General features: G+C 67.1%; 103 protein-coding genes and 5 tRNA genes (1 of these 108 running past the window's edge). 71 read left to right on the forward strand and 37 right to left on the reverse strand.

Annotated elements, in window-relative coordinates; genetic code table 11:
* The 10 genes in view from K7711_RS13875 to K7711_RS13920 are tightly spaced (at most 9 nt apart) and all read left to right on the forward strand, a layout consistent with a single transcriptional unit that may run on beyond the window.
* Positions 1-344: the 3' end of an MlaE family ABC transporter permease gene (locus K7711_RS13875; RefSeq protein WP_040818015.1), read on the forward strand. The gene continues 421 nt to the left of window position 1, outside the view; 344 of the gene's 765 nt are visible here — the last part of the coding sequence; its start codon lies off the left edge, out of view; it ends in the stop codon at positions 342-344.
* A gap of 9 nt (positions 345-353) precedes the next feature.
* A complete protein-coding gene (locus K7711_RS13880; protein WP_222969525.1) occupies positions 354-1,205 on the forward strand; it encodes an MlaE family ABC transporter permease in 852 nt (283 codons plus the stop codon).
* A 5-nt stretch (positions 1,206-1,210) separates the two neighbouring features.
* Positions 1,211-2,434 (forward strand): MCE family protein, encoded by a 1,224-nt coding sequence (locus K7711_RS13885; RefSeq protein WP_222969527.1) that lies wholly within the window; start codon positions 1,211-1,213, stop codon positions 2,432-2,434.
* Complete coding sequence (locus K7711_RS13890) at positions 2,431-3,462, forward strand: MCE family protein (RefSeq protein WP_222969529.1); 1,032 nt, start codon at positions 2,431-2,433, stop codon at positions 3,460-3,462. The genes K7711_RS13885 and K7711_RS13890 overlap by 4 nt, the downstream gene beginning before the upstream one ends.
* Positions 3,459-4,523: an MCE family protein gene (locus K7711_RS13895; RefSeq protein WP_222969531.1), complete on the forward strand. Its 1,065-nt coding sequence runs from the start codon at positions 3,459-3,461 to the stop codon at positions 4,521-4,523. Before K7711_RS13890 ends, K7711_RS13895 begins: the two co-directional genes overlap by 4 nt.
* Complete coding sequence (locus K7711_RS13900; protein ID WP_222969532.1) at positions 4,520-5,809, forward strand: MCE family protein; 1,290 nt, start codon at positions 4,520-4,522, stop codon at positions 5,807-5,809. The genes K7711_RS13895 and K7711_RS13900 overlap by 4 nt, the downstream gene beginning before the upstream one ends.
* Positions 5,809-7,047 (forward strand): MCE family protein, encoded by a 1,239-nt coding sequence (locus K7711_RS13905; RefSeq protein WP_222969534.1) that lies wholly within the window; start codon positions 5,809-5,811, stop codon positions 7,045-7,047. Before K7711_RS13900 ends, K7711_RS13905 begins: the two co-directional genes overlap by 1 nt.
* Positions 7,044-8,468, forward strand: coding sequence for an MCE family protein (locus K7711_RS13910; RefSeq protein ID WP_222969536.1), 1,425 nt, complete (start codon positions 7,044-7,046; stop codon positions 8,466-8,468). The genes K7711_RS13905 and K7711_RS13910 overlap by 4 nt, the downstream gene beginning before the upstream one ends.
* The gene (locus K7711_RS13915; RefSeq protein ID WP_222969538.1) at positions 8,465-9,538 is read left to right on the forward strand and encodes an Rv1363c family protein; all 1,074 of its coding nucleotides are present in this window, start codon (positions 8,465-8,467) and stop codon (positions 9,536-9,538) included. Before K7711_RS13910 ends, K7711_RS13915 begins: the two co-directional genes overlap by 4 nt.
* Entirely contained in the window at positions 9,535-10,029 is a 495-nt protein-coding gene (locus K7711_RS13920) for an Rv1363c family protein (RefSeq protein ID WP_222969540.1), read from the forward strand. The genes K7711_RS13915 and K7711_RS13920 overlap by 4 nt, the downstream gene beginning before the upstream one ends.
* A 22-nt stretch (positions 10,030-10,051) precedes the next feature.
* On the opposite strand, the gene K7711_RS13925 is transcribed toward K7711_RS13920, so the two are convergent.
* Positions 10,052-11,584 carry an alpha,alpha-trehalose-phosphate synthase (UDP-forming) gene (locus tag K7711_RS13925; RefSeq protein WP_443678094.1) on the reverse strand — a complete coding sequence of 511 codons (1,533 nt, stop codon included), beginning with the start codon at positions 11,582-11,584 and terminating at the stop codon, positions 10,052-10,054.
* Positions 11,585-11,662: 78 nt separating this feature from the next.
* Positions 11,663-11,830 (reverse strand): hypothetical protein, encoded by a 168-nt coding sequence (locus tag K7711_RS13930; protein WP_169541807.1) that lies wholly within the window; start codon positions 11,828-11,830, stop codon positions 11,663-11,665.
* Positions 11,831-12,030: 200 nt separating this feature from the next.
* Between K7711_RS13930 and K7711_RS13935 the strand changes: the two genes are divergently transcribed.
* The 3 genes from K7711_RS13935 to K7711_RS13945 all read left to right on the forward strand — a co-directional run bounded on the left by K7711_RS13935 (position 12,031) and on the right by K7711_RS13945 (position 13,470).
* A complete protein-coding gene (locus tag K7711_RS13935) occupies positions 12,031-12,864 on the forward strand; it encodes an alpha/beta fold hydrolase (protein WP_040818038.1) in 834 nt (277 codons plus the stop codon).
* Positions 12,865-13,011: 147 nt separating this feature from the next.
* Complete coding sequence (locus K7711_RS13940; protein WP_040818041.1) at positions 13,012-13,254, forward strand: MbtH family protein; 243 nt, start codon at positions 13,012-13,014, stop codon at positions 13,252-13,254.
* A gap of 144 nt (positions 13,255-13,398) precedes the next feature.
* Positions 13,399-13,470 (forward strand) — tRNA-Thr (locus K7711_RS13945).
* Positions 13,471-13,481: 11 nt separating this feature from the next.
* On the opposite strand, the gene K7711_RS13950 is transcribed toward K7711_RS13945, so the two are convergent.
* The gene (locus K7711_RS13950) at positions 13,482-14,258 is read right to left on the reverse strand and encodes an SDR family NAD(P)-dependent oxidoreductase (protein WP_222969545.1); all 777 of its coding nucleotides are present in this window, start codon (positions 14,256-14,258) and stop codon (positions 13,482-13,484) included.
* An 86-nt stretch (positions 14,259-14,344) separates the two neighbouring features.
* Here K7711_RS13950 and K7711_RS13955 point away from each other — a divergent pair, with 86 nt between their 5' ends.
* The gene (locus K7711_RS13955) at positions 14,345-15,196 is read left to right on the forward strand and encodes a helix-turn-helix transcriptional regulator (RefSeq protein WP_222969547.1); all 852 of its coding nucleotides are present in this window, start codon (positions 14,345-14,347) and stop codon (positions 15,194-15,196) included.
* A gap of 14 nt (positions 15,197-15,210) precedes the next feature.
* Here the strand turns inward: K7711_RS13955 and K7711_RS13960 are convergent, their stop codons facing one another.
* The gene (locus K7711_RS13960) at positions 15,211-16,008 is read right to left on the reverse strand and encodes an SAM-dependent methyltransferase (RefSeq protein WP_222969549.1); all 798 of its coding nucleotides are present in this window, start codon (positions 16,006-16,008) and stop codon (positions 15,211-15,213) included.
* A gap of 335 nt (positions 16,009-16,343) precedes the next feature.
* Between K7711_RS13960 and K7711_RS13965 the strand changes: the two genes are divergently transcribed.
* The 3 genes from K7711_RS13965 (at position 16,344) to K7711_RS13975 (ending at position 19,370) form a co-directional block, all read left to right on the forward strand.
* On the forward strand, positions 16,344-16,970 hold the full coding sequence (locus K7711_RS13965) for a DUF8020 domain-containing protein (RefSeq protein ID WP_222969551.1): 627 nt from the start codon (positions 16,344-16,346) through the stop codon (positions 16,968-16,970).
* 155 nt (positions 16,971-17,125) lie between these two features.
* Positions 17,126-17,863, forward strand: a complete 738-nt coding sequence (locus tag K7711_RS13970; RefSeq protein ID WP_040818141.1) for a response regulator transcription factor — start codon at positions 17,126-17,128, stop codon at positions 17,861-17,863.
* Between the two features lie 76 nt (positions 17,864-17,939).
* A complete protein-coding gene (locus K7711_RS13975) occupies positions 17,940-19,370 on the forward strand; it encodes a sensor histidine kinase (RefSeq protein ID WP_222969554.1) in 1,431 nt (476 codons plus the stop codon).
* Between the two features lie 6 nt (positions 19,371-19,376).
* On the opposite strand, the gene K7711_RS13980 is transcribed toward K7711_RS13975, so the two are convergent.
* Positions 19,377-19,802: an HIT family protein gene (locus K7711_RS13980; protein WP_222969556.1), complete on the reverse strand. Its 426-nt coding sequence runs from the start codon at positions 19,800-19,802 to the stop codon at positions 19,377-19,379.
* A 37-nt stretch (positions 19,803-19,839) separates the two neighbouring features.
* Here K7711_RS13980 and purD point away from each other — a divergent pair, with 37 nt between their 5' ends.
* On the forward strand, positions 19,840-21,120 hold the full coding sequence (gene purD, locus K7711_RS13985) for a phosphoribosylamine--glycine ligase (protein WP_222969558.1): 1,281 nt from the start codon (positions 19,840-19,842) through the stop codon (positions 21,118-21,120).
* Positions 21,121-21,137: 17 nt separating this feature from the next.
* On the opposite strand, the gene K7711_RS13990 is transcribed toward purD, so the two are convergent.
* Positions 21,138-22,118, reverse strand: coding sequence for a M23 family metallopeptidase (locus tag K7711_RS13990; RefSeq protein WP_222969560.1), 981 nt, complete (start codon positions 22,116-22,118; stop codon positions 21,138-21,140).
* A 75-nt stretch (positions 22,119-22,193) separates the two neighbouring features.
* Between K7711_RS13990 and K7711_RS13995 the strand changes: the two genes are divergently transcribed.
* The 5 genes from K7711_RS13995 to K7711_RS14015 all read left to right on the forward strand — a co-directional run bounded on the left by K7711_RS13995 (position 22,194) and on the right by K7711_RS14015 (position 27,309).
* Positions 22,194-23,363: a pyridoxal phosphate-dependent aminotransferase gene (locus tag K7711_RS13995; protein WP_222969562.1), complete on the forward strand. Its 1,170-nt coding sequence runs from the start codon at positions 22,194-22,196 to the stop codon at positions 23,361-23,363.
* A 186-nt stretch (positions 23,364-23,549) separates the two neighbouring features.
* Positions 23,550-24,266 carry a TetR/AcrR family transcriptional regulator gene (locus K7711_RS14000; RefSeq protein ID WP_222969564.1) on the forward strand — a complete coding sequence of 239 codons (717 nt, stop codon included), beginning with the start codon at positions 23,550-23,552 and terminating at the stop codon, positions 24,264-24,266.
* Positions 24,267-24,290: 24 nt separating this feature from the next.
* The gene (gene purB, locus K7711_RS14005) at positions 24,291-25,712 is read left to right on the forward strand and encodes an adenylosuccinate lyase (RefSeq protein ID WP_222969566.1); all 1,422 of its coding nucleotides are present in this window, start codon (positions 24,291-24,293) and stop codon (positions 25,710-25,712) included.
* A 72-nt stretch (positions 25,713-25,784) separates the two neighbouring features.
* Positions 25,785-26,219: an HIT family protein gene (locus K7711_RS14010; protein ID WP_222969568.1), complete on the forward strand. Its 435-nt coding sequence runs from the start codon at positions 25,785-25,787 to the stop codon at positions 26,217-26,219.
* 133 nt (positions 26,220-26,352) lie between these two features.
* Positions 26,353-27,309 (forward strand): alpha/beta hydrolase, encoded by a 957-nt coding sequence (locus K7711_RS14015; protein ID WP_222969570.1) that lies wholly within the window; start codon positions 26,353-26,355, stop codon positions 27,307-27,309.
* An 18-nt stretch (positions 27,310-27,327) separates the two neighbouring features.
* Here the strand turns inward: K7711_RS14015 and K7711_RS14020 are convergent, their stop codons facing one another.
* On the reverse strand, positions 27,328-27,540 hold the full coding sequence (locus tag K7711_RS14020; protein WP_222969572.1) for a DUF397 domain-containing protein: 213 nt from the start codon (positions 27,538-27,540) through the stop codon (positions 27,328-27,330).
* A 603-nt stretch (positions 27,541-28,143) separates the two neighbouring features.
* Here K7711_RS14020 and K7711_RS14025 point away from each other — a divergent pair.
* Positions 28,144-28,359: a hypothetical protein gene (locus K7711_RS14025; protein ID WP_222969574.1), complete on the forward strand. Its 216-nt coding sequence runs from the start codon at positions 28,144-28,146 to the stop codon at positions 28,357-28,359.
* A gap of 87 nt (positions 28,360-28,446) precedes the next feature.
* The gene (locus K7711_RS14030; RefSeq protein ID WP_222969576.1) at positions 28,447-30,633 is read left to right on the forward strand and encodes a S9 family peptidase; all 2,187 of its coding nucleotides are present in this window, start codon (positions 28,447-28,449) and stop codon (positions 30,631-30,633) included.
* Positions 30,634-30,741: 108 nt separating this feature from the next.
* Here K7711_RS14030 and K7711_RS14035 read toward each other — a convergent pair whose 3' ends face one another.
* Both K7711_RS14035 and K7711_RS14040 read right to left on the reverse strand, forming a co-directional pair.
* Positions 30,742-31,032 (reverse strand): hypothetical protein, encoded by a 291-nt coding sequence (locus K7711_RS14035; protein WP_222969578.1) that lies wholly within the window; start codon positions 31,030-31,032, stop codon positions 30,742-30,744.
* Between the two features lie 112 nt (positions 31,033-31,144).
* Positions 31,145-31,435 carry a hypothetical protein gene (locus tag K7711_RS14040; protein ID WP_222969579.1) on the reverse strand — a complete coding sequence of 97 codons (291 nt, stop codon included), beginning with the start codon at positions 31,433-31,435 and terminating at the stop codon, positions 31,145-31,147.
* A gap of 221 nt (positions 31,436-31,656) precedes the next feature.
* Here K7711_RS14040 and K7711_RS14045 point away from each other — a divergent pair, with 221 nt between their 5' ends.
* Positions 31,657-32,364, forward strand: coding sequence for a DUF2334 domain-containing protein (locus tag K7711_RS14045; RefSeq protein ID WP_222969581.1), 708 nt, complete (start codon positions 31,657-31,659; stop codon positions 32,362-32,364).
* A gap of 12 nt (positions 32,365-32,376) precedes the next feature.
* Here the strand turns inward: K7711_RS14045 and gad are convergent, their stop codons facing one another.
* Positions 32,377-33,786, reverse strand: a complete 1,410-nt coding sequence (gene gad / locus K7711_RS14050; protein WP_222969583.1) for a glutamate decarboxylase — start codon at positions 33,784-33,786, stop codon at positions 32,377-32,379.
* A gap of 571 nt (positions 33,787-34,357) precedes the next feature.
* Here gad and K7711_RS14055 point away from each other — a divergent pair.
* The gene (locus K7711_RS14055) at positions 34,358-35,728 is read left to right on the forward strand and encodes a dipeptidase (RefSeq protein WP_222969585.1); all 1,371 of its coding nucleotides are present in this window, start codon (positions 34,358-34,360) and stop codon (positions 35,726-35,728) included.
* Positions 35,729-35,786: 58 nt separating this feature from the next.
* Here the strand turns inward: K7711_RS14055 and K7711_RS14060 are convergent, their stop codons facing one another.
* Complete coding sequence (locus K7711_RS14060; RefSeq protein WP_222969587.1) at positions 35,787-36,431, reverse strand: MBL fold metallo-hydrolase; 645 nt, start codon at positions 36,429-36,431, stop codon at positions 35,787-35,789.
* A 402-nt stretch (positions 36,432-36,833) separates the two neighbouring features.
* Here K7711_RS14060 and purS point away from each other — a divergent pair, with 402 nt between their 5' ends.
* Together purS and purQ are read left to right on the forward strand one after the other, a co-directional pair.
* Entirely contained in the window at positions 36,834-37,067 is a 234-nt protein-coding gene (gene purS, locus K7711_RS14065) for a phosphoribosylformylglycinamidine synthase subunit PurS (protein ID WP_222969589.1), read from the forward strand.
* Entirely contained in the window at positions 37,067-37,747 is a 681-nt protein-coding gene (gene purQ / locus K7711_RS14070) for a phosphoribosylformylglycinamidine synthase subunit PurQ (protein WP_222969591.1), read from the forward strand. The genes purS and purQ overlap by 1 nt, the downstream gene beginning before the upstream one ends.
* 20 nt (positions 37,748-37,767) lie before the next feature.
* Here purQ and K7711_RS14075 read toward each other — a convergent pair whose 3' ends face one another.
* Positions 37,768-38,838 (reverse strand): substrate-binding domain-containing protein, encoded by a 1,071-nt coding sequence (locus K7711_RS14075; protein WP_222969593.1) that lies wholly within the window; start codon positions 38,836-38,838, stop codon positions 37,768-37,770.
* Positions 38,839-38,891: 53 nt separating this feature from the next.
* On the opposite strand from K7711_RS14075, the gene K7711_RS14080 reads away from it, so the two are divergent.
* Positions 38,892-39,332 (forward strand): MarR family winged helix-turn-helix transcriptional regulator, encoded by a 441-nt coding sequence (locus K7711_RS14080; RefSeq protein ID WP_222969595.1) that lies wholly within the window; start codon positions 38,892-38,894, stop codon positions 39,330-39,332.
* Between the two features lie 475 nt (positions 39,333-39,807).
* Entirely contained in the window at positions 39,808-41,094 is a 1,287-nt protein-coding gene (locus K7711_RS14085) for a M18 family aminopeptidase (protein WP_222969597.1), read from the forward strand.
* Here K7711_RS14085 and K7711_RS14090 read toward each other — a convergent pair.
* Positions 41,040-42,386: a glycosyltransferase family 87 protein gene (locus tag K7711_RS14090; protein ID WP_308014718.1), complete on the reverse strand. Its 1,347-nt coding sequence runs from the start codon at positions 42,384-42,386 to the stop codon at positions 41,040-41,042. The genes K7711_RS14085 and K7711_RS14090 overlap by 55 nt on opposite strands.
* 152 nt (positions 42,387-42,538) lie before the next feature.
* Here K7711_RS14090 and purL point away from each other — a divergent pair, with 152 nt between their 5' ends.
* The gene (gene purL / locus K7711_RS14095; RefSeq protein WP_222970324.1) at positions 42,539-44,833 is read left to right on the forward strand and encodes a phosphoribosylformylglycinamidine synthase subunit PurL; all 2,295 of its coding nucleotides are present in this window, start codon (positions 42,539-42,541) and stop codon (positions 44,831-44,833) included.
* A gap of 62 nt (positions 44,834-44,895) precedes the next feature.
* Here the strand turns inward: purL and K7711_RS14100 are convergent, their stop codons facing one another.
* Entirely contained in the window at positions 44,896-45,183 is a 288-nt protein-coding gene (locus tag K7711_RS14100) for a YiaA/YiaB family inner membrane protein (protein ID WP_222969599.1), read from the reverse strand.
* A gap of 138 nt (positions 45,184-45,321) precedes the next feature.
* Between K7711_RS14100 and K7711_RS14105 the strand changes: the two genes are divergently transcribed.
* From K7711_RS14105 to K7711_RS14115, 3 genes are all read left to right on the forward strand, one after another.
* Positions 45,322-47,079 carry an alpha/beta hydrolase gene (locus K7711_RS14105; protein WP_222969601.1) on the forward strand — a complete coding sequence of 586 codons (1,758 nt, stop codon included), beginning with the start codon at positions 45,322-45,324 and terminating at the stop codon, positions 47,077-47,079.
* Positions 47,080-47,099: 20 nt separating this feature from the next.
* Positions 47,100-47,795, forward strand: a complete 696-nt coding sequence (locus K7711_RS14110; RefSeq protein WP_222969603.1) for a CPBP family intramembrane glutamic endopeptidase — start codon at positions 47,100-47,102, stop codon at positions 47,793-47,795.
* A 204-nt stretch (positions 47,796-47,999) separates the two neighbouring features.
* Positions 48,000-48,338 (forward strand): sterol carrier family protein, encoded by a 339-nt coding sequence (locus K7711_RS14115; protein WP_222970325.1) that lies wholly within the window; start codon positions 48,000-48,002, stop codon positions 48,336-48,338.
* Positions 48,339-48,372: 34 nt separating this feature from the next.
* Here K7711_RS14115 and K7711_RS14120 read toward each other — a convergent pair whose 3' ends face one another.
* Complete coding sequence (locus tag K7711_RS14120; protein ID WP_443678091.1) at positions 48,373-49,689, reverse strand: YhgE/Pip domain-containing protein; 1,317 nt, start codon at positions 49,687-49,689, stop codon at positions 48,373-48,375.
* A gap of 112 nt (positions 49,690-49,801) precedes the next feature.
* Between K7711_RS14120 and purF the strand changes: the two genes are divergently transcribed.
* The 5 genes from purF to K7711_RS14145 all read left to right on the forward strand — a co-directional run bounded on the left by purF (position 49,802) and on the right by K7711_RS14145 (position 57,159).
* Positions 49,802-51,379 carry an amidophosphoribosyltransferase gene (purF, locus tag K7711_RS14125; RefSeq protein WP_222969608.1) on the forward strand — a complete coding sequence of 526 codons (1,578 nt, stop codon included), beginning with the start codon at positions 49,802-49,804 and terminating at the stop codon, positions 51,377-51,379.
* A gap of 225 nt (positions 51,380-51,604) precedes the next feature.
* A complete protein-coding gene (locus K7711_RS14130) occupies positions 51,605-53,161 on the forward strand; it encodes an ABC transporter substrate-binding protein (RefSeq protein WP_222969609.1) in 1,557 nt (518 codons plus the stop codon).
* A gap of 83 nt (positions 53,162-53,244) precedes the next feature.
* A complete protein-coding gene (locus K7711_RS14135) occupies positions 53,245-54,255 on the forward strand; it encodes an ABC transporter permease (RefSeq protein ID WP_222970326.1) in 1,011 nt (336 codons plus the stop codon).
* Between the two features lie 68 nt (positions 54,256-54,323).
* Positions 54,324-55,319: an ABC transporter permease gene (locus K7711_RS14140; RefSeq protein WP_222970327.1), complete on the forward strand. Its 996-nt coding sequence runs from the start codon at positions 54,324-54,326 to the stop codon at positions 55,317-55,319.
* Complete coding sequence (locus K7711_RS14145; protein ID WP_222969611.1) at positions 55,312-57,159, forward strand: dipeptide ABC transporter ATP-binding protein; 1,848 nt, start codon at positions 55,312-55,314, stop codon at positions 57,157-57,159. Before K7711_RS14140 ends, K7711_RS14145 begins: the two co-directional genes overlap by 8 nt.
* A 211-nt stretch (positions 57,160-57,370) precedes the next feature.
* On the opposite strand, the gene K7711_RS14150 is transcribed toward K7711_RS14145, so the two are convergent.
* Complete coding sequence (locus K7711_RS14150; RefSeq protein WP_222969613.1) at positions 57,371-57,991, reverse strand: TetR/AcrR family transcriptional regulator; 621 nt, start codon at positions 57,989-57,991, stop codon at positions 57,371-57,373.
* On the reverse strand, positions 57,978-58,844 hold the full coding sequence (locus K7711_RS14155) for an alpha/beta fold hydrolase (protein WP_222969615.1): 867 nt from the start codon (positions 58,842-58,844) through the stop codon (positions 57,978-57,980). Before K7711_RS14155 ends, K7711_RS14150 begins: the two co-directional genes overlap by 14 nt.
* Positions 58,845-59,122: 278 nt before the next feature.
* On the opposite strand from K7711_RS14155, the gene purM reads away from it, so the two are divergent.
* The gene (purM, locus tag K7711_RS14160) at positions 59,123-60,220 is read left to right on the forward strand and encodes a phosphoribosylformylglycinamidine cyclo-ligase (protein WP_222969617.1); all 1,098 of its coding nucleotides are present in this window, start codon (positions 59,123-59,125) and stop codon (positions 60,218-60,220) included.
* A gap of 256 nt (positions 60,221-60,476) precedes the next feature.
* On the opposite strand, the gene K7711_RS14165 is transcribed toward purM, so the two are convergent.
* From K7711_RS14165 to ygfZ, 4 genes are all read right to left on the reverse strand, one after another.
* A complete protein-coding gene (locus tag K7711_RS14165) occupies positions 60,477-60,692 on the reverse strand; it encodes a DUF3073 domain-containing protein (RefSeq protein ID WP_040818199.1) in 216 nt (71 codons plus the stop codon).
* Positions 60,693-60,864: 172 nt separating this feature from the next.
* Positions 60,865-61,830: an asparaginase gene (locus K7711_RS14170; protein ID WP_222969619.1), complete on the reverse strand. Its 966-nt coding sequence runs from the start codon at positions 61,828-61,830 to the stop codon at positions 60,865-60,867.
* A gap of 222 nt (positions 61,831-62,052) precedes the next feature.
* Positions 62,053-62,658, reverse strand: a complete 606-nt coding sequence (locus K7711_RS14175) for an MOSC domain-containing protein (RefSeq protein ID WP_235747249.1) — start codon at positions 62,656-62,658, stop codon at positions 62,053-62,055.
* Positions 62,659-62,786: 128 nt separating this feature from the next.
* Positions 62,787-63,914, reverse strand: a complete 1,128-nt coding sequence (gene ygfZ, locus K7711_RS14180; RefSeq protein ID WP_222970328.1) for a CAF17-like 4Fe-4S cluster assembly/insertion protein YgfZ — start codon at positions 63,912-63,914, stop codon at positions 62,787-62,789.
* A gap of 167 nt (positions 63,915-64,081) precedes the next feature.
* Here ygfZ and K7711_RS14185 point away from each other — a divergent pair, with 167 nt between their 5' ends.
* From K7711_RS14185 to K7711_RS14205, 5 genes are all read left to right on the forward strand, one after another.
* Positions 64,082-64,993 carry an aminodeoxychorismate lyase gene (locus tag K7711_RS14185; protein ID WP_222969623.1) on the forward strand — a complete coding sequence of 304 codons (912 nt, stop codon included), beginning with the start codon at positions 64,082-64,084 and terminating at the stop codon, positions 64,991-64,993.
* 98 nt (positions 64,994-65,091) lie between these two features.
* A complete protein-coding gene (locus tag K7711_RS14190; protein WP_222969625.1) occupies positions 65,092-66,561 on the forward strand; it encodes a cytochrome ubiquinol oxidase subunit I in 1,470 nt (489 codons plus the stop codon).
* 12 nt (positions 66,562-66,573) lie between these two features.
* A complete protein-coding gene (gene cydB, locus K7711_RS14195; RefSeq protein WP_222969627.1) occupies positions 66,574-67,638 on the forward strand; it encodes a cytochrome d ubiquinol oxidase subunit II in 1,065 nt (354 codons plus the stop codon).
* A 3-nt stretch (positions 67,639-67,641) separates the two neighbouring features.
* Positions 67,642-69,378, forward strand: a complete 1,737-nt coding sequence (cydD, locus tag K7711_RS14200) for a thiol reductant ABC exporter subunit CydD (RefSeq protein WP_222969629.1) — start codon at positions 67,642-67,644, stop codon at positions 69,376-69,378.
* Entirely contained in the window at positions 69,375-71,087 is a 1,713-nt protein-coding gene (locus tag K7711_RS14205) for an ATP-binding cassette domain-containing protein (protein ID WP_222969631.1), read from the forward strand. The genes cydD and K7711_RS14205 overlap by 4 nt, the downstream gene beginning before the upstream one ends.
* A 291-nt stretch (positions 71,088-71,378) precedes the next feature.
* Here the strand turns inward: K7711_RS14205 and K7711_RS14210 are convergent, their stop codons facing one another.
* The 6 genes from K7711_RS14210 to K7711_RS14235 all read right to left on the reverse strand — a co-directional run bounded on the left by K7711_RS14210 (position 71,379) and on the right by K7711_RS14235 (position 75,773).
* Entirely contained in the window at positions 71,379-71,978 is a 600-nt protein-coding gene (locus K7711_RS14210; RefSeq protein ID WP_222970329.1) for a heme-binding beta-barrel domain-containing protein, read from the reverse strand.
* A 534-nt stretch (positions 71,979-72,512) separates the two neighbouring features.
* On the reverse strand, positions 72,513-72,818 hold the full coding sequence (locus tag K7711_RS14215; protein ID WP_222969633.1) for a DUF1416 domain-containing protein: 306 nt from the start codon (positions 72,816-72,818) through the stop codon (positions 72,513-72,515).
* A gap of 6 nt (positions 72,819-72,824) precedes the next feature.
* A complete protein-coding gene (locus K7711_RS14220; protein WP_040818218.1) occupies positions 72,825-73,658 on the reverse strand; it encodes a sulfurtransferase in 834 nt (277 codons plus the stop codon).
* A 28-nt stretch (positions 73,659-73,686) separates the two neighbouring features.
* Positions 73,687-74,178 carry a DUF4395 domain-containing protein gene (locus K7711_RS14225; RefSeq protein WP_222969635.1) on the reverse strand — a complete coding sequence of 164 codons (492 nt, stop codon included), beginning with the start codon at positions 74,176-74,178 and terminating at the stop codon, positions 73,687-73,689.
* Between the two features lie 336 nt (positions 74,179-74,514).
* Positions 74,515-74,979, reverse strand: coding sequence for a thioredoxin family protein (locus tag K7711_RS14230; protein ID WP_222969637.1), 465 nt, complete (start codon positions 74,977-74,979; stop codon positions 74,515-74,517).
* A complete protein-coding gene (locus tag K7711_RS14235; RefSeq protein ID WP_222970330.1) occupies positions 74,976-75,773 on the reverse strand; it encodes an LmeA family phospholipid-binding protein in 798 nt (265 codons plus the stop codon). Before K7711_RS14235 ends, K7711_RS14230 begins: the two co-directional genes overlap by 4 nt.
* A gap of 516 nt (positions 75,774-76,289) precedes the next feature.
* Here K7711_RS14235 and K7711_RS14240 point away from each other — a divergent pair.
* The 6 genes from K7711_RS14240 to pstB all read left to right on the forward strand — a co-directional run bounded on the left by K7711_RS14240 (position 76,290) and on the right by pstB (position 82,117).
* Positions 76,290-77,054 carry a winged helix-turn-helix transcriptional regulator gene (locus K7711_RS14240; protein WP_222969639.1) on the forward strand — a complete coding sequence of 255 codons (765 nt, stop codon included), beginning with the start codon at positions 76,290-76,292 and terminating at the stop codon, positions 77,052-77,054.
* On the forward strand, positions 77,051-77,965 hold the full coding sequence (gene mshD / locus K7711_RS14245) for a mycothiol synthase (RefSeq protein ID WP_372460132.1): 915 nt from the start codon (positions 77,051-77,053) through the stop codon (positions 77,963-77,965). The genes K7711_RS14240 and mshD overlap by 4 nt, the downstream gene beginning before the upstream one ends.
* A 270-nt stretch (positions 77,966-78,235) precedes the next feature.
* Positions 78,236-79,357, forward strand: coding sequence for a phosphate ABC transporter substrate-binding protein PstS (gene pstS, locus K7711_RS14250; protein ID WP_222969641.1), 1,122 nt, complete (start codon positions 78,236-78,238; stop codon positions 79,355-79,357).
* Positions 79,358-79,447: 90 nt separating this feature from the next.
* Positions 79,448-80,419 (forward strand): phosphate ABC transporter permease subunit PstC, encoded by a 972-nt coding sequence (gene pstC, locus K7711_RS14255; protein ID WP_372460148.1) that lies wholly within the window; start codon positions 79,448-79,450, stop codon positions 80,417-80,419.
* On the forward strand, positions 80,419-81,321 hold the full coding sequence (gene pstA, locus K7711_RS14260; protein ID WP_222969645.1) for a phosphate ABC transporter permease PstA: 903 nt from the start codon (positions 80,419-80,421) through the stop codon (positions 81,319-81,321). Before pstC ends, pstA begins: the two co-directional genes overlap by 1 nt.
* Before the next feature lie 19 nt (positions 81,322-81,340).
* On the forward strand, positions 81,341-82,117 hold the full coding sequence (gene pstB, locus K7711_RS14265) for a phosphate ABC transporter ATP-binding protein PstB (protein ID WP_067670077.1): 777 nt from the start codon (positions 81,341-81,343) through the stop codon (positions 82,115-82,117).
* Between the two features lie 217 nt (positions 82,118-82,334).
* On the opposite strand, the gene phoU is transcribed toward pstB, so the two are convergent.
* The 5 genes from phoU to K7711_RS14290 form a co-directional block, all read right to left on the reverse strand.
* On the reverse strand, positions 82,335-83,009 hold the full coding sequence (gene phoU, locus K7711_RS14270; RefSeq protein WP_222969647.1) for a phosphate signaling complex protein PhoU: 675 nt from the start codon (positions 83,007-83,009) through the stop codon (positions 82,335-82,337).
* A gap of 100 nt (positions 83,010-83,109) precedes the next feature.
* Positions 83,110-85,212, reverse strand: coding sequence for an LCP family protein (locus tag K7711_RS14275; protein WP_222969649.1), 2,103 nt, complete (start codon positions 85,210-85,212; stop codon positions 83,110-83,112).
* A 159-nt stretch (positions 85,213-85,371) separates the two neighbouring features.
* Positions 85,372-86,520, reverse strand: coding sequence for a tRNA dihydrouridine synthase DusB (gene dusB, locus K7711_RS14280; protein ID WP_222969651.1), 1,149 nt, complete (start codon positions 86,518-86,520; stop codon positions 85,372-85,374).
* 132 nt (positions 86,521-86,652) lie between these two features.
* Positions 86,653-87,624, reverse strand: coding sequence for an acyl-ACP desaturase (locus tag K7711_RS14285; RefSeq protein WP_222969653.1), 972 nt, complete (start codon positions 87,622-87,624; stop codon positions 86,653-86,655).
* Positions 87,625-88,069: 445 nt separating this feature from the next.
* Positions 88,070-88,142: transfer RNA gene (locus tag K7711_RS14290), tRNA-Lys, on the reverse strand.
* Positions 88,143-89,056: 914 nt separating this feature from the next.
* Here K7711_RS14290 and K7711_RS14295 point away from each other — a divergent pair.
* The 6 genes from K7711_RS14295 (at position 89,057) to K7711_RS14320 (ending at position 91,667) form a co-directional block, all read left to right on the forward strand.
* Positions 89,057-89,731 (forward strand): TetR family transcriptional regulator, encoded by a 675-nt coding sequence (locus K7711_RS14295; RefSeq protein WP_222969655.1) that lies wholly within the window; start codon positions 89,057-89,059, stop codon positions 89,729-89,731.
* Positions 89,732-89,823: 92 nt separating this feature from the next.
* Positions 89,824-89,896 (forward strand) — tRNA-Glu (locus K7711_RS14300).
* 29 nt (positions 89,897-89,925) lie between these two features.
* Positions 89,926-89,999, forward strand: a tRNA-Asp gene (locus tag K7711_RS14305).
* Between the two features lie 33 nt (positions 90,000-90,032).
* Positions 90,033-90,106, forward strand: a tRNA-Phe gene (locus K7711_RS14310).
* A gap of 556 nt (positions 90,107-90,662) precedes the next feature.
* On the forward strand, positions 90,663-90,839 hold the full coding sequence (locus tag K7711_RS14315; protein WP_222969657.1) for a hypothetical protein: 177 nt from the start codon (positions 90,663-90,665) through the stop codon (positions 90,837-90,839).
* A 126-nt stretch (positions 90,840-90,965) separates the two neighbouring features.
* Positions 90,966-91,667: a polyprenol monophosphomannose synthase gene (locus tag K7711_RS14320; RefSeq protein WP_222970332.1), complete on the forward strand. Its 702-nt coding sequence runs from the start codon at positions 90,966-90,968 to the stop codon at positions 91,665-91,667.
* Here the strand turns inward: K7711_RS14320 and K7711_RS14325 are convergent.
* Both K7711_RS14325 and K7711_RS14330 read right to left on the reverse strand, forming a co-directional pair.
* Positions 91,664-93,166, reverse strand: a complete 1,503-nt coding sequence (locus K7711_RS14325) for an HAD-IB family hydrolase (protein ID WP_222969659.1) — start codon at positions 93,164-93,166, stop codon at positions 91,664-91,666. The two genes, K7711_RS14320 and K7711_RS14325, sit on opposite strands and share 4 nt — an antisense overlap.
* Positions 93,163-95,538 (reverse strand): glycerol-3-phosphate 1-O-acyltransferase, encoded by a 2,376-nt coding sequence (locus K7711_RS14330; protein WP_222969661.1) that lies wholly within the window; start codon positions 95,536-95,538, stop codon positions 93,163-93,165. Before K7711_RS14330 ends, K7711_RS14325 begins: the two co-directional genes overlap by 4 nt.
* Positions 95,539-96,065: 527 nt before the next feature.
* Here K7711_RS14330 and K7711_RS14335 point away from each other — a divergent pair.
* Positions 96,066-97,373 (forward strand): salicylate synthase, encoded by a 1,308-nt coding sequence (locus K7711_RS14335; RefSeq protein ID WP_222970333.1) that lies wholly within the window; start codon positions 96,066-96,068, stop codon positions 97,371-97,373.
* Positions 97,374-97,417: 44 nt separating this feature from the next.
* Here the strand turns inward: K7711_RS14335 and K7711_RS14340 are convergent, their stop codons facing one another.
* Positions 97,418-99,025 carry a (2,3-dihydroxybenzoyl)adenylate synthase gene (locus K7711_RS14340; protein ID WP_222969664.1) on the reverse strand — a complete coding sequence of 536 codons (1,608 nt, stop codon included), beginning with the start codon at positions 99,023-99,025 and terminating at the stop codon, positions 97,418-97,420.
* A gap of 150 nt (positions 99,026-99,175) precedes the next feature.
* Between K7711_RS14340 and K7711_RS14345 the strand changes: the two genes are divergently transcribed.
* The 7 genes from K7711_RS14345 (at position 99,176) to K7711_RS14375 (ending at position 107,286) form a co-directional block, all read left to right on the forward strand.
* Positions 99,176-100,051 (forward strand): oxidoreductase, encoded by an 876-nt coding sequence (locus K7711_RS14345; RefSeq protein WP_222969666.1) that lies wholly within the window; start codon positions 99,176-99,178, stop codon positions 100,049-100,051.
* Between the two features lie 107 nt (positions 100,052-100,158).
* On the forward strand, positions 100,159-100,632 hold the full coding sequence (locus K7711_RS14350) for a carboxymuconolactone decarboxylase family protein (protein WP_222969668.1): 474 nt from the start codon (positions 100,159-100,161) through the stop codon (positions 100,630-100,632).
* Positions 100,633-100,887: 255 nt separating this feature from the next.
* A complete protein-coding gene (locus tag K7711_RS14355; RefSeq protein WP_222969670.1) occupies positions 100,888-103,239 on the forward strand; it encodes an arylsulfatase in 2,352 nt (783 codons plus the stop codon).
* 11 nt (positions 103,240-103,250) lie between these two features.
* Positions 103,251-104,183: a formylglycine-generating enzyme family protein gene (locus tag K7711_RS14360; RefSeq protein ID WP_504740370.1), complete on the forward strand. Its 933-nt coding sequence runs from the start codon at positions 103,251-103,253 to the stop codon at positions 104,181-104,183.
* 214 nt (positions 104,184-104,397) lie between these two features.
* A complete protein-coding gene (locus tag K7711_RS14365) occupies positions 104,398-105,486 on the forward strand; it encodes a 3-deoxy-7-phosphoheptulonate synthase (RefSeq protein WP_222969672.1) in 1,089 nt (362 codons plus the stop codon).
* A 215-nt stretch (positions 105,487-105,701) separates the two neighbouring features.
* Positions 105,702-106,943 carry an amidase domain-containing protein gene (locus K7711_RS14370; RefSeq protein WP_222969674.1) on the forward strand — a complete coding sequence of 414 codons (1,242 nt, stop codon included), beginning with the start codon at positions 105,702-105,704 and terminating at the stop codon, positions 106,941-106,943.
* Positions 106,944-106,947: 4 nt separating this feature from the next.
* Positions 106,948-107,286 (forward strand): type VII secretion target, encoded by a 339-nt coding sequence (locus K7711_RS14375; RefSeq protein WP_222969676.1) that lies wholly within the window; start codon positions 106,948-106,950, stop codon positions 107,284-107,286.
* A 39-nt stretch (positions 107,287-107,325) separates the two neighbouring features.
* On the opposite strand, the gene K7711_RS14380 is transcribed toward K7711_RS14375, so the two are convergent.
* A complete protein-coding gene (locus K7711_RS14380) occupies positions 107,326-107,955 on the reverse strand; it encodes a chloramphenicol phosphotransferase CPT family protein (RefSeq protein ID WP_222969678.1) in 630 nt (209 codons plus the stop codon).
* Positions 107,956-108,153: 198 nt separating this feature from the next.
* On the opposite strand from K7711_RS14380, the gene K7711_RS14385 reads away from it, so the two are divergent.
* Positions 108,154-108,804 (forward strand): LysE family translocator, encoded by a 651-nt coding sequence (locus K7711_RS14385; protein ID WP_222969680.1) that lies wholly within the window; start codon positions 108,154-108,156, stop codon positions 108,802-108,804.
* Positions 108,805-108,838: 34 nt separating this feature from the next.
* Here the strand turns inward: K7711_RS14385 and K7711_RS14390 are convergent, their stop codons facing one another.
* Positions 108,839-110,011 (reverse strand): pyridoxal phosphate-dependent aminotransferase, encoded by a 1,173-nt coding sequence (locus K7711_RS14390; RefSeq protein ID WP_222970335.1) that lies wholly within the window; start codon positions 110,009-110,011, stop codon positions 108,839-108,841.
* A 295-nt stretch (positions 110,012-110,306) separates the two neighbouring features.
* Between K7711_RS14390 and K7711_RS14395 the strand changes: the two genes are divergently transcribed.
* The 4 genes from K7711_RS14395 (at position 110,307) to K7711_RS14410 (ending at position 115,315) form a co-directional block, all read left to right on the forward strand.
* Positions 110,307-111,965 carry a DNA repair helicase XPB gene (locus tag K7711_RS14395; RefSeq protein ID WP_222969682.1) on the forward strand — a complete coding sequence of 553 codons (1,659 nt, stop codon included), beginning with the start codon at positions 110,307-110,309 and terminating at the stop codon, positions 111,963-111,965.
* Between the two features lie 508 nt (positions 111,966-112,473).
* Complete coding sequence (locus tag K7711_RS14400) at positions 112,474-113,121, forward strand: DUF3239 domain-containing protein (protein WP_308014721.1); 648 nt, start codon at positions 112,474-112,476, stop codon at positions 113,119-113,121.
* 36 nt (positions 113,122-113,157) lie between these two features.
* Positions 113,158-113,802, forward strand: a complete 645-nt coding sequence (locus tag K7711_RS14405; protein WP_222969684.1) for a LysE family translocator — start codon at positions 113,158-113,160, stop codon at positions 113,800-113,802.
* A gap of 103 nt (positions 113,803-113,905) precedes the next feature.
* The gene (locus K7711_RS14410) at positions 113,906-115,315 is read left to right on the forward strand and encodes a M1 family metallopeptidase (RefSeq protein WP_222969686.1); all 1,410 of its coding nucleotides are present in this window, start codon (positions 113,906-113,908) and stop codon (positions 115,313-115,315) included.
* Positions 115,316-115,343 lie beyond the last annotated feature (28 nt).

The following is a 115,343-nucleotide window of genomic DNA, read 5'->3' on the forward strand; positions in this document are numbered from 1 at the left end:
TGGCCTCGATGTTCGTCGCGGCGCTGCTGAACGGCCTGGTCTGCCTGATCGGCATCGGCGGCGGCTTCCTGTTCTCGGTCTTCCTGCAAGGCGTGAATCCGGGCGCGTTCGTCAACGGGATCACCCTGCTGACGCACCTGCCCGAACTGGTCATCGCGGAGGTCAAGGCGACATTGTTCGGCCTGGCGGCCGGGCTGATGGCCTGCTATCTGGGCCTGAACGTGCGCGGCGGGCCCAAGAGCGTCGGTGACGCGGTGAATCAGACGGTGGTGTTCTCCTTCATGGTCCTTTTCGTTTTGAACGTGGTGGTCACCGCGGTCGGCATCAAGTTCACGGTCCGGTGAGGTGAATCCATGGCCTTCGTGATCCACGCCCGCTTCCCGCGTACTGTTCGACGAGTGCGCCGCATGTCCGACTCGCTCGACAGTGTCGGACGCCACGCACTGTTCTATGCCGAATCGCTGCGCGCGGTGCCCAAGGCGCTGGTCAGCTATCGCACCGAAACCATCCGGTTGATCGCCGAAATCAGCATGGGCACGGGCGCATTGGCCGTCATCGGCGGCACGGTCGTCATCGTGGGCTTCCTGACGCTGTTCGCCGGCGGCACCATCGCGGTGCAGGGCTACAGCTCACTGGGCAACATCGGCGTCGAGGCGCTGACCGGATTCTTCGCGGCCTTCCTCAACGTTCGCATTGCGGCGCCGGTGATTTCGGGTATCGGCCTGGCGGCGACCATCGGCGCGGGCGCGACCGCGCAGCTGGGCGCGATGCGCGTCGCGGAGGAGATCGACGCACTCGAGTCGATGGCGATCCGCCCGGTGCCGTTCCTGGTCGGCACCCGGGTGCTGGCCGGGATGATCGCGATCGTCCCGCTGTACGCGCTGGCGGTGATCGCCTCGTTCGTCGCGAGTCGCTTTGCGACCGTGGTGATCTACGGGCAGTCGGCCGGTGTGTACGACCACTACTTCTCGACCTTCCTGATTCCCAGCGACATCCTGTGGTCGTTCGTGCAAGCGATCGTCATGGCGTTGGCGGTCATGATGATTCACACCTATTACGGCTACCACGCGACCGGCGGACCGGTCGGTGTCGGCATCGCGGTCGGTAACGCGGTGCGCACCTCACTGGTGGCAGTGGTGACGGTGACCCTGCTGGTCTCGCTGGCCATCTACGGCACCTCCGGCAATTTCCATCTCTCCGGGTAGGCGGTATGGCGAGAAATACACTTGTCGAAAAAGACGGTGCCGGAAGGGTGTTCGGCGCGGGCTGGGGCGTCAAGCTGGCGGGCCTGGGCTTGGTGCTGAGCCTGGTGGCGATCGTCGCGCTCGCGCTGACCATGTTCGCGGGCGGCTTCCAGAGCACCGAGCCGGTCTATGTGGACTCGCCGCGTGCGGGTCTGGTCATGGACAAGGACGCCAAGGTCAAGATGCGCGGTGTGGACATCGGCACGGTCAAGGCCATCTCGTACACCGGCAACAGCGCGCGGCTGAAGCTGGCGATCGACCCCGATCAGCTGAAGCTGGTTCCGGCCAATGCGGGCGTGGACATCCGCTCGACCACGGTGTTCGGCGCGAAGTACGTGAATTTCACTGTGCCGCAGAACCCTTCGTCCGATCATCTGCAGGAGGGCGCGACCCTGAGCGCGACGCAGGTGACCGTCGAATTCAACACGCTGTTCCAGCACCTGACCGACGTGCTGAGCAAGGTCTCGCCGGAGAAGCTGAACGCCACGCTGACCGCGCTGGGCACCGCACTGCAGGGCCGCGGCGACGAACTCGGGCAGTTGCTGGCCAACAGTGATCAGTATCTGAAGGACATCAATCCGAGCATGCCGGATCTGCAGAGCGATCTGCGCACCAGCGTCCCGGTGACGAATCTGTACAGCGACGTCGTACCGGATCTGCTGCACACCACCGACAACGTGGCGGTGACGAGCAAGACGCTGGTCGATCGCAAGACCGATCTGGACGCGGTGCTGCTGAATCTCACGGGCCTGGTGAACACCACCGAGCCGATCCTGAAGCAGAACCAGAAGTCGCTGGTGACCGCGCTGGATCTGCTGCAGCCCACGACCGCGCTGCTGAGCGAGTACAGCCCCGCGCTCTACTGCATGGTGGTCGGCGTCGCCAACGCGGTGCCGGTGGCCAATGAGGTCTTCGGCGGCCTGGGCCCCTATGTGACGCTCAACGCGAGCTTCATGCCCGGCGGCACCCCGTACAAGTATCCGAAGGATCTCCCGAAGGTGAACGCCACCGGCGGTCCGCGCTGCGACAACATCCTCGATCGCAAACCCGGCAGCCACTCCAACTACCTGGTCACCGACACCTCGCAGGGTGAGGTGTGGACGCCGTCGCTGAGTTCGCATCTGAACGATCCGAACACCAGCGTCTTCCAGCTGCTGTTCGCCGGAATGCCGGGGGTGCCGAAGCCGTGAGATTCAAACCACGGGCCGTCTCGGTCAAACTGTCCATCTTCACGCTGGTGATGGTGCTGGTGCTGGCCCTGCTCGCGGTCATCTTCAGCCAGATGCGCTTCGCCAGCGAGACCGGATATCACGCGGTGTTCACCAGTTCCTCGGGCATGCTGCCGGGATCCAAGGTGCGCATCGCCGGTGTGCCGGTCGGCTCGGTCAAGCGGGTCTACGTGGGCGGGGATCACCTCGCGCACGTCGACTTCGAGGTCGATCACCAGTACCACCTCTACGACAGCACGCAGGCCGCGGTCCGCTACGAGAACCTCGTCGGCGACCGGTATCTGGAACTCATGGACGGTCCGGGCACCGCGAAGCGGATGTCCGAGGGCGGCACGATCGGCACCGACCGGACCAAACCCGCCCTCGATCTGGACATGCTGCTCGGCGGAATCAAACCGCTGCTGCGCGGCCTGGATCCGGCGCAAGTCAACGATCTGACCAACGCGCTGCTGCAGGTATTCCAGGGACAGGGCGGCACGCTGGTGGCCCTGCTGAACAGCTCCGGCTCGTTCGCCAAGACCCTGGCCGACCGGGACGCGCTGATCGGCAGCGTCATCAACAACCTCAACACGGTGCTGTCCACCATCGACACCAAGAACAAGGATTTCGACGCCACGCTGACCGAACTACAGCGTCTGATCAGCGGCCTGGCCGCGGACCGCGACCAGATCGGCGAGGCGCTGCCGCGCCTGGCCGGGGCGACGGGTGATCTGACCGGTCTGCTGCGGCAGGCCCGGCCCGATCTGAAGAACGACTTCGATCAGCTGGGCCGGTTGTCGGGGAATCTCAACGACCGCACCGACGACGTGCAGTGGGTGCTGGACCGGCTGCCGGAGACCTACAAGAAACTCGTGCGGCTCGGTTCCTACGGCTCGTTCCTGAACATGTACGTCTGTGGGACGAACTTCCTGATCGACGGCCCCGACGGCAAGCCCATGCATGTCAACCTGCCCGGTTTGCAGACGACCGGAAGGTGCTCGACGCAGTGAAAGAAAAACGCTCACCACTGATCGACATCGGCATCGTCGGTGTGGTCCTCGCGGTCGCCATCTCGTTGTCCGCCTTGCAGTTCCAGCGCCTGCCCTTCGTGCGCAGCGGTGCCGAGTTCAGCGCGTACTTCGCCGATGCGGGCGGCCTGCTGCCCGGTGATCAGGTCCAGGTGGCCGGGGTGCGCTCGGGACAGGTCGAGTCCGTCACCCTGGCCGGGGCGAAGGTGAAGGTCCGGTTCAGCCTGGACGAGGCGATCGTGCTGGGCCGCAAGACATCCGCGGCGATCAAGACCAACACCGTGCTGGGCCGCAAATCGCTCGAGGTGGTCCCCACCGGTGACGGTGTGTTGCGCCGCGACGACATCATCCCGCTGTCCCGCACCACCTCGCCGTACTCGCTCAACGACGCACTCGGCGATCTGGCCTCGACCGTGCAGGGACTGGACACCGATCAGGTCAACAAGACCCTGGACACTCTCTCGGCGGCGTTCGACAAGACGCCGGGACCGCTGCGTTCGGCCCTGGACGGCGTCACCGCGCTCTCGCGCAGCCTGAACACGCGCGACAAGGCCCTGACCGAACTGCTCTCGCACGCGCAGAACGTCACCAAGGTGCTCTCGGATCGCGCGAACCAGATCAACACGCTGCTGCTGAGCGGCAACGATCTGCTCGGCGAACTGAACGCCCGGCGCACCGCGCTGAGTCAGCTGATCCAGTACGTCAACGGGCTGGCCCAGCAGCTCACCGGATTCGTGCAGGAGAACGAGGCATCGCTCAAACCCGATCTGGACAACCTGAATTCGCTGCTGGCCCTGCTGCAGAAGAACAAGGACCAGCTCGGCAAGGCCCTGGACGCGCTCGGCCCCTACGCCGGTGCGCTCGGTGAACAGGTCGGCAGCGGCCCGTACTTCCAGGCATACGTCTCGAACGCGACGAGTATGACGCTGCAACCGCTGGTCGACGCGCTGGTCTGGCCGCAGCACGTGCCGCAGTCGTTCCAGAACTACATCAACCACCCGCCGCTGAATGTCGGTCCCTCCATCCAGGAGCCTCCGCGATGAACGCTCTACTGAAGATGCGCAAGGTGCCCCGCTGGGTGCGCATCGTCGCCGCGGTGCTGGTCGTCGCACTGGCCGGTTGGATCGGCTACGGCGCGGTCACCAATATCGGCAAGACCCACATCACCGCGTACTTCCCGTCCACGACCGGCATCTACAACGGTGACGGGGTGGAGATCCTCGGGGTGAAGGTCGGCAAGATCAATTCGATCGAACCGGGCAAGGACAACGTCAAGGTGACGATGACCGTCGACCGCGGCGTGGACATCCCCGCGGACGCGAAGGCGGTGATCATCGCTCCGTCGCTGGTCTCGGCGCGATTCATCCAGCTGGCCCCGGCCTACACCGGCGGCCCGAAGATGCACGACAACGCGACCATTCCGATCGAGCGCACCGCCGTCCCGGTGGAGTGGGACGACATCAAGGCCGAGCTGACCAAGCTGTCCAAGGCGCTGGGACCGATCGGCCAGGACAAGCAGGGTTCGTTCGGCCGGTTCGTGGACACCGCCTCGGACAACCTCGCCAACGGCAACGCGCAGGCGTTCCGGGACACGTTGAAGGAGCTGTCCAGCACGCTGAGCACGTTGTCGGATGGGCGAACCGACCTGTTCGGGACGATCAAGAATCTGCAGCAGTTCGTGGACGTGCTGTCCAAGAGCAACGATCAGATCGTCCAGTTCGGCGGGCGACTGGCCTCGGTGTCCTCGGTGCTGAACAACGTCTCCGGCGATCTCGGTGCGGGACTGGACAATCTGGATACCGCGGTGGCCGATGTGCAGCGGTTCCTCAACGAGCGCGGTCCGGCGCTGACCGACAGCGTGCAGCGCCTGGCCGACGTCACCCAGCTGCTGGTGGACAAGAAGTCCGACATCGAGCGGGTGCTGCATTCGGGTCCGACCGCGCTGGCGAACTTCTATCAGATCTACAAGCCGGCTCAGGGCACGCTGACCGGCGCGGTCGTGGGCACCAACTTCGCCAACCCGTTCGCCTTCCTGTGCGGTGCGGTGGAAGGTCTGCAATCCGATGATTCGGACAAGACCGCGGCGCTGTGCAAGCAGTACATCGCACCGGTCATCCAGTCGCTGATGATGAATTACCCTCCGGTGCTGTTGAATCCGGCATCCGGACAGGGCGCGTTCCCGAGTCAGCTGACCTACAGCACGCCGGATCTGGCCAAGCGGGTGAACACCAACCCCGACGGCGCGCCCGCCGCGGCGCCGGTGGCCACACCTCCGGTCGTGGTCCCCAAGGGCATTGCCGGACTTCTGCTTCCGGGAGGTGGGCACTGATGGGATGGGGCAACGCACGTAAGCGGCTCGCAGGTGCGGCGATCGGACTGGTTCTGGCACTGGGCGTCACCGGCTGTCAATGGGACGGGCTGAACACCCTGCCGATGCCGGGTGCGGCCGGAACGGGCGAAGGCTCGTGGCAGGTGCGCATCCAGATGCCGAATGTCACCACCCTGACCCGCAATTCGCCGGTCATGGTGAAGGACGTCACGGTCGGCACGGTCACCAACATCGAGGTGCAGGGGTGGCACGCACTGGTCACCGTCAGCCTCGATCGGGGAGTTCAGTTGCCCGCCAACGCGATCGCGAAGATCGGGCAGACCAGTCTGCTGGGCAGTAATCATGTCGAACTGGCTCCGCCGTCGTCGAATCCGCAGGGCCGGTTGCAGAACGGCGATGTGATCCCGCTCGATCGCGCCGGTGACTATCCGACCACCGAGCAGACGCTGTCCTCGCTGTCGGTGGTGCTCAACGGCGGCGGCATCTCGCAGCTCGAGACCATCACCCACGAGCTGGATGCGACGTTCCACGGGCGCACCGATTCGATCCGGGATCTGTTGCCGCAGTTGAAACAGCTGACCGGCACGCTGGATCAGCAGACCCAGGACATCATCGCCGCGACGAGCGGGCTGGACCGCGTCTCGGGTGTGCTGGCCCAGCAGAAGGACCAGGTCACCACCGCGATCACCAAGATCCACCCGGCGCTGACCGTGCTGGCGGATCGTCGGCAGAACATCACCAAAACCCTTGTGGCACTCGGAAATCTGAGTGACGTCGTACAGCAGATCATCCAGCAGGGCGGGGAGAGCCTGAAGGCGGACCTGGCCAATCTCGGTCCGGCGCTGAAGTCGCTGTCCGACACCGGCGGGAAGCTGGCCGATTCGCTGCAGATCCTGCTCACCTTCCCGTTCCCGATGAAGAATCTGGACAAGGCGCTCAAGGGCGACTACCTGAATCTGCTGATGACGGTGGATCTGACCGGCGCGCGCATCGATTCGAACTTCCTCACCGGAACTCCGCTGGGCGGGCGATTCGGCGGCGTCGAGGGTGCACTGGGCACCATCGCCCCGCAGACCGCGCAGGGTAAGGGCGATCCGGTGCACGGACCGCTGCAGACCCAGCCCAAACCGGCCACTCCCGCGCCTACGCCGAGTATTCCCGGGCTGCCCTCGATTCCGGGACTGCCCGCCATTCCGGGGATCACCGTTCCCGGCCCGTCGCAAGGAGCCGGCCGGTGAAACTCACCAAGTTCGTCCGCACCCAGCTGGTCATCTTCGCACTGCTGACCGTGGTCGGCCTGGTGGTCATGGCCGGAAGCTACGTGCATCTGCCCGCCATGTTCGGTATCGGCCGGTACGGGGTGACGGTGAAGCTGGTCGCGACCGGCGGGCTGTATCCGACCGCCAACGTCGCCTACCGCGGCACCAATATCGGCAAGGTCGACAGCGTGCGGCTGACACCGCACGGGGTGGACGCGAAACTGTCCATCCAGAGCGGTTACAAGGTGCCCAGCGATGTCGATGCGTACGTCAAGAGCGTCTCGGCGATCGGTGAGCAGTACGTCGATCTGGTGCCCGCCGAGAATCCGAAGGGCGGCAATCTGTCCGACGGCGCGGTGATCCCGGAGGATCGCACCAAACTGCCGCAGGACGTCGGCGCGATGCTCGATCAGGCCGACCGGCTGCTGTCCAGCGTCGCGGACACCAAGTTGCGCGAGCTGATCGACGACGCGTTCACCGCGTTCAACGGTGCGGGACCGGATCTGCAGAAGTTCATCGACTCCGCCTCGCTGCTGGTGCAGGAAGCGCAGAAGAACACCGGGCCGACCAAGGATCTGCTGAAGAAGATCGGCCCGCTGCTGAACACACAGAACCGTTCCGCGGACTCGATCCGCACCTGGACCCATGATCTGGTCGCGGTCACCGATCAGCTGCGCCAGCACGATCCGTCGCTGAACCAGCTGCTGCAGCGCACTCCGGCCGCGGCGCAGCAGGTCAGCCAGACCTTCCAGGACCTGCAGCCCACGCTGCCGATCCTGCTGTCGAACCTGGTCAGCACCGGGCAGGTCGCGGTGACGTATCACGCCGGTCTGGAACAGATCCTGGTGATCTATCCGCAGATGATCTCGGCGCTGCTGACCGTCGTGCGCGGGCCCGCGCAGTACGGCGCGATGGTCGACTTCATGCTCGGCCTGAACGATCCGCCCGGCTGCATCACCGGCTTCCTGCCGCCGAGTCAGCGTCGCTCGCCCGCGCAGACCGACACTCCGGACACTCCGGGCAATCTGTACTGCAAGGTTCCGCAGAACGCCAAGGAGGCCGTGCGCGGTATTCGCAACACGCCGTGCCAGGACATTCCGGGTAAGCGCGCCCCGACCCCGGAGCTGTGCCACGATCCGCGCGGTTACGTGCCCGAGGGCAACAACCCGCCGTTCGGTGCGCCGCAGCCGGTGGACAATTCCGGTGCGCCGCTGCCGAATCCGGCCGCGAAGCCGGGAGCGGTACATCCGGCCTCGTTCGAGAACAGGAGTTACGACCCGGCAACCGGAACCTTCACCGGACCCGACGGACGCACCTATCGGGAGGGGGACGTCAAGCCCGGTGGCTCGGGCACGGTACCGTCCGGGTGGCAGGCGATGCTCGAGGAGCAGCAACAATGAGCGAAACCACACCACCAACACCACCTACATCGGGACGAGTCCGGCGGCGTGCGAGTCGCCAGGCCGGTCCCGTCGGCGAACAGGCGAACACCGGTGCGGCGACCGTCGTCCCCACCGCGAGCAGTCCCGCCTCGGGCGCCGCGCAGGCATCGGCGGTCACCGATACCACGGTGAAGGCGGACTCCGTTCCGATGGACGCGGAGCCCGGGTCGGAGGTCTCGGCGGCGGGGAAGGCCGCCGGGCCGGTCAGCGACGGCGATGTCACGCCCACGGTTGCCAGTGAGTCGTCGGCGAAAACTGATGCGGTCGACGGCGATTCGACTGTGAAGCTCGGTACGGCCGACGCGGATTCGACTGTGAAGCTCGGCACGGCCGACGCGGATTCGACCGTGAAGCTCGGTACGGCCGACGTGGATTCGACCGTGAAACTCGGCACCGCCGACGCGGATTCGACCGTGAAGCTGGGCAAAGCCGTCTCCGGGGTTCGGCCGGGCGCTTCCGGCGCGGATCCCGTCGACGAGCCCATCGACGCGTCCGACACCGAAGGTGAACTCGTCTCGGAGAAGGACGGGTTCTGGCGCTCGATGCGGCCGATCGAATGGGTGGCCGCCGTGGTCGCGGTCGTCTCGCTGCTGGCATTGGTCGGTGGTGGCGGGGTGTACTTCTACCACCAGTCACACGCCGACGCGCTGGCCTCGCAGCGGACCGAATACATCCAGACCGCCAAAGAAGCCATCCTGAACCTCACCAATATCAAGGACGACACCGCCACGCAGGACATCGACCGCGTGCTGTCGGTGGCCTCGGGTGATCTGAAGGCCGAGTACACCCAGCGCAAGGACGCCTACGCGCAGGTCGTCAAGGAGGCGAAGGTCAAGGCCAGCGGCGAGGTGATCGAGGCCGCGATCGAGAGTCAGAACGACGATTCGGCCAAGGTGCTCATCGCGGCCAAGCAGACCCTCACCAATGCGGGCGATTCGCAGCCGCAGGACCGGTACTACCGGTTCCGGGTGACCGTGAACCGCGGTGACGGCGGCGTCACCGCGTCGAAGGTGGAGTTCGTGGCATGACATCGCGAGGAAATCGTCTTCCGATCCTGGCCGCCGTCGCGGCCGTACTGCTGGTCGCGGCCGTGGCCGTCGGAGTGTTCACCGGAATCCGGTTCTGGAACGACCGGCAGGCCGAACAGGCGCGCAGCGCCTCGGTCGACGCCGCGCGGCACGCGGTGTCGGCGATGTTCACCTACGACTTCAACAACGTCGACACCCAGCTGCCCAAGGCCGCCGACGCGTTGACCCCCTCCTTCAAGAGCGACTACCTGAAACTGGTCGATCAGGCCATCGCGCCGGGGGCCAAGCAGAAGCAGCTCACGGTGCAGGCCACCACGCAGGCGGCCGGCGTCGTGTCCGCCGACCGCTCGCACGCGGTGGTGCTGCTGTACCTGAACCAGGTGACGACCAGTAAGGATTCACCGCAGGGCACGGTCACCCCGAGCCGGGTGCGGGTGTCGCTGGACAACGACGGCGGTCACTGGCTCGTCGGGCAGGTCACCCCGATCTGAGGTCGCTGGGCGAAAGCCGTTGCTAGCGGCCGGGATCCAGGTCCGCGTCCGACAGCAGTGCGCTGCCCGCGACCTGTCCCTGAGCCAGTGCGTCGAGAAACGCTCTGGCCCAACGGTCCACATCGTGCGCCAGGACCTGGCGGCGCAGCGCGCGCATGCGGCGGCGCCGGGTTTCGGGATTGTCGGTGAGCGCGGCCATGATGGCGTCCTCGACGCTGTCCAGGTCGTGCGGGTTGCACAGGTATGCCTGGCGCAATTCGGCTGCGGCTCCGGTGAATTCGCTCAGCACCAGCGCGCCGTTGAGACCGCTGTGGCTGGCCACGTACTCCTTGGCGACCAGATTCATACCGTCGCGCAACGGGGTCACCAGCATGGCGTCGGCGACGACGAAGAAGGCGAGCAGTTCCTCGCGCGGAATCGGCCGGTGCAGATAGTGCACGACCGGGTAACCGACGCGGGCGAATTCGCCGTTGATGCGGCCGACCTGGCGTTCGATGTCGCCGCGCATCTGGATGTAGCTCTGCACCCGCTCGCGGCTGGGCGTGGCCAACTGCACCATCACCGTATCGGCCGGATCGACTCGGCCCTCGCGCAACAGCTCCTCGAGCGCGGCCAGGCGGATATCGATGCCCTTGGTGTAGTCGAGCCGATCCACGCCCAGCAGAATGTGTTTCGGGTTGCCGAGTTCGGCGCGGATCTGTGCGGCCCGCTCGCGCACCGAACGTCGCCGGGACTGCTCGTCGAGTTCGGCGGAGGCGATCGAGATCGGGAACGCGCCGACCCGTACCGTGCGGAAACCCACCTGCACCACACCGAGTTTCGAGCGCACGCCGACGGTGCCGCGGGAAGTCGGTTGTCCGGCAAGGCGTTTGGCCAGATACAGGAAATTCTGCGCCCCGCCGGGTAAGTGGAAGCCGATCAGGTCCGAGCCCAGCAGACCCTCGATGATCTCGGTCCGCCACGGCATCTGCATGAACAGTTCCACCGGCGGGAACGGGATGTGCAGGAAGAAGCCGATCGTGACATCGGGGCGAAGCATCCGGAGCATCTTGGGCACCAGTTGCAGTTGATAGTCCTGCACCCAGACGGTGGCGCCCTCGGCGGCCACCTTCGCGGTGTACTCCGCAAAACGCCGGTTGACCTCGACGTATGCGCTCCACCAGTGCCGCCGGTACTCCGGCCGCACGATCACGTCGTGATACAGCGGCCACAGGGTGCCGTTGGAGAATCCCTCGTAGTAGTCCGAGACCTCGGTGGCGGTGAGCGGCACCGGATGCAGTTCCAGGCCGTCTTCGACGATCGGGTCCAGGTCCACGTCGGGGACTCCGGCCCAGCCCACCCAGGCGCCATTGTTGTTGCGCAGCACCGGTTCCAGAGCGGTGACCAGTCCGCCGGGACTGCGCTTCCAGCGGGTGGTGCCGTCGGGGAGCTGTTGCAGATCCACCGGCAGGCGGTTGGCGACCACGACGAATCCGGAACCCGCGCCGTGTCGAGCTGTCGCGGGAGATTGGGCCCCCGCGTCCGATCTTCGCTGATCCGACGGGTATGCGCTCATCTGGTCCATTACTGGAACCTCCGGTTTGCCGCGGGCCGGGAGAGCCCTGTGGAGTTGTAGTCGTGCGGGTCGGGGCTGTTATTCGCCCCGGCCGCCGGGAGCGATGCCGAGCATGGACAGCAGCATCCGGCATTCGTCCGCATCTTCAGCGTAGGCGGCGACGACCCGCTGGGCCTGTCGAGCAGTCTCGTCGGCGAGCGGCTCCAGATCGTCGTCCGCGATGTCGTTGGCGCCCTTCGCGGCCATCCTCGTGTCCTCTCGTCTATGGGTTGGGTTCTCACGGTTGCGAGATGTCAATGGTATCGGTCGTTGAAATGGGGGCGGTTCGGTCGGTCCATACCGGGTATGAACGTGACATCCGCAGCAACCCTGAAACGGGGAGGTTCGGGTCGGCTATACCTTTGGGAAGACAGTACGAAGTGTAGACAGAAAGGGTTTTGAACATCATGCCGTTGGCCACGGTGAACGGAATCGCACTGAACTATCAGGTGAAGGGGGACAAGGCCAAGGGCAGCGATATCAAGGGCGCCGCCCCGCTGGTCGTCCTGGTCATGGGGACCGGAAGTCCGGGGCGGGTGTGGGAGTTGCACCAGGTTCCCGCACTGGTCGCGGCCGGATATCGGGTGTGCACTTTCGACAACCGCGGCATCGCCCCGTCCTACGAGGCCGCGAACGGGATGACCATCGAGGACCTGGTCGGCGATACCGCCGCGCTGATCGAACTCCTGGACGAGGGCCCGGTGCTGCTGGCCGGGACGTCGATGGGTGCGCGGGTCGCACAGGAACTCGCGCTGGCCCGTCCCGATCTGGTGCGCAAGGCGGTGTTCCTGGCCGGTCACGGGCGGTTGGATCAGTTCCAGAAGACCCTGTCGCTCGGTGAGCACGAACTCGATGCCAGCGGGGTGAAGCTGCCGCCGAAGTACGAGGCCGCGCTGACCGCTGTGATGAATCTTTCACCGGCGACCCTGGCCGAGGTCAACGCGGCGCGGGACTGGCTGGACCTGTTCGAGTTCACCGGCGGTCCGGTCGCACCCGGAATCCGGGCGCAGCGCGCGATGGACCACGATTTCGACCGGTTGCAGGCCTACCGCGGTATCAAGGTGCCGTGCCTGTCGGTCGGGTTCGCCGACGACCGGATGATCCCGCCGTATCTGGCCCGCGAGGTCGCGCAGGTCATCCCCGCCGCGCGGTACCAGGAGATTCCGGACGCCGGGCACTACGGCTATCTGGAACGTCCCGACGCGGTCAACAAGGTGCTGCTGGAGTTCTTCGCCGGCTGAGGCGATCCGCCCGAGGAGGTAACGCCCCGACGGTAACGCCGCTCTTGCTAGGGTCGACATTACGTATGGGGGTCGCTCTGGCGGCCGTCAGTGTTTCGTACCCATAGCGCGTCCCAACACACACAGCGCCAGTATCAGTGAGGTGAGATGAGCACCAACCCCTTCGATGACGAAGACGGCCGCTTCTTCGTTCTGGTCAACGACGAGGAGCAGCATTCCCTCTGGCCGGCATTCGCGGAGGTTCCTGCCGGTTGGCGAGTCGTGTTCGGTGAGGACAGCCGGGCTGCCTGCGTCGAGTACGTCGAGAAGAACTGGACCGATATGCGTCCCAAGAGCCTGCGCGATGCGATGGCCGCCGACGATGCGGCCCGGCAGTCCAGCCAGTCCTGATCGCAACCGCTCGATACCGCGTGGGCACGACGAACCGGCGACCGCATGCCACCCTCATGCGGTCGCCCGGATCTCCCCATCCCCGGTGACCACGCCTTTTCTCCCCCGGCCATCCTCCCGGTTATGATGGCTCCGCTTTTCCCCGCCTCCTTAGCTCAGTGGTAGAGCACTCGCCTTGTAAGCGAAAGGTCGTCAGTTCAATCCTGACAGGGGGCTCTTTTTTATTTTCAGGCTCCTGCGCCGCCGTCCACGGGGATTATGGCGCCGGTGATCATGGCGGCTCGGTCGCTCAGGAGCCAGGCGGCCGGTTCGGCTACTTCGTGGGGAGTTGCCATGCGGCCCAGGGGGATTGATGCGGATATCTGGTCGATGATGCCGGGGGTTGCGGATTCCCAGGCGTCGATCATTTCGGTGGCGGTGCCGCCGGGGGTGAGGGCGTTGACTCGGATGTTGTCGGGGGCCCAGGTGACGGCGGCGGTTTCGGTGATGCTGTTGAGGGCGCGTTTCATGGCTCCGTAGGCGGGCAGGGCCGGGTTCGCGCGACGGCTGCCGATGCTGGAGGTGTTGACGATCGCGCCGCCGCCGGTGCGGCGCATGAGGGCTGCCTCGGCGGTCATGGCGGTCCAGTGGGCGCGGAAGTTCACGGCGAACTGTTCGTCGATGTCGGCGTCGCTGGTGGTGTCGAGGGGGCCGGGCTGCTGGATTGTCGCGGCGTTGTTGAATGCGCCGTCGAGGCGGCCGTGCAGCTCTTCGATCCGGTCGAGTGCGGCGTGGATGGTGGCGCGGTCGGCGAGATCCACGGTCACCGCGTCCGCGATGCCGCCGTCGGCACGGATCTCGGTGACGAGGTTCTCCAGGGCGTCGGTACTGCGGGCGGCGAGGACGACGGCCGCGCCCTCCGTGGCGAACAGGCGGGCCGCGGCCGCCCCGATGCCGCGGCTTGCGCCGGTGATGAAGACGACCTTGCCGGTCAGCAGGCCGAGGGTTGCGATGTCGTTGGTCATGGCCACAGTGTCGGGTCGGTTCGGGAACCGGATTCAGGTACAGGTGGTACCAGGATCCGCCGCCGCGCAGCGGGCACACTCGGGGTATGGACAGACATGAGCTCGGGGCATTCCTGCGCAGTCGCCGCGAGCGGCTGCGGCCGCAGGATGTCGGTCTGCCGTCGGGGTCGCGGCGACGTACGCCGGGGCTGCGGCGCGAGGAGGTCGCGGTGCTGGCGCACATCTCCACCGAGTACTACGTGCGGCTCGAGCAGGGACGCGCACCGCGGCCGTCGAGTGAGGTGCTCGCCGGGATCGCGGGCGCGCTGCGGCTCACCGACGCCGAATCCGATCATCTGCACGTGCTCGCGGGCAGTGCGCCGAACCGGACCGGACGGCATCGTCGCGACGTCCGGCCGAGCATCCTCGCGTTGCTCGAAAGGTTGCCGCAGACAGCGGCTTTCGTGATATCCGCCATCTTCGAGGTGCTCGCGTGGAACGACCTCGCGGTCGCGCTCATGGAGGATTTCGGCCGACTCGACGAGCGTGATCGCAACCTCGCGCGTCGCGCCTTCCTCGGGTCCACGGTCGGTGAGACGCCGCCGTACGGCATCTCCGACGCGGCCGAATTCCGGCACCACGTGGTGATGGCGCTGCGCTCCACCCTCGCGCGCTATCCGTCCGATCCGGCGGTGATCGAACTTGTCGACGAACTACGTTCCGGCAGTTCGGAATTCGACCGGCTGTGGGAGCGTCACGACGTGCAGGCCGCACCGATGCTCAGCAAGACCTTCGATCATCCGGCCCTAGGGGAGATCACCGTCGACTGCGACTCCCTCGCACTCGTCGACCGAGACCAGAACCTCGTGCTCTACAGCGCACCACCCGGATCGCGCGGCGCGGAGGCGCTGGCACTGCTGAACGTCCTCGGGACCGAGGTCGACGACTACCGGCGGTAGCCCCGCGAGAAGTCTCAGCTCTTGCGAGCGACGCCCGCCCAGCAACCCGCCTCGGCGTCCCGCCACTCGGGCAGCTCGGACCGGGGCCGCCAGCGATGCACGCCCACCACGCCGGGGTCCAGGAGTTCGTAGCCGTCGAAGAGGCGGGTGACCTCGTCGCGATTGCGGTTCTGGGCATGCACGCCGCTGGCGCGATAGGTGGCCAGGGCGCGGCGCATCGTCTCCGGGTCGAAATCGGCGGTGATATGCGAGATCACCAGGTATGAGCCGGGGGCCATCGCGTTCATCAAGGTGTCGACGATCCCGCGCGGGTCCTGTTCGTCGCGGATGAAATGCAGCACGGCGATCAGGCTGACGGCGACCGGTTCCTCGAGATTCAGGGTTTCGGCGAAGGCCGGTGCGGACAGGATGGCGTGCGGATCGGTGGCGTCGGCGTCGATGTAGGCGACCTTGCCCTCGGCGGTACTGGCCATCAGCGCGTGCGCGTAGGCCAGGACCAGCGGATCGTTGTCCACGTACACCACGCGGGCGGCGGGATTCAGTTCTTGGGCGGTCTGGTGCAGATTCGGTTCGGTCGGAATGCCGGTACCGATGTCGAGGAACTGCCGGATCCCGAGATCGCTCAGCGCCCGCACCGCGCGGGTCATGAAGTCGCGGTTGTGGTGGACGCCGGAGGCGACGGTCGGCCACACCTCGAGAATCTTGGCCGCGGCCTCACGGTCGACCTCGTAATTGTCCTTGCCGCCCAGGAAGAAGTCGTAGATGCGAGCGCTGCTGGGTTTGGTGGGATCCACGACCCGGTTGTCCGTCATCCTCGATCTCCTAGTCGACAGGTCTCGCTACGGAAGAGTCAATATCCAGCGGGCGCAAAGTAATTCGCATGATAATACGTCGCCGGTCGGGGCGTGCGGGGAACGGCCCGGGTCGCTGCCGGTATCCACCCTCGAGTGTGCGCCGGGTGGCGAGCGTTCCGCGGCGATGTGGCGCCCCGCTCCCGGCGTCGGACAATTTCCGGCAATCGCATCGCTATTCCCTTCCGTGGGAAGAATTCTCGGGCACGGAAAAAGCATGCGACAGATCAACGCCGGTCCTCTAGCGTCTCCTGCGCGCACCCATTCGGGGCAAGTCAATGGGAGGAATCGAAGTAATGAAGTTCGGAAAGATCAGTGCTGTCGTATTCATGGCGATCGCGGCCACCGGAATCGCGGCGGCAACCGCCAACGGACAGCCCGCCGTGGCGACGCAGCAGCAGCCCGCACCGGCCGCCGCGGTGAGTAATGCGACCTCCGGCGTGGACCACGGAGTCGCTTATCACACAACGGTTTCCAGGACCGACCGGGCCATCACCACCACCGTTCAGAACGGTAAATTCGAGGTCGCCGGTAATGGTCACGTGGTGCTGCATTCCGCGGACGGCACGACATTGGCCGATGTGCCGCAGACCTATCAGCTCGGCGGGCGTTCCCTCGCCATCGCCCGCACCATCGCCGCGGACGGCAAAACCCTCACGGTGACGCCGAAGCCGACCGCCGAAGATGTCGCGGTATTGAAGAACATCGCCTACGAACACCTCCGGGACGAGGTCATGAAGAACGGCGTCGGCATCATTCTCGGCGTGCTCGTCGGCGGATTCGTCGGCGCGCTGCTCGGGTTCGGCTTCCTGTCCCTGATCACCGCGCCCATCGGCTGGGTCGTCGGCGGCATCGCCGGTGGATACCTCGAGGGCGGACAGGAATTCCTCGACGCCGTCCAGGGCGCGGCCAGCGGTCGCTGAATCGGCCCACATCCGTGAGCGTGTCGCCGGTCCGGCTCGGACCGGCGGCATTGCTGCCGCTCGCGGCGGGTTCCGAGCGATGCCCTAGAGCCTTCCCAGGAAACTCCCAGGCAACGTTCAGCGGGTTCCGCACTCCGCGAGGGACGATGTCCCCCATGAATGGTGTGCCAGCGGACCGGGCGCCCGAGGCCAGGATTCTGGTCGTCGACGATGAGCCCATGATCGTCGAACTGCTGTCGGTGAGCCTGCGCTACCAGGGGTTCGAGGTGACTTCGGCGGTCAATGGGGCCGAGGGCCTGGACAAGGCCAAGACCTTCCGGCCCGACGCGCTCATCGTCGATGTGATGATGCCGGGAATGGACGGGTTCGGCCTGCTGCGGCGGCTGCGTGCCGACGGCATCGAGGCGCCGGTACTGTTCCTGACCGCCCGCGACGAGGTGGAGGACAAGGTCACCGGCCTGACTCTCGGCGCCGACGATTACGTCACCAAACCTTTCAGCCTGGAAGAGGTCGTCGCGCGATTGCGCGTGATTCTGCGACGCTCCGGCCATGCGGTGGAGGAACGCAAATCCTCGCGAATCCGATTCGAGGACATCGAACTGGACGACGATACGCACGAGGTGTGGAAGTCGGGGGAGCCGGTTTCACTGTCTCCGACCGAGTTCACCCTGCTGCGCTATTTCATGGTGAATGCGGGCACCGTCCTGAGTAAGCCGCGCATTCTCGATCACGTCTGGCGCTACGATTTCGGCGGCGAGGTCGGGGTGGTCGAGACCTATGTCTCCTATCTACGCAAGAAGGTGGACACCGGCCCGGATCAGTTGATTCACACGCTGCGCGGGGTCGGCTATGTCATGCGTTCGCCCAGTCGCAGGAATTCCCCCGCGAAATGAGTGTCCGCCGAACCGTTCGTCCCGGAGGTTCTCGGCCATAAACGACACTGCTTCGGCCGATAGGGAGAATACGGACATGGCTGGTGGCGTCGGGAGAGTTCGCACGGCAATCACGCAACGTCTGGCCGCGGTGCCGCTGCGGGTGACGTTGGTCGTCGCATTGGTGATTCTGGCGGGCCTGGGGCTGCTGATATCCGGTGTGGTGGTCACCTCGGTCATGCAACGTGTCGTGCTCGGCGGGGTGGACCGGCAACTGTTCGACGCCGCGCACATCTGGGCGCGCCCGGACGCGCACCTGCCCGGCCGCCTGCCGCCGATGTTCTATGTGCGGACGACGAATGCGCAGGGTGTGGTGGAGTTGCGTTCCGCGCCGTCCGCGCCGGTGCCCGATCTGCCGACCGATCTGGACAGTCATCCGCGCACGGTCGGCTCGGTCGGCAAACCGTCCGATCGCTGGCGGGCGCTGGAGGTCGTCCATCCTGACGGCGTCAGCGTGGTCGCGGTCCATTTGGATCAGGGCAAGAACATCGTCGATCGTCTGGTGGGCCTGCAGATCGTGGTCGGGCTGGCGGTGCTGGCGGTCCTGGCCGCCGTCGCGCAACTGGTCATCCGGCGCAGTCTGCGACCGTTGCGCGAGGTGGAGAAGACCGCGTCCGCGATCGCCGGGGGTGATCTGCATCGGCGAGTTCCCGTGCGCGGCACCAGTACCGAGGTCGATCTGCTGTCGCAATCGTTGAACAGCATGCTCTCGCAGATCCAGCAGGCGTTCGCGGCCACCGAGGCATCGGAGGAGGCCGCGCGACGTTCCGAGGCCAAGATGCGCCGATTCGTCGCCGACGCGAGTCACGAATTGCGCACGCCGCTGACCACGATCCAGGGTTTCGCCGAGCTGTATCGGCAAGGGGCCGTGCCGGAATCGGAAATGCTGATGGACCGGATCGAGCGTGAGTCCAAGCGGATGAGTCTGCTGGTGGAGGATCTGCTGATGCTGGCGCGGCTGGACGCACAGCGTCCGCTCGAGCGTCGGCCGGTGGATCTGCTGGCCCTGGCCAGCGACACCGTGCACAATCTGCGCGCGGTCGACGCGACGCGGCACCCGGACGGTCCGCCGCGCCCCATCGACCTCGAAATCCGTTCCGGCGAGGGAACTCTGGAGGTCTCCGGGGACGAGGCCAGGTTGCGTCAGGTGCTGGGCAATCTGGCCGGCAACGCGCTCGTGCACACCGCGCAGGGCGCCTCGGTGACGGTGCGGCTGACTCCCGCCGAGCATGAGGTGCTGATGGAGGTCGTCGACACCGGTGCCGGCCTGCCGCCACAGGAGGCCGAGCGCATCTTCGAACGCTTCTACCGCACCGACACCTCACGCAGCCGCGACAGCGGCGGCACCGGTCTGGGGTTGTCCATCGTGCAGGCGCTGGTCGCCTCGCACGGCGGCACCGTGTCGGTGGACAGCACCCTCGGCGAGGGCACGACGTTCACGGTGCGGTTGCCGCGCGAGCCCGGCTGAGCGGGTTCAGTCCGGGACGTTGGCGCCGTAACCCAGCTCGCGCAGGGCCTGCTTGATCTTGCCCTGCGCCTCGTCGAGGGATTCCTTGCTGGGCTCGGGGTCGGCACCGGAGATGTTGAAATCGCCGAGTTCGAACGCCGGGAAGACGTGCAGATGCAGGTGCGGGACCTCGAGTCCGGCGATCAGCATGCCCGCCCGGGGCGCGCCCCACGCGGCGCGCACGGCCTTACCGATCTTCTGCGCCACCGCGTTGATCCGGGCGAACACCTCGGGGTCGAGGTCCTGCCACTGATCGATCTCCTGGCGCGGGACCACCAGCGTGTGCCCCTGGGTGATCGGGTTGATCGTGAGGAACGCGACGAATTCCTCGTCCTCCCAGACGAACCGTCCGGGCAGCTGACCGTTGATGATCGCGCTGAAAACAGAAGCCATGGTCAGCATTGTGCCTTGGTCACCTAAGCTGTGCTGCGTGCGCGTACTCGTCATCGGTTCCGGAGCTCGTGAACACGCCTTGGTAGTGGCCCTGCGGCGGGATCCGGGGGTGAGCGCGGTGTGCGCCGCGCCCGGCAACCCCGGAATCGCGCAGCAGGCCGATGTGCGACCGGTCGATCCGTGCAGTGCGGAGGCCGTGGTCGCGCTGGCTACCGACTACGACGCCGATCTGGTGGTGATCGGTCCCGAGGTGCCGCTGGTGCTGGGCATCGCCGACGCGGTGCGCGCGGCCGGGATCGCGTGCTTCGGGCCGTCCGCCTCGGCCGCGCGGATCGAGGGGTCCAAGGCGTTCGCCAAGGATGTGATGGCCGCGGCCGGTGTGCGCACCGCGCACAGCGAAATCGTGGACCATCCCGGTGAGCTCGACGCCGCGCTGGATCGTTTCGGCCCGACCTGGGTGGTCAAGGACGACGGTCTGGCCGCAGGTAAAGGCGTGGTGGTCACCCCCGACCGGTCCGCGGCCCGCGATCACGCCGCCGAACTGCTCGAGCAGGGGCATCCGGTGCTGCTGGAATCCTTCCTGGACGGTCCCGAGGTTTCGCTGTTCTGCCTGGTGGACGGGGAGACGGTGATGCCGTTGCTGCCCGCGCAGGACCACAAGCGGGTCGGCGACGGCGATATCGGTCCCAACACCGGCGGTATGGGTGCGTACACGCCGCTGCCGTGGCTGCCCGACGACGCGGTCACCGAGATCGTCGAGACCGTGGTGAAACCCGTTGCGGCGGAGCTGGTCCGGCGCGACGTGCCGTTCTCGGGGCTGCTCTACGCCGGGCTCGCGATGGGGCAGGCCGGACCCGCGGTGGTCGAATTCAATTGCCGCTTCGGCGATCCCGAGACCCAGGCGGTGCTCGCCCTGCTGGACAGCCCGCTCGGTGAACTGCTGAACGCCACCGCGACCGGGACTCTCGACCGGGCCGAAGCCCCGCGCTGGCAGGACGGCGCGGCGATCACGGTGGTGCTGGCCGCGGAGAACTACCCGGCTCGCCCGCGCACCGGCGATGTGATCACCGGGGTCGGCCCCGAGTCCGCCGAGCCGAATACCGAAGTGCTGCATGCCGGTACGTCACTGCGCGAGGACGGCGCCCTGATCTCCTCCGGCGGTCGCGTCCTGAACGTCGTGGCCACCGGAGCCGACCTCACCGAGGCACGCAGCCACGCCTACGCCCGCATCGCCGGAATCAAACTCGCCGGCAGCCACTTCCGCACCGATATCGCTCTGGGAGCGGTCGAGAGCCGCATCGCCATACCGTCGTCCTAGTCGGTCCGCCGGTCGGCCTACCCCACCTTGATGCCGTGTAGCGCGAGCCAGGGTTGCGGGTCGACGTGCTGTCCGTTGATCAGGATCTCGAAGTGCAGGTGCGGGCCGGTCGAGTCGCCGCGGTTGCCGATGCGGGCGATCTGCTGACCGGCGCGGACGCGTTCGCCGACCGAGACCGAGAAGTCGTACATGTGGCCGTAGACGGAGATGGTGCCGTCGTCGTGCCGGATGCGCACCCACAGGCCGAAGCCCTGGGCGGGTCCGGCGTTGATGACGGTGCCGTCGGCGACCGCGTAGATGGGTGAGCCGATCGGCGCGGCAATGTCGATGCCGTAATGGAAAGTGCCCCAGCGTGATCCGTATCCGGAGGAGAACACGCCGCGGGCGGGCAACGCGTATCCGCCGATACTGCCCTCGATTCCGCCGGGCAGGGCGGTGCTCGGACCGCTGAGCAGCGGTGAGGGCTGTCCGGCCGCCGCGGCGGCGGCCTCGGCCCTGGCCCGGTCCAGGGTGGCGCGGGCGGCCGCGGCCACGACGTCCTGTTCGCGCAGGCGTTCGCCGTTGTCGATGGCGGCCAGATCGCGGGCGCTGGTCGCCGGTTCGGCCTGTACCTGTAGCGGATAGGGAACCGGAATACGTTGTGCCACACCGGGATCGGGCGTGGAGTCCACCGTGCGCGGTGCGATGGCGTCCGCCGTGGACAGCAGCCCGACCAGCACGATTCCCCCGACCAGCACCCGATGCGCGAGTACGAAGCCGCGCCCGCGGAACCACGCCCCGCGCAGCTCACCCGGCCAGTCCCGGCGCAGGAATCCCCGCCAGTCGAGGTTCGCGATCGTCCGGACGATCCGCCGGACCGCATCCCGGGCGCGCCCCGATCCGCGGCGAATCCGCTGGATGCGCGAGGGACGTTCCCGGTGCAGCTCGGTACGCCAGTCGGGGCGAATCACCGTCCGACTGCCCCCGGAAATCGTCGCGTGGCGTGCCTCATCAGGCATTGGCCGACGATAACAGGGCGGTGCTCGCGGGCAGTACTCGTCCGCGACCGCGGTGGCGTGTTCTACGGTCGTCGGGTGCGCAGTGAATCCCGTCGGTCCACCGTTCCCGCCTTCTACGTCATGGATGTGTGGAAGGCGGCCGCCGAACGCGCCCGCACCCACGGCGACGTTCTGGTGCTGGCCGCGGGACAGCCGTCCACTCCGGCGCCCGCGCCGGTCCTGCGAGCGACCAGGGATGCCCTGGATGCCGAACTGCTCGGCTACACCGAGACTTTCGGCACCCCCGAGCTGCGCGCGGCCATCGCCGCGTATCACCGCGACGGCTACGGCATCGAGGTCGACGCCGAGGATGTGGTGGTCACCACCGGATCCTCCGGCGCGTTCACGCTGATCTTCCTGGCCGCCTTCGATGTCGGCGATACCGTCGTGGTGGCCCGGCCGGGCTATCCGGCGTACCGGAACACGTTGTCGGCCTTGGGATGCCGGGTGGTCGAACTGGACTGTGGTGCGCAGACCCGATTCCAGCCGACGGTCCAGATGCTCGAGGCGCTGCCCGAACCGCCCGCCGGGCTGATCGTGGCGAGTCCGGCCAATCCGACCGGAACGATGATCGCCCCGGCCGAGCTGGCGGCGCTGGCGCGCTGGTGTGATGCGCACGGGACATTGCTGATCTCCGACGAGATCTACCACGGGATCGTCTACGAGGGCGCCTCGGATTCGACCGCGACATCCTCGGCCTGGGAGACCTCCCGCGAATCGGTGGTCATCGGCTCGGTCTCGAAGTATTTCTCGATGACGGGCTGGCGGCTGGGCTGGATGCTGGTCCCGCAGGGCCTGCGACCTGCTCTGCAGCGGTTGGCCTCGAATATGACGGTGTGCCCGCCCGCGGTGTCCCAGTACGCCGCGGTGCACGCCTTCGACGCCGAGTCACGCCGTGAGCTGGACGGCCACGTGCGCCGGTACGCGCGCAACCGCGCACTGCTGCTGGAGGGCCTGCCCCGGTTGGGCATCACGGATCTGGCCCCGGCCGACGGCGCGTTCTACGCCTACGCCGATATCACGCACCTCACCGACGACGCGACGCGCTGGTGCGCGGATCTGCTCGCCGGCACCGGTGTCGCCCTCGCGCCGGGCACCGACTTCGATACCCGCAACGGCAGTCATACGATTCGGCTGTCCTTCGCGGGGGCGACGGCGGATATCGAGGAAGCGCTGGTCCGGATGGGCCGCTTCCTGGGCGTTTGACCAGGCTTGGCGAAGCGGATTGTGCCGCAAAGACTTTCCCCAGACACCCACCGCGACGCCCGCGAACGGTGTAGAAAAGCCATGGTTGTATTTTCAACACCTGCACGTTTGCCCACTCGAACTGGATTCTCACAGATCGCACCGATTTGGCACGGATGAACCGATGATGACTGGCACGATGACACGGTGATCACCGCGACGACCCCGAAAGGTGAAAGGCGTCGCCAAGCGTTGGTCGCGGCTGCCGCCGAGTTGCTACTCGAGGGAGGATTCGACGCAGTGCGCCACCGCTCGGTGGCCACGCGCGCGGACCTTCCTCTGGCCTCGACGACCTACTACTTCGAGTCGCTCGAGGATCTGATCGCCCGAGCGGTCGAGTTCAGCGGCAACGCCGAACTCGAGACCATGCGCCGCCGCGTGGGCGATGTCCCGCACCGCCGACGCGGTACCGACGCGACCGTCGACCTGGTCCTGGATCTGCTGGTCGGCGCGGAAGGCCCCGACGAGTCCGCCCGGGGCCGGTTGATCGCGCGCTACGAGCGTTCGGTGGCCTCGGCCCGGCATCCGGAACTGCGCGAGGTGCAGCTACGACTACGCGCGCAGCTCGAGGAGCTGCTCGCCGAGGCGCTGCGCCGATCCGATCGGGTGGTGCGCGCCGAACAGCTGCGACGGATGGTGGCCATGGTGGACGGCGCCGTCGTCGCGGCGCTGACCGAACTGGATCCGCAGCCGCGGCGCACCGCCCGCGGCGCCCTGCTCGAGCTGATCGATGTGATCGCCCCGCCCGCGCCGCAGCACACGATTCCGCCGCATCCGATGGCCACGCACACGATCCCGCCGCATCCGGTTCCGCAGCATCGGACCGAGCCTCAGCAACTGGACAGGCACCGATCGCTGGACTGACGGGGAACCGTAGACTGAATGTTCGTGACCCTCGTGCCTAACGTCCTCGCCACTCGCTATGCCAGTCCCGAATTGGTGCGGCTGTGGTCGCCCGAGCACAAGATCGTGCTGGAGCGTCGCCTGTGGCTGGAGGTGCTGCGGGCGCAGTCCGAACTGGGGATCGAGCTTCCCGACGGGGTGCTCACCGATTACGAGCGGGTGCTCGAGCAGGTCGACCTCGCCTCGATCGCCGAACGTGAGCGGGTCACCCGGCACGATGTGAAGGCGCGGATCGAGGAGTTCAACGCCCTGGCCGGGCACGAACACATCCACAAGGGCATGACCAGCCGCGATCTCACCGAGAACGTCGAGCAGTTGCAGATCCGCCTGTCCCTGGAGCACGTGTACGCGCACGGCGTCGCCGTGGCCGCCCGGCTGGCCGAGCGCGCCGCGGAGTACCAGGCCCTGGTGATGGCCGGTCGTTCGCACAACGTGGCCGCGCAGGCCACCACGCTGGGCAAGCGATTCGCTTCCGCCGCAGACGAAGTGCTGATCGCGCTGACCCGGGTGCGCGAGCTGCTCGACCGATATCCGTTGCGCGGCATCAAGGGACCGATGGGCACCGCGCAGGACATGCTCGACCTGCTCGGCGGCGATGCGGGCAAACTGTCGCAGCTGGAGCAGAAGGTGGCGCGGCACCTGGGTTTCGCCACGGTGCTCACCAGCGTCGGGCAGGTGTATCCGCGTTCGCTCGATCACGACGTGCTCTCCGCGCTGGTCCAGATCGGCGCGGGCCCTTCGTCTTTCGCGCACACGGTGCGGCTGATGGCCGGGAACGAACTGGTCACCGAGGGTTTCGCGCCCGGTCAGGTGGGGTCCTCGGCGATGCCGCACAAGATGAACACCCGATCCTGTGAGCGGGTCAACGGCCTGCAGGTGGTGCTGCGCGGCTACGCGTCGATGGCCGCGGAACTGGCCGGGGCGCAATGGAACGAGGGCGATGTGTTCTGCTCGGTGGTGCGCCGCGTCGCGCTGCCGGACGCGTTCTTCGCCGTCGACGGGATGATCGAGACGTTCCTGACGGTGCTCACCGAATTCGGCGCGTACCCCGCGGTGATCGAGCGCGAGTTGAACCGCTACCTGCCCTTCCTGGCCACCACTCGCATCCTGATGGCCGCCGTGCGTGCCGGGGTCGGTCGCGAGAGTGCGCACGAGGTCATCAAGGAACATGCCGTGGCGGTCGCGCTGGCCATGCGTGAACAGGGTCGCGAACCCGATCTGCTGGACCGCTTGGCCGCCGACGACCGGATGCCCCTGGACCGCGCCGCGCTCGATGCCGCCCTGACCGATCGCTCGGCCTTCGTCGGCGCGGCACAGGCCCAGGTCGCCGACGTCGTCGCGCAGGTCGAGAAGCTGGTGGAGGCGAACCCGGAGGCCGCTCGGTACACCCCCGCGCCGATTCTGTAGTTCGCTCGCGCAGCGCGACCGGGCCCGGCGCCGGCAGTGCGGCCGCTGCCTCGGATGCCCTATAAACGCAGTATGGATCCTTATACGATCTTCGCCGACATCGTGGCCGGGCGCGCTCCGGCATCGATCGTCTACGAGGACCCGGATGTGCTGGCGTTCATGGATATTCGCCCGATGACACCCGGGCATCTGCTGGTGGTGCCGAAGGTGCCCGCGCGGTCCCTGGCCGAGCTGGATCCCGAGATCGGCGGCAAGCTGTTCCAGGTGGGGCAGCAGTTGGCGGCGGCGCTGCGGGCCAGCGAGGTGAACTGCGACGGGGTGAATTTCTTTCTCGCCGACGGGGTCACCGCCGGGCAGGAGGTGTTCCACGTGCATCTGCACGTCATGCCGCGCACCCCCGGCGACGGATTCGGCTTGCGGGGGCGGCCGCGGACGCCGCCGCGGGAGGATCTGGACTATCTGGCCGCCTCCATCCGCGGCGCGCTGCGGCGTTCGGCGTCCGAGTAGGTCGCTCGATGGGCATGTCGCGCGCTCGAGTCGGCGATTTGCTCGTAAGGAGCCAGTCGGGCAAATCATCCCCGGACCTGTTCGGCCGGGTTATGTTGATTGTTCCGGTTCACGGGCTGATGGAGGTGGGGATATGCGGCACGGGTCGATTGCTGTTGTAGTGCTGGCGATGGTTCTGGGGGTTTCCGCGACGCTGATCGGACAGCCGCGAGCCACCGCCGCCCGGGTCGTCGGCAGCACCGAACTGGGGCCGACCAGGTCCGCGCTGTTCATCGATTCGCCCGCGATGGGCCAGATCATGCAGGTGCAGGTGCTGCATCCGGTCGGATCGCACTCCCGGCCCTCCTACTATCTGCTCGACGGCCTGGATCCGGGCCCGGACCAGAGCAGCTGGACCAACGCCACCGACGCCGAGCCGTTCTTCGCGAACAAGGACGTCAACGTGGTGCTGCCGATGGGCGGGGAGGCCAGCTATTACACGAACTGGCAGCGCGACGATCCGAATCTGGGCCACTACCAGTGGGAGACGTTCCTGACCCGGGAGCTGCCGCCGATCATCGACCGCGAGTTCGCGGGTAACGGCGTCAACGGGATCGGCGGACTGTCCATGGGCGGGATCGCGGCTTTCGTACTGGCCGTGCGCAATCCGCAGTTGTATCGCGCGGTCGTCGGCTACAGCGCGTGCCCGGACATGGGGCTGGCGCAGGGGCCGATCATGTTCTCCATCGCCAATCGCGGTGGTGATCCCGGCAATATGTGGGGCGCGCCCGGCGGTCCGGACTGGGGTGCGCACGATCCGGCGCTGCTCGCGAATCGCCTGCGCGGCAAGACCATCTACCTGTCCACCGGTTCGGGTGTGCCCGGACCGCACGAGGGCGAGCTGAAACCGCAACTGGCGGAGAACTTCCTGACCGGCGTCCCGATCGAGGCCGCCGTCGACACCTGCGTCACCGCGTTCGCGCAGCGCTTGCGCGCGTTGCACATTCCGGCCGATATCGTCCAGAATCCGGTGGGCACGCATTCGTGGTCCTACTGGAGGGACGATCTGCACGCCTCCTGGCCCACGGTCGCGCGAGCGCTGGGCGCGTGAGGTGACGGCGACGGGTGATCAGGCTCCGGGCCGGTTGAATTCCCCGTCCTTGGCGCCGGCGACGAAGGCCTTCCACTCGCCCGGGGTGAAGATCAGCACCGGGCCGTCGGGGTTCTTCGCATCACGCAGGCCGATATTGCCGGTGGCCAGGAAGGCCACCTCCACGCCCCCGGTCTCGCTGCTGCGGTGCCAGACGGCGTCCGGTTCGATCTCACGGTTCTTCGCTTCCACGGATGCTCCTGTGCTGGTTCGTGACCCAATATGAACCACATGAGAATAGTGATGTTCAACACCTGAGACAAAAGGGTAATTCCAAGCGGAATATCGCCCTGACCCGATGATATGAACTACACCGCATTGGCGTTATTCCGAAGTGGACACGAACCTTCCGAAATGGTGGTTCGGCGCTGCGGTCAGCGGATGCGGCCGCGGTCTGGTGCGGGTGGGGTCTGTGTGGCGCAGCGAGGTCCGGTCCGTCGGTGAACCGATCGCCGTGTCGAGCGATTGGGCAGGTCGCGAGGGGTAGGGTCGCGCGCGCGGGTGCGGCCGAGGGCGATGGTCGATTGTCCAGGATGTTGGGAGGGGTGTCCGATCTGTTCGGTTCCGGGCAAACCGGACTCCTCGCGCGGGCTTCCGGTCGAATGGGATCCATCACATACGGCGGCATTCGGCGGACAGCGGGCATTTCTTCTGTGTTATCCGGCTCGTTTGGTTTATCCGGCAAGCTGAGCGGAAACCCAGAACTTTGTGACGGGAATACAGCGTCCACCGGCCCGCGGAGGACCGGCGCCCGCGCCGCGTCACGGCATGGCACGACAAAGGATGGAGCACCGCATGGCACCCGTCTTCGACAGCTGCGCGGTAGTGCCCCGGCACCTTACCGTCGAGCAGGCTCACAACATCTTGCGTATCCACAACACCTGCCCCCCCGACCAGTGTCTGCGTCGCAAGGCCGCACTGTTCTTCCTGATGGAATCCCGCCGCGCCGATCGCGGCACCGTCGGTCGGCGGCTGCCGGGGTCCCCGCCGCGCACCCGAGGGCTGTCCTAACCTCGACGCACCTCTCGCAGGTGCGGCGACGGTTGGCCGCACCGGGTCCGACCAGCCCTGTCGGACCCGCCCACTACGGTGGGGTGCATGGCTCTCGACACTGGTACCGGCCCGATCCGCAACGCCGCCGACGCGTCCGTGGTGACGCCGCCGATCGCGAAGCGGGTCCCGGCGCAGCGCGTGCACCACGGCGACGTCGTCGTGGACGAGTACGAGTGGCTGCGCCGGAAGGAGGATCCGGAGGTCATCGCCTACCTGGAGGCGGAGAACGCCTACACCGAGGCGTGTACGGCGCAGCTACAGCCGTTGCGGGAGAAGATCTTCGACGAGATCAAGTCCCGCATCCAGGAGACCGATCTGTCGGTACCGGTCCGGATGGGCGATTTCTGGTACTACTCGCGCAGTTTCGAGGGCAAGCAGTACGGCGCGCACTGCCGGTGCCCGATCGGCTCCGCGGAAGACTGGACCCCGCCCACGCTCGACGCCACCACCGCGATCCCCGGCGAGCAGGTGCTGCTGGACAGCAATCTGCTGGCCGAGGGGCACGAGTACTTCGCCGTCGGCGCGTACTCGATCAGTAACGACGGCGCTCTGCTGGCCTATTCGGTGGACACCTCCGGCGACGAGCGCTACCTGCTGCGGTTCAAGGATCTGCGCACCGGCGCCGATCTCGCCGACGAGATCGAGGGCACCGTCCCGGATGCGACCTGGTCGCTGGACGGCACGCACGTGTTCTATCAGACCTACGACGAGGCCTGGCGTTCGGACACCGTCTGGCGGCACCGGCTGGGCACGCCGAACGAGCAGGACGTCCAGGTGTTCCACGAGCCGGACGAGCGCTTCTCGGTGGGTATGGACACCACCCGTTCGGAGAAGTACCTGATGATCGGGGTGCACTCGAAGATCACCACCGAGATCCGGATCCTGGAATCCGATGATCCCGAGGGTGAGTTCCGGGTGCTGTTGCCGCGCCGGGAGGGTGTGGAGTACACCGCCGAGCACGCGGTCATCGGTGGTCGGGACCGATTCCTGATCCTGCACAACGGCGAGGTGCCCGCGCCCGGCGGCGGCACGATCAAGGCCGAGAACTTCGTGCTCGCCGAGGCGCCGGTGGACGATCCGGCCGCCATGACCACCCTCATCGACCATCGCGAGGATGTGCGGCTCGAGGGTGTGGACTGTTTCACCGACCACCTGGCGCTGTCCTATCGCCGCGGGGCGCTGCCGCGAGTCGCGGTGTGGCCGTTGACCTCCGACGGTTACGGCGAGTTGCGCGAGCTGGATTTCGGGCTGGAGCTGTTCTCCGCGGGCGTACTGGTCAATCCGGAGTGGGCACAGCCGACGCTGCGGGTCGGCGTGACCTCGTACATCACACCGGTGCGGGTGTTCGATTTCGTCCCCGCCACCGGTGAGCTGCTGCTGCGCAAGGAGCAGGTGGTGCTGGGCGGCTACGATCCCGACGACTACGAGCAGCACCGCGATTGGGCCGTGGCCGAGGACGGCACCCGGATTCCGATCTCGCTGGTGCGCCGCAAGGATCTCCCGGCCGATGGGCCGAAACCGTTGCTGCTCTACGGATACGGCTCCTACGAGGCCAGTATGGATCCGGGGTTCTCGGTGTCGCGGCTGTCGCTGCTGGATCGTGGCATGGTGTTCGCGGTCGCCCATGTGCGCGGCGGCGGCGAGATGGGCCGGCTGTGGTACGAGCACGGCAAGACACTGCGCAAGAAGAACACCTTCACCGATTTCGTCTCCTGCGCACGGCATCTGATCGATACCGGCGTCACCGCGCCGGACCGTCTGGTCGCCGACGGCGGCAGTGCGGGCGGCCTGCTGGTCGGCGCGGTCGCCAATCTGGCGCCGGAACTGTTCGCCGGAATTCTGGCGGCCGTACCGTTCGTCGACCCGCTGACCTCGATCCTGGATCCGTCGCTGCCGTTGACCGTGACCGAATGGGACGAGTGGGGTAATCCGCTGGAGGATCCGGCGGTGTACGAGTACATGAAGTCGTACTCGCCGTACGAGAACGTCCGGGCGGCAGACTATCCCGCGATCCTGGCCACCACCGGTCTCAACGACACCCGCGTGCTGTACGTCGAACCGGCCAAGTGGATCGCCAGGCTGCGGGCCATCGCGACCGGCCACTCACGCCTGCTGCTGAAGACCGAGATGAGCGCGGGGCACGGCGGTGTCAGCGGGAAGTACGAGAAGTGGAAGGAAGTGGCGTTCGAATACGCCTGGGTACTGGACACTCTCGGCCTCGGCGACCGGTGAGTTAGCGGCACGGCGAACAGGCGGGCGTTTGCGCGCACCCGCCTGTTCGAGAGTCCGGTTTCGGCCGGGCTCAGTGGATTTCGGCTCGCTGGATTCGATTCGGTGGGTTCAGCGGATTCCGCAGGCGTGGATCAGTTGCAGCAGTTGCTGGTGCTGCTGTCCCTGGACGAGTTGATAGCCGGGAACCTTCGCGGCCATCATCTGGTCGTAGTTGTCGGCGATCTGATCCGGGGTGGCGTTCGGATGCTGTGCGCGCACCGTGTTCACGATTTGCTGGGTGCTGTCGCACATCTGGTCGGGAGACGGGTTCAGGTTCGGAAGCGGGGGCGCTGCCTGCGCGAACGCGGGGGCGAGCAGCAGGAAGGACGTTGTCAGGACGGTGAGTGCTGCGGCTTTCACAGGGGCGGAGCCTATTGAGGTGACGGAGCTGGTGTGGACCAGTTGCAATCAAACGATGTGTGCTCAGTCACGCCAACACGCCGGAGCGAAGCGGAGGCCAAAATTACAGCCGCTAGGCCAGGTGGCAGCTGCTGATCTGGTCGAGGATGAACTGGCGCTGGCGCTCGCGGCTGCTCGCCGGGAGATTCTTGAATGCGCCCTTCTTGTCGAGGAACGTCATGTAGTTGTCGGTGATCTGCTGCGGTGTCGCGTGCGGGTTCTGCTTGCGCTCCATGTCGACCACGGCCTTGGTCGCCTCGCACTGCTGCTGCGGAGTGAAGATGTGTGGCGGATCAGCTTGTGCCACAACGGGTACAGCGATGAACAACGGGACCGCCAGGGCGGTCAGGAAGGCTGCTTTCACCCGGTCGATCCTAGGTGAGGTGACCGTCGGCCGGACCGATGCTCGGACGGTATGTCCTGCGACCGGACGGTTCGCGGCCGGACCGGACGGCGCGCGCGGTCATCGGATGATGGTCCGATTCGGTAGCGCGAATTCGTCGTCGCGTCACCGGGACTGCACGGTTCGGACACCTGCCGCGCCCATCGTAGGACTATGAGCGGCATCGGCAGAGGGGTGCGGGTATGCGTGCACAATTGATCGTCTCGGTGTCGGGGATCCGTGACACCACCCGCGCGCAGGCGCAGGCCTTCGCCGCGGAGATGGATCGGCGCGAGGTTCCACTGTCGCTGCTGGTGGCTCCGCGCCTGAAGGGCAAGTACCGGCTCACCGAGGACGGCCGCACCCAGGAGTGGTTGCGGGAGCGTCGCGAGGGCGGTGATGCGGTCGTGCTGCACGGTTACGACCAGGCCGCCACCAAGCGTCGTCGGGCCGAATTCGCCACGCTGCCCCGGCACGAGGCGCGGTTGCGGTTGATGGCCGCCGATCGCGTCATGGAGCAGGTGGGCTTGCGCACCCGGCTGTTCGCCGCGCCGCGCTGGACCGCCTCCGAGGGTGCGATGGCCGCGCTGCCGGACGTCGGCTTCCGCGTCGCGCTGAGCCTCATGGCGATACACGATCTGGAACGCGATGTGGCACAACGCTCTTGGGTGCACGGCATGGGCGAGGGCTTCCGTGCCGAACCCTGGTGGTGCCACGCGCTGGTGATGAGCGCGGCCCGCACCGCACGCCGCGGCGGCGTGCTGCGCCTGGCGGTTTCGGCCGCCCAGCTCAGCCGTCCAGGACCACATCAGGCCGTCATCGATGCGGTCGATCTGGCGCTGTTCCACAACGCCCGGCCCGATGTCTACCGCTGGGAGCCGTACGCCACGGGGGCTACCCGCGCGGCGTGAGGCCCGGTGCTGTCACTGCGCGGCCAGGCGGCGCTGCACTTCCGCGGTGGGGATCTGCGCGGTTGCGCTGTGTGTGAAGCCGCCGGACTCCTCGCGGGTGAGAGAGGTGCTGGGCGGATGTTTGTCCAGTTGGTCCAAGGCACGGCCCATATCGGCCAGCAGCAGGTCGGCCATATCGTGACTGAAGCCGTGCCGTACCAGGACGCGCATGATCGTCTCGTCCTGGCGGTCGGCCGGGAGCGGGTAGGCGGCGACCAGCCAGCCGCGCGTGCGCAGCCGGTCGGACAGGTCGTAGAGATTGAAGGTCTGCTCGCCGGTCAGCCGCCACGACACCGCCGCGATGCCGCGCAGCGGATCGCCGTCCTGGATCAGTTCGAACGGTCCGAGTTTCCGCACGCCGTCGGCCAGGTGCTGGGCCACCGCGTAGGCCGCGGACTGCACCCGGGCGTAGCCGTCGCGGCCGAGCCGGATGAAGCCGTAGTACGAGGTGATGATCTGGCCGCCGGGACGGGAGAAGTTCAGGTTGAACGTGGCCATGTTGCCGCCGAGATAGTCGACGTTGAACACCAGTTCGTCCGGCAGGTCCGTGGCCTCGCGCCAGACCGCCCAGCCGACGCCCAGTGGCGCCAGCCCCGTCTTGTGTCCGGAGGCGTTGATCGACTTGACCCGCGGCAGGCGGAAGTCCCACACCAGATCCGGTGCGGTGAACGGCGCCATGAATCCGCCGCTGGCGGCGTCCACGTGGATCGGAATGTCCAGACCGGTGCGGGCCTGTAGTTCGTCCAGCGCCCGGCTGATGCCCGCGACGTCCTCGAACAGGCCGGTGAAGGTCTGGCCGAAGGTCGGCACCACCATGATCGTGTTCTCGTCGCAGTGCGCGGCGACATCGTCGGGATGCAGCGTCAGCCGTTCGCCGCGCAGCGGAACCTGGCGGATCTCCACGTCGAAGTAGCGGGCGAACTTCTCCCAGCAGACCTGGACCGGCCCGCACACGAAATTCGGGGTGCCGCGGCCGCCGCGCGCCCGCCAGCGGAATTTCGCGGCCAGGCCGCCGAGCATGGCCGCCTCGCTGGAACCGGTCGTGGAGGTGCCGCGGGTGCTCGTCGGGTCGGGGGAGTTCCACAGGTCCGCGAGCATGCGCGTGCACCGGGCCTCGAGTTCGGCGGTCTGCGGATACTCGTCCTTGTCGACGATGTTCTTGTCCAGCGACTCGCTCATCAGCCGCCGGACCTGATCCTCGACCCAGGTGGTGCAGAAGGTCGCCAGATTCATCCGGGAGACGCCGTCGAGCATCAGCTCGTCGTGCACGATCTGATAGGCGGCCTCTGCGTGGATCTCCGAGCTGGGGAATTCCGACTTCGGCGCACCGTATCGGAATGGGGATGTCGCGAACAGATCGTCGGAATCGGGTGATTCGGGCATCGTCATCTCCTGGTCATCGCACGTGTGACGAATTCGCGGATAGTCGTCAGCATCTCACAGTGCGGGTGCTGTCCGACGCAGGGGAGGAGCTCGTCCGAGTACGGAATCGACGGGTTGTCGGAGAGCCGGTCGGGATGCTGTGCCGGCCTGCTGCGGCCGTGGGGCAGGTGCGTTGTCGATGCTGCCGACATGGTGTCGAGTCCCGAAGCGCGCCAACGGCAAGCGGGCCTCGGGCTCGTCACGTGACGACGATGTGGTGGGCCGGTGTTGTGGTGCCCGGCCGGTGATTTCACGCATCGGCGGCCGTGGGGCGGGTGCGTCTCGTGACAGGGGTGGTGATCGACCTGCGTGCCGTCGGCGGACGAGTCCTCGCGTCGGGCCGGGTGGCTGTGCGGGCGGGTCGGGGTGACGTGCAAGAGTGGTGTGAACGGCGGAAAGGGTGCGTGCACGGCCGCCGGGACCGGTCTCGGCGCGTGCCTCCGGGCGCCGGTGGGAAGCGGATCGACCGGACCGGCGTTGCGTTCTGCCGACGAGCGTGTGTGACGGTAGCGAGACGACGAAATGAGTTGAAATGACCGATGATTCACGAACCGCCGCGTTGCGGGCGCAGGTGCGGGCGCTGATGGCGCGGGCGAAAGATGATCTGACGGAACTGGTTTCGTTTCGATCCGTGCACGATCCGCGACAGTTTCCGGCGCAGGAGTGCCGGCAGGCCGCGCAGTGGGTACTGGATGCCTTCGCCGAGGTCGGGCTGACCGATGCGGGGCTGCACGAGACCTCGGACGGGAGTCTGGCCGTCGTGGCCCGGTATCCCGCACCGGCCGGAGCTCCGACGGTATTGCTGTACTCCCACTACGACGTTCAGCCGCCGCTGGACGAGGATGCCTGGCGTACGCCGGTGTGGGAGCTCACCGAGCGGGACGGCCGCTGGTACGGGCGCGGCGCGGCGGACTGCAAGGGTAACGTCCTGGCACATTTGACCGCCTTGCGTGCGCTGCGGGAAACCTTGGGCGACAAGGGTTTCCCGGTCGGCATCACGCTGGTGTGCGAAGGTTCCGAAGAACAGGGCACCGGTGGACTCGAGGCGTTCGTGCCCGAGCACGCGGATCTGCTGCGCGCGGATGCCCTGGTGATCGGCGACTGCGGTAATGCGGCAGTAGGCGTGCCGACCTTCACCCAGACCCTGCGCGGCACCGTGAATGTGATCCTCGCCGTGGAAACCCTTGCCGGACCGATGCATTCGGGGATGTTCGGCGGCCCGGCGCCCGATGCGCTCGCGGCCCTGATCCATCTGCTCGCGACATTGCGGGACGAGCACGGCAATACGACCATCGCCGGTCTGCCCGCCGATCAGGTCTGGGACGGCGCGCAGTATCCGCCCGAGCGGTTCCGCGCCGACGCCGGCGTGCTCGACGGCGTCGATCTGCTCGGTGACGGCACCGTCGCCGACATGGCCTGGGCGCGACCCACGGCGACCGTGCTGGGCATCGATGCGCCGAATGTGGTCGGCGCGGTCGCGGCCGTGCAGGGTTCCGCGCGTGCCCTGATCAACCTGCGCGTTCCGCCCGGCATCGATCCCGAGACGGCGTTGAAAGCCCTTACGGCGCATCTGGAATCGAAGACGCCGTGGCATGCGCGGGTGACCGTGACGCCCGATGCGGCGGGTGCGCCGTTCCGGTCGGGCACCGGCGGTCCGGCGCGTCGCGCGATGGAGGCGGCGTTCGCGGCGGCGTACGGCCGGGAGTCGACCACACAGGGGCAGGGCGGTTCGATCCCGCTGTGCAACGTCTTCGCCGAGACCTATCCCGAAGCGGAGATCATGCTGATCGGCGTCGAGGAACCGAGCTGCCTCATCCACGCGCCCAACGAGAGCGTGGATCCGAGCGAGATCGAGCACATCGCCCTGACCGAGGCGTTGTTCCTGGCCTCCTACGGTTCCTGAGCTCCCGCGCGGCCCGGCGGCACACCCGCCGGGACGCGCCGGAATCTCTTGGCGCAGATCAGAATTCGGCGTCGGTCTCCGGTGTGACGACGGCGAATTCGGTATCGGCCGGGCCCATCTCCCGCAGGCGGCCGAAGTAGATGCCCTGTGCCGCGGGCTCGATGATCCCGTAGTGGATGGGCATCGCCGTGCGCGGGGAGACCGCGCGCAGATAGTCCACCGCCTCGCTCAGACGCATCCACGGAGCTGCCGCGGGCAACGCCAGCACACCCACCGGCGAGGGCGGAACCCACAGTGAATCGCCCGGATGGACGAACTGCGCCGGATCCTGCGCGGTGCCCAGCTGGAAAACGGTGTTGTCGATGACCGGGATGTCCGGATGGATCACCGCGTGCCGCCCGCCACCGCCGGTGATCTGCACCCCGCCGACGCTCAGCACGTTACCGGCGTGCACTGCCTCCCACGGCTCCTCGCGCAACTGCGCGGTCTGCGGATCGCTCAGCAACCGCGCCTGCGGATTGTTCTCCACCAGCGCCCCGATCCGCGCGGGATCGATGTGATCGGGATGCTGATGCGTGATCGCGATCGCATCGAGCCCGGTGAGGCCCTCGAAACCGTGCGAGAAATTGCCGGGATCGAACAGTATCTTCACTCCGTCGATCTCGACCAGGACGCAGGAATGACCGAAGTGAGCAATGCGCATGCTGTAATTTTGGCCTCCGCTCCGCTCCGGCGTGTTCGCGGCCCCCTGAGTCTCACCGGTCGGCCCCGTGTCGGGTACTCGTTCCTGGCACCCGCCACGCGTCCGACCGGCGAGACGGGCCGCGAACTGTGTTGGATTGCCTCCGCTTCGCTTCGGCTGTTCGCGGCCCCCTTGGTCTCACCGTTCGGCCCCGTGTCGGGTACTCGTTCCTCGCACCCGCCACGCGTCCGACCGGCGAGACGGGCCGCGAACAGGTGGGCGTTGTCCGGGGTATTGGAACCAGGTGTGAAGGGGTGCTGCGCCCAGGGTTCGTGACGCGGTCGAGTGCGCCCCGACGCGGCCGGTACGCGCTGCCCCGATTAGGCTGTGCGGGTAACCCCCCACCAGCGTGAGGAGCAGCGCGTGGCACGAGTCGTGGTCGAGGTGATGCCGAAGGCCGAGATCCTGGATCCGCAGGGTCAGGCCATCGTCGGCGCACTCGGGCGCCTGGATATTCCGGGTGTGTCGGATGTGCGGCAGGGCAAGCGATTCGAACTCGACATCGACGACAGTGTCAGCGATGCGGAGCTCGAGAAGATCGCCGAGTCCTTGCTCGCCAACACCGTCATCGAGGACTGGAAAGTGGTGCGCCTGTAATGTCCGTGCGCATCGGTGTCATCACCTTTCCCGGAACGCTGGACGATGTGGATGCCGCACGCGCGGTGCGGCTGGCCGGCGCCGAGGCGGTCAGCCTGTGGCATGCCGACGCCGACCTCAAGGGCATCGACGCGGTGATCGTGCCCGGTGGCTTCTCCTACGGCGACTACCTGCGTGCCGGGGCCATCGCCCGGTTCGCGCCGGTGATGGGCGAGGTCGTCGAGGCCGCGCGCAAGGGGATGCCGACCCTCGGCATCTGCAACGGTTTCCAGGTGCTGTGTGAGGCCGGACTGCTGCCCGGCGCGCTGACCCGCAACGAGGGCCTGCACTTCGTCTGCCGCGATCAGTGGTTGCGGGTGGACGCCGCCGACACCGCGTGGACGGCCCGGTACGAGCCCGGCGCGCAGATCCTGATCCCGGTCAAGAACGCCGAGGGCCGCTACCAGGCTTCCCAGTCCGTGTTGGACGAACTCGAGGGGGAGGGCCGCGTGGTGTTCCGCTACGCCGGCGGCAACCCGAACGGTTCCCAGCGCGATATCGCCGGAATCGCCTCGTCCGACGGCCGTATCGTCGGGCTGATGCCGCATCCCGAACACGCGACCGAACCGCTCACCGGACCCAGCGACGACGGTCTGGGGATGTTCCTGTCGGTGGTGGACACGCTCGTCGCGGCCGCCTGAGCCGAATCCGCCCGATCGGGTCAGTTGGCCAGATCGTCCAGGACGTGCAGTTGCACGCCCTCGGCGCGGGCGATCATCCCGTCCGCCCGCTCGGCCCGATCTCCCCGGAAAACCTTTCCGCCGGAAGGGGTTTCGAGCATCAGACCGTCGGCGAGGGCGGCGCGCATGCGCGGCACCTCGAGTGAGCCGAGGGTCCGCGCCATCGAGCCGATCAGATGGATCGCCTCGTAGCTGGTGTTGCTGAAGAAGGTCAGGGCAGGTGCGAACCGGCCGTGCATGCGGTGATAGCGCACCAGCCGATCCGGATCGCCGACCCGATCGGGAAAGAACGCCGAGGCGACGTAGAGATTCTCGTTGGCCGCCGCACCGGCCGCGAGCAGGACGGTCTCATCGATGGCCGGGCTCACCCGCACCTGGTACGCCGCCCGGCCGGTCTGCGCGAACTGCTGATTGAACCGCACCGCGTCCATGCCCACCAGCAGCAGGACGATACCGTCAACCCGATCCAACCGGGGATCGTCGAGAAATGTGGCGAAATCCTCGGTGCCCAGCGGCAGGAAGCGCTCCAGCGTCACCGCGCCCGGATACGCCGCACGCACCGCCCGCGCGGTGGTCCGCGGCCAGATGTAGTCGTTGCCGATGATCGCCCAGCGCCGGGTGCCGAACTGGCGGTACAGCCAGTCCATCGCGGGCAGGACGTTCCCGGCGGGGCTCTCGCCGACCATCAGGACGCCGGGCGGCTCGTCGGGGAGATCCTCGTGGATGGTCGCGAACAGATAGGGGACCCGGGCGTCGGCGGCGTGCGCGACCGCGCGGCGGACCGCGGAGATGTGCCATCCGGTGATGGCGTCGACCATGCCGGTGGCCAGCAGCGCCGAAACCTCCTGTGCGACTTCGGCCGGTTCGCGGCCGCCGTCCACGGTGGTGACCCGGACCTCGCGTCCGAGAATTCCGTCGCCGCCATTGATTTCGGCCACCGCGAGCGCGACGGCCGCTTCGCAGGAGGGTGCCACAATTCCACCGGAACCCTGCAGCGGGACGATGTTGAGGATCTCTATCACATCGTCTGCGCCCTCGTGGAACGGCGGCATTCGGTACCCTTCTCCTCGTCGGAGGAAAATAGGAAATGGGCGGAAGAAATTATATGTCGACCATTGTAAGCGGATTTTCCACGTTGCACGGTGCGCTACGTGCAGCGGAACGTGGTTGGCTCCGCCACCTCGATACCGCCTTGTCCGCGCGACGTCTCTCCGCGGACCATTGGGCAATGCTGTCCAATTTGTCCGATGAGAACGGTATCACCATGACCGAATTGGCCTGCCGCGCTCAACTTCCGCCGTCCTCGGCCACCCGTCATGCCGATGCTCTGGCCGAACGCGGACTGATTTTCCGCATCGCCGCCGAGGACGACCGCCGCCGCATTCTCATCGGCCTCAGCAAGCGCGGCGTAGAGATCGTCGAGTCGGTTCGCGCGGAGGAACTGCGTGCCGAGGAGCAGTTGCGCAAGCGCATCGGCGCCCGCAATCAGACCGAACTCCTGCGCCTGCTCGAGCTGGTCGCGGGAGTGCCCGTGCACGAACGTTGAGTCCGGCCGGACGGCCGGCGCTCGGCGACACCTGCCCCGCCTCACCCAGGCCCGTCCACGGCAGGTAGCGCCAACACCAGAGGCTGCGGCCCGGGTCGGTTCCGGCCTGGTGATTCACTCCGCCTCATCCAGGCCCGTCCACCTGGGGTAGCGCCAACTCCAGAGGCTGCGGCCCGGGTCGATTCTGGCCTGGTGATTCACTCCGCCTCATCCAGGCCCGTCCACCTGGGGTAGCGCCAACTCCAGAGGCTGCGGCCCGGGTCGATTCTGGCCTGGTGATTCACTCCAGCTCACCCAGGCCCGTCCACCCCAGGTAACGCCAACACCAAAGGCTGCGGCCCGGGTCGATTCTGGACTGACCGGAGCGGAGGAGCGAAGCGGGGGAGCGGAGGGAGGGAAGAATCGGCCCTCAGGGGGCCGCGGCCCCGCCGGAGCGAAGCGGAGGCCAAAGGCACAGCCGTTAAGATCGGGGCCTATGTCTGTCACTGCCACGCCCGCCGGATTGTGCGCGTTCGTCGACGCCTCGCCGTCTCCGTTCCACGTCGTGCACACCGTCGCGAACGAGTTGACCGCCAACGGATTCCGGGAACTGTCCGAATCGCAGCCGTGGGATCTGCCCGCCGCGGGGCGCTATTTCGTGGTGCGTGGCGGTTCGATCGTGGCGTGGGTGGAAACCGGTGCGTCGCAACCATTTCGAGTGGTCGGCGCGCATACCGACAGTCCGAATCTGCGGGTCAAACAGCATCCGGATCTGACCTCGGCCGGATGGCAGCTGGTCGGGCTGGAGCCCTACGGCGGCGCATGGCTCAATTCCTGGCTGGACCGGGATCTGGGCATCTCCGGGCGGATCACGGTCCGCGAGGGAAATGCGTTGTCCGAGAGGCTGATCCGTATCGACGAGCCGCTGCTCCGGGTGCCGCAGCTGGCCATCCACCTGTCCGAGGACCGGCGCGGGGTGAGCCTGGATCCGCAACGTCACGTGAACGCGGTGTGGGGTGTGGGCGGTGCGCCGCGGTCGTTCCTGGGATATCTGGCCGAGCATGCCGAGATCGATCCGGACGCGGTGCTGGGCTGGGAGTTGATGACCCACGACCTGACCCCGAGCGCGGCGGTCGGCCGCGATCTCGACCTGATCAGCGCACCCCGCCTGGACAATCAGGCCACCTGCTACGCCGGTTTGTGCGCATTCGCCGAGGCGGTGGCCGAGCCGGGCGCGGCGACGCCGGTGCTGGTGATGTTCGATCACGAGGAGGTCGGCAGTCAGTCCGATCGCGGCGCGCATTCGGATCTGCTGCCCTCGATCCTGGAGCGGATCGTGCTCGCGCGCGGCGGCGGGCGTTCGGAATACCTTGCGGCACTGTCGGGTTCGATCCTCGCCTCCGGAGATATGGCGCACGCGACGCATCCCAACTATCCCGAACGGCACGAACCCGCGCACCAGATCGAGGTCAACGGCGGCCCGGTGCTGAAGGTGAATCAGAATCTGCGCTACGCCACCGACGCGGTCGGCGCGGGGGCGTTCGCCCTGGCCTGCGCGCAGGCGGAGGTTCCGCTGCAGCGCTACGTGCATCGCGCGGATCTGCCGTGCGGGTCCACCATCGGCCCGATGTCCGCGGCCCGCACCGGGATGACCACCGTCGACGTCGGCGCACCCCAGCTGGCCATGCATTCGGCGCGCGAGCTGATGGGCGCGCGGGACGTATTCGCCTATTCGGCGGCGTTGGCGGCGTTCCTGACCCCGGCCGACGCCACCCCGCGATAGATCGGCCGGTAGGCGACGACCGCGACGACCAGCACCGCGAGCGTCACCAGCACATAACTCGACCCGACCAGCTGCTCCCACACCGCCCAGCGCCGTTCGTGGTCGCCGCCGTGCGGCAGCAGCCACTGCGGCCCGACCATGAACATCACCGCGATCGCGGCGGTGGCGATCAGGTAGCGGCGGCTGCGCCGGCTGCGATCGATGGCGTCGGCGGCGACCAGCGCGGCCGGGGCCACCCACACCCAGTGATGTGACCACGAGATCGGCGAGACCAGCAGCACCGCAGCCGCATTCACGGTCAGCGCGGCGACGTTCGCGGCGGCCGAGGCGGGTGCGGCCGCGTCGGGGGATTCGTGGCGGCGGGCGAACGCGGCGTCGTCGAAGAGTCGCTTCATCAGGATCGCGGCGAGCACGACCGCGATCAGCGAGGTGACGAGCCAGAGGATCGTCGCCGCCGACGAGTCCAGGCCCAGTCGGAACGCGAACCCCTTGAGCGACTGGTTACCCGCGAAGTACGGCGGCCCGATGCGGCCGGTGTCGAGCATCGTGTGGAACCAGTACTGGGCCGATTCGTGCGGGAACAGGATGAAACCCACCACGATCGCGCCCAGCGCCGAGAGCATCACGGTCAGCGCCGAACGCCAATCGCGGCGCACGAGGAAGTACAGCAGGAATCCGCCGGGAGTCAGCTTGATCGCCACCGCGATGCCGATCAGCATGCCGCGCGGCCAGAACGGCTTGCGCACCAACAGATCCAGCGATATCGCCGCCATCAGGAACAGATTGATCTGCCCGAAGTTGTAGGTCTGGCGGATCGGTTCGGACAGGCCCAGCACGGCCACCGCGCCGATCACCAGGGACAGGGTGATCGTCCGGTCCAGCCGCGGGCGCAGCCGGTGCAGCACCAGCCACACCGTCAGCGCCAGGCTCGCGATCGCCAGCACGAGCACCAGCCATTCGGCCGGGAACAGCGGAAGCAGCGCGAGCGGGGTGAACAGCAACGCGGCCAGCGGGGGATAGGTGAACGGCAGACCGAGTCCGCCCACCTTCGGCATCGGGCCGTACAGGTTGCCGCCGTCGAGCCAGATGCGCGCGCCGTTGCGATAGACCTGCAGATCGATGTATCCGCGCCACAGCCCGGCCGCCATGCAGACGATCGCCGATATCACGAACAAGGCGATCGCGATCGCCACCATGCGCCGTCGTCCGGTCACCTGATCAGGGCACGAGTGGTCCACCGAGTTATTCGGGGGCAATTCGTCCGGATCCGCGACCTGGGATCGCTCGTTCACGCGCCAAGGATATCCGGCGGGCCGAAGCGCGCAGCGCAACACGGTGCGCGGCGTCGTTTCGGCACGCATTAGACTCGCGGGGTATCTGCCTTTTCTCCTGCATTGGGGCTCATGGCACTCGCATGCCCGCCGAAAGGACCCTGGTACTCACCGTGACTGTCCACGTCGACACCGTCAGCGCCGCCGCGGCAACCCCGGAAACCCCGCAGCCGTACAAGGAGTTGGGTCTCAAGGACGACGAGTACACCCGGATCCGGGAGATCCTGGGCCGTCGTCCCACCGACGCCGAGCTCGCGATGTATTCGGTGATGTGGAGCGAGCACTGCTCGTACAAGTCCTCGAAGGTGCATCTGCGTTATTTCGGGCAGACCACCACCGACGAGATGCGCGCGTCGATGCTGGCCGGTATCGGCGAGAACGCGGGCGTGGTCGACATCGGCGACGGCTGGGCGGTCACCTTCAAGGTGGAGAGCCACAATCACCCCTCCTACGTGGAGCCGTATCAGGGTGCGGCGACCGGCGTCGGCGGCATCGTGCGCGACATCATGGCGATGGGTGCGCGGCCGATCGCGGTGATGGATCAGCTGCGATTCGGTGCCGCCGATCACCCCGACACCCGGCGCGTGGTGGACGGCGTGGTCCGCGGTGTGGGTGGGTACGGCAATTCGCTGGGTCTGCCCAATGTCGGCGGCGAGACCGTATTCGATGCGTCCTATCAGGGCAATCCGCTGGTGAACGCGCTGTGCGCGGGGGTGATGCGGGTGGAGGATCTGCATCTGGCCTTCGCCTCGGGCGCCGGTAACAAGATCATTCTGTTCGGTGCGCGGACCGGGCTGGACGGTATCGGCGGCGTCTCGGTGCTGGCCTCGGACACCTTCTCCGGCGACGAATCCGGTACGGGGCGCAAGAAGCTGCCGAGCGTGCAGGTCGGCGACCCGTTCACCGAGAAGGTGCTCATCGAGTGCTGTCTCGAGCTGTACGCGGCGGGTCTGGTGGTCGGCATCCAGGACCTCGGCGGTGCCGGATTGTCCTGTGCCACTTCCGAACTCGCGGCTGCCGGGGACGGCGGCATGCATATCGAACTGGACCAGGTGCCGCTGCGCGCGGCGAACATGACTCCCGCGGAGATCCTGTCGAGCGAATCGCAGGAGCGCATGTGCGCGGTCGTGACGCCCGAGAACGTGGACGCGTTCATGGCCGTCTGCCGCAAATGGGACACCCTGGCCACCGTGATCGGCGAGGTCACCGACGGTGACAACCTGGTCATCACCTGGCACGGCGAGACCGTGGTGGACGTTCCGCCGCGCACCGTCGCTCACGAGGGCCCGGTCTACGAGCGTCCGGTGCAGCGCCCGGGCTCGCAGGACGCACTCGTCGCCGACACCAGCACGAGCCTGACCCGCCCGAAGACCGGCGAGGAACTGCGCGCGACCCTGCTGAAGATGATCGCCAGCCCGCAGTTGAGCAGCCGCCGCTGGATCACCGAACAGTACGACCGCTACGTGCGCGGCAACACCGTGCTGGCCGAGCACGCCGACGCCGGCGTCATCCGCATCGACGAATCATCCGGCCGCGGTATCGCGCTGGCCACCGACGCGTCGGGCCGCTACACGAAACTCGATCCGTACACGGGCGCGCAGCTCGCGCTGGCCGAGGCGTTCCGCAACGTCGCGACCACCGGCGCCACCCCGAAGGCGGTCACGAACTGCCTGAACTTCGGTTCGCCGGAGGATCCGGGCGTGATGTGGCAGTTCCAGCAGGCCGTGCGCGGACTCGCGGATGGTTGTGCGGCACTGGGGATTCCGGTCACCGGCGGCAATGTGAGCTTCTACAACCAGACCGGGCAGACCGCGATCCTGCCGACGCCGGTGGTCGGCGTGCTGGGCGTCATCGATGACGTGCACCGCCGCATCCCGACCGGTCCGGGTCTCGAGCCCGGCGAGACGCTCATCCTGCTCGGCGACACCCGCGACGAATTCGACGGTTCGATCTGGGCCCAGGTCGAGCACGACCATCTCGGCGGCGTCCCGCCGCGGGTCGACCTGGCCCGCGAGCAGTTGCTCGCCGAGGTGCTCACCTCCGGCTCGCGTGACGGATTGATCAGTGCCGCACACGATCTCAGCGAGGGTGGCCTGGCGCAGACCGTCGTGGAGGCCGCGCTGGCGGGCGAAACCGGTTGCCGGATCGTGCTGCCCGAGGACGCCGACCCCTTCGTGATGCTGTTCTCCGAATCCGCCGGGCGCGTCCTGGTCGCGGTTCCGCGTTCGGAGGAGACTCGCTTCACCAAGATGTGCGACGCCCGCGGATTGCCCTGGGTGCGTATCGGTGTCGTGGATCAGGGCTCGGATTCGGTCGAGATCCAGGGCCAGTTCACCGTCCCCGTGGCCGAACTGCGCGAGGCCCACGAGGGCACCCTGCCCCGGCTGTTCGGTTCCTCCGACCACTGAGCCCATTTACCCTGTGTCCCAGGCGATATCACGGGATATCGCCTGTCGGGGTGTCGGTCGGTTCAGGCCGCGCGGAACGGGTCGTGTTCGGCCATCAGCTTTTCCAGGCGGGCCTCGTCGATGCGGTGGTGGACGCGGGCGGCCTCGTGCTGGTCGCGGACGACCTTGGCGAGGGTGAAGGTGCTGCTGACCAGGAAAAGCATGGTCATCAGGAGGAAGCCGCGCTGCCAGATGTCCAGCGGCAGGTAGATGATGCCCGCGGCGGTGGCGACGAAGGCCAGGCCGAAGGCGATGGCGGCCTGGGCCAGGAAGGCCGAGGTGCTCTTGGTCGAGGTATCGGGAGTGCTCATGGCATCGAGTGTCCCGATCGGCGGGCTCGCCGACCTGCGTACAACTACTCGAGGCGGGCAGGTAGTTCGCGCACGCGGTGATCTGCGCCTCCGCGCGACGTCCCATGATTTCGGTGGTCGGGCGGCCATACTTGACAGGTGCTCGACTCCACCGAGGCCCTGACATCGCTGCGTGCGCGCGGTGTCGTCCTGGCTCGCCGGGCGTCCGAGCTGCTGCATCGCCTGGAAAAGGACGTCATCGGCCTCAACTATGCCGGACTGGTCGTCGCGACGGTGTTCTTCGCCTGGTCGGTCACTCCGTCGCTGCTGCCGCGCGACTGGCTGTTCCAGGGTCTGATCAGCGGTTTCAACGCGGTGATCGGATACGGCGTCGGCTGCGTGTTCGACTGGGCGTTCCGGCGGTGGGTCCGGCCGAAGCTGCCGTGGCAACCGCCATCGCTGCGGGTGCAGTACGCGGTGAAGGTGACCGTGCTGGTGGTGTGCATCCTGGCCGCGGGATACATGCTGGTGCTCTCGGCGGACTGGCAGCGCCAGATCTACACGCTGATGGATATGACCGGCACCACCACCTCGGGATATCTGCGCACGGGCGGGTTGAGTCTGCTGGTGGGCACGGTGGTGGTCGGGCTGTACCGGACGTTTCGGATCATCGTGCGGCTGCTGGCCCGGTTGCTGAGCCGCTGGGTGCGGGTACCGTCGAGGTTCGCGCCGACAGTCGGTGCGGCGTTGCTGGCGGTGCTGGTCGTTTCGCTGTTCAACGGCCTTGCGATGCGGGCGTTCTTCGCGGCGGCCAATTCGGCGTTCAGCGTGCGCAACGACAAGATGACGTCGTACGCGGTGCAGCCGCAGGCCCCCGAACGCTCAGGCAGTCCGCAGTCGCTGGCCGGCTGGAACACCCTCGGCTCGGAGGGCCGTTGGTTCGTCTCGCACGGGCCCGACGCCTTCCGGATCGGCGCCGTCACGGGAAAGCCCGCGCTGGAACCGATTCGCGCCTATGTCGGGCTGGAGTCGGCGAAACATGGTGAGAGCCAGCAGGATCTGGCCGTGGACGAACTCGAGCGGACGCATGCGTTCGATCGCAAGGTGCTGGTGGTGGTCACCACGACCGGTACCGGGTGGGTGAATTCCATGACCGCCAACGCGATCGAGTACATGTACGGCGGTGACACCGCGATCGTGGCCTCGCAGTATTCGTATCTGCCCAGTGTGCTGTCCTTCCTGGCGGACCGGCAGAAGGTGGCCGAGTCGGGGCGCAAGATGTTCGACGCGATCTACCGGGCATGGTCGCAGCGACCGGTGCAGAATCGGCCGAAACTGCTGGTCTATGGGGAATCGCTGGGTTCGCAGGGGTCCGAGTCGGCCTTCTCCGGACTGGCCGATCTGCGTGCCCGGGTGGACGGCGCGCTGTGGGTGGGGCCGCCGAATTCGAATCTGCTGTGGAGCCAGTTCGTCACCCGGCGTGATCCCGGATCACGCGAGGTGGCGCCGGTCTACGCGGATGGGCTCGTGGTGCGTTTCGCCGCGAACGCCGCCGATCTGTCCGAACCCTCGCCCGAATGGCGGCGTCCGCGCATCGCCTATCTGCAACACGCGTCGGATCCGATCGTGTGGTGGTCGCCGGATCTGATCTTCTCCAGACCGAATTGGCTCTCCGAGCGTCGCGGTTCGGACGTGTCCACGCAGATGCGCTGGTGGCCGTTCGTCACCTTCTGGCAGGTCGCCGCCGACCTCACCAATGCCCAGGGCGTCAGCGACGGTCACGGCCACAACTACGGCAGTCTCGTGCTGGACGGCTGGGCCGCGGTGCTGCCGCCCCCGGACTGGAATCCGGATCTCGAGGAGCGAATCCGCACCCAGATCGAACTCTCCGAGGCCTACGAGCGCGCCGTCAAGTGAACCCGAAAACCCTGGCAGCCATGGGTATTCCACTCCTGTGGAACAACTGGCTACTACCGCGCCTGCACCTGGGACCGCGCGGCCGCACCGCCGCCAACGCCGCATTCGCCACGGCCTACGCCGCCGCATTCCGAACCCGACGACCGTGTGACGAACGCGACTCCGACTCGGGCACAGTGGATTACGCATCGTCGATGCCCGTATCGACCGTCCGGGGGGATCGATATGCGACACTGCGGACGCCGTTCGGCGATCGCGGACTGCGCTGCGGTTCGGTGCTGTTCGCAGCTGTCTGCCTCGGGTACTGCACCGCACTCGCCATTCCGTCGCTGCGCATACGCCTGTCCGAATTCGCCGACCGCGCACCGGAAGTCGGCCTCGTCGAATGGGCAGGTGTGCACATCCCGATCGGCACGGTGTACAGCGAGGAACTGATCTTCCGCGACACCCTGGACCCACTGCTGGACGATACTTTCGGAACGTATGGAATCTGGCTCGGTGCAACGGCTTTCGGCCTCTGGCACATCGCTCCCGCCCGCGCTGCCGGTGACAACGTGCCCGCGACCGTATCCGCCACCACCCTGGCCGGTCTGCTCCTGGGCGGGCTACGCCGTCACACCGGCAGCGTGATCGCCCCGGCACTGGTACATCTGGCCGTCAACGCAGGCGGCGCGATCGCACCCCGGATCGCACGGCGGACTCGCGGACCGGCGTGACGCGATCCATTGCCGCAGCGCCCTGTGGATCATTGTGGACAACAAGCGATCACGGCTCCGGCACACCGATCGCCGACGAGCTGCGATCGCTGTAGCTGGTGCGCGGACGACGTGCGTCGGCGAGTTCGCTGATCCGGGCTGGGTAGTCTCGGGATCGTGGCGCGACGAGGTGCGGTGGATCCGGCGGAGGTTCGGGCGGCGGTGATGGCCGTGGGCGAGTGGTTGCGTGTGGAGACCGCGTCGGCTCCAGCGCGTGCGGAACTCGCCGCGGCGGTGCGCGGGACGGCGCGCACGCTCGCGGCCGGCGCGCCGGGGGCCTCGGTGGAGGTGCGGGTGCCGCCGTTCGTGGCGGTGCAGTGCATCGAGGGGCCCCGGCATACTCGCGGCACCCCGCCGAATGTGGTCGAGACCGATCCGCGCACGTGGTTGCTGTTGGCGACCGGGCTGCTCACCTATCAGCAGGCCGTGGACTCCGGTGCGCTGACCGTGTCCGGGATTCGGGCGAGCGAACTCGCGCACTGGCTGCCGCTCGTCCCGCTCTGAACTCCGGTGCGCTGGAGCGCGGTTCGGATGACGTTCAGGCGGGCTGGGTCTGGTTGACCGGCTTGCGTTCGAGTCCCTTGTGGTCGTAGTAGCGCGTGATCACCAGCCCGAGGACCAACCCGATGGCCAGTCCCAGCGCGGCCATCCAGCATCCGCGTGCGAGTCCGGCGTCACCGCTGCCGTTGAAGTAGAGGATCGCGCGGGTGCCCAGGAACACCTGGTGCATCGGTTCGAACGAGGCCAGCCAGCCGAAGTACTTCGGGGTCGCCTCGATCGGGACCGAGCCGCCGGAGGAGGGCAGGCCCAGGATGATGAACACGATCATGTTGACGATCAGTCCCGAGCTGCCGATCGCCGCGAGGACCGAGGTGCAGGTGAAGCCGGTCGCGATGATCACCAACGCGCCGTAGAGGAACAGCGTCAGCGGTTGATCGATCGGCATGCCCAGCAGCTCGCCGATGCCCATCATCACCGCCGAGACGACCACCGCCATGACGGCCACGGCCGCCCACTTGATCAGCAGCGTCCGCACCCGGGAGATGCTCGCGCGCGGATAGTGCACGTACCACGGCCCCCACTCGGTCGGCAGGAAGCCCAGCGAGGAGTCGATCAGCTGATGCACGACCATCGCGCCGACCATGCCGACCATCAGCAGCAGCAGACCGTAGAAGAAGGCCGTCAGCCCTTGGCCGGAACCTCCGGGCAGCGGGTGGAACTGATCGGTCACGATGTTCAGCGGATGGGTCAGCACGATCCGGGTGGCGCCGGACAACTGGGTCGCGCTCCCGCCGCCGGAGGTGAGCTGAGCCTGCACCGTTTCGGTCAGCTGTTTGCCGACGGTGGTGTCGACCTGTGTCAACGCCTCATTGCCGAAACGCTGCGCGATCGACGTGGCGAACGCGCCCGTGCGCGGATTGGTCTGCAGGGTGATGATCGGACGTTCGATATCGCCGGGGACGACACTGCCGACACCGAGAATCCCCAGGCGTTTGGTGAAGTCGCTCGGAATGATGACCGTCGCGTACACCTTGCCGGTCTGCATCTGCAGCTGCGCCTCGTTCAGGCCCAGCACGCGCAGATCGATCTTGTCCGCGGGCACGGCCTTGCGCAGCCCGTCCTGCACCTGATCGCCGAAGTTGACCTGTTTGCCGCTGATCGTGTCGCCGACGTCCTGGTTCACCAGTGCGATCGGGAAGTCGTGCAGATTCTTCTCCGGATCGATGACGTAATCGAGATACATCACACTGAGCAGCGCGCTCAACAGAGTCATCACGATGATCGGAAAAGTCCACCTGACCGGGCTCAGTCGCCGAGGGTTCGCAGGCACTTCCGCACTGTCCGTAGACGCCACGGTCGCACCGTAGCAGCAAACCGCGTGCCATCCGGGTGATCCCGACGGAGGTTTCGCGCGGATGACCCGTAGAATGATGGATGCCACCAGCCCGCCGAACTTGGAGCAAACGGTGACCAACGACGATCTGTCGGTCGAAAGCCCGAATTCACCCGTCGAACCCGACTCGGACCGGCCCGAAAACGAGCCACGCGAGGAGTGCGGCGTCTTCGGTGTCTGGGCTCCGGGTGAGGATGTGGCCAAGCTCACCTATTACGGCCTCTACGCATTGCAGCACCGCGGTCAGGAGGCGGCGGGCATCGCGGTCTCCGATGGTTCGCAGGTGCTGGTGTTCAAGGATCTGGGCCTGGTGAGTCAGGTGTTCGACGAGCAGACGCTGGCGGCCATGCCCGGCCACGTCGCGGTCGGGCACTGCCGGTACTCCACCACCGGCGCGGTCACCTGGGAGAACGCCCAGCCGATCTTCCGCACCACCTCGGTCGGCACCGGAATTGCCCTGGGGCACAACGGAAATCTGGTCAACACCGCCGAACTGGCCTCCCGGGCCCGCGAATTCGGCCTGATCAACCGGATGCCGGGCTCGGTCGCGGCCACCTCGGACTCGGATGTGATGACCGCGCTCCTGGCGCACGCGGCCACCGACAAGAGCATCGAGCAGGCCGCGATGGAACTGCTGCCGACGCTGCGCGGCGCGTTCTGCCTGACCTTCATGGATGAGCACACCCTCTATGCCGCTCGCGATCCGCACGGTGTGCGGCCGCTGTGCCTGGGCCGCCTGGATCGTGGCTGGGTGGTTGCCAGCGAAACCGCCGCACTGGACATCGTCGGCGCGTCCTTCGTGCGCGAAATCGAGCCGGGCGAACTGCTGGCGATCGACGCGGACGGGGTGCGTTCCTCGCGGTTCGCCAATCCGGAGCCGAAGGGCTGCGTCTTCGAATACGTCTATCTCGCCCGTCCGGACAGCACCATCTCCGGACGTTCGGTGCACGCCACGCGTGTGGAGATCGGCCGTCGCCTCGCCGGTGAACATCCGATCGACGCCGATCTGGTCATCCCCGTTCCCGAATCCGGCACTCCCGCCGCGGTCGGCTACGCCCAGGGTTCGGGCACGCCCTACGGTCAGGGACTGATGAAGAACGCCTATGTCGGGCGCACGTTCATCCAGCCCAGCCAGACCATCCGCCAGCTCGGCATCCGGCTCAAGCTCAATCCGCTGCGCGAGGTGATCCGCGGCAAACGCCTGGTGGTGGTGGACGATTCGATCGTGCGCGGCAATACCCAGCGCGCACTGATCCGGATGTTGCGCGAGGCCGGGGCGTTGGAGATCCACGTCCGCATCGCCTCGCCGCCGGTGAAGTGGCCGTGCTTCTACGGCATCGACTTCGCCTCGCGCGCGGAGTTGATCGCCAACGGGGCCGAGTGCGAGGGCTCGGTCGAGGACATGGTCGAGAACGTGCGGCGTTCGATCGGCGCGGACACGCTGGGCTACATCTCCCTCGAGGGGATGGTCGCGGCCACCGAGCAGCCGCGCTCGCGCCTGTGCTGCGCCTGTTTCGACGGCGAGTACCCGATCGCGCTGCCGACCGAGGCCGCGATCGGAAAGAACGTCCTGGAGACGATTCTCGGCGGCAAGTCCGAGTCCCAGCTGCTGGGCGAGAACGCGAACGCGAGCGCCCTGAGCCGCCCGTAGACCTGCAGAATTTCTGCATAAGCGACTAATTGTTGCGAAACGCAACATATCCGCAACGCCCTGGCGGTACTGTCCCGCCATATCGAAGTTGACGCGGTCGCACCCGTCCCGTGACCCGGGACGGCGTGCGCCGTGTGTGCGAGATGAGGGACAGTCATGCGGTTAACGGCGACACATGCGTCGGCGGCCCGATCGGGTCGCGTGAAAACTATTGCGGCAGTAGGAATGGCAGGACTCGCGCTGGTCGCGGTCGCCGGGTGCGGTGCCGGCCGCACGAACGGCGGCGGCAGCGGCAGCGGTCTGGTCATCGGGACCACGGACAAGATCTTCTCCTTGGATCCCGCCGCGGCCTACGACCAGGGCTCCCTGGTGCCCGAGACACAGATCTATCAGCAACTGCTGAACTTCGCTCCGGGGGCGACCACTGCGACGCCGGATGCCGCGCAGCAATGCGGCTTCGCCACGCCCACAACGTTTTCCTGCACGGTCAAGCCGGGCCTGAAGTTCGCCAACGGTGATCCACTGACGGCAGCGAGCGTGAAGTTCTCCTTCGATCGCATGCTGAAGATCAATGATCCGAACGGGCCGGCCTCCCTGCTGGGCAATCTGGATCACACCGACGCCCCCGATGCGAATACGGTGACCTTCACCCTGAAGAACGCCAACGATCAGACCTTCGCCCCGGTGCTGGCCACGCAGGCCGGGTTGATCGTGGACGAGAAGGTGTTCTCGGCCGACAAGGTGCTGGACGACGACGCGGTCGTCAAGGGCAAGGGCTACTCCGGCCCCTACACGATCGTCAGTTACGACAAGAACAAACTCGTCGGGTACCAGGCGAACCCCGGCTACAACGGCATCCTGGGCAAGGCGAAGACCGCCACGGTGTCCGAGAAGTACTACGCGTCCAGCGACAACCTCAAGCTCGACATCCAGAACGGTAATATCGACGTCGCCTACCGCAGCCTGAGTCCGACGGATCTGGACTCGCTCGGCAAGAACGACAAGCTGACCGTGCATTCGGGTCCCGGCGGCGAACTGCGCTACATCGTGTTCAACATGAACACCATGCCGGGCAACACCCCGGACCAGAAGCTGGCCGTCCGCAAGGCGGTGGCCTCGAGCATCGACCGTGACGCGCTGTCCAACGGGGTGTACAAGGGCACCTATCAGCCCGCGTATTCCCCTGTGCCGCAGGCATACCCGGGTGCGATCGAGCCGTACAAGACCGTGTACGGCGAGAAGCCGGACAAGGCCGAGGCGGCCAAGTTCCTCTCCGACGCCGGTGTCCAGACCCCGGTGACGCTGAATCTGCAGTACAACCCGGATCACTACGGCTCGAGCAGTTCCGAGGAGTACGCGGCGATCAAGAGTCAGCTCGAGGCCACCGGGCTGTTCAAGGTCAACCTGCAGTCCACCGAGTGGGTGACCTACTCCAAGGAACGGGTACACGACGGATACCCGGTCTTCCAGATGGGGTGGTTCCCGGATTACCCGGATGCGGACGACTACCTGACCCCGTTCTTCGCGCCGAACAACTTCCTGCAGAACCACTTCGAGGATCCGGGCCTCACCGCGCAGATGGCCGCCGAGGCCACCGAGCCGGACAAGGACAAGCGCGCCGCGATCATCCAGCAGATCCAGACCGAGATGGCGCAGAACTTCCTCTCGATCATTCCGCTGTTGTCGGGTAAGCAGGTCGCGGTGTCGACCAAGAGCGTGCAGGGTGTCGACAGCACGCTCGATCCGTCCACCAAGTTCCGCTTCAGCGTACTGAGCAAGTGACGAGTGCGGCCACCGAGCGGGAGCCGGAATCCCCGGCTCCCGCCGCGAATACGCAGCGCCGCAGTGGGTCTCGCTATGGCGTACTGCTGCGCTACCTGGGAGTGCGGCTGCTGCTGATCGTGCCCACGGCATGGATCCTGGTGACGGTCGTCTTCTTCCTGATGCGCGTGGTGGGTGATCCGATCAGCGCCGCGCTGGGCGGGCGGCTGCCACCGGACCAGATCGCCGAACGCAAGCGCGCGGCCGGATTCGACCGGCCCATCCTGACCCAGTACTGGGATTACATCTCCGGGCTGGTGCGCGGGGATTTCGGCCGCTCCCAGGACAATCGGGCGATCAGCGACATCATCACCAGTTACGGCGCGGCCACGCTGGAATTGGTGGTGTGGGCGTTGATCGTCGCCTTCCTGGTCGGGATTCCACTCGGGCGGCTGGCCGCCAAACGGCGGGACAAAGCCTCGGACGTGGGGTTGCGGCTGTTCGCGATCCTGGTCTACGCGGCGCCGGTGTTCTTCGTCGGGCTGCTGCTCAAACTGGTTTTCGCGGTCGAGCTGGGCTGGCTGCCGGTGGCCGGGCGGGCCAGTACGAATGTGGAACTCGCACTGCAGAACGTCTCGCCGAAGACCAACATCCTGTTCATCGACGCAATCCTCTACGGCGACAGCGGATATCTGCTCGACGTGGTGAAACACGCCATCCTGCCCGCCATCGCGCTGGGGCTGCTGACCGCGGGAATCTTCCTGCGGCTGGTACGGATCAATCTGATCCAGACCCTGCGCAGCGATTTCGTGGACGCGGCGCGGGCGCGCGGTCTGTCCGATCGGGTGGTGACGGGGCGACATGCGTTCCGCAACGCCATGATTCCGATCGTCACCGTGATGGGTATGCAGATCGCGATGATGCTCGGCGGGGCGGTGCTCACCGAGATCACCTTCGAATGGAAGGGCCTGGGCTATCAGCTCGCGCAGTATCTGCAGGCCCGGGACTTCGTCGCGGTGCAGGGGATCGTGGCATTCCTGGCACTGGTCGTCGCGGTGATGAGCTTCCTGGTGGATGTCGTTGTGGCGCTTATCGATCCGAGGGTGAGGTTTTAGGGGATGGTAAGGAGGCGGAGCTTGCGGAGCCGACGGGGTGGGTGGATACAGTGAGCGCTCCTGAACTGATGGCCGATCCGGTCGTCGTCCCGCCGGTGCCGCGCCGTGGAATTCCGGGGATGCGGCTGTTCTCGCTGACCTCCGGGCTGCAGCGGGTGACATTGATCGCCGGGCTCGGGCTGATCGGGCTGTTCGTGATCGTCGCGGTGTTCGCACCGCTGATCGCGCCGTACGGATTCGCCCAGATCTCCGATCACGGTGTGGATTTCGTGCGGCAGCAGGCGCCCTCGGCGCAGCACTGGTTCGGCACCTCGGTGCGCGGGGAGGACGTGTTCTCCCGAGTGATCTACGGGGCGCGCACCGCGCTGGTCGTCATCGCGATCTCGCTGGTGTTGTCGCTGTTCGTCGGTGTGCCACTGGGTTTGCTGTCCGGCTACGTCGGGCGCTGGGTGGACCGGGTGCTGGTGCTGTTCATGGACGCGATGTACGCGTTCCCGACGCTGCTGCTGGCGATCGTGGTGTCCATCGTGGTGGCGGGCGGCAACTCGTCTAGTTTCGGCGGTGTGCTGTCCGCGGCCGTGGCGATCACGGTGATCTATGTGCCGCAATACTTCCGGGTGGTGCGCAATGCGACGGTGGCGGTGAAGACCGAGCCGTACGTCGACGCCGCGCGGGTGACCGGCGCGTCGATCGGGCGAATCCTGTTCCGGCACATCTTCCCCAACGTCACGCAGTCGCTGCCGGTGATCATCACCCTCAACGGCTCCGAGGCGATCCTGACGCTGGCCGCGCTGGGATTCCTCGGTTACGGCATCGAACCGACCCAGGCCGCGGAATGGGGTTACGACCTGAACAAGGCGTTGTCCGATGTCTCCGACGGGATCTGGTGGACGGGGATATTTCCCGGTGTGGCCATCGTGCTGGTCGTGCTGGGGATGACGATGGTGGGGGAGAGTCTGAACGAGGTGCTCAACCCGCTGTTGCGGACGCGTCGGGCGGCCTCGGGCGGGAGTGCGACCGAGGGCGCCTCCGCCGCGAACGGTACCGGAGACGGGAATGACTGAAATATCCGAACGTACTGCGGCCCTGTCGATCACGTCGCTCTCGGTCACCTTCAGCACCGACGCGGGGGCGGTCGATGCCGTGCGCGACGTGTCGTACGAGGTGTTCCCGGGTGAGGTGCTCGCGATCGTCGGTGAATCGGGCTCGGGCAAGTCGGTGAGTTCGCGCACCGCGATCGGACTGCTGCCGCACACCGCCCAGGTGCGCGGGACGGTGACCGTCGGCGCGCACACGATCACCGCGATGTCGGACAAACAGCTGACCGCGATCCGCGGCGGCGAGATCTCGATGGTGTTCCAGGAGCCCGGTGCGGCCCTGGACCCGCTGTTCACCGTCGGCTTCCAGCTCGCCGAAGCCGTTCGCGCCCACACGAATACCAGTCGTCGAGCGGCCAAGGCCCGCGCGATCGAACTGCTGCGAACGGTCGGACTGCCCGATCCGGACCATCGGGTCGACTTCTATCCCCACCAACTCTCCGGCGGACAGAAGCAGCGCGTGATGATCGCCATCGCCATCGCGTGCGAGCCGAAGGTGATCATCGCCGACGAACCGACCACCGCGCTGGATGTCACCGTCCAGGCAGAAATTCTGGAACTGCTCCGCGATCTGCGCGACCGCACCGGCAGCGCCATCGTCCTGATCACCCACAACATGGGTGTCGTCGCGGACCTGGCCGACCGCGTCGTGGTGATGCGTTCGGGCAAGGTGGTGGAAACCGCCCCGGTCGAGCAGCTGTTCGCCGCCCCGCGCGAGCAGTACACCCGAGATCTGCTCGCTGCCGTACCGCACCTCGGCGCGGGCCTGGAGCCCACTGCCGAGCCGGTGTCTCCGATTGCGCCGCAACCGGATTCGGCATCCGGTCCGGAGCCGGTCAGACCGGCGGGCCGGTCGAATTCGGATGCGTCGGTGAGCGGGCCGGATGCGGGCGAGTCGGTTGGTGAAGCGTCGGACGCAGGCTCGCGCGTGGCGGCCGGGAGCGCGGGCTCGGCCGAAGACGTGACGTCGCCCGAAAACGTACTCGAGGTGCGGAATCTGGTCGTGGAATTCCCGGGTGCGCTGGGGCGGGCGGCTTTTCGTGCGGTCGATTCGGTGAGTTTCGGCATCGCGCGCGGTGAAACCCTGGGCCTGGTGGGGGAATCCGGGTCGGGCAAGACGACGATCGGGCGGTGTGTGGCCGCGTTGCAGCGGCCTTCGGCGGGGGTGATCCGGGTGCAGGGGCAGGAGCTGACCGGGTTGTCCGAGCGCAGGTTGCGGCCGATGCGCAGGCGGTTGGGGTTCGTGTTCCAGGATCCCGCGACGTCGCTGAATCCGCGATTGACCGTCGGGCAGTGCGTTGCCGAACCGCTGGCGGTGCATCGCGCGGCCGCGGGGGCGGAGCTGCGGTCGCGGGTGCGCGGCATCCTGGACGCGGTGCAACTGCCGGAGGGGACCGAGAGTCGTTATCCCCATGAGCTTTCCGGTGGCCAGCGGCAGCGGGCGAGTCTGGCGCGGGCGCTGGTGCTGAATCCGGATCTGCTGGTCGCGGATGAGCCGACCAGCGCCCTGGATGTTTCGGTACAGGCGCGGGTACTCGAGCTGTTCGCCGAGCTACAGCGCGAATTCGGCTGGGCGTGCCTGTTCGTCAGCCACGATCTCGCCGTGGTGGACCAGCTCGCCGCCCGGATCATGGTGCTGCGCAACGGATCCGTGGTCGAACAGGGCACCCGCGACGAGATCCTGCGGCACCCGTCGCAGGAGTACACCCAGCGACTGGTCGCGGCCGTGCCGGTCCCGGACCCGATCGAACAGCGCCGCCGCCGCACCGCCTCGGCTGCCCTGTTCGCCGCGGACGGCGCCGGGTGACCAACCGGATGCGGTGCGCGGGTCGTCATCCCCTCGACGGAATCCGCTGCACCGCATCCGTTTCCGGACGGACGCTGGGCCGGTGGTAGGTATCGGCCGAGTGTTCACCGATCCGGGGTGGTGGCCGGTGCCGGACTGCCGCCGCCCCGGATCGGGACCATCGATCATCTCCGCCGGAGAGACCCGCAGCGCGGCGAGAACGGTTGCGGTGTCACGATTCCGGCGCGGCCACCGGTCGCAGGAGCCCGCTGATCATCAGCAGGATGCACTGTTCGGCTTCGGCGCGTTCGGTTTCCGGATCCTCCGCGTTGGCCACCAGCATGCCCGCCTCGGTCACCGCGCTCAGGATCAGGTGCGCCAGCACGCGAACGGGCGCGTCGACGGTCAGGCCCGCGGCGACCGCGCGGTCCAGCAGATCGGTGATCAGGCCGAGGCCGTGCCGGCTCTCCATCTCGCGCCAGCCCGCCCAGCCCAGGACGGCCGGGCCGTCGGCCATGGCGATGCGCACCGTTTCGGCGCGGCTGCACATGTCCAGGAAGGTGTGCAGGCCGACGGCCATCGCTGCCATCAGATCGTTCGGATCGGGCAGGGCCGCCACGGCCCGTTCGATCTCGGCGGTGTTGTCGGCCTCGAGTTGTTCGAGCACGGCCAGGAACAATCCCCTCTTGTCGCCGTAGTGGTGGTGCAGCGCCCCCCGGGTGACCCCGGCCTCGGACACGATCTCCTCGGCCGAGACGCCCGCATAGCCGCGCGCGGCGAACAGCCGATAACCGGCCTGTTCCAATGCGGTGCGGGTGGTGCGGGAGCGGTCCTCCTGACTACGGCGTGGCATGCAGCCGAGTGAACTCCACGATCAACTCGGTGAGCAACTCGGGCTGATCCTCGGCGATGAAGGTGTAGGAATCCGCGACGGTCTTCAGGGTCGCGTTGGGCAGATCGCCCGCGAGACGTTGTGCGAAGGACAGTTTGAATGCCTTGTCCTCGGGCGCCCACGCCAGCAGGATCGGCAGATCCAGACTCGGGAACCGCTCGGCGGCGGCCAGGGTGTACCGGTTGTGCACCCCGCGCACGAAGCGACGCAGATCCGCGCGCACCGCGGCGGAATTGCGGCTCGGCAGCAGATAGGAGTCGGTGATCTCCGCGGGCGGCTGGCGCTTGGTGACCAGGCCGAAGGCGATCGGCAACCGCAGGGCCGGACGCACCCGCATGAGTTCGAGCATCGCGCGCAGCAGACCGGGGACCGCGGCGATCCGGGGCAGCGGGGTGAACGGCTGCGGGAAGAACTTCTCGTAGGCGTCGCAGTTGGTGAGCACCACGCGCGCGACCCGGGATCGGTTGCGGGTCAACAGGATCTGCGTGATGGCCCCGCCGGTGTCGTTGGCCACCAGGGTCACATCGCGTAGATCCAGCCGCTCGAGGAAGGCGGCGATGAGATCGGCCGCGCCGGTCGGGGACAGGTCCGCGTCGGGCACCGGAATCGTGTGCGCGCCGAAAGGCCAGTCCGGGGTGATGCATCGATGTCCCGCCGCGACCACGCCGGGCACGACCTTGCGCCACAGATCGGCGTTGACGAGCAGCCCGTGCACGAACACCACCGGATCGCCGGAGCCGGTGTCGTGATAGCGGATCCGGGCGCCGGGCAGGTCCACATGATCGATCGGGCCGAGTGCGGTGCTGGTTGCCATGGTTCCTCCTGGACTTCGGGGGTGGATGCCTGCCCAGATTTACATACATACAGGATGTATGTCAATAGTGCCTGTGGCCCGGCGAACAGTGCGACGACCGCGCGAATGACCGGTCGCGGGGAGGCGACGCATTCGGATCAGGGGGCTGGACAGCGGCGTCATCGCAATGGCGATATTTTGTCGATACGCCAAGCCAATACCGGTGCATACCCGTTACTCCGCTCCGGTAGCGTGATCAGGCATCTATCCGCCGATTCGGTTTGGAGCTTTCCCCGAAAATGACTGAGCAGACCCCGAGTGGTGCCGGTATGGACGACCGGGGCGGCGCTTCGTACGCTGCCGCCGGTGTGGATATCGAGGCGGGTGACCGCGCGGTCGAGCTGTTCGCGCCCCTGGCTCGCAAGGCCACTCGGCCCGAGGTACAGGGCGGGCTCGGCGGATTCGCCGGACTGTTCGCGCTCAAGGGCGGCTACCGCGAACCGGTGCTGGCCTCCTCGACCGATGGCGTCGGCACCAAACTCGCGGTCGCGCAGGCCATGGACAAGCATGACACCGTCGGGCTGGACCTGGTCGCCATGGTCGTGGACGATCTGGTCGTCTGCGGCGCCGAACCGCTGTTCCTGCAGGACTACATCGCGGTCGGCAAGGTCGTTCCGGAGCGGGTCGCGCAGATCGTGTCCGGTATCGCGGAGGGCTGCGTCCAGGCCGGCTGCGCACTGCTCGGCGGTGAGACGGCCGAACATCCCGGCCTGATGGAGGACGACCACTACGACATCTCGGCCACCGGCGTCGGCGTGGTCGAGGCCGACGCGGTGCTGGGTCCGGATCGGGTGCGTCCCGGTGACGTGGTCATCGCCATGGGCTCCTCGGGCCTGCACTCCAACGGCTACAGCCTGGCCCGCAAGGTGTTGCTGGACATCGACCGGATGTCCCTGGCCGGACACGTCGAGGAATTCGGCCGCACCCTCGGCGAGGAACTGCTCGAACCCACCAAGATCTACGCCAAGGACTGTCTGGCCCTGGTCGCCGAGACCGATGTGCGCACCTTCGCGCACGTCACCGGTGGCGGACTGGCCGGAAATCTGTCCCGGGTGGTGCCCGCGGGCCTGGTCGCCGAACTCGATCGCGGCACCTGGAATCCCGCGCCGGTGTTCAAGCTCATCGCCCAGCGCGGCCGCGTCGCGCGCGCGGAGATGGAGAAGACCTTCAACATGGGCGTCGGCATGGTCGCCGTCGTCGCCCCGGAGGACGCCGACCGCGCCCTGGCCGTCCTGACCGCCCGCCACATCGCCTGCTGGACGCTGGGCACGGTGAAGAAGGCCAAGGACGACGACGCCGACCGGGTCACCCTGGAAGGCGAACACCCGCGCTTCTGAGCGCGGCGGCATGCCGTTGGTTGCGAATGTCTGTTCCGGTAGAACCTCGGAACGGACATTCGCAACAGTCCGTAGCGGACTGGTCAACGGTGTGTGTCGACACCAAAAAAGCACCGATGTCCCGTTGGCTCAACGGGACTCCGATGCGGGTTGCTGAGCTCTCAGCTGGTGATTCGAGTTGCTCGACAGGCCGGACTCGGTACGGACGTGTGAAGGGGGAGGCCCCGCAGGCCTCCCCCTTCACACGTCGTCCAGGTCAGCGGCGCCAGTTGTCGTAGTCGTCGTCGGTGTCGTTCCAGCGTGACAGCGATTCGTCGCCGTCGTGCTCGTCGGACAGCACATCACCGCGCTGCGAGTTGTGGGAGTGTCCCGACAGCTCGCGCTGAAGGCTCGTGAAGTCGGTCGATGGCGAGCTGTACTTGAGCTCGCGAGCAACCTTGGTCTGCTTTGCCTTAGCCCGGCCACGGCCCATGGCTGACCCCCTCACGTCACTGCGGAGCGGCCTGGGGTGGTTTGGCGGCCCCGTTCGAATTAATACTCTTCCTGACAGACACTTTAGCGTGTGTGACGCGGTCGCGCTTCCAGGAGTGGTCGAAGACTCCCGATCTGTCCGGGTTTGCCGGGTTGTCGCCCTCGGCCAGGAGTTATCCGAACAGGCCGGGGACCGCCCGGATCACCCCGACCCGCGCACCGCCGCCGAGCACCGCGGGGGTCGCCAGATCCGCGTGCGCATCGGTCCACGCCACTCCCATCCGACGCAGAATTGCCTGCGTCAGGGGCATGCGGGCGCGGTCGTGACCGTCGTCGATCTTGTAGGCGAACGCCCGCCCGTCCGGCAGCGCACCCGCGTGTACGCCGTCCGCGCCGATCTTGCAGACCAGTCCCGGGGTGGCTCGCATGGTCAGCAGGTCCGGGCCGTCCGTGCCGGAAATCACTCGCGGATTGTTACGAATCGCCTCGGCGACGCGCCGGTGCGGGGTTCCGGGCTCGCCGGTCGCCATCGCCGCGTAGGCGCGGGCCAGATTCACCAGCGATACCGGCACGATCGGCAGACCACAGCCGTCGATGCCGAGATCGGCCTCCGATTCCCCGGTGATCTCGGCGATCGTCGCGGAGACCGCCTGCTGCAGCGGATGCGCCGCATTCAGGTATCCGACCGTGGGCCAGTCGTTGATCTTGCAGGTCGCGAGCATGGCGGCGTGTTTGCCCGAGCAGTTCATGTAGATCTTGCGCGCGGCCTTGTCACGGTCCTGCCCGGCCAGGGCGCGGGCTCGGGCGAGTTCGTCGGAGGGCAGATCCGGCGGGCATTCGAGTTGGTCCTCGTCGAACCCGAACCGGTCCAGCAGGCGCTGCACGAGTTCCACGTGGTCCGGCTCGCCGAAGTGCGAGGCGGTGGCGATGGCCAGCTCGGCCTCGTCCTCGGGCTCGAAACCGTTGCGCAGCAAGGTGATCGCCTGCATCGGCTTATTGGTCGACCGCGGGAAGATCGGCAGATGCACCTCGCCGAGTGCGATATCCGGCTCGCCGTCGCTGTTCAGGATCACCACCGAACCGCGGTGTACGCACTCGCGGAATCCGGATCGGACCACCTCGACCAGATCGACACTCACGACTGCACCTCGCCGGCGCTCGGCTCCGTCGTGCGCGATGCGCGCTGTGTTGATGGTTCGCTCGCAAGCTCGCTCACGACCGCACCTCCCCGGCATTCGATTCGGTCACCAGCGCTGCTCGCGGTGTGCGCACCTGTCCTCCCCGATCGTCGTTCCGCGTCCATCCGCGGGCATCCACCGTAGCGGACCGGCCGGTCCGGACTCGACGCGCGCGGCCGCCGATCATGGGCGCGTCCGGTTCGCGCGGCGCGCATGCCGTTCGACCTGCATGCGGACGTCGTCGGACACGGTGGGCTCGGTGGCCAGGAGCAGTTCGAGCCGCTCGGGATCATGGCCGGTGAACAGGTCGCGGACCGTCACGCCGTGCTCCGGGACGTAGTCGATGCGCACCTCGTCGCCCGCGCCGATGGTGCCCTCGCGCAGCACGCGAAGGTATGCGCCGGTATCGGACTGCTGAGTGAAGCGCTTGACCCACTGCCGTTCGTTGCTCCAGTACTGGAACGTCGCGCACGGCACGCGCGGCGCGCTCACCTCGAGCACGGTGTCATTGATGCGCCAGCGCTCGCCGATGACCGAATCACTCACCGCCAGACCGGATATCCGCAGATTCTCGCCGAACCATCCGGCATCCAGCGCGCGCTGCAACTCCGCACCCCAGCGTTGCGCGTCGTGCTCGGCGTAGGCGTACACGGCCTGGTGGACGCCGCCGTGATTCACGGTGTCGCACACGTGATCTCCGTCCAGACCCAGCGTGCGCACCGCGACCCGGCCCGGGACCGGACGTTTGTCGATCGCGGTGTGCCCGACCCGGTTCACCTTGGCGGGCATCTCGAGGTCGGCGTGCACCACGCACACCGCGAGCACCGTACCCACCGCCCCGAGACCGGACCGCGGCGTCGCCGGGGCGTGCGAGGTCCCCGGGACATGCGATATCGCGGATTCACCGGCGGGTGCGCTCATCGCCCGCGCAGCCTCTCCACCGCGAGGCGACCGGCCTGCGGTTCGTCGTCCGCGGGGACCGAATCCGGATCGATGGCCGCGGCCATCGGCCCCGCCTCGAGCTGGGCGTCGGCCGGGACGGCGCGTTTGAGCAGGGCCAGGGCGATGGGCCCGAGTTCGTAGTGGTCGACGAGGGTGCCCAGGCGGCCCACCGCGCGCCCGCCCGCGGTCACCGGATCGCCGACCTCCGGACGGGAGTCGGCCGATCCGTCCAGATGCAGCAGGACCAGATGACGTGGCGGTTTGCCGAGGTTGTGCACCCGCGCGACCGTCTCCTGACCGCGATAGCAGCCCTTGTTCAGGTGGACCGCGCCGAATTCGCCGACGCCGCCGATCCAGTGGACCTCGTGCGGAATGGTGCGATCGTCGGTGTCCATCCCGATGCGCGGTCGCAGGGACGCCACCCGCAGCGCCTCGAACGCCCACAGCCCGGCCGGCGCCACACCCGCGGTGGTCAGCCTGGACCACCAGGACTGCAGCTCCTCGCGCGGGACGAGCAGGTCGAAACTGTCACCGGTGGGCCACGGCATACGTCGCAGGAATCCGCCGGACGGTAGCGCAATTGCGCCATATGCCGGAGGTAGCTGTTCGACGCCGAGCGTCTCGGTGAGTGCGGCGATTCCGGGGCCGAGCAGGGTCAGCACGGCGTGCTCGGGGGCCGCCTCGGGTTTCGCGTCGGCCCAGAACACCATCTTGCGCAGGAAGTCCAGCAGGTCCTGACCGCGCTCGCCCTCGGTATCGATCCACAGCGTGCCGTCCAGATCGGTGAGCACGAAATGGTTCAGTACCCGGCCGTTGAGGTCCAGGTCCAGATCCTCGGCCGACTCGCCGTCGCCGAGGTCGGTGATGTGCTGGCTGGAGATGGTGTGCAGCCAGGACAGCCGTTCGGCGCCGGTGATGGTGAGCACGAAACGGTGGGACCGATCGACGACGGCCGCGCGCTCGACCGCGGCTCGCTGTTCGCCGAACGGATCGCCGTAATGCCAGGCGACCGCGGCGTCGGGGGTTCCGGGCGGGCCCGCGACGGCCCCCGGAACGGTCAGCAGCGGACTGGGCGGGAGATCCACGGACACGTCATCCACAATAGGCGAATTCGGACTCGGAGGTCGGCGGGCAAGTCGCGGCGGGATTTCACGACCCGTTTGCTGTGCAGTTCCTCACCGGTTGCCGGGTGATCGGCGTGCGTGTGATGGTGCCCGACGGCAGTTCGGTACCCTCTCGCGCAGCCGTCCGTTCGCCTAGGCTGCTGCCCATGGTGGATCGAGTTCTGGTGACACTCGACGGCGCTGTCCAGGACCCGGACGCGCCGTTGCTCTCTGCGGACGACTTCGGCGCACTGCGCGGCGACGGCGTCTTCGAAACGGTTCTGGTACGCGAGGGCAAACCCTGTGCACTGGAATTGCATCTGGCCCGCTTGCGGCGTTCGGCACAGGTGCTGGATCTACCGGAACCCGATCTCGGGCAATGGCGTTCGGCAGTCGAGATCGCGGCCAAGGAGTGGGGCGCCGAGCAGGAGGGGCAGTTGCGTCTGGTGCTGACCCGCGGACGCGAAAGTGCCGGTCCCGCATCGCGAGTCACCTCGGGTGCGTTGTCCGAGACCCCGGATTCGACCGCGTACGTTCTCGTCGCCCCGGTTCCCGAGCGGGTGGACAAGGCCCGCACCGAAGGGATTTCGGTGATCACCCTGGCGCGCGGAATCTCGGTCGATCTCGCGCAGAACGCACCGTGGCTGCTGATGGGTGCGAAATCCCTGTCTTACGCGACGAACATGTCCGCGCTGCGCTTCGCCGCCCGTCAGGACGCGGACGACGTCATCTTCACCAGCACCGAACATCGGGTACTCGAGGGTCCGCGCTCGACCGTGGTGATCCAGCGCGACAAGCAGCTGCTCACCCCGCCCGCCAAGCACGGCGTTCTGCCCGGCATCACCCAGCGCGCACTGTTCGCCGAGGCCGAGCGGGCGGGTTGGTCGTGTGAGTACAAGTCCTTCTTCGTCGCGGATCTGATCACCGCGGACAGCGTGTGGATGTTGGGGAGCATCACATTGGCCGCGCGGGTGGCATCACTGGACGGTCTGCGGATGTCCGCTCCGGACTGTGCGCCGGAAATCAGCGAGCTGGTCGATCGGGGTGTCGCGCGGAACTGGAGGCTCGCCGACTGGTGAGATGATCGAGACCCGCGTCGTGACCTAGGACTCGTTGTTTCGGAAGGCATCTGGCGTAGCCTTTACTACGACATGTAGTAGTAGAGGTGGGAGGCCGGATGAGCGTTGTCGACATATCGCGGTGGCAGTTCGGTATCACCACCGTTTATCACTTCATGTTCGTACCGCTCACCATCGGTCTGGCCCCGTTGGTCGCGGGCATGCAGACCGCCTGGGTGGTGACCGGCAAGGAACACTGGTACCGGCTGACGAAGTTCTTCGGCAAGCTGTTCATGATCAACTTCGCGCTGGGGGTCGCGACCGGCATCGTGCAGGAATTCCAGTTCGGCATGAACTGGAGCGAATACTCGCGATTCGTCGGCGACGTCTTCGGCGCACCACTGGCCATGGAGGGCCTGGTCGCCTTCTTCATGGAATCCACCTTCCTCGGATTGTGGATCTTCGGCTGGACCCGGCTGCCCAAACTGGTGCACCTGGCCACGATCTGGCTGGTCGCGATCGGGGTGAACGCCTCGGCGTTCTTCATCATCGCGGCCAACTCGTTCATGCAGCATCCGGTCGGTGCGGTGTACAACCCGCAGACCGGACGCGCTGAGCTGCACAGCATTTGGCAGCTGCTCACCAATAACACCGCGCTGGCGGCATTTCCGCACGTCGTCGCCGGATCCTTCCTCACCGCAGCGACTTTCGTCGCCGGTATCGGTTGCTGGTGGATGGTCCGCGAGTCGCGCAAGGGCCGCGGCGCGCCCGGCGGGCCATCGGACACTGTCGACCTCGCCCGCGACATGTGGCGTCCGGCCGCGCGGATGGGCATGTGGGTGATCATCATCGCGGGCGTTGCCCTGGTGTTCACCGGTGATGTGCAGGGCAAGCTCATGTTCAAACAGCAGCCGATGAAGATGGCCTCGGCCGAATCGCTGTGCCACGGACAGACCGATCCGAAATTCTCGGTGCTCACCGTCGGCACGCACAACAACTGCGACAGCGTCACCCACGTCATCGAGGTTCCGGGCGTGCTGCCCTGGCTGGCCGAGGGCAAGTTCAGCGGCGTCACGCTGGGCGGGGTGAAGGATCTGCAGGTCAGCTACAACGAGAAGTACGGGCCGGGCGACTACCGGCCGAATCTGTTCGTGACCTACTGGACGTTCCGCGCGATGATCACCTGGGCGGGTGGTTCCGCGCTGATCGCACTGCTGGGACTGTGGCTGACCCGGCGCGGCCGGATCCCCGGACAACGCTGGTTCGGCTGGCTGAGCCTGCTGGTCATCCCGACGCCCTTCCTGGGCAACAGCGCGGGCTGGGTGTTCACCGAGATGGGTCGTCAGCCGTGGGTGGTCGCACCCAACCCGACCGGTGATCCGCACCTGCGGATGACGGTGCAGCAGGCGGTATCCGGCAACACCGCGGGCACGGTGCTGACCTCGCTGATCGTATTCACGGCGCTGTACGGGGTGCTGGCGATCGTCTGGTTCTTCCTGATGCGCCGGTACGTGATCGAAGGGCCCGAGGCCCTCGCCGCGGCGAGCGGGCAAGACGGTGCCGTCGAGAAGCTTTCGTTCGCCTACTGAGGGAGTCGAGCAATGAGTCTGCCGGAATTCTGGTTCCTGCTGATCGGTGTGCTGTTCACCGGGTATTTCGTGCTGGAGGGCTTCGACTTCGGCGTCGGCATGCTGATGCCGATCCTCGGCCGCGGATCCGAGACGCGAAAACGTGTGGTGCTCAACACGATCGGGCCGGTGTGGGATGGCAACGAGGTGTGGCTGATCACCGCGGGTGGTGCGCTGTTCGCGGCGTTCCCGGAGTGGTACGCGAGCCTGTTCTCCGGGTTCTATCTGGCGCTGCTGCTGATTCTGGTGGCGTTGATCGTCCGGATCGTCGGCATCGAATACCGCAGCAAGATCGACGATCCGCGCTGGCGGGCGGGCTGCGACGCGGCGATCATCTTCGGATCCTGGGTGCCCGCCCTGGCCTGGGGACTGGCCTTCGCGAACATGGTGCACGGCGTGAAACTGAACGAGCACAGGCAGATCGGCGGAAATCTGCTCGATCTGCTCGGGCCCTACGCACTGCTCGGCGCGTTGACCACGGCACTGCTGTTCCTGCTGCACGGTGCGGTGTTCATCGCGCTCAAGACCGGCGGCGAGGTGCGCGAGAGCGTGCGCCGGATCGCGCGGATCGTGGTCGTGCCGACGGTGATCGTGGTGCTGGCCTTCGCGCTGTGGACGCAGTTCGCGCACGGCAAGGGATGGACCTGGATTCCGTTGGCGCTGGCGGTGATCGGGCTGGCGCTCGCGGCGGTGGCCACGTTGCGCGGGCGGGACGGCTGGGCGTTCACCGGGACCGCGCTCACCGTCGCGGCGGCGATCGTGCTGCTGTTCGGCGCGTTGTTCCCGTATGTGCTGCCGTCGAGTATCGACCCGTCGTTCGGGCTGAGCGTGGACGGCCGGGTGGTGGACGGTCATCGGACCGTGAGCGCCTCGTCGACGCATTACACGCTGATGGTGATGAGCTGGTGCGCGGTCATCGTGACGCCGGTCGTGGTGCTGTATCAGGGCTGGACGTACTGGGTGTTCCGCAAGCGGCTGACTGTCGAGCAGATTCCACCGGCGACCGGGCTGTCGCTACAGCGCAGCGCCGCGGGCTGAGTCATGGCCGGCCCCGTCGATCCGCGCCTGTGGCGGTACGCGCGTTCCGCCCGCCGGTATCTCGTGCTCAGCGTCGCACTGTCGCTGGTGACCACCGGATGCATCGTGGTGGCGGCGTTGCTGCTGGCGCGGATTCTAGCGGGCGTGATCACCGATCCGGGACAGCGCACGCTCGGCTCCTGGGCCGTGCAGATCGTGGTATTCGTGCTCGCGATCGGTTGCCGGGGCGTGGCGACCTGGTGGCAGTCCCGGCTGGCGCATCGGGCCGGCGCGCAGGTCGTGGCCGAGTTGGAACAGGCCGTGCTGGTCACCGGCGCCGGACTCGCACCGCGCGAGTTGGATTCGCGCCGAACGGAATTGGCGGTGGTGGTCGGCAGTGCGCTGAGCGGGTTGCGGGCCTATCTGACCGGCTACCTGCCCGCGCTGCTGCTGGCCGTGTCGGTGCCGCCGATCGTGCTGGTGGTCATCGCTGTGCACGATCCGACCGCGGGGCTGATCATTCTGATCACCCTGCCGCTGATTCCGGTGTTCATGGTGCTGATCGGATTGATGACCCAGGGCCGGTCCGCCGCGACGCTGGCCGCCGCCACGCGGCTGTCCGATCAACTGCTGGACCTGTTCGCGGGGATGTCGACACTGCGTGCGCTCGGGCGTGAAACTGCCGGAGACACCGAGGATTCCGGTATGACGATGCGGCATCGAGTGCGGGCGCTGGGCGAATCCCTGCAGGCGCGGACGATGTCGGCGCTGCGGATGGCATTCCTGTCCTCGATGGTGCTGGAGATGCTGGCCACCTTGAGTGTCGCGCTGGTGGCGGTCTCGATCGGAATGCGGCTGGTGTTCGGGCACATGGGCCTGTACGCGGGACTGCTCGGGCTGATTCTGGCGCCCGAGGTGTATCTGCCGCTGCGAGCGGTGGGGGAGCGCTTCCACGCCGCGCAGGATGGTATGGCCGCGGCCGAGAAGGCTTTCGCGGTACTGGAATCCGAGGATCGCGCGGTGAAACTCGCTGGTGCCCGGGAGATCCCGGATTTCCGAGGCGTGCTCGAGATCCGGGACCTCTCCGTGCGCTCTCGCGACGGGTTCGCGCCCGCCGGTCTGTCCACGATGCTGCGATCCGGTGCGATCACGGTATTGGCCGGGCCGAACGGATGCGGGAAATCGACTGTCCTGCAATCGATCCTGGGTCTCATGCCGCCCGATGCCGGAACGGTTCTGGTGGACGGTGTTCCGGTGTCCGAGCTGGATCCCTCGTCCTGGTGGGCGCGGGTCGCCTGGTTGCCGCAACGTCCGGTGCTGCTGCCCGGAACCCTGCGCGAGAACCTCGAACTCCTCGGCGCGAACACCCGCGGCGAACTGCTGGAATCAGCCAGCGCCGCAACCGGATTCGACGCCGTACTGAACGAACTCCCGGACGGCTGGAACACCGTGGTCGGCTCCGGTGGCCACGGGCTGTCCCTCGGCCAGCGCCAGCGTCTCGCCCTGACCCGGGTCCTGGCCGCCGATCGCCCGATCCTGCTGCTGGACGAACCCACTGCTCACCTCGACGATCTCAGTGCGGCCACCGTGTTGTCGGCCCTCACCGCGCGCGCCCGCGCCGGTGCGACGGTCGTCGTGGTGGCCCACCGCCGCGATCTTCTCGCCGCCGCCGACCACGTCGTCGAGGTTCATGCCTCCCGCACCGATTCGCCGGCCCGACCCGCTGCGAACGGCCACACGGCCGAGGAGGTCGTCCGATGAGCGGTGCGTGGACGGATTTTCGGCGGATGCGGGACCTGCTCGGGTTGTCGGGGTGGCGGGTCGCGGTGTCGATCGGATGGGGTGTGCTGGCGCTGGGGAGCGGGTTGGCGTTGGCGGGGCTGGCGGCCTGGCTGATCGCCCGGGCGTGGGAGATGCCGCCGGTGCTGGACCTGAGCGTTGCCGTGGTGGCCGTTCGGGCCCTGGGGATTTCGCGCGGGCTGTGCCGGTATCTGGAGCGGCTGGCCACGCACGATGTGGCGCTGCGGGCGATGACGACCGCACGGACCGGGGTTTACACGGCGCTGGCCCGAGCCGACATCTGGACGCCGCGTTCGCGGAGCGACACCGAATCCGCAGGCGCCCAGGAGGATCCGACCCGACTGCGGCGCGGTGATCTGCTGACCCGGATCGTCGACGACATCGATGATCTCGGTGCGCTGGTGGTGCGGGCCGTGGTGCCGATCGCGGTCGCGGTGGTGCTGTCGGTCGCCGCCGTCGCCGTGCTGGCCGTCGTATCCGTCTCGGCCGCAGTGATTCTCGCCCTCGCGCTGGCGGTCGCCGGAATCTTCGCGCCGTGGCTGTCCGCGCGGGCCGCGCGGGAGGCCGAACTCGCCGTCCGCGCGGATCGTGCCGAATTCACCGCCGCCGCGATGACGGTGCTCGATCACGCGCCCGAACTGCGCGTCGCCGGGCGGCTCGACCCGGCGCTCGGGACCGCCGCGGCCGCGAGCCGGCGCGCCGTGCAGGCCGAGGACCGCGCCGCCGCACACAGCGCCTGGGCCGCCGCGGCAACCCCGATCTCGATCGGCGTGAGTGTGCTGGGTGCGCTGCTCATCGGCATCGTGCTCTACGGCGGCGCGGGCGTCGCCCGGATGCCCGCCGGATCACTGCAATCGGTCTCGCCGGGCGCGATCACGCCGATGGCCATGGCCGTGCTCGTGCTGCTGCCGCTGTCCGCGTTCGAGGCCGTGGGTGTACTGCCCGCGGCGGCTCAGGCGCTGACCCGAGGCAGAGCCGCACTGCGTCGGATCACCTCCGCCGAGGAGGCGAACGACGTTCGGACGCAACAGGATCGACTGCGAGAGCTGCCCGCGCTGCCCGCCGGACGCCGGATCGCGGTTCTCGGCCCGAGCGGCGCGGGCAAGACCACACTGCTCATGGCCTGGGCCGGGCTGTTCGACACGCCACGTCCGGGAGTCACCTTCTTCGCCGAGGACGCCCACCTGTTCGGCACCACCGTCCTGGAGAATCTGCGCGTGGCCCGCGGCGACGTCACCGAGGACGAGGCGCGCGCGGCACTGCACGCGGTCGGCGCGGGCGACTGGCTCGACTCGCTGCCCGAGGGGCTGCGCACCGATCTGATCGGCGGCGCGGCGGCGGTATCGGGCGGTCAGCGTCGCCGCATCCTGCTGGCTCGCGCCCTGCTGTCCCCGGCCCGCGTCCTGCTGCTGGACGAACCCACCGAACACCTCGAAGCCGACACCGGAGCGCACCTGCTGCGCGCCCTCCTCGACGACACCAGCGGGCTGGTCGCCCCGGACCGCACGGTCGTGGTCGTCACCCACCAACTGCCCCCGGACCACCGCGCCGACACCGTCGTACAGGTGGCCCTCGACGGCCGAATCGCGATCCACCCCACCATCACCCGCCTCACCAGCGATTTCGCCTCCCGCGAAAATACGTTGCCGACCGGCGGATCGACCCGTTAGATTCGTGGTACACGGGAAGGAGGTGGTTCGAAGAATGAGTATTCGCAGGACACGTGAGGTGGCTGTCAGCTAAGCGCCACCGCTGCGACGGGTAACCCGTCCGCGCGAGCGCGCGGCGAATCCCAGGCAGTCACCCGACCCCCGAGTCCCCGGTTGTCCGACCGGGATCGCGAGAAGAGATCTTCCGCGATAAGGCTCGGGGGTCGTTCTGTTCAGGCTGCCTGCCCGGTTGAGGCTGATCGCAGGCCCGGATCGCGCTGCCCGACGAAGCCGCGCTACCGCCTGAGAAATTCAGCCGATGTAGCGCTGAAGGCGGGCTGACAGGCGGGGTTCGAGGGCGCCGTCGGCTACTACGCGTTCCTCGACGTAGCCGAGGTCGCCGCCTTCGACGATGCCGTAGAGGCGTTTCGCGCCGCCCACCACTGCGCCGGACTGGCTGCGGATGACCACGTCGGTGGCCAATTCCCAGGAGGATTGGGTGAGGGCCTGGCCGTAGAACAGTTCCACGATGCCGGAGCTGTGCGTGAGCAGCAGCTCGATGACCTCGTCGTCGCCGTCCATGCCGACCCGCCAGAAACCGCTCTCGCGTAGGTCGGGGCCGTTGTAGTTGCCCTCGGCGTCGATGGTCCAGGAGCGGGACTGCCAGGTCAGATAGTCGCCGCCGTCGTGCGAGACGATGATCTGCTGGCCGAAGTGGTAATCCCCGCGCTCGGGGTCGTTCCCTTCGCCCTCGCCGCGCCAGACACCGACCAGCGGCAGCAGTGCGAGCATGGAGGAACTCAGATCCGGGCCCAGCCGCAGATTCGCGGTGTCCTCGGGCAACGGTAGATCCGGCAGCTGCGGAATGTTGCGCGCGCCGGTGGACTTCGCCCGCTCGGCTGCCTCGCTCACCGCCGCATCACCACTGCGATGCGCGGACTCGGTCCCGTTGCCCTTCGCGGACGCGGAACCGTTCGTTGTTGAGTTCTCGACGTGCTCGGCCTCTGTCACGACTCGGTGAAGAGCCGGTAGAGGACGTACAGACCGAACCAGGCGATCAGCACGGAGACGAGAACCAGCAAAATCTCGAAGGTAAGGACCACACCCGAAGTCTATCGACCTCGAGCCCGGCGACGAAAACCGGGATGTTGTGACAATCCGCATGCAACCGCATCCCGACGTCGCCCCGTCTTCCCCACGATGCCGTAGGCCACCTCCCGGATACGCAAGATGCTTCGCTGCTGACCACGTCGAAACGTGCCCAGCGGCGAAGCATCTGTGTACGCCGGAACTGTCAGGCCAACAACGTCAACCCCAAAGGTTTTCGGCGCGGGCTCGTCGTTCAGTCCTCGAAGCGCATGGGCGAAGCCCGAGTCTCGAGGGCTGAACGACGAGCCTTACAGCGCCGAAAAACCCGCCGGAGCGAAGCGGAGGCCAAAAATACAGCTACTTCGCGACGGAAACGTCCACGCTGTGGACGCCCGCGCCCTCGGGGCTGACCTTCGCGGTGCCGTTGCCCGCGGAGGACAGGGCACGGATGGTCCAGGTGCCGGGGGCGGCGAAGAAACGGAAGTCACCGGTGCCCGAGGCGACGACCTCGGCGGTGAATTCGTCGCTGGAGTCCAGCAGACGGACGAACGCACCACCGACGGGATTGCCGTCGGCGTCGAGGACACGACCGGTCAGGACCGTCTCCTTCTCGGTGTCGACATTGGCAGGCAGGGTCTGACCCTGGGTAGGTGCTGCGCACATAGGAAATTAGGCTCCCAACTCGATCGGTGCTCCCACGAGGGAGCCGTACTCGGTCCAGCTTCCGTCGTAGTTCTTGACATTCTTGTGGCCGAGCAGCTCCTGCAGCACGAACCAGGTGTGCGAGGAACGCTCGCCGATGCGGCAGTAGGCGATGGTCTCCTTCTCGCCGTCCAGACCCGCATCCTTGTACAGCTCCGCGAGCTCCTCGTCGGAACGGAAGGTGCCGTCCTCGTTCGCGGCCTTGCTCCACGGCACGTTGATCGCGCTGGGGATGTGGCCGGGACGCTGGCTCTGCTCCTGCGGCAGGTGAGCCGGGGCGAGGATCTTGCCGGAGAACTCGTCGGGCGAACGCACGTCGACGAGGTTCTTGTTGCCGATCGCGGCGATGGCGTCATCGCGGAACGCGCGGATGGACAGGTCCTGCTCGCCGGCCTTGTAGGTGGCGGCGGGGCGGCTGACCGCGTCCTTCGACAGCGGGCGGCCGTCGAGCTCCCACTTCTTGCGACCGCCGTCGAGCAGCTTCACGTCCTGGTGGCCGTACAGCTTGAAGTACCAGTACGCGTACGCGGCGAACCAGTTGTTGTTGCCGCCGTAGAGAACGACCGTGTCGTCGTTGCCGATACCGCGCGCCGACAGCAGGTCGGAGAACTGCTCACGGTTGACGAAGTCACGCCGAACCGCGTCCTGCAGGTCCTGCTTCCAGTCGATCTTGACGGCACCTTCGATGTGGCCCGTGTCGTAGGCGGAGGTGTCCTCGTCGACCTCGACGATGACGACGCCGGGGGCGTTGAGGTTCTCTTCTACCCAGTCTGCGGAGACCAGGACATCGGAGCGAGCCATGTTGTTCCTTTCGAAGTGACTTGCCGGGCTAGGTGGGGGACTGTGTGGGTGCGGGGAGGATCCGCTGGACGAGTGGGTAGATCTTGCAACCCAGGCAGATGCCGAACGCCGCGTTCAGGAATGCCGCGAACAGCGCGAAGGCGGCGAAGATCGCGCCGACCACAGCACTTCCGGCGGCGAAACCGAGCAGGCTGACCACGGCGAAGATCAGGCCGACCAACTGGGCGAACCGCAGCGGTGCGACGGGCTCGACCTCGGTCGGCGGGCCGACGCGCGGTGCGACGAGCCGGGCGTAGATCTGCCCGTACGGGCTGCGCCGCGGGCCCAGCAGCGCGCCGAGTGCGAACACCACTGCCTGCAGGGCGATCAGCACCGCGGCGACCGGCACCGAGACGGCGGAGACGAGCAGGACCACGACCAGAACGCCGGTGGTCAGCCACGCCGCGAAGCGGGGCCCACGGACGTCGACCTGGCCGGGCCGGGACTGCTGGGGGGATAACTCGGTGTCGGGTTGAGACATCGGAAGGACTCCTGCGCTGCGTATGTCTGTCTGGATTCGTGTCGGATCACCGGGGGATCGACGAGATCACTCACGCGGTAGGACAACCGGTCGGCAGCGAGAAGAAGGAAAGGCCGACCGGCTACATGCACAGGCAGCAACAACCGCCGAGGCGGCACAGATCGACTGTGCGGCGACGGGTGAGCATCAGCTCTCGGCGGGTTTGCACGCCGACCAGTTTACCCGGTTCGGAGCGGAAATTGGACCCGGGGTCGGGAATCGGTGCGTTCGACCTGCTCAGGGCCGGTCAGCGTGCGGATCCGGACGCATTGGGCCGGGTTCGCACCCTTCGCGCGCTCAGGCGCAGTGCGGTTCGGGTTCGGTGAGCGGGACCAGGGCGCTGCGCAGATCCGAGGTCTTGGGCACGCCGGAGATCCGGAAGCGTTCGCGGCCCTCGGCATCGAAGACGAAGGTCGTGGGCAGCGACAGCACGTTCAGCTCGCGGGCCAGGGCGGGTTCGGCATCGATGTCGACCTCGATGTCGCGCGGCGGGGCCTGGGTTTCGGCCAGGTCGGCGACGACGCCGCCGACCACCCGCCGTACCGCCGCGCACGGGCCGCACCATTCGGCGGAGAAATGCAGCACCGCGGGTTGCGCCGCGCCGACGCCCGCCGCGGCCAGCAATGCCGTGCGCTGGGTGTCCTCGGGTGCAGTTGCCTTGGCGGCCGGGGCATTTCGCACGCGGCCCTCGCGGCGGCGTACCAGGATGCCGATCACGGCGCCGACCAGCAGCACCGCCACGAGAATCATGATCTGCGTCATGGTTGGGCGAACCTGTCCATATCGATCGTCATATTGTCGCCTTCCCCCTCGACGATGATATTGCCGCCGAGCGCCTTGACGCTGGTCGGGTGCACACCGAAGGGCAGATCGCGGGTGTCGATGGTCCGGGTGAACCGGGCCAGCACCGCGGTTTTGTCCAGGTCGGGGCTCAGCTCCACCGAGTTCGTGGTGGTGGTCTCGTCGCCGTGATACAGATCCGTCGCGACGATGCGGACCTGATCACCGTCGAGCATCAGATCGGCCTTCACGCTGACGCGTTCGGTACTGCGCGGTTCGGGACCCAGCGGAATGGTGCCGCTGAGGATGAGCGCGCCCTGGGTGGTCACGCCCGAACCGCCGGAGCCGCCGGTCCCGTCGGACTTGTCGGCCGGCGGGCCGCGCATGTCCAGATCCGGGATGTTGAACAACCGGCCCAGCTCGACCGGTTCGATGCGCATCCGCCCGGCCACCCGATCCACCGAAACCGCCCGGGTGTCGCCGTCCAACAGCGCGCGCGCCGGGAGGTGGACGCCGTTGAGCGTCGCCTCGACCAGGATCTGGCCCGGGATGTCCGGCCGGTTCGCACTGGCCTGGATCTCGACGTTGCGGAAATCACCGTGCCAGGCCTGCAGCACGAACGGGAATCCGTGCATCGTCACGTCGGGGTCGGCGCTGAGCTCGCCGCCCGCGCGCAGCGACCGCGACACCCGATATTCCGAATAGGCCGCCGCGGTGAAATCCACCACGACCGCGATCGCGACCAGCAGCAGCAGTCCGAGAACGACTTTGCGCACCACGACCGCGCGCATCGACACGCGGACTTCCTCGGCGAGCGGGGCTCCGGACTCCTGCGCGGACAGGTCCGGGGCGGGCCGGGTGCCGGGGGTTTCCGTCGGATTACCCATGGATTCGCCCGCCTCCGCGCGGCGCACCGGACGTGGCCGGGCCGGTCGAGACGGAGTGGATGTGCGGTGTCTCAGCCATGCGCGCGCCCGCCCGTGCACAGGTCGGGCGGGGTGGTCGCGTGCTCGCGAGGTTCGCCGCCGGGTCGGCGGTGCGGAGCTGGTCGGGTCGTGGGGGTACCCGGTGAGTTACCCATGCATGCACGATATCTGTTGTCGCCTCGATCAGCCCGGGGCGTTCGCTGATCCGGATTCGGATCGGGCAGGCGCGAGTGCGCCGGGTCGCCGGAATGCGTGGTCAACTCGGCAGACGCGCTAATGTAGGCACGAATTACCAGTGCTAACGAGCATGATGTCGCGGAGTTACAGCGAGGTTGCCGCGGACATGCCAGATTGGGAGGAGAGCCGGTGGAGCTGCTCCTGCTGACCTCGGACCCGAACCCGGAGTCGGTCCTGCCCTCGCTGGCGTTGTTACCGCACAACGTCCGTCCGGCGCCCACGGAGGTTTCCTCCCTGCTCGAGGCGGGATCCGCTGACGTCGCGCTGGTGGATGCGCGCACCGATCTGGCCGCCGCGCGCGGGCTGTGCCGGCTGCTCGGCAGCACCGGATCCTCGGTGCCGGTCGTCGCGGTGCTCACCGAGGGTGGGCTGGTCGCGGTCAATGCCGACTGGGGTCTGGACGACATCCTGCTGCCGGGCACCGGCCCCGCCGAACTCGACGCACGGTTGCGTCTGCTGGTGGCGCGCAACGGCGGCTCGGCCAGCCCGGAGAACACCGGCAAGATCACCCTGGGCGAGCTGGTGATCGACGAGGGCACGTACACCGCGCGGCTGCGCGGGCGCCCGCTCGATCTGACCTACAAGGAATTCGAACTGCTGAAGTACCTGGCTCAGCACGCGGGCCGGGTGTTCACCCGGGCCCAGCTGCTGCAGGAGGTCTGGGGCTACGACTTCTTCGGCGGCACCCGCACGGTCGACGTCCACGTACGACGGTTGCGCGCCAAACTCGGCAGTGAATACGAATCGCTCATCGGCACGGTGCGCAACGTCGGCTACAAGGCGGTGCGCCCTTCGCGCTCGAACGCGAAGGGTGATGCGGCCCAGGCGGCGTCCGAGGACGGCCCGCCCGCCGAGGACGCGCAACCGGCCCCGGTCAACGGTTCGCTGTCGTGACCGGCGATCGGGCGGAGCTGTCGGGCTGGACCGGCGAGCTGTCCGCCGACGCGGCGTCCCGGGTTCGCGAGTTGCTCGCGCGCGCGGACGAGACCGACGGTGTCGCACCGGTTTCCGAACAGGCGGTGCTGTCGCTGGACGCGTCCGGCGCGGCCCGGCATCTGCTCGCGATGCGCGAGGGCACGGTGGCCGGATACGCGAATCTCGTTGCCGCGCATAGTGATCACCCAGCGATGGCGGAGGTCGCGGTGGACCCGCGACACCGCGGTCGCGGGATCGGTGCGGCCCTGGTCGGAGCGGCTCTGGCCGAGGGCGGCCGGGGAGCGCGGGTGTGGGCGCACGGCAATCTGCCCTCGGCGCGCGCGGTTGCCGGACGTCTCGGGTTGGGTGTGGCGCGCGAACTGTGGCAGATGCGACGTCCGCTAGCAACTCCTGAGCTACCAGAGTTGGCCGTACCGTCCGGACTCACCCTGCGGACCTATGCGGGGCCGGCCGACGACGCGGAACTGCTGCGAGTCAACAACGCGGCGTTCGACTGGCATCCCGAACAGGGCGGGTGGACCGAGGCGGATGTCACGGTGCGTCGCGAATCGTCCTGGTTCGACCCGAAGGGCTTGTTCATCGCTGTGGACACCGCGCGGCCCGAACGCATCCTGGGCTTTCACTGGACCAAGGTGCACGACGACACGGATCCGCCGGTGGGCGAGGTGTACGTGGTCGGCATCGATCCCGCCGCGCAGGGGCGCGGGCTGGGGCGGCTGCTGACCCTCGCGGGCCTGCACTACCTGCGCGATCGCGGTCTGGGTGAGGTGCTGCTGTACACCGAGGCGGACAACACCGCGGCGGTGCACACCTACACGCGGCTGGGTTTCGGCACCTCGCACGTCGACGCGGCCTACGCCGCGCGCTGATACTCGACGCGGTCGCCTGTCGATAGGGTCCTTCGTCGGATATTTCGACGATGCTGGTTAAAGTGCGGCAAATGTCACAACACCAGCTCGCAATAGCGTTGGCTTGTTCACCCCGCGTTCACTTCCCCAGGTCCAACTGTCAACCGGCCGAACCTACGTTACTTATGGGCAGTACCCGCTGCCCGGTGTGCGAGTTCTGTGAACAGCCACCACGGTACCCGTCCGGTCGTTGAGGGATCGGGCGTGTCTCGAGCGTTACCGGAGGAATAGGTGAATCTCAAGCGCAGCAGCGCTCTCATCGGCGTGCTGGCCACTGCCGGGGCTCTGACCCTGTCGGCCTGTGGCAGCGACAACAACACCGCGTCGACCGGCAGCACCGCTCCGAAGGTCAACGTCGACTGCGGTGGCAAGAAGGCGCTCAAGTCGAGTGGTTCCACGGCGCAGAAGAACGCCATGGACCGCTTCATCGCCGCTTACCAGCAGAACTGCGACGGCTACAAGCTGGACTACACCGGCAGTGGTTCGGGCGCGGGCATCAACGACTTCATCGGTGGCCAAACCGATTTCGCGGGCTCGGACTCGCCGCTGTCCGCAGCGAAGGGCGAGGTCGACAAGGCCGCTGCCAGGTGCGGTTCGACCGCCTGGGATCTGCCGGCCGTCTTCGGCCCGATCGCCGTCACCTACAACATCTCCGGTGTGGACAACCTGGTGCTGGACGGCCCGACCGCCGCCAAGGTGTTCAGCGGCGAGATCAAGAACTGGAACGACCCGGCGATCAAGGCGCTCAACACGGGCATCGCCGATAAGCTGCCGGACCTGGCCATCAACGTGGTCTTCCGTAGCGACCAGTCGGGCACCACCGACAACTTCCAGCAGTACCTGGCCGCCGCCTCGAAGGGCGCGTGGACCAAGGGCGCGGGCAAGGTCTTCAACGGTGGTGTCGGCGAGGGCGCCCAGGGCAACGACGGCACCTCGGCCGCGATCAACCGCACCCCCGGTTCGATCACCTACAACGAGTGGTCCTTCGCCAAGGCACAGAACCTGCACATGGCGCGCATCCTGACCGACGCCTCGGTCAAGCCGGTCGAGCTGAACACCGCCTCGGCCAGCGCGGCCGTCGCGAGCGTCAAGGTCAAGGGCACGGGCAACGACCTGGTGCTGGACACGTCGTCGTTCTACAACCCGACCGACGCGACCGCGTACCCGATCATGCTCGGCACCTACGAGGTGGTCTGCTCGAAGTACGCCGACGCAGACACCGCCAAGGCCGTCAAGGCGTTCCTGACCTCCGCGGTCAACAACGGTCAGGCCGGTCTGGACACCGCCGGGTACATCCCGCTGCCGGATTCGTTCAAGGCCAAGCTGACCACCGCCATCAACGCCATCTCCTGATAGCTGCCACCCATGACCGTGCACGACGATGTCACCGCCGCAGGCCAGTCGGAATCGACCGGCCTGCGGGCGGGCGGAGATACTGCTCGAATGCCGAGTGATCCCGACACCGATCCGGCGAAGTCCGCCCGAGCGGGCGTCAGCAACAAACCGGAGTTGATCTTCCGGTCGCTGGCCACCGCTGCGGGCGCGACGATCGTCGCCGCCATCGCGCTGATCGCGCTGTTCCTGCTGATCCGGGCCGTGCCCTCGATCGGGGCGAACAAAGCGAACTTCTTCACCAGCGGCCAGTTCAACACCAACGATGCCAACAACCTGATGTTCGGCATCCGGGACCTGTTCATGGTCACGGTGATGAGCGCGGTCATGGCACTGGTGATCGCGGTGCCGGTGGGCGTCGGTATCGCCCTGTTCCTGACCCAGTACGCGCCCAAGGCGCTGGCCCGCCCGTTCTCGATGCTGGTGGACCTGTTGGCGGCGGTGCCATCGATCGTGTTCGGTCTATGGGGGTTCCTGGTGCTGGCCGAGAAGCTGGTGCCGGTGGAGAAGTTCTTCAACAACACCTTCGGCTGGTTCTTCCTGTTCAAATCGGGCAACGTCTCGATCGACGGCGGTGGCACGATCTTCACCGCCGGTGTGGTGCTGGCCGTGATGATCCTGCCGATCATCACCTCGGTCAGCCGCGAGGTCTTCAATCTCACGCCGCGTGCGCACATCGAGGCCGCGCAGGCGCTGGGCGCGACCAAATGGGAAGTAGTGCGGATGACCGTGCTGCCCTACGGCCGCAGCGGTGTGATCGCCGGGTCGATGCTCGGCCTGGGCCGTGCCCTGGGTGAGACCATCGCGGTGCTGATCGTGCTGCGCACCGCGCAGCAGGCGGGCCACTGGTCGCTGTTCGACGGCGGATACACCTTCGCTTCCAAGATCGCTTCGGCCGCTTCGGAATTCAGCCAGGCGCTGCCGACCGGCGCCTACATCGCCGCGGGCTTCGTGCTGTTCGTGCTGACCTTCGTGGTCAACGCGCTGGCTCGGATCGCCGCGGGCGGGAAGGTGAACGGGTGATGACCACAGCCACTCTGGACAAGCCCATCAAGGCGCCCGCCTTCCGCGAGATCTCGCTCGGTCGCAAGATTCGCAACAACATCGCGACGCTGGTGATGTGGTTGTGCTTCGCGATCGCGATGGTGCCGTTGGCCTGGGTGCTCATCGTGGTGGTGAGCAAGGGGATCAGCTCGGTCACCCGCAGCGGCTGGTGGAGCAACTCCCAATACGGCGTGCTGCCCGAGCAGTTCGCCGGTGGTGTGTACCACGCCATCTTCGGCACGATCGCCCAGGCGGTCGTCGCGGCGATCATCGCCATCCCGCTGGGCGTGATGGCCGCGATCTACCTGATCGAATACGGTGGCGGCCGGTTGGCCAAGGTCACCACGTTCATGGTCGACATCCTCGCCGGTGTGCCCTCGATCGTGGCCGCGCTGTTCGTGTTCTCGCTGTGGATCGCGACGCTGAAGTTCGGGCAGAGCGCGCTGGCCGTGTCCTTCGCCCTGGTGCTGTTGATGCTGCCGGTGGTGGTGCGCAGCAGCGAGGAGATGCTCAAGCTGGTCCCCGACGAATTGCGGGAGGCCTCATACGCTTTGGGCATCCCGAAGTGGAAGACGATCGTGCGGATCGTGATACCGACCGCACTGCCCGGCATGATCAGCGGCATGCTGCTGGCCGTGGCCCGCGTGATGGGCGAAACCGCGCCCGTGCTGGTGCTGGTCGGATATTCGAAGTCGATCAACTTCAACATCTTCCAGGGCAACATGGCCTCGCTGCCGCTGCTGGTCTACCAGGAGCTGTCCAACCCGCAGCCCGCCGGTGTGGCGCGGGTGTGGGGTGCGTCGCTGACGCTGATCCTGATCATCGCCCTGCTGTACGTGGGGGCCGCGGTCGTCAACAAGCTGCTCACGCGGAACCGATAGAAGCGAACGGAATAACGACATGGCCAAGCGGATCGACGTCAAAGATCTGAACATCTACTACGGCAGGTTCCACGCCGTCTCCGATGTGTCGCTGACCGTGCTGCCCCGCAGCGTCACCGCCTTCATCGGTCCCTCCGGTTGCGGCAAGTCGACCGTGTTGCGCTCGCTGAACCGCATGCACGAGGTCACCCCCGGCGCCCGCGTCGAGGGTGCGGTGCTGCTGGACGGCGAGGACATCTACGGCGCGACGATCGACCCGGTCGGGGTGCGCCGCACCATCGGCATGGTGTTCCAGCGCCCGAATCCGTTCCCCACCATGTCGATTCGCGACAACGTGGTGGCCGGACTGCGCTTGCAGGGCGTGCGCAACAAGAAGGAACTGGCCGAGGTGGCCGAGCGGTCGCTGCGCGGTGCGAACCTCTGGAACGAGGTCAAGGACCGGCTCGACAAGCCCGGCGGCGGCCTGTCCGGTGGTCAGCAACAGCGTCTGTGCATCGCCCGCGCGATCGCGGTCTCGCCCGACGTGCTGCTGATGGACGAGCCCTGTTCGGCGCTGGACCCGATCTCCACCCTGGCGATCGAGGATCTGGTCTCCGAACTGAAGAAGCAGTACACGATCGTCATCGTCACCCACAACATGCAGCAGGCCGCCCGAGTGAGCGATCAGACGGCCTTCTTCAACCTCAAGGAGCAGGGCAAGCCCGGCAACCTGGTGGAGATCGACGAGACGGAGAAGATCTTCTCCAACCCCTCGCAGAAGGCCACGGAAGACTACATCTCCGGCCGCTTCGGCTGATCGGGGAGCCTGTCCCCGAAAACTGCCTGATTGCCGCCGAAACCACTGTTGCGCTGTGAATCCGACCGACCGGATTCACAGCGCAACAGCTGATTTCAGGAGCACATGGGTAACTCACCGGGTACGCCCGAGAGTCGGCCGAAGGACTGACCGTCGGCCCGAAATGTAAGCCTCCCCGCACCCGACGGCCCGCTGAGTCGCGGGGAGGCGGGCAGGCTCAGATGCGTTCGGTTTCCGAGTCGTCCTGGTCGGGCGGCAGGACGCCGGTGACCAGGAAGACCACGCGGCGGCCGATCTCGACGGCGTGGTCGGCGAAGCGCTCGTAGTAGCGGCCCAGCAGGGTCACATCGACCGCTGCCGCGACGCCGTGCTTCCATTCGCGGTCCATCAGCAGGGAGAACAGGTGGCGATGGAGATCGTCCATCGCCTCGTCCTCCTCGTTCAGCAGCGCGGCGCGCTCGGGATCGCGGGATTCGAGCACCTCCCTGGCTGCGGCGCCCATACTCACCGCGATCCGGCCCATCTCGGCGAAGTAGCCGTTGACGGCCTCGGGCAGCGCGTGGTTGGGATGACGTCGACGGGCGACCTTGGCCACGTGCAACGCCAGCGCGCCCATGCGATTCACATCGGCGACGATCTGGATGGCGCTGACGACCTGGCGCAGATCACCCGCGACCGGGGCCTGTAGGGCCAGCAGGGCGAACGCACGCTCCTCGGCGAGCGTGATCATCTCGGCGATCCGGTCGGATTCGGTGATCACCTGTTCCGCGAGTGCGAGATCCGCCTGCAGGAGCGACTGCGTCGCCCTGTCCATGGCCGAACCCGCCATACCGGCCATTTCTCCCAGCATGGTGGCGAGTTCGCCCATTTGCTCGTTGTAGATGACACGCATGGAACGAACATTAGCTCTCGGCGCTGACCAAGTCACGAACTACGGATGAACCACTGGTGCTTCCGCTCGAGCGCGACATCTGTGCAGGTGGCAGTACATCTCAGCGGCAGTTGTCGTCCGCGGCGTTGACGTGTTCGAGATCGCTGGGAAGTGTGACCGAATTCGCTTGACCGGCACTGTCCGGCGGGGCCGAGGCGATGGTCGGCAGGGGAGCGCCGAACGTCGGCGGGTTCCGCACCACACCGGTGAAATTCTTGCCGAGCGCGACCTGCACGATACTGCCCAGATCCGAGGTGACCTGCAGTTTCGCCCCCGGAATCGCCGCGGCCACGGTCGCGGCCTCGTCCCGGTGACCGCTCGAATAGCGCACCAGAGTCGAGGACAACATCCCCGCGGGGTAGGTGTCGACGCTGTAGATCTGGAAACCCGGGGCGGCCAGTTTCGTGGCGGTCGTGCTCGCGGCGCCCGAAACGCCCGAGGCATTGGAGACCTGCACCGATACCGTCGTCGGGTCGACCGCGGTGAGCTGCGGCGGCGCCGGCGCGGTCGAGGTGGGTGCGGAATCGGCCGTGTGCTGCTCGCCCGGCAGCGGTTCGTCGTCGATGATGGCGTGGAAGATCGCCTTGATATCCGATTCGCGCGGGATCTCGTTGCCGTAGGACGTGGTGCCGGCGGTCGGCACGGTCAGGAAGGTGATCGCACCGGCGGCCACCTTCTGCAGCGATCGGCCCAGCATCAGCAGATCCTTGGTGTCCACGTTGTCCATGAAGGCGTGTGCGCTGAACGCCGCGATGAATCCGTTCAACTTGACCGGATCGAACAGCACCCGATTCGACAGCGCGCTGCGCAGCAGGGACGACATGAACAGCTGCTGGCGGTGGATGCGGTCGTAGTCGCTGCGTTCCTCGCCGATGACGTGTCGGGCCCGCACGTAGTCCAGTGCCGTGACGCCGTTGATGAGCTGGCGGCCGGGGTTGGCCAGCACCGTGCCCAGTTCGCCGTCCACGATCGGCGTCGCGGTGCACACCTGGACGCCGCCGACGGTGTCGACCATCGATTCGAATCCGGCGAAGTCGAGTCCGACGAAGTGGTTGATCTTCAGCCCGGACAGTTTCTGGATCACCTTGATCAGACATTTGGGTCCGCCGAGGGCGTAGACGCCGTTGAGCTTGTCGCCCATCGCCGAGGGATAGTCGGTGTCGGTGTACTTCGCCTGATCGTTGTTCCAGCCCGCGCAGACCGGGCGGGTGACGTCGAGGTCGCGCGGAAACGACACCACGACAACGCGTTTGCGGCTCGCCGGGATGTTCACCAGCATGACCGTGTCCGAGCGCGCGCCCTCGACATCGGTGGTGGTGCCCGCGCCGAGAGTACTGTCGGCGCCCGCCCGCGAATCGGTGCCCGCGATCAGGAAATTCTCATCGCCCAGCTGACCGACCGGATCCACGATGTCGTGCGAGCCGACGTCCAGCGCCTGCACCTTGGCGAAGCCCTTGTCGGTGGCGCGCAGGTAGTTCCAGCCGGCGCCGGTCAGTACGAGAGTGGCGACGGCGGCCAGCGCGGCGATCGTGCGTCCGGCGATGCGCAACCGTCGGCCACCTGGGCCGCGCAGAGCGCCGGTTCGCCGAAGCCGGGGAAATGGTCTTCCGCCAAGGGATTTCGGTGCTGCCGCGGGTTCGGTCCGGTCCGGATCGGGGGCGTCGGCGGATTGCGTTCCGGCGGAGGTATTCCCGGTGTCCTGCCCTGGGACGATGAGCAGACCCCGGGTGGAATCCGATGGCTCCCGGATGAATTCCTCGGAAGAAGCGCTGTTCTCGACTCCGGAATCTGCATCCGTATGCGCTGCACCGGAGTTGCCGACCTCCGGTGGTGTACTCGGCTGTACGTCAGTCGAATTGCCGGAGTCGGGAGGCCGACTCGACAGCGTCTCGCCGGAGCTGCTCGGGCCGGGCCGGGTATCGGAGTCCGCGTCGGCCGACTCGCCCGGGTGCTCGTCCGTGACCGCGGGGGCGGTGGGATCCCGTTCCGGCTCGCGAGGACCGGCCGATCCCGCCGGATTCGGCAAATATGCCGCATACCAGGTCCCGGCGGTGCCCCGGGAACCACGCGAGTGGCCGACCGCATCTTCCACCGCGCCGGGACGCTCCCAAGGAGCACGCCCGACCGGGTGCGGCGGTTCTCCGCCCTGATCGTCGTCGCCCATCAACGAACCTCACCTCGCCTAGTGCCGAAGATGGAACCGCGTCGAGAGCAGAATCGTGTCGATGATAGTGACCGCGATCGGAGAAATAGCTGAACGCAGCCGTTTCGGGCGTGTACGCAGCCGTGGTGAGGGGGTTCGGCGGCGGAAAGGCGGGCTCGCTCAGCCCCCGCTGTGCATCACGTCGGCGGCCTGCGGGACGGTGTCGTCCTCGGGGTCCTCGAGCCAGCCGTCGGGGAGGGAGACCTTGGCCTGGGGGGAGCCCTGGCGGCCGCGGGGTCCGGTGGCGGCCTCGGTCGGGAAGGGGGCCGCCGGGTCGAGCTGGGCGGTCAGCTCGCGGATCTGGTCGAGGCTCGAGACGGTGGCGAATTTCCGGCGAAGTTCGGAGCCGACCGGGAAGCCCATGAAATACCAGGCCATATGTTTGCGGATATCGCGCATGGCTTTGTCGTGGCCGTCGTGTTCGACGAGAAGTTCGGCGTGCCGGATCAGGATCTCTCCGACGCGGCCGAGCGCCGGGCCCTCGGGTACGGGTTCGCCGCGCAGTGCGGCGGACAGCTCGGCGAACAGCCAGGGGCGGCCGAGGCAGCCGCGGCCGACAACGACTCCGTCGCAACCGGTTTCGGCCATCATGCGCAGGGCGTCGTCGGCGGTGAAGATATCGCCGTTGCCGAGCACCGGGATGGTGGTGACGGCTTCCTTCAGCCGCGTGATGGCACTCCAGTCGGCCTTGCCCGAGTACAGCTGGGCGGCGGTGCGCGCGTGCAGCGACACCGCGGCGGCGCCCTCGGCCTCGGCGATGCGGCCGGTGTCCAGGTAGGTGTGATGATCCTCATCGATGCCGATGCGGAATTTGAACGTCACCGGAACCTCGCCCGCGGCGGCGACCATCTCCCGCACGATGTTCGCGAACAGCCGCCGCTTGTACGGCAGCGCCGATCCGCCGCCGAGCCGGGTGACCTTGCGCACCGGACAGCCCAGATTCATATCGATGTGATCGGCCCAGCCCTCGCCGACGATGATCCGCACCGCCTCGCCGAGGGTTTTCGGATCCACCCCGTACAGCTGCATCGAGCGGGGACTCTCGTCCGGCCCGAACGCCATCATGTGCAGGGTTTTCTCGTTGCGTTCGACCACCGCCCGCGCGGTGATCATCTCGCACACGTAGATCGCGGTGGAACTGCCGAACTCCCGGCACAGCGTGCGGAACGCGACATTGGTGATCCCGGCCATCGGCGCGAGCACGACCGGCGGATCGACCGCGTAGGAACCGATCCGCAGCTGGGGCCTGGCCTCGATCACCGCAGTCATGAATTCCATTCTCGCATTCGCCGCTCAGTGGCCTATATCACGTGGTCAGCGCGGGGTACGAAGGGGCTGATCGAGAACGGGTCCGGTGGTCTCGATCGTTCGAGAGACCACCGGACCCGTCGTCGGATCGGTTCAGCTCACGGAGACGGTGGCCAGTTCGCGTTCGCGCTTGGCCGCCTCGCGGGCGAGCATGCGGTCGCGCTGCTCCTCGAACTTGGTCACATCCTTGGACAGTTTGTCCAGGAAGGTCGCCAGGCGATCGCGGGTCTGCTCACCGCGAGCGGTGAAGTCCTCGCGTTCGAAGATCCGCCACTTCTTCAGCACCGGCTGCACGACCTCTTCGAGGTGCTGGCGCAGGTCGTAGATGCCGTGCTTGGCCATCAGCACACCGTTGCGCCGGAAGTTGGGCATACCCGCGCCGGGCATCTGGAAGTTCTCCAGGATCAGCGCGACCGCGTCGAGCGCCTGGTCCGGCGCCAGGTCCAGCGCCGCGCCACACAGGTTGCGGTAGAAGATCATGTGCAGGTTCTCGTCGGCCGCGACGCGCTGCAGCATGCGGTCGGCGATCGGGTCGTTGCAGACCTTGCCCGTATTGCGGTGTGACACACGGGTTGCCAGCTCCTGGAAGGTCACATACGCGACCGAGTGCAGGAATCCGGCGTCGACCTCTGTAGGAGAGGCGAATCCGTTGGTCATGTGGATCATCCGGGCCTGTTCCAGGGCGACGGGGTCGACGCCGCGGGTGACGACGAGGTAGTCGCGGATGACGATGCCGTGGCGGTTCTCTTCGGCGGTCCAGCGGCCGACCCAGGTGCCCCAGGCGCCGTCCTGGGAGAAGTTCTCGGCGATTTCGCGGTGGTAGGAGGGGAGGTTGTCCTCGGTGAGCAGGTTGGTGATCATCGCCGCCTTGGCGACCTCACCGAGGGTGGACTGCGACGGATCCCAGTCCTGTCCGCCCATTGCCGCGAAGTTTCGGCCTTCGTCCCACGGCACGTAGTCGTGTGGGTGCCACTCCTTGGCCATGGAGAGGTGACGGTTGACGTTCTCTTCGGCAACCGGCTCCAACTCCGTGAGCAGCTCGAGTTGAGTCAGATCCCTTGCCATACTTACGCCCTTCGGTCTTGTCCTGCCATCGTGCTAGTCGCCCCCACTTGTCCATCGGCCTCGCGGCCCTGGCACTGCGGCCCATACCTTACGGCACCGTAGGTGTGATGCGAAACGCATCGGACGGGGTTTGCCATCAGGTGATGGACCCCGCGGGTCCCCGATTGTGAGCTGGCACAACGTGGGAGCCGACGCCTGTCGAGTGTAGGCGGAGCGGAGCCGTCGTGGGGATCATCGTCCCGGGCGGCGTTCTTGTTAGCCCGCCCGGTTGCCGGTACGTGCCTGGAGTTCGGCGAGCGTGTCATCGATCGGCGCTCGTTCGAGGTCCTCGAGTGAAGCGAATATTAGCCACAGAATCGCTCCTGTAGCGGATAAGTCGCGGCCGCAGTGCATCTCGTCACAGATGCGAAAGATCCGCCGGGGCGTGTGCTCCGGCGGACCCGAGTGCCCCCACCAGGGCTCGAACCTGGGACCTGCGGATTAAAAGTCCGTAGCTCTACCAACTGAGCTATAGGGGCGCGGGTGGCAAGTCTAATGTGCGGTTCGCGGAAGTGGTAACCGGTATCCGTCTCGGGTGTCCGATCGGATGATCTGCGCTGGTCGGCGCGGGTTGCCGGCGGGCCCGCGACCGGTGTCCGCAAATCTGCGCCGGCGCCGGGCCGCCCGCCGGGGTCGCTGATCGGGCTTCGGCGGCACGTCCGCGCGGCCCGGATCGCGCTCGGGCAGGTTTCGCGATGTGGGGGTAATCCCGTTGACTTCCAATTTGTTTCAGCGGAGAAGTGTGTAAATATCAACCAATCACGGTGCGTGGCAAGGAAATTGGTAGTGGAGGTGCGAGTGTCGAGGGATCGGCCCGACAGGCGGCCCGCCGGTGGGGTGGCACGTTCGGCCGGAGGTGGTGTGCGGCCGCCGGGGTGTGGCGGTGGCGAACTGCGCTGTGGGATGGTGGAATTCGCGAAAGGAACATCGCGAGAAAATGGTAACCGAAGATTTGCCGCAAACTTCGGAAAGAGGATTTGGCGAACTGACTTTCCGGTAGATGCTCCGATCGACATCGATACGGAGTACGGTGACCTGTCGGTGAATTCCGAAAGAACCGGGCGCGCCCGGTGGGAGGGGATTCAGCCTATGGATGATGTGCCCGCTTGCGTCGCGACTGGCCCGGCCGTTCGCGGCGCCTTGGAGATTCCGTCGCAGGAGGCAGATCCGAGAGGACCATTACGCCCGGGTGCGCACCCCCTGCGGCGCACCCGGGCGCGGAGAACTATACCAGCCGGTGTGTTTCAGGTTTTCCCGCGACTTTTCGTACTCAGAGTTTGAAAAACCGGGCCGTAGCCCGAATCTCGGTATTAAAAAATCTCATAACTCGCATCGAGGACTGTTCCCCAATGGGAGTCCTGCGGCGGTAAGTAGCTTCGGAGGCGTTTCGAGCATGGCACGGCAGCAAGAGCGGGCCCGCCGGACTCGCGCGGCGATCATCAGGTCGGCCGCGGTGGAATTCGGGAAAAGCGGCTATGCCGCTGCATCGTTGAACCGCATTCTGGAAGGATCCCGCGCCACCAAGGGCGCGATGTACTTCCACTTCGACTCCAAGGAGGATCTGGCGCGCGCGGTGCTGGACGCCGCGGTCGAGCGGTACCGGACCAGCATCGAACGATGGCTCGGCAGAACCGATCTCGGCCCCCTCGACATACTGCGGGGGATGCTCGACGAGGTCGCGTTGCGCCTGGACAACGACATCATCATCCAGGCGGAGTTCCGGCTGATCATCGAACCGGAATTCCATCGCGACGTGCAGGCCGGCGGCGGGCGTATCCTCGGCCGCGCCATCCGGATGCTGGCGGTACGCGCGATCGATCAGAAGCAGCTGCGGCCGGACGCCGACCCGGACAAGTTCGCCCGCACCCTCACCGCGGCCCTGGCCGGGCAGCGCTACGTCACCGACATGGTCGGTGGTCCGGTCGACATGCGCATGCGGTTCACCGAGGCGCTCGAGATCATCGTCGAGGGGATGGGGACTGCGGAGTGGTTCGAGGAGTTCCGGGTGGTCGGCTGGCGGGCCAGTGCGCGGCCGGACGATCTCAATGTCGGCTCGGCGAGTCCCTGACCAGCCGATTTGGGTTTCTCGGCGGAGCTGTCATAAGCTATCCCAGCTCCCAACGGAAGCCGTTGAGATACGGACCGGAGAGATCCGGCCGGGCCCCCTTCGTCTAGCGGCCTAGGACGCCGCCCTTTCAAGGCGGTAGCGCGGGTTCGAATCCCGTAGGGGGTACAGTGGCAACACTGTTGAGAGCAGAGCAAGGCCCTGTGGCGCAGTTGGTTAGCGCGCCGCCCTGTCACGGCGGAGGTCGCGGGTTCGAGTCCCGTCAGGGTCGCAAGACTGTATAGGCATTCATGTCGGGTGCCCCGGCCAGGTAGCTCAGTTGGTACGAGCGTCCGCCTGAAAAGCGGAAGGTCGCCGGTTCGATCCCGGCCCTGGCCACTCACAGTACCGCCTCTCCGAGTATTCAGCGTGTTGTTGGATGCTCGGAGTTTTGCGTTTCGGGGCGGCGGTTCGCGTGGGATCACCTTTTGGGCATACCTGGTGAGTTACCCATGTGCTCCCCCGCCTCTCCGCGACTTCAGCGGGCCGTCGAGTGCGTGGAATTTCGAGCTTCGGGCCGGCGGTTGAGGGCGTTGTCGCCTTTCGGGCGTTCCCGATGAGTTACCCATGTTCTTCTGAGATCAGTTGCTGCGGTGCGCTCGGCTTCGCCACTTGTCGCCGAGTGTCTGGCGACGTTGTCGGGTTGGGCGGTGGTGGGAGGCGCGAGCTTTCATGTTATGCATTGTTGGGGATGGCAACAAATTGTGTTGTTGCTGGTTGATTGTAATTCGGGAAATTGTTGTTACGTCATTTATTTATCGAGGCAGTGTTGGTGAGAGTTTCATTTCGAATGATTCGTCGTGTGGGATTTCACATTGCGGATGATGTTCCGTGGTGCGGATCTCGTTATGGGCTGTGGGTGTCGGCGGGGTTGCGGGGGTGGGATCATCGGGGGATGGGTGACTCCGAGTCGGATTGGTTCTACTGCTTGCGACATCGTCGGGCCGAGCAGAGCAAACGGTGCTGGTTCGCCGATCGGATGGGGCCATACCCGGACAAGGCCACCGCCGAACGGGCCCTGGAGATCGTGCGGGCCCGCAATGCCCGCGAGGATGCCCGCGACGCCGACTAGCTCCGACAACGCAACTCGCGGGTCCCGGCCCGCTGAGGTGCGTCGGAGGCGGGCCCGCTACGGTCAGGGGTGTACACACGCGCGCGTGAACGAGCGGGAGGCTGACCCTTGAAGGTGACCGTTGTGGTGCCGACCTATGACGAGCGGGACAACCTGCCCGTGGCGGTGGAGCGGCTGACCTCGCTGCCGGTTTCTGACCTGCATATTCTCGTTGTCGACGACAATTCGCCGGATGGTACCGGTGAGCTCGCGGACAAGCTCGCGGCCGAGCTGCCCGATGTGGTGGGGGTGCTGCATCGGACCGAGAAGGACGGGCTGGGGCGCGCGTACATCGCGGGTATCACGCGTGCGCTGGACGAGGGGGCCGAGATCGTCATCCAGATGGATGCGGATCTGTCCCATCCCGCCGAGGTCATTCCGGCGATGCTGGAGAAGCTGGAGACTTCCGGGGCGGGTGTGGTGCTCGGGTCGCGGTACGTTCCGGGCGGTTCGACCGCCGAGGAGTGGAAGTGGTACCGCAAGGCGCTCTCGGCGTGGGCCAACTTCTACGTGAACCTGATCCTGCGGCTGGGCGTGAAGGACGGCACCGCCGGATTCAAGGCGTGGCAGGCCGACACCCTGCGCGCGATCGACGTCGCCTCGATCCGCAGCAACGGGTACTCGTTCCAGGTCGAGATGAACTATCGGACCATCAAGAAGGGCATCACCATCGCCGAGGTGCCGATCCGCTTCGAGGAACGCACCAAGGGCGCGTCCAAGATGAGCCTGAAGGTGCAGCTGGAGTCGGCGGCGATGCCGTGGAAGCTGCTCCTCGGTCGGCAGGTCTAAGGTCCGGTCAGGCCCTGGACAGGGTGCGCGGGCTGCTCGTCCGGCGCGGGCCAGTCCAGCAGGGTCGAGACGAACAGTTGCCGCACCCGCTCGATCTCGGCGGTCATCTCGGCGGGATTCCAGCTGCTCACGTCGATCGGTGGTAGCACCGCCACATCCACCGTGCCACCGCGCACCATCGCGGAATTGCGCCAGGCGATTTCCCCGGCATTGCGGATCACCACCGGAATGATCGGCACTTCCGCCTGTGCGGCGATATGGAATGCCCCCTTCTTGAACGGGCCCACTCGCGGCGTCAGCGAACGGGTGCCTTCCGGGGCGATGACAATGGACAACCCGCTCTTCAGCGTTTCCACCACGGGCGCGAGCGCCGCACGCGTGCCGGCGGTATCGGATCGATCGATGAAAGTGGCTCCCGCGAAACGCAACAGCGGCCCGAACACCGGGTTGCTGGTCACCTCTTTCTTCACGATTCCGGTAAAGCCCGAGCCCAGGACCGCGGCCAGGACGACCATGTCGAATTGGCTCTGATGATTGAATACGAATACCGCCGGCCGGGGTGCGCGGGCGTATTCGGCGCCGGTGATTCGCATGTGCACGCCCGTCGCGCCGAGGGTGCCGCCCGCGGCGTGGGTGATCATCGAGTCCGCCATCCGGCGTCGGTCCCGGGTGGCCGCGGCGGTGGCCACACCGGCCGTCGCGCCGCCGAACAATCCCGCGAAACCCGCTGCGGTGCGGGCGATATCGCGTGGACCGACCTCGTCCCGGGGACGGAAACGCAGGATCGGCCAATCCTGTTCGGCGGCCCGCATGGACATCCGCGGGCCCGGATTCACCGCCGTCGGGTGTGCGACGAGTTCGAGCAGGGGGATGTCGGGAGCGGCGTCGGCGTAGGCGTAGCCCTGCGAGAGGTCCAGATCGTGCTCGGCGGCGAAGCGGCGCACCGCATCGGCCTTACCGTTGCGCCACAGCGGTTTTCCCTCCACATGTCCGGTGAGTACGCCCTCGCTCACGGCCATGCGGGTGTACAGGACGTGCCGGAAACCCAGTTCCGTCGCGGCGGGCTGCACCTGGAACGCGGACAGACTGGTTGCCAGCACCAGCGTGTGCCCGGCGGCCTCGTGCGCCCGGATCAGCCGCCACGCCTCGGGATACACGTGCCCGTGGACGGTGTCGCGGAACAGTTCGGCGCCCAGCTCGGTGAGTTCGGACTCGGTGTGTCCGGCCCACAGATGCATCACCCGCTGCAGGAAGCGCTCGTACTCGCCCTCGGCCCGGGAGCCGCGAATGGAGTTGCGCAGCGATGCGGTCAGGTCGGCGCGGTTGCCCCGGCGCAATAACCGCTGGAGCGCCGAGTCGGGGGTGAAACCGTGCACGACGGTGCCGCCGAAATCGAAGACGGCCGGAATCCGCGGTCCCTGCGGTCCGGAGCGCACCGCTGCGATCGCCTCGTCGAGCGTGTGTGTCGCGCCGGAATCCGCTGTGGCCGAGGCGGTCATGGCCCCTCCGTGCGATTCGACGGGTCCAGGGCCGCCGCGCGGGAGATGCGCGCCCCGATGACGACCAGCTCGTCGGCGAAGGCTCTTCTGCGGGCGGGGAGATCGGGGCTGTCCGGATCGAGCAGTCCGTGATTGTCGGCGAGTTTCACCGCGCTGGCGAACAATTCCGAGGACACCGATTCCGGACTGTGCAGGCGCTGCTGCAACAGCATCTGGCGCCCGACCGCGAGACATTCGTCGATGAACTCCTTGCGGTCCAGGGGCGCGGGTTCCCGGGCGGCCAGACGTTCGGCGACGACCAGTTGGGCGTCGAAGAACGACCGCAGGACGCGGTGGGCCATGATGAATCCGGTATCGGCGAAGGCGGCCAGAACATCGGTCCCGACCGTGCCGTCGGCCGTGCGATCGCGCCAATTCGGGTCCGCCAGAAGCATTTCCGAGGTCATCTCGGCGGCGAATTCGGTGCGCTCGGGGAAGAAGAATTCGAATTTCAACAGGTCGCGCAGCCGGTAGGCCGCTTCCCATCCGGCGTCGAGTTGTTCGCCCTCGGGAGCTTCGACCGCGGCCAGCACGGACAGTTCGAGGATGGCGCGGTTGACGAACCAGTGCACGGCGCTGTTGCGATAGAACGCCGCCTCCAGGTAGGCGCCGGTCTGGATCGAGTAGACCGGTTCCACGCCGCCGCGGTAGACGGTCACTACGCGGGCCAGGGAGAGTTGTTCGAGCACCGCTGCCAGACCGAAATCGTCGTCCACCGTGTCGAATTCGCCGCTGGGCAGGCCGCGCTGGCGGATGTAGCCGCGCACCGGCTCGAGCGCCATGCGCACCTCGCCGAGCGTCAGCGCGCGCTCGTGCACGCCGAGCAGGACCAGGGTGACCAACGCGTTGACGGTGATCGGGGTGACCGCGTTGATGCCGACGGCCACCTCGAAGGCCAACAGCTGCACGGCCTTTCGCTCCTGGACGTCGACATCCGGTGTGGCCGGATCGGCCGCGGCGGCGGCGGGCAGCAGCGGATCTCCGTACGCGCTCAGGCGTTCTCGGGCGGACAGCGGTTCGCCGAAGCGGATGTACACGTTCCCGGCCGAATGCTGCTGATTGCGGATGTAGCGCGCCAACCAGGGCAGGCCCTCGGGCTTCTTGACCCCACCGGCCTGTTCGCTGGCGATCGCGCCGAGTTCGTTGAGCCGCTCGTAGGTGATCGACACCGGCACCAGCATCACATCGTCGATCCGGCGCGAACGAATCGCCGCGGCAAGATAATTCAGCAGGCCGTAGCGCGGCGGGCGGAGTTTGCCGGTCCGGGTGCGCCCGCCTTCGAAGTACCACTCCAGATTGAACCGCTTGGCCAGCAGGTAGGCGAAGTACTCCTCGACGACCGCCTTGTACACCTCGTCGTCGCCGAAGCTGCGGCGGATGAACACCGTGCCGGTGCGCCGGGCGATCGGGCCCATCGGCCAGAACCGCAGATTCGCGCCGCCGATCACGTGATTGGGCGGGAAGTCGTTGCGGGCCAGCGCGTCACCGAGGACGAACGCGTCGACGTAGGACCGGTGCGAGGGCAGGAACACCAGCGGATGTCCCTGATTGATCCGGCGCAGCTCGGCCAGACCGGACCGGTCGTAGTCGACCTTCCAGGCCGAGGCGTGCACCGGCCGCATGGCCTGGGTGAACAGATCCGAGACCAGACGGCTCTGTGCCGCAACGAGTTCCCGCAGCGCCCGCTCCGCGCGGCGGTACACCTCGCGGGGGCTCGCCCCGATGTCGTCGGCGATGCGGTCCAGGCGGCGCAGGAATTCGGGGGAGTCCAGGATCTCCTCCGCGACCAGGCGCGGCACCTTGTAGCGATCGCCGATGACGGCGCGCTCGGCGCGTTCGAGCGCGACGATCCCGGCTCGCACGATGGCGCGGGCGAACGGATCCGCGGATCCGGCGACGGCCGGATTGTTCGCGCGCAGCTCGCTCAGGCGGGCAGGTTGCCCGGTGAGTACCAGGTGGCGATCGGGGGCCTTGTGGACCAGGCGCCGTTGCAGCAGCCGGTGTGGTTTGCGGGGATTGCTCAGTGTGGCCAGATCGGCGAAGGTCATGCGCCGCACGCCATCTCGCTCCGCGGGCAGCCACAGCACCCGGATCGGCACCACCAGCGGGTCGTCCCGGCGGCCGACCAGTCGCAGGGCCACCGCCTCGGCATCCAGGTCGAGCTGGGTGACCGGGGCGTCGACGCCGAATTCCGCATCGATACCGCCCTCGGCCAGCCAACCACCGATCAGCTCGCGCTCCACCGGGGAGCCGGCGTCCACGAGGGCGACCACCGACTGCGGGGCGCCGCCCGGGGCGGGTGGCGCCGGCGCGTCGGGGCGGTGATCGATCATGGTGGGGACCTCCTACATCTGACGCCACCTTCATTGAAGCTCGCCCGATGCCTTTCCCGCAGGAGGTTCGCCAGGAGTTTCCGACACCCCCGGCTGTGTTTGATTGCCTCCGCTCCGCTGCGGCGTGTTCGCGGCCCCCTTGGTCTCGCCGTTCGGCCCCGTGTCGGGTACTCGTTCCTGGCACCCGCCACGCGTCCGACCGGCGAGACGGGCCGCGAACTGTGTTGGATTGCCTCCGCTTCGCTGCGGCGTGTTCGCGGCCCCCTTGGTCTCACCGATGAGCCCCGTGTCGGGTACTCGTTCCTCGCACCCGCCACGCGTCCGACCGGCGAGACGGGCCGCGAACCTTGGGGTCGGCGTTGCTCGAGGTTGGCGAAACGAGGTCTGTGTACGGGATCCAGCTGCCACCATATTTGGTCAGGTAATGCTAACCTCACTCCTGTTGATTAGGTAAGCATAACCTTGGAGGATCGGTGTCGACCACGGACGACCGCGTGCGGATCGGATATCAAGAGGGTCCGGAGGCGATGATCACCGCGGATGGCGGCGGTGCCGGGGGGTTCGATGCGGCCGCGGCGATGGCCGCGCTGGCTGCCTGTGATCGGTTCGGGGAGTACGTGATGTACGAGCGCCCCGGCGAATGGGTGTTCGCGGCCGATCCCCTCGGCAGCGTCGAACTCGACGCGTCCGAGCTGCGAATCGGGTGGGACGGGAGCAATTCGGCGCAGCCGTGGGAGGGGCGTCCGGCGAATGTGATCGATCGAGCGCTGGCGGGTCTGCCGCTGGCCGGGCGTAATGCCTACGGCTGGATCGGATTCGAGTTCTGCGCCTGGGCGCTGGAAGCGACCGCGCATCTGCCCGAGCGCACGCCGCTGGCTCATCTGATGGTCCCGCGGATCGAGGTGCGCATCGATGCCGATGGCGTGCGGGTCAGCGGCGCAACGGATTCCGAGAGCGCCGAGATCCGCGACCTGATCGAGGCGGCGCAGGACACCGAACTGCCCCGGGCGCATCCGGTCGACATCTCCGTCGATCCGACCGGTTACCGGGACCGGGTCGGTGCGGCGGTCGACGAGATCCGGGGCGGCCGCTATCAGAAGGTGATCCTCTCGCGCCGGGTCGAGCTGCCGTTCCCGGTGGATGTGCCCGCCAGCTATCGGCTGGGCCGGGTGCACAACACTCCGGCGCGTTCGTTCCTGTTGCGGCTGGGCGGTCTGGAGGCGGCCGGATACAGTCCGGAGCTGGTGGTTTCCGTCGACGGAGACGGCATGGTGACCACCGAACCATTGGCCGGGACAAGGGCATTCGGCCGCGGCGCGGAGGCCGACGCGGCCGCGCGCGCCGAGTTGGTGGCCGATCCGAAGGAGATCGTCGAACACGCGATTTCGGTGCAGACCTCGTTCACCGAGATCGCCGCGGTCGCCGCGCCGGACACCACGGTCGTCTCGGATTTCATGGCCGTGCGCGAGCGGGGCAGCGTGCAGCATCTGGCCTCCACGGTGCGCGGGCGCTTGGATGTCGGCCGAAGCCCTTGGGAGGCACTGGAAATGCTGTTCCCCTCGGTGACCGCGTCGGGAATTCCCAAGCGCGACGGCGTCGATGCGGTGTTCCGGCTCGACCACGATCCGCGCGGGTTGTATTCGGGTGCGGTGGTGACGGTTTCGGACACCGGCGCACTCGAGGCGACGCTGGTGCTGCGCGCGGTCTACCAGACTCCCGACGGCGCCTGGCTGCGCGCCGGGGCCGGGATCGTGTCCCAGTCCACTCCCGCAAGGGAATTCGAGGAGACCTGCGAGAAACTCCGCAGCGTCGCTCCGTACGTGGTCAAGGCGTGATCGCTGCCGCGGCCGGATGATCTGCGGCCGCGGCGGGCGGGCCCTCACAGTGACGCGCGCAGCGCCTTCTTGTCGATCTTGCCGACTGCGGTGAGCGGCAGCCCGGTCGAGAAGTGCACCAGGTCCGGATGTTTGAACGCGGCCAGGCCGCGATCGGTGAGGAACTGCTTGAGCTGGGCGAGGGTCGGGTTGTCGCCCTGGGTGACCAGGACGACGCAGACCCGCTCGCCCAGTGTCGAATCGGGTAGGCCGACGGCGGCGGCGTGCCGAATCGCGGGGTGGGCGAGCAGATGTTCCTCGAGTTCGTCGCAGGAGACGTTCTCCCCGCCGCGATTGATCACATCCTTGATGCGGCCGGACACGATGAGATGTCCGCTGGGCAGCCGGCGCACCAGATCCCCGCTGCGGTAGTAGCCGTCGGGGGTGAACGAACGTGCATTGTGTTCCGGCGCACGGTAGTAACCGCGCAGTGTGTAGGGCCCGCGGGTCAGCAGTTCGCCCTCCTCGCCGGGCGGGACGTCGTTGCCCTCCGCGTCGACGACGCGGATCTCGTCGGCGGGGGACAGCGGCCTGCCCTGGGTGGTGCACGCGATGTCCTCGGAATCGTCCAGGCGGGTGTAGTTGATCAGGCCCTCGGCCATGCCGAACACCTGCTGCACGGCCGCGCCGAGCGCGGGGCGCACCGTGCGGGCGTTCGCCTCGGCGAGTTTGGCCCCGCCGACCTGGAGCAACCGCAGCGAGGACAGATCGGCGTCCTCCCATTCGGTTGCGGCACACCACAACTGCGCCAGCGGCGGAACGACCGAGGTCACGGTCACGCGATGCCGTTCGATGGCGGCGAAGGCGCTTTCCGGACTCGGATCGGACAGCAGGGCGATCGACCCGCCGGTCGCGATCGTGCCCAGGATCCCCGGGCAGGACAGCGGAAAGTTGTGCGCCGCGGGCAGAGTCGCGAGATAGACGTCCTGCGGGCCGAATTCGCAGATCTCGGCGCTGGCGCGCGCGTTGTAGCCGTAGTCGTCGTGGGTGCGGGCGATGAGTTTGGGCAGACCGGTCGTCCCGCCGGAGACCAGCATCACCGCGATGGCCGAAGAGGGGACTTCGGGCAGGGAATCCCCTTCGCGGGGAAGCGAGTCCAATGCGGTGAACGGTCCCGGATCGCCGACCACGAACACCTGTCGCAGCCCCGGCACCCGGTCCCGCACCTGCGTCGCCAGTTCGCGATGGTCGAAATCTCCCACCCGATCGGCTGTGAGATAGGCCACCGCACCGGACAATTCGGCCAGATGCTCGATTTCGGCGCGACGATGTGCGGGCAGGGTCAGCACCGGGATCGCCCCGGCGCGCAGCAGACCGAACAGGGCCACCACGAATTCCGGGACGTTCGGCGACTGCACGAGCACCCGGTCACCCGGCTCGATGCCGGTGGCGAGGAAACCGTGCGCCATCGAGTCGGCCTCGGCGTCGAGTTCGCGATAGTCGCGCGTCGCGGCCTCGTCCAGCAGCGCCGGACGGTCCGGCCACCGCCGGGCCGCCTCGCGCAGCAGTTCACCCAGAGGTTGGCCGTTCCAGTACCCGGCCGCGCGGTACGTCTCGGCGAATTCGGCGGGAATGGGGGTGAATCCGTCGCGTGCCGTCGATGTCGATGTCACAGGTCCTGCCTCACGGTCACGATGCAACCCGGGATGCTGGTTGCATAGGTTAGGCAACCCTATCTCATTGTGCTTCGGGTGTGCAGTTCGATCGTTCGGCGGGATCGTGGGCCGGGACGCGCCCGGGGGCGGGGTTCTAGACTTTGAAGCGTGAGTGATTGGGATATTGCCGACATCCCCGATCAGAGCGGCCGGACGTTCATCGTCACCGGCGCCAACAGCGGGCTGGGTGCGGTCACCGCGCGAGCTCTGGCCGGTGCGGGCGCGCGAGTGATCATGGCCTGTCGCGACGAGGTGAAGGCGCGGGGAATCGCGGACACCATCGGTGACCGGGCGCAGGTACGTCGGCTGGATCTGGCCGATCTGGATTCGGTGCGCGAATTCGCCGAATCCGTCGGCCCCGCCGACGTGCTGATCAACAACGCCGGAGTGATGGCGCTGCCGTTGCGGCGCACCGCGCAGGGCTTCGAAATGCAGCTCGGCACAAACCATCTCGGTCATTTCGCGCTCACCGGCCTGCTGCTGGACAAGATCTCCGACCGGATCGTCACCGTGTCCAGCGGTGCGCATCTGATCGGGCAGATCGATCTGCCCGATCTGAACTGGGAGCACCGCCGGTACCAGCGCTGGCGGGCGTACGGGCAGGCCAAACTGGCCAATCTGATGTTCGCCCGCGAATTGCAGCGCCGCCTGAGCGCGCACGGCTCGTCGAAGATCTCCGTCGCCGCTCATCCTGGATATGCCGCGACCGATCTGCAGTTCCACACCGAATCCCTGGTCAGCGTGATCATGCCGCTGGGCAACCGCATCCTGGCGCAGAATGCGCAGATGGGTGCGCTGCCCAGCCTCTACGCGGCCACCGCCGACGTCGAGCCCGGCGGCTACTACGGCCCGAACCGCCTGGGCGGTCTGCGCGGCCACCCGGGCCCGAGCACTTCCTCGGCCGCCTCCAAGGACGAGGTCACCTCCCGCCGCCTGTGGGACCTGTCCGAACAGCTGACCAAGGTCACCTACCACTTCGACTGACAGGTGAGGCAGGTCACTTTTCGGGCTGTCACACTGCGATGGGCTGCGACGTCTTCTTGGTGTAGCGCCGCCGATGGGGTGGCAGCAGCGAGAGTGAGGACACAGTCATGGAAGCTCGCCTGAACACATTCGAACTCGAGGTCGCCGCGAAGGTCATCAAGCGGCTGGGGGCCGTCGGGCAGGTGCTCGATCAGTCCACACTGCCCAAGCGCACCCAGGAATTGGTGAAGTTGCGTGCCAGCCAGATCAACGGCTGCGGTTTCTGCACCGATATGCATGCCAAGGACGCGGTCGCGGACGGCGAGAGCTGGGTGCGGCTCAACCTGGTCGCGGCCTGGCGTGAGGCCACCGTGTTCACCGAGGCCGAGCGGGCCGCGCTGGCACTGGCCGAGGAGGGCACCCGGATCGCCGACGCGCAGACCGGCGTCAGCGACGAGGTCTGGGAGCAGGTGCGCAAGCACTACGACGACGAGCAGATCGGTGCGCTGATCTCGGTCATCGCGGTGATCAACGCCTACAACCGGTTCAACGTCATCGCGCAGACCCCCGCGGGCGGGTACGAGCCCGGCATGTTCGGCTGAGAGTCGGCGAAATGTGGCCCGGCACAGGATCTTCCGATCCCGGCCGGGCTCCTGCGCCGTCCCGCGCCGGGAGTGCGCGAGAGGTGCGGCGCCGGCGTCGGCGTTCGTCGCCCGCCGGCCGAAAATCAACCTGGTGACATGCGGTGATGCGCGTCGTACGCTCACTGATACCGAAGGTGCCGATCGGCGAACAGCCGGACAACCATGCCCGGAAGGGGCATGGCTGCGCCCTGTTCTCGTAACCGGAGGTGGATGATGGCCAGGAAATTCGAGGGGAAGATTTCGCTCGACATCCGCGATTCGGAGCCCGACTGGCTACCGTTCGCGGAGCCCACCGCGCCGCAGGACGCGCCGAACGTCCTGTATCTGGTGTGGGACGACATCGGGATCGGGACCTGGGACTGCTACGGCGGTCTGGTCGAGATGCCGACCATGAAACGGATCGCCGACAGTGGTCTGCAGTTCACGCAGTTCCACACCACCGCGCTGTGCTCGCCGACTCGTGCCTCCCTGCTGACCGGGAGAAATGCGACGTCGGTCGGGATGGCGACCATCGAGGAGTTCACCGACGGGTTCCCGAGCATGTGCGGTCGTATCCCGGCCGAAACCGCGCTGTGCTCGGAGGTTCTCGCGGAGCGTGGGTGGAATACGTACGCGGTCGGAAAGTGGCATATGACACCTCTGGAGGAGGAGAATCTGGCCGCGTCCAAACGCCATTGGCCACTGGCGCGCGGATTCGATCGCTTCTACGGGTTCCTGGGTGGAGAGGCCGACCAGTGGTATCCGAATCTGGTCTACGACAACCACCCGATCTCGCAGCCGTACGCACCGGAAGACGGCTATCACCTGTCGAAGGATCTGGCCGACAAGGCGATCGAATTCATCCGCGATGCCAAGGTGATCGCCCCCGACAAGCCGTGGTTCACCTACCTGTGCCCGGGGGCCGGGCATGCGCCGCACCACGTGCCGCGCGAATGGGCCGACAAATATCGCGGCCGGTTCGACATGGGCTACGAGAAGTATCGCGAGATCGTGCTGGAGAACCAGAAGCGCATGGGTCTGGTGCCGGAGAACACCGAACTCTCACCCATGAACCCGTATGCGACGGCCACCAGCGCGGACGGCCGGCCGTGGCCGGTGCAGGACACCGTGCGATCGTGGGATTCGTTGTCGGAGAACGAGAAACACCTGTTCAGTCGGCAGGCGGAGGTCTTCGCGGGATTCCTGTCCTACACCGACGCGCAGATCGGCCGGCTGCTGGACTACCTCGAGGACAGCGGCCAGCTGGACAACACCATCATCGTCGCCTTCTCCGACAACGGCGCCAGCGGTGAGGGCGGTCCGAACGGTTCGGTCAACGAGATGAAGTTCTTCAACGGCTACCTCGACACCATCGAGGACAGTCTGGCCAAGCTCGACGAGCTGGGTTCGCCGACCACCTACAACCACTACAGCATCGGGTGGGCCATGGCCTTCAACACCCCGTACAAGCTGTACAAGCGATACGCCTCGCACGAGGGCGGCATCGCCGACCCGTGCCTGATGGCCTGGCCCGCCGGGGTAGCGGCCCGCGGCGAGCTGCGCCATCAGTACCTCAACGTCTGCGACATCACCCCGACCGTCTACGACCTGCTCGGCATCACACCCCCGGACATCGTGAAGAACGTGCGCCAGCGTCCCTTGGAAGGGAACAACTTCCGGGCGCTGTTCGACGACGCGAACGCGGACGTCGGCAAACACACGCAGTTCTATTCGATGCTGGGCACGCGCGGTATCTGGCATCGCGGGTGGTTCGCCGACGCCATCCACGCGGCCTGCCCTTCCGGCTGGGGACATTTCGACCAGGACCGCTGGGAGCTGTTCCACATCGAGCAGGACCGCAGTCAGATGCACGACCTCGCCGACGCTCATCCCGAGAAGCTCGAGGAGATGAAGGCGCTGTGGTTCTCGGAGGCCGCGAAATACAACGGGATGCCGCTCAACGATCTCGACATCATTTCCGCGCTGACCCGCTACCGCCCGACGTACGCCGCGAGCCGGGACAGCGCCGTCTACTATCCGGACATCGCGGAGGTGGGACCCGGTGCGGCGCTGGAGATCCGGGGACGCTCGTTCGCGCTGCTGGCAGAGACGACGATCGACGAGGCGGACGCCGAGGGGGTGCTGTTCGCCCACGGCGGCCGACTCGGCGGACACACCCTGTACGTCCAGGACGGCCATCTGTACTACACGTACAACTTCCTCGGCGAGGAAGAACAGACCATCGTCTCCGATCGGACGGTGCCGCTGGGCGACCACATCCTCGGGATCCGGTACGAACGTCGCGGAACCCGCGGCGACAACTTCACCCCCACCGGTGAGGCCGTCCTGTACATCGATGAGAAACCGGTCGGCACCTTCGACGACATGCGAACTCAGCCCGTGGTGTTCTCCGGCGTCGGGGAGGGAATCCGCGTCGGTCGCGACAACGGGCAGTCCGTTTCCGTGCGCTACCACTCGCCCTTCCCGTTCATCGGAGGAACCATGCACCAGGTCATCGAGGATGTGAGCGGCAAGCCCTACCAGGACCTGGAAATGGCTGCGGCCGCGGCATTCTCGCGCGATTGAGGCGCAAGTCCGTGGCTACCGAGACCCGTGTCCGGCCACACCGCGGCATGGTCCGACTATCCGGCGGCAGCTTCGCGATGGGATCGGAGGACTTCTTCCCCGAGGAGCGGCCGGTGCGCGACGTGCGGGTCGATTCGTTCTGGATCGACCAGCATCCGGTGACCAACACCGCGTTCGCGCGCTTCGTGCGGCAGACCGGATACCTCACGGTCGCCGAACGCACGCCCGCGGCCGAGGACTACCCGGGTGCGGGGCCGCAGGACCTGGTTCCGGGTGCACTGGTGTTCCGCCCCACCGAAAGGCCGGTGCCACTGGATGATTGGCGTCGCTGGTGGCGGTATGTGCCCGGCGCGTGCTGGCGGCATCCGCGCGGGCCCGGCAGCACACTCGACGGGCTCGACCGCCACCCGGTCACCCAGGTCGCCTACGAGGACGCGGCGGCCTACGCGACCTGGGCCGGGAAACAGCTACCGACCGAGGCCGAATGGGAGTACGCGGCCCGCGGCGGATTGGCGGGCGCCACCTACGTCTGGGGCGACGAGTTCGAACCCACCGGCCGACGCATGGCCAATATCTGGGTCGGCGCGTTTCCGTGGCAATTCCATCCCGGCCGGGGGCAGGCCCGCAGGCCGGGCACCACGGCGGTCGGCACCTATGCGCCCAACGGGTACGGACTGCACGACATGACCGGCAACGTGTGGGAGTGGACCGTGGACCACTTCCACCCCGAGCATCCGCCTGCTTGTTGCGCCCCGCAGATGAGTGCATCCGAAACAACAGCGCCGCAACGCTTTTCGCGACACGTTGTCAAGGGCGGATCGTTCTTGTGCGCGGCCGACTACTGCCTCAGGTATCGGCCCGCTGCCCGGCAGGGCCAGACCGAGGACACCGCCACCTGCCATCTCGGCTTCCGGTGCGTGATGCACGACGCACCGGAAACGTGACGCCGTGCCCGTTGCCGACGTGCCGGGGGCGACTGTCCGTGCAATTTCACTGTGCTACTGTCGGCGACGTGCAGCGCGTGTATTTCTGGTTTATCTCCCCGGCCCCGGGTGGGCCGGTCGGTGAACCGCGCTGACCTATCCACCCCGAGCCGGACTACCGGCTCGACGGGTATTTCCTCTCGGTGGGCCGGCCTAGAGATCAGGAACCCACACGATGACCACCGCAGCCGATGCCGCCGCGAATCCCCTTGCCGATCTGGACAACCGTCGCACTCTGAGCGTGAGCCCGCTGCTCTCGCCCGCCGACGTGCGACGTGCGCACCCCATCGATAACGACCTCGCCGACGTCGTCCGGGCGGGCCGCAAGGCCACCGTGGACGTGCTGAACGGCGACGACGACCGCCTGATGGTCATCGTCGGACCGTGTTCGGTGCACGATCCCGAGGCCGCGATGGACTACGCGCGGCGACTGGCCGCCAAAGCCGCCGAACTGTCCGACCGGCTGCACGTGGTGATGCGGGTGTACTTCGAGAAGCCGCGCACCACCCTCGGCTGGAAGGGCCTGATCAACGATCCGCACCTGGACGGATCGTTCGACGTCAACACCGGTCTGGGACTGGGCCGTCGGCTGCTGGTCGACATCACCGCGCTCGGGCTGCCGGTGGCCTGCGAATTCCTCGATCCGATCACCCCGCAGTACATCGCCGATCTGGTCTCCTACGGCGCGATCGGCGCGCGCACCGCGGCGAGTCAGGTGCATCGGCAGCTGTCGAGCGCGCTGTCCATGCCGGTCGGGATCAAGAACGGCACCGACGGTGGCGTACAGGTGGCCGTGGACGGCGTGCGTGCGGCCGGAGCCAGCCACGTCTTCCCGGGGACCGACCTGGACGGGCGTTCCGCGCTGATCCGCACCAGCGGAAATCCGGACTGCCACGTCATCCTGCGCGGCGGCAGCAACGGCACCAACTACGACGCCGCCTCCGTCGCCGAAGCCTGCCTGCGACTGGAGAAGGCGCAGCTGCCTCAGCGCGTCGTGGTCGACGCCAGCCACGGCAACAGCAACAAGGACCACAACCGCCAGGTCGACGTCGTCACCGATATCGCCGAGCGCCTCGCCGCGGGCGACCGCCGCGTCGTCGGTCTGATGATGGAGAGCTTCCTGGTCGCGGGCCGCCAGGACCTGACCCTCGGCCATGCCGCCGACCTCACCTACGGGCAGTCCATCACCGACGCCTGCCTCGACTGGGACACCACCGCAACCCAATTGGACCACCTGGCGCAGGCCGCTTCCCCGCGACGCTGACGTGTCGTCGGGTGCTCGGGGCCAACGCGTCGGTGGCCTCGCGCAGCCGGGTTGGGATCTGTTGCCGGGAGCCAACTCGTTATCCAATGCTCTCCACAACGTTTCCCGTTGTCGGGAATATGGGGCGTGACCGCGCGATGAAGTGCGTGCCATCATCTCGCTGTTCTCTTATCTCGAATAGGACGTTCCATTGCCCAGTGGTTAGTTTTACTCAGTTGCGTGATGCCAAGCCGGCGCTATGGCGCGATGCCGCAGACGATCTGCTGGCGTTGGCCGAGCAGGCCGAGCGCACAGCGGGCAACATCCACGCCAACGGGATCAAGGAGCTCGAGAGCAGCTGGGCCGACCACACCGGCAGCATCGCTCGCGAGACGTTGGTCAAGATCGCTCACCGGGTGGTGAATGTGAGCATTCTGACCCGAGGCGCCGTGACTGCGCTCCGTGCTCTGCAGGATGCGATCGTGATCGCCCAGCGTGAACTTCACGCTGCCGTGGATTTCGCCGACCGGGCGGGGCTCGTTGTGGACGACGGCGGCAGGGTCGGTTTCCCGGCGGGCGCCGTCCGCGACCCGCTGCTTCTCATTGATCTGATGAATACGCAAAGGATGATCGCCAACGCCTTGGAGGGCGCTGGACTGGCGGACCAGGCATGCCTGGATGCGCTCGTGCAGGTTACCGTCGACCCGGACGCCATCAGTAAAGAGGAGGCGCAGGCTCGGCAGAGCGACGCGGTGAGCAAGGCGCTGCAGGAGTTGCGTGACCAGCTGCCGGATGGGTCGGACCCGGCGCAGGTCAAGCAGTGGTGGCGAGCACTGACCCCCCAACAACAACGTGATCTCATGCGGGCATTGCCGGTGGAACTGTACAACTTGGCGGGCATTCCCGAATCCGTCAAGAAGCAGCTCGCCGACGAGGGCCGCGGATACAACTCGGTGAAGGCGGTGCAATGGGCCCTCGCCAACGCCGACAATGACGATATCGATGTGTTCGACAACAACTGCGCGAATTTCACCTCGCACGCCCTTCGCGGCGGTGGGCTGAAAGACAAGATGGACTTCTGGAGCTGGGGCACCCTCGACAGCGACAACTGGGGTACATCAACGGCCGGAGATCTGAATACTTCTGTCGGCGCCGGCGTTACGCACACCAAGTCCTGGTATAACGCCGACGCTCAACGAAAGTTCCTCCTCGATCACGGCGGCTCCCGAGTATCGCTCGCACAAGCAAAGCCCGGTGATATCGCGTACTTCAACTACGCCGACGGCTCCGGCGGATCCCCCGACGGGACGAGCCACCATGCCGCCGTGGTGACCGCCGTACTTCCCGATGGTGAAGTGCTGTACACCCAGCACTCGCCGGACGCATCGAATCTGAGTCTGCAGGACCGAATGCCCGCAGTGGAAACAGCCGAGGGGCGGCAGGACCTCACGATCGTGCGCCCGAAGCAAACCTGGTGACAGTGTGAGCAGCGACGAAACGAACATCACACCGCACGAGGTGGCATCGGCTGGCGCCTCGATCGACACCGTGGCAGGTGAAGCACACACGGTGTTGCGGGAGATGCTCGGCTCGGCCCAACCCGCCTCCAGTGGCAACCCCGGATTCGCCACCGGCCCTCAGCTGGCTGCATTCGTGAAGTCGATGCGAACCGAAATCGACGATACGATTACGGATCTGGCGACAGCCGCCCATCGGATCGTGGGCGCGGCCCAGGCTCTACACACCATAGACGTGGACAACGCCATCGGTATCAGTCGCATCGCTTCCGGCCTTGACAGCCTCGACGGACCACCCGGGTAGCGGGCGCCGTCGGCGGCGGACCCGAATCGGAGGCGATGACTATGTCGCGTGGCGGCTGCTGGGCGTGCCTGGCGTGGCTCGAAGCTGATCGAATGCGCGAGGCGATGGTCCTTGGTCGAGGAACTGTTTGATCCGGTTCGAGCAACTCGCCGCGGTGTCGGTGCTGGTGTCGACTTCGAGGTCGTAGATTGCGTGAGCGTGGACCGATTCGATCTGTTCGGCCGCGGTGCCGAGGGTTCGATCGGCGCGCTCGCGTTCGCGGCGTTGTAGTTCGTCGAGGGAGCAGTGGACGCCGACGAAAACGACGTCGATGCCGTCGAAGACGGTCAGGCAGTCGCGCAGGCGCCATGGTTCGGTCAGGACGTGGTCCATCACGATGTCGTTGCCTGCCAGGGCCATTGCGGCCACCGCTCGGTGAAAACCAGCGCGAGTTCGGCGTAGGACATCGGTCAGTGCGGTCGCGTCGAGCTCGTGGGTTCGCGTTTGTGAACGCATCGCTCCGATCATGTCGACGCCCATGTGGAAGAAGGGGCGCTCGAGATCGATCAGCAGTTGCCGCGCGATGCTGGATTTGCCCGAACTGGATACGCCGTTGAGCAGAATGACCTGACCGGGTGCGACTTCATCCGGAACGTGGAGTTCCTTCGTGGTGCCGGAGACGTGGGGCATGTCTTCCATGGTGACGGCATCGGCATAGACCGGAAGGGGTAGCGGGGGTGTCGAGCCGCGCGGCTCGGAAGACAACTGGAGGTGGGTGATTCGTGGCGTCGGAGTTGGGTCCGGCGTCGCGAATCGGATATTCGACCGGGGGCCAGTGGGTTCGGATTGGACCGCGACAGTGGCGAGTCGAGCGGGCCAGTATGGGGCATGATCGGAATGACTGCGGTGGTCGGGGTTGTGGTGGCTGCGCTGGGGATGGTGCTGACGCCGGGGCCGAACATGATGTATCTGGTGTCGCGGACGGTGTCGCAGGGGCGACGGGCCGGGCTGGTGTCGCTGGGCGGGGTCGCGGTCGGGTTCCTGGTCTATCTGACGGCTGCCGCCGCGGGCATCACGACGGTGTTCGCGGTGGTGCCGGAGCTGTATGTGGCGGTGAAGTTGGCGGGTGCGCTGTATCTCGGGTGGTTGGCGTGGAAGACGTTGCGGCCCGGCGGGATATCGGCGTTCGCACCGAGTGCGCTACCGGCGGATTCGATTCGGCGGCTGTTCGGGATGGGACTGCTGACCAACCTGCTGAATCCGAAGATCGCGATCATGTACATGGCGCTGATCCCGCAGTTCGTGGTGCCCGCGCACGGACGGATCTGGCTGCAGAGCCTGTGCCTGGGCGGTATCCAGATCGTCGTCGCGCTCACCGTGAACGGCCTGATCGTCCTGGGCGCGGGCGCCATCGCGGGATTCCTCGGCGAACGCCCGCTCTGGCTGCGGATTCAACGCTGGATCACCGGAACCCTGCTCGGCACGATCGCCGTGCTGCTCGCATCCGATCGCGCCCGACCGCTGGCGCCTGTGTCCTGACCGACATCCCCGCCGAAGTCGCGGGGGGTGCGGGCTAGTGATGTGGCGCAGCGTGGAGGCGCCGGATGCCCTCGGTGATGGTTTCCTCCTTCTTGCAGAAGGTGAAGCGCACCAGGTGATTCCAGGAATCGGTGTCGTCGGCGAAGACCGACAGGGGGACGGCGGCTACGCCGAGGCGTTCGGGTAGTTCGCGGCAGAAGGTCATCGCGTCGGCGGTGCTGAGCGGGGTGATGTCAGCGCAGACGAAATAGGTTCCGTCACTGCGTTTCACGCCGAATCCGGCCTCGCTCAGCGCCTTCGACAGGCGGGTTCGCTTGTCCGACAAGGTGTCCCGCAATGTCGACACCCAGGGCATCTCGTGTTCCAGGGCGTGCGCGACCGCGGGCTGGAACGGCCCGCCGCCGACGAAGGTGAGGAACTGTTTGGCCGCCAGGACACCGTCCAGCAGCGGCGCGGGGGCGCACGCCCAGCCGATCTTCCAGCCGGTGACACTGAAAGTCTTTGCCGCGCTGGATATCACGACGGTCCGTTCGAACATGCCGGGCAGCGTCGAGATGCTGATGTGCTCGTGCCCGTCGAAGGTGAGGTGTTCGTACACCTCGTCGGTCACCACGATGAGATCGTGTTCGCGGGCCAGCTCGGCGATGGCGAGCAGATCCGCGCGGGCCAGCACGGTCCCGGTCGGGTTGTGCGGCGAATTCAGCAGCAGCAGGCGGGTTTTCGCGGTGATCGCGGCGCGCAGGCTGTCCAGGTCGAGGGCGAAACCGTCGCCGTCGGGCACCAGCCGTGCGGTGCGCCGGGTGGCTCCGGCCAACGCGACCGCCGCGGCGTAGGAGTCGTAGTACGGCTCGATCAGCACCACCTCCTCGCCGGGCTCGACCAGGCCGAGCACCGCGGCGCTGATCGCCTCGGTGGCGCCCACCGTCACCAGGATCTCGCTGTCCGGGTCGTATCGGGTGCCGTACCGCTCGGCGCGATCCCGCGCGATCGCCTGGCGCAGGATCGGCACCCCGCGACCGGGCGGATACTGGTTGAACCCCTCGGCGATGGCGCGCTCGGCCACCTCGAGCATGGCTGCCGGGCCGTCCGAATCCGGGAACCCCTGTCCGAGGTTGACCGCGCCGTGCCGCACGGCCAGTTCGGTCATCTCGGCGAAGATCGTCGAGGCGAACGGGCGCAGGCGGGCGACGGTCGGCGGGTTGTGCATGGTCCAAACGTAGCGCGCGACGGGTGGGGCGTCGGGGGGAGCGCGCTGCATGGGCTGCTGGGTGAGCGACGCCACAGGGACCGATCATCCGGGGGACGGCCCGGGAAGATTGCCCGACGGGTCGGTGTTCAACCCGGACAGATGGGTATCCGCCGAGTCGCGGACGGATATGTCGCGCGAACGCGGCGTGTCGACCGTCCGACCAGGTACATTGCGTGCTCACCCCCGGTGGCGGCGGCCGTGTCGGTCCCATCGGCAAGAATGGACTCCGGCCCGCGAACCCGCAGGAGGTGCCGTGACAGACGGACCACTCATTGTTCAGAGCGACAAGACCCTCTTGCTCGAAGTCGAGCACGAGCAGGCCGATGCCGCGCGTCAGGCGATCGCGCCCTTCGCCGAACTCGAGCGTGCGCCCGAACATGTGCACACCTATCGGGTCACCCCGCTGGCGCTGTGGAACGCGCGCGCGGCCGGGCACGATGCCGAGCAGGTCGTCGACGCGCTGGTCAAGTACTCCCGCTACGCGGTGCCGCAGCCGCTGCTGGTCGATGTCGTGGACACCATGGCGCGGTACGGGCGGCTGCAGCTGATGAAACATCCCGCGCACGGGCTGGTGCTGATCAGCCTCGATCGCGCGGTGCTGGAAGAGGTGTTGCGGCACAAGAAGATCCAGCCCATGCTGGGCGCGCGCATCGATGACGACACGGTGCAGGTGCACCCGTCCGAGCGCGGCCGGATCAAGCAGATGCTGCTCAAGGTGGGCTGGCCCGCCGAGGATCTGGCCGGGTACGTCGACGGCGAGGCGCACGCGATCGACCTGGACTTCCGCACCAAGGAATGGCACCTGCGCGATTATCAGGAGCTGGCCGCGGATTCGTTCTGGGCCGGTGGCTCGGGTGTGGTGGTGCTGCCGTGCGGCGCCGGTAAGACCATGGTCGGCGCGGCCGCGATGGCCAAGGCCCAGGCCACCACGCTGATCCTGGTGACCAATACGGTCGCGGGGCGGCAGTGGCGGCGGGAGTTGCTGGCGCGCACCTCGCTCACCGAGGACGAGATCGGCGAATACTCCGGCGAGCGCAAGGAGATCCGCCCCGTCACCATCGCGACGTACCAGGTCATCACCCGCAAGACCAAAGGCGAGTACCGGCATCTGGAACTGTTCGACAGCCGGGACTGGGGCCTGGTGATCTACGACGAGGTGCACCTGTTGCCCGCGCCGGTCTTCCGGATGACGGCCGATCTGCAGTCGCGCCGTCGTCTGGGCCTGACCGCGACCCTGGTCCGCGAGGACGGCCGCGAGGGCGACGTGTTCTCGCTGATCGGCCCGAAGCGGTACGACGCGCCGTGGAAGGATATCGAGGCGCAGGGCTGGATCGCGCCGGCGGACTGCGTCGAGGTGCGGGTGACGCTCACCGATGCCGAACGCATGGCGTATGCGACCGCCGAACCGGAGGAGCGCTACAAACTGTGCTCCACCGCACGCACCAAACTCCCTGTGGTGGAGTCGATTCTCGCGCGGCACAAGGAATCGCCGAGCCTGGTCATCGGCGCCTATCTGGATCAGCTGGACGAGCTGGGCGAACATCTGAACGCCCCGGTGATCCAGGGCTCGACCCGCACCAAGGAACGCGAGGCGCTGTTCGACGCGTTCCGCAACGGTGAGATTCCGGTGCTGGTGGTGAGCAAGGTGGCCAACTTCTCCATCGATCTGCCCGAAGCGTCGGTGGCAGTACAGGTTTCGGGCACCTTCGGATCTCGTCAGGAGGAGGCCCAGCGGTTGGGCCGATTGCTGCGCCCGAAACACGACGGCGGACAGGCGCACTTCTATTCGGTGGTGTCCCGCGACACGCTGGACGCAGAATATGCTGCGCACAGACAGCGCTTCCTGGCCGAACAGGGCTACGCCTACCGGATCACCGACGCCGACGACCTGCTGGGCCCCACGATCGGCTAGGCACCGCTACAACCGGACGGAGGACCTGGCTATGGCTGAACGCCCGCTCGATCCGGACCGCCCGGACACCAACCAGCGGCCACCCGGTTCACCCACCCTGGATAACGCCAACCCCGAGGACAGCCAAGGCCCGTTCGCCCCGGGTAACGCTGCCCCGGGGGACAGTCCAGGTTCGTTCGCCTCGGGTAACGCTGCCCCGGGGGACGGCCCAGGTTCGTTCGCCCCGGGTAACACCGCCCCGGGGAACGGCCCAGGTTCGTTCACCCCAGGTAACGCCGCCCCGGGGGACAGTCCAGGTTCGTTCACCCCAGGTAACGCCAACTCCGAGGCCAACCCAGGTCCGTCCACTCCAGGTAACGCCAACTCCGAAGGTCGGGGCCCGGGTCGATTCTGGACTGACGGAGCGGGGGAGCGAAGCGGAGGAGCGGAGGAGGGAAGAATCGGCCCTTCGGGGGCCCCGACCCGCCGGAGCGAAGCGGAGGCCAAAATCACAGCCTCCTTCGAGTTCGTGGTCGATCGTGAGCATGCGCGGGCGGTCAACGAGGTCGTCGCGGACACCCGGCGACTCCGAATCCTGGCGTTCACCGCCACCGTCGTGCTCGGCCTCGGCACCGCCGGGCTGATCTGGCTGAACCACCCGTATTCGTTCCTGCTGGCCGTCGCCTTCGCGCTGGGCACCGTGACCTCGCTGTTCGTGGCGCTGTGGTCGCCGCATCGCGCGCGGATCGAGAAGTTGTACGCCGAGGGTGAACTCGTTCCGGCGATCGTCTCGGATCGGCATCCACGCGGTGCGCTGCTGCTGGCCCTGGTCAACGTGGCCAAATCCGGTGCGCCGCCGCGTTATGCGCTGATCACCCGCACCGTGCGGTCGCTGCCCGGACATCGTTCCTGGCCCGGTGAGCAGATTCCCTCGGTGACCGTGCGGGCCGATCGGGCGCCGCTGTCGGTGGGCGGGTTGCGGCAGTCGGTCGGCGCGATGCCGATCGCCTGGGGCACCCGCGATCCGGAGGTGATCGCCCGTGCCCGCGCCGCCATTCCCGAAGCCGAGTGGAAACTGCTGGCCGACAACCGATCCCTGGCCGAGCGGGTGCGCACCGCCGATTTCGGACGCCTCGTGCTCGATCCGCACCAGCTGCCCGAGGAACTGCGCGGATAGCCCAAAAGTCCTTGCGCGCCTTCGTATGATCGAAGGATGGTGCCCGCCGCAAATCTGCTCGCATTCATCGTGGCCGGAACGATCATCATCGTGATTCCGGGTCCGGGCGTTCTGTTCACCATCGGTCGCGCGCTGACCGACGGCAAACGGGCCGCTCTGGTTTCGGTGCTGGGACATGCCCTCGGCGTGCAGGCCATGCTGGCATTGGTCGCGGCCGGGCTCGGCACGCTGGTCGCGGCCTCGGCGGTGGCGTTGACGATCGTCAAGATCGGCGGCGGGCTGTATCTGATCTATATCGGCGCGCAGGCGATTCGGCAGCGGCGATCGCTCCGTACGGCGCTGGCCGCCTCGACCTCCGCACAACCGGCGGCGCATCGGCGGGTGTTGCGGCAGGGGTTCGTCGTCGGTGTGACCAATCCGAAGGCGATCATCTTCTTCTCCGCGATGCTGCCGCAGTTCGTGGATCGCGCGCACGGTTCGGTGCCGTTGCAGATGCTGGTTCTGGGCTGGATATTCATCTTCATCGCCTTGATCTCCGACAGCGCCTGGGCACTGCTGGCCGGTACCGCCCGCGATTGGTTCGCACGCTCGCCGCGGCGTCTGGAGGCTGTCGGCGGTGCCGGTGGCGTGATGATCATGGGCCTGGGGGCGAGTGTGGCCGTCTCGGGCACGGGCGGTTAGTCGCCGTCGATCGGCCTGGTGCGCCGCCCCGGCCTGGGCTTTCGAGTGGGTTAGCATCGACCGTCGCCGGAACCGCGTGCCGAGAAGGGGTGGAGAAGTCCGCATGACATCGCACAAACGGATGTGCGCAGTCCTGGTCGGTGTGTTGCTGGCGGCCGGGTTGTCGATGCCCGCGCAGGCGCGAACGCCTGCCGATCCGCTGTTCGGGACGCCGTGGCGCGGTGATGCCTACTATCCCGACGACGGCAACGGCGGCTATCACGTCGACCACTACGCCGTCGCCATCGATTACGATCCGCCGACGCATCACCTGACCGGCACCGCGCAGCTCAGCGCAACCGCCTCCCAGCTGCTGCGCACGTTCGCGCTGGACTTCAACGGTCCTGACGTGCAACAGGTTTCGGTGAACAATCTGCCCGCCGGATTCACGCGCACCGGCGGTCACAAACTGAACATCACACCGGCCCTGCCGATTCTGCCCGGATTCCCGTTCACGGTGACCGTCCGATACTCCGGCATCGAGGCGAACAGTCCCGAGCACGGCTGGACCATCTCACCCAGCGGCGGGGCATTCGCCGCGGGGGAGCCGCATTCGGCGGCGACCTGGTACCCGCTCAACGACACCCCGCTGGACAAGGCCACCTTCGATCTGACCGTGACGGTGCCGCAGGAGTGGCAGGTCATCTCGAACGGGCTGCGCGTGCGCGACGACGTGCACGGATCGCAGCGGACCGCGGAATGGGCGACGCAACATCCGGTGCTGGGGTATCTGACCACCGTCGCGATCGATCATCTCGATTTCCTGCATCAGCGCACCGCCGCCGGTACCCCGCTGATCAGTGCTTTCGCTCCGCGGTCGGCGCCGCGCAAGGATATCGAGCGGCGGCTGCCGGAGGTGCTGGAATTCCTCGAATCCCTGTACGGCCCATACCCGTTCGAGAGCGGCGGCGGCATCTACGTCGACACCGATCTGCGTATCTCGCTGGAGACCCAGACCCGGCCGGTCTACGCCCCGTGGGCCGAGCTGAACACGGTCGTCCACGAGAACACCCACCAGTGGTGGGGCGATTCGATGTCGGTGAAGAACTGGTCCGACGTCTGCCTGAACGAATGTTTCGCCAGCTACACCGCCGACTATCTGTGGCCGGAACGCAAGCAGGGCAAGGACGTCGACGCGCAGTACCGCAGCACCCTCACCAAATACCGCAACCGGGCCGACTTCTGGCAGATCCCGCTGCAGAATCCCGGCGCCGGAAAGGAATTCACCTCCGTCTACTACCGCGGACCGCTGTTCCTGCACGCGCTGCGCCGGCTGATCGGCGACGGAGTCTTCTTCCCGTCGGTCGCTCAGTTCGTGCGCTCACACGCCTACGGAAACGCCTCGATGCCCGAATTCCGCACCTACATGCAGTCCCGAACGCCGGTCGACTTGTCCGGCTTCTTCTCGGCCTGGCTCGATGGCGCCACTCGTCCTGCCGACCAGTACCTCTATCCGGGGTCGCTGCACACCTGAGCCGACCGTGACCGTCGAGTTCGGTTGC

It is taken from the genome of Nocardia coffeae, assembly GCF_019890715.1.
GTDB lineage: Bacteria > Actinomycetota > Actinomycetes > Mycobacteriales > Mycobacteriaceae > Nocardia > Nocardia jiangxiensis.

Coding starts and splice junctions, on each gene's coding strand:
- K7711_RS13990 (WP_222969560.1), bottom strand. CDS start 22,118: ATGCCTGATGAGGCACGCCACGCGACGATTTCCGGGGGCAGTCGGACG.
- pstB (WP_067670077.1), top strand. CDS start 81,341: ATGGCCAAGCGGATCGACGTCAAAGATCTGAACATCTACTACGGCAGG.
- purM (WP_222969617.1), top strand. CDS start 59,123: ATGACTGAGCAGACCCCGAGTGGTGCCGGTATGGACGACCGGGGCGGC.
- K7711_RS14380 (WP_222969678.1), bottom strand. CDS start 107,955: ATGCCCCACGTCTCCGGCACCACGAAGGAACTCCACGTTCCGGATGAA.
- K7711_RS14410 (WP_222969686.1), top strand. CDS start 113,906: ATGACATCGCACAAACGGATGTGCGCAGTCCTGGTCGGTGTGTTGCTG.
- K7711_RS13965 (WP_222969551.1), top strand. CDS start 16,344: ATGAAGTTCGGAAAGATCAGTGCTGTCGTATTCATGGCGATCGCGGCC.
- cydB (WP_222969627.1), top strand. CDS start 66,574: ATGAGTCTGCCGGAATTCTGGTTCCTGCTGATCGGTGTGCTGTTCACC.
- K7711_RS14150 (WP_222969613.1), bottom strand. CDS start 57,991: ATGCCACGCCGTAGTCAGGAGGACCGCTCCCGCACCACCCGCACCGCA.
- K7711_RS14185 (WP_222969623.1), top strand. CDS start 64,082: ATGGTGGATCGAGTTCTGGTGACACTCGACGGCGCTGTCCAGGACCCG.
- K7711_RS13975 (WP_222969554.1), top strand. CDS start 17,940: ATGGCTGGTGGCGTCGGGAGAGTTCGCACGGCAATCACGCAACGTCTG.
- K7711_RS14100 (WP_222969599.1), bottom strand. CDS start 45,183: ATGAGCACTCCCGATACCTCGACCAAGAGCACCTCGGCCTTCCTGGCC.
- gad (WP_222969583.1), bottom strand. CDS start 33,786: ATGCCCGAATCACCCGATTCCGACGATCTGTTCGCGACATCCCCATTC.
- K7711_RS13900 (WP_222969532.1), top strand. CDS start 4,520: ATGAACGCTCTACTGAAGATGCGCAAGGTGCCCCGCTGGGTGCGCATC.
- K7711_RS14230 (WP_222969637.1), bottom strand. CDS start 74,979: ATGACGCAGATCATGATTCTCGTGGCGGTGCTGCTGGTCGGCGCCGTG.
- K7711_RS14015 (WP_222969570.1), top strand. CDS start 26,353: ATGCGGCACGGGTCGATTGCTGTTGTAGTGCTGGCGATGGTTCTGGGG.
- K7711_RS13920 (WP_222969540.1), top strand. CDS start 9,535: ATGACATCGCGAGGAAATCGTCTTCCGATCCTGGCCGCCGTCGCGGCC.
- phoU (WP_222969647.1), bottom strand. CDS start 83,009: ATGCGTGTCATCTACAACGAGCAAATGGGCGAACTCGCCACCATGCTG.
- K7711_RS13930 (WP_169541807.1), bottom strand. CDS start 11,830: ATGGCCGCGAAGGGCGCCAACGACATCGCGGACGACGATCTGGAGCCG.
- K7711_RS14025 (WP_222969574.1), top strand. CDS start 28,144: ATGGCACCCGTCTTCGACAGCTGCGCGGTAGTGCCCCGGCACCTTACC.
- K7711_RS14055 (WP_222969585.1), top strand. CDS start 34,358: ATGACCGATGATTCACGAACCGCCGCGTTGCGGGCGCAGGTGCGGGCG.
- pstC (WP_372460148.1), top strand. CDS start 79,448: ATGCCGAGTGATCCCGACACCGATCCGGCGAAGTCCGCCCGAGCGGGC.
- K7711_RS14165 (WP_040818199.1), bottom strand. CDS start 60,692: ATGGGCCGTGGCCGGGCTAAGGCAAAGCAGACCAAGGTTGCTCGCGAG.
- K7711_RS14315 (WP_222969657.1), top strand. CDS start 90,663: ATGGGTGACTCCGAGTCGGATTGGTTCTACTGCTTGCGACATCGTCGG.
- K7711_RS14085 (WP_222969597.1), top strand. CDS start 39,808: ATGTCTGTCACTGCCACGCCCGCCGGATTGTGCGCGTTCGTCGACGCC.
- purQ (WP_222969591.1), top strand. CDS start 37,067: ATGTCCGTGCGCATCGGTGTCATCACCTTTCCCGGAACGCTGGACGAT.
- K7711_RS14205 (WP_222969631.1), top strand. CDS start 69,375: ATGAGCGGTGCGTGGACGGATTTTCGGCGGATGCGGGACCTGCTCGGG.
- K7711_RS14215 (WP_222969633.1), bottom strand. CDS start 72,818: ATGTGCGCAGCACCTACCCAGGGTCAGACCCTGCCTGCCAATGTCGAC.
- K7711_RS13925 (WP_443678094.1), bottom strand. CDS start 11,584: ATGAGCGCATACCCGTCGGATCAGCGAAGATCGGACGCGGGGGCCCAA.
- K7711_RS14275 (WP_222969649.1), bottom strand. CDS start 85,212: ATGGGCGACGACGATCAGGGCGGAGAACCGCCGCACCCGGTCGGGCGT.
- K7711_RS14355 (WP_222969670.1), top strand. CDS start 100,888: ATGGCCAGGAAATTCGAGGGGAAGATTTCGCTCGACATCCGCGATTCG.
- K7711_RS13915 (WP_222969538.1), top strand. CDS start 8,465: ATGAGCGAAACCACACCACCAACACCACCTACATCGGGACGAGTCCGG.
- K7711_RS14350 (WP_222969668.1), top strand. CDS start 100,159: ATGGAAGCTCGCCTGAACACATTCGAACTCGAGGTCGCCGCGAAGGTC.
- K7711_RS14220 (WP_040818218.1), bottom strand. CDS start 73,658: ATGGCTCGCTCCGATGTCCTGGTCTCCGCAGACTGGGTAGAAGAGAAC.
- K7711_RS14285 (WP_222969653.1), bottom strand. CDS start 87,624: ATGGCAAGGGATCTGACTCAACTCGAGCTGCTCACGGAGTTGGAGCCG.
- K7711_RS13970 (WP_040818141.1), top strand. CDS start 17,126: ATGAATGGTGTGCCAGCGGACCGGGCGCCCGAGGCCAGGATTCTGGTC.
- pstA (WP_222969645.1), top strand. CDS start 80,419: ATGACCACAGCCACTCTGGACAAGCCCATCAAGGCGCCCGCCTTCCGC.
- K7711_RS14110 (WP_222969603.1), top strand. CDS start 47,100: ATGGGTATTCCACTCCTGTGGAACAACTGGCTACTACCGCGCCTGCAC.
- K7711_RS14365 (WP_222969672.1), top strand. CDS start 104,398: ATGACCACCGCAGCCGATGCCGCCGCGAATCCCCTTGCCGATCTGGAC.
- K7711_RS14075 (WP_222969593.1), bottom strand. CDS start 38,838: ATGCCGCCGTTCCACGAGGGCGCAGACGATGTGATAGAGATCCTCAAC.
- K7711_RS13940 (WP_040818041.1), top strand. CDS start 13,012: ATGAGCACCAACCCCTTCGATGACGAAGACGGCCGCTTCTTCGTTCTG.
- K7711_RS13955 (WP_222969547.1), top strand. CDS start 14,345: ATGGACAGACATGAGCTCGGGGCATTCCTGCGCAGTCGCCGCGAGCGG.
- K7711_RS14405 (WP_222969684.1), top strand. CDS start 113,158: ATGGTGCCCGCCGCAAATCTGCTCGCATTCATCGTGGCCGGAACGATC.
- K7711_RS14030 (WP_222969576.1), top strand. CDS start 28,447: ATGGCTCTCGACACTGGTACCGGCCCGATCCGCAACGCCGCCGACGCG.
- K7711_RS14155 (WP_222969615.1), bottom strand. CDS start 58,844: ATGGCAACCAGCACCGCACTCGGCCCGATCGATCATGTGGACCTGCCC.
- K7711_RS14175 (WP_235747249.1), bottom strand. CDS start 62,658: ATGCCCGCCAAGGTGAACCGGGTCGGGCACACCGCGATCGACAAACGT.
- K7711_RS13885 (WP_222969527.1), top strand. CDS start 1,211: ATGGCGAGAAATACACTTGTCGAAAAAGACGGTGCCGGAAGGGTGTTC.
- K7711_RS14130 (WP_222969609.1), top strand. CDS start 51,605: ATGGCAGGACTCGCGCTGGTCGCGGTCGCCGGGTGCGGTGCCGGCCGC.
- K7711_RS13960 (WP_222969549.1), bottom strand. CDS start 16,008: ATGACGGACAACCGGGTCGTGGATCCCACCAAACCCAGCAGCGCTCGC.
- K7711_RS14385 (WP_222969680.1), top strand. CDS start 108,154: ATGATCGGAATGACTGCGGTGGTCGGGGTTGTGGTGGCTGCGCTGGGG.
- K7711_RS14145 (WP_222969611.1), top strand. CDS start 55,312: ATGACTGAAATATCCGAACGTACTGCGGCCCTGTCGATCACGTCGCTC.
- K7711_RS14115 (WP_222970325.1), top strand. CDS start 48,000: ATGGCCGTGGGCGAGTGGTTGCGTGTGGAGACCGCGTCGGCTCCAGCG.
- dusB (WP_222969651.1), bottom strand. CDS start 86,520: ATGACTGCGGTGATCGAGGCCAGGCCCCAGCTGCGGATCGGTTCCTAC.
- K7711_RS13935 (WP_040818038.1), top strand. CDS start 12,031: ATGCCGTTGGCCACGGTGAACGGAATCGCACTGAACTATCAGGTGAAG.
- K7711_RS13880 (WP_222969525.1), top strand. CDS start 354: ATGGCCTTCGTGATCCACGCCCGCTTCCCGCGTACTGTTCGACGAGTG.
- K7711_RS13950 (WP_222969545.1), bottom strand. CDS start 14,258: ATGACCAACGACATCGCAACCCTCGGCCTGCTGACCGGCAAGGTCGTC.
- K7711_RS14080 (WP_222969595.1), top strand. CDS start 38,892: ATGTCGACCATTGTAAGCGGATTTTCCACGTTGCACGGTGCGCTACGT.
- cydD (WP_222969629.1), top strand. CDS start 67,642: ATGGCCGGCCCCGTCGATCCGCGCCTGTGGCGGTACGCGCGTTCCGCC.
- K7711_RS14045 (WP_222969581.1), top strand. CDS start 31,657: ATGCGTGCACAATTGATCGTCTCGGTGTCGGGGATCCGTGACACCACC.
- K7711_RS14390 (WP_222970335.1), bottom strand. CDS start 110,011: ATGCACAACCCGCCGACCGTCGCCCGCCTGCGCCCGTTCGCCTCGACG.
- K7711_RS14325 (WP_222969659.1), bottom strand. CDS start 93,166: ATGACCGCCTCGGCCACAGCGGATTCCGGCGCGACACACACGCTCGAC.
- K7711_RS13905 (WP_222969534.1), top strand. CDS start 5,809: ATGGGATGGGGCAACGCACGTAAGCGGCTCGCAGGTGCGGCGATCGGA.
- K7711_RS14335 (WP_222970333.1), top strand. CDS start 96,066: ATGATCACCGCGGATGGCGGCGGTGCCGGGGGGTTCGATGCGGCCGCG.
- K7711_RS14190 (WP_222969625.1), top strand. CDS start 65,092: ATGAGCGTTGTCGACATATCGCGGTGGCAGTTCGGTATCACCACCGTT.
- K7711_RS14010 (WP_222969568.1), top strand. CDS start 25,785: ATGGATCCTTATACGATCTTCGCCGACATCGTGGCCGGGCGCGCTCCG.
- K7711_RS14295 (WP_222969655.1), top strand. CDS start 89,057: ATGGCACGGCAGCAAGAGCGGGCCCGCCGGACTCGCGCGGCGATCATC.
- K7711_RS14330 (WP_222969661.1), bottom strand. CDS start 95,538: ATGATCGATCACCGCCCCGACGCGCCGGCGCCACCCGCCCCGGGCGGC.
- K7711_RS14140 (WP_222970327.1), top strand. CDS start 54,324: ATGGCCGATCCGGTCGTCGTCCCGCCGGTGCCGCGCCGTGGAATTCCG.
- K7711_RS14060 (WP_222969587.1), bottom strand. CDS start 36,431: ATGCGCATTGCTCACTTCGGTCATTCCTGCGTCCTGGTCGAGATCGAC.
- K7711_RS13980 (WP_222969556.1), bottom strand. CDS start 19,802: ATGGCTTCTGTTTTCAGCGCGATCATCAACGGTCAGCTGCCCGGACGG.
- K7711_RS14225 (WP_222969635.1), bottom strand. CDS start 74,178: ATGTCTCAACCCGACACCGAGTTATCCCCCCAGCAGTCCCGGCCCGGC.